The sequence below is a fragment of the Sphaerisporangium corydalis genome, from assembly GCF_025506355.1.
Classification (GTDB): Bacteria; Actinomycetota; Actinomycetes; order Streptosporangiales; family Streptosporangiaceae; genus Sphaerisporangium; species Sphaerisporangium corydalis.
Genome location: NZ_JANZYP010000006.1, coordinates 57,672 through 173,014, shown reverse-complemented (window position 1 = coordinate 173,014; position 115,343 = coordinate 57,672). Strand labels below are relative to the sequence as shown.

96 protein-coding genes, 1 pseudogene and 1 riboswitch (2 of these 98 cut by a window edge) are annotated in these 115,343 nt (G+C 71.8%); of the genes and pseudogenes, 39 read left to right on the top strand and 58 right to left on the bottom strand.

Annotated features, from left to right (window positions below; all coding sequences use genetic code 11):
- Positions 1-31, top strand: partial view of a DUF6461 domain-containing protein gene (locus tag NYZ98_RS06900; RefSeq protein WP_262841700.1) — the 3' end only. 554 nt of this gene lie to the left of the window's left edge; the window shows 31 of its 585 coding nt (coding positions 555-585); its start codon lies off the left edge, out of view; the stop codon is at positions 29-31.
- Positions 32-92: 61 nt separating this feature from the next.
- Here the strand turns inward: NYZ98_RS06900 and NYZ98_RS06895 are convergent, their stop codons facing one another.
- On the bottom strand, positions 93-575 hold the full coding sequence (locus NYZ98_RS06895) for a hypothetical protein (RefSeq protein WP_262841699.1): 483 nt from the start codon (positions 573-575) through the stop codon (positions 93-95).
- 192 nt (positions 576-767) lie between these two features.
- On the opposite strand from NYZ98_RS06895, the gene NYZ98_RS06890 reads away from it, so the two are divergent.
- Entirely contained in the window at positions 768-1,193 is a 426-nt protein-coding gene (locus tag NYZ98_RS06890; protein WP_262841698.1) for a hypothetical protein, read from the top strand.
- 81 nt (positions 1,194-1,274) lie between these two features.
- Here the strand turns inward: NYZ98_RS06890 and NYZ98_RS06885 are convergent, their stop codons facing one another.
- Positions 1,275-2,747, bottom strand: coding sequence for an MFS transporter (locus NYZ98_RS06885; protein WP_262841697.1), 1,473 nt, complete (start codon positions 2,745-2,747; stop codon positions 1,275-1,277).
- 145 nt (positions 2,748-2,892) lie between these two features.
- Here NYZ98_RS06885 and NYZ98_RS06880 point away from each other — a divergent pair, with 145 nt between their 5' ends.
- On the top strand, positions 2,893-3,807 hold the full coding sequence (locus NYZ98_RS06880) for a helix-turn-helix transcriptional regulator (protein ID WP_262841696.1): 915 nt from the start codon (positions 2,893-2,895) through the stop codon (positions 3,805-3,807).
- On the opposite strand, the gene asnB is transcribed toward NYZ98_RS06880, so the two are convergent.
- Both asnB and NYZ98_RS06870 read right to left on the bottom strand, forming a co-directional pair.
- Positions 3,783-5,663, bottom strand: coding sequence for an asparagine synthase (glutamine-hydrolyzing) (gene asnB / locus NYZ98_RS06875; RefSeq protein ID WP_316249537.1), 1,881 nt, complete (start codon positions 5,661-5,663; stop codon positions 3,783-3,785). The two genes, NYZ98_RS06880 and asnB, sit on opposite strands and share 25 nt — an antisense overlap.
- 145 nt (positions 5,664-5,808) lie before the next feature.
- Positions 5,809-6,435 (bottom strand): nucleoside/nucleotide kinase family protein, encoded by a 627-nt coding sequence (locus NYZ98_RS06870; protein WP_262841695.1) that lies wholly within the window; start codon positions 6,433-6,435, stop codon positions 5,809-5,811.
- A gap of 388 nt (positions 6,436-6,823) precedes the next feature.
- On the opposite strand from NYZ98_RS06870, the gene NYZ98_RS06865 reads away from it, so the two are divergent.
- Both NYZ98_RS06865 and NYZ98_RS06860 read left to right on the top strand, forming a co-directional pair.
- Entirely contained in the window at positions 6,824-7,894 is a 1,071-nt protein-coding gene (locus NYZ98_RS06865) for a lytic polysaccharide monooxygenase auxiliary activity family 9 protein (RefSeq protein WP_262841694.1), read from the top strand.
- A gap of 313 nt (positions 7,895-8,207) precedes the next feature.
- Entirely contained in the window at positions 8,208-10,457 is a 2,250-nt protein-coding gene (locus NYZ98_RS06860; protein ID WP_262841693.1) for a sialidase family protein, read from the top strand.
- A 151-nt stretch (positions 10,458-10,608) separates the two neighbouring features.
- Here NYZ98_RS06860 and NYZ98_RS06855 read toward each other — a convergent pair whose 3' ends face one another.
- The gene (locus NYZ98_RS06855; protein WP_262841692.1) at positions 10,609-11,877 is read right to left on the bottom strand and encodes an esterase-like activity of phytase family protein; all 1,269 of its coding nucleotides are present in this window, start codon (positions 11,875-11,877) and stop codon (positions 10,609-10,611) included.
- Positions 11,878-12,104: 227 nt separating this feature from the next.
- Here NYZ98_RS06855 and NYZ98_RS06850 point away from each other — a divergent pair, with 227 nt between their 5' ends.
- The 5 genes from NYZ98_RS06850 (at position 12,105) to NYZ98_RS06830 (ending at position 15,755) form a co-directional block, all read left to right on the top strand.
- A complete protein-coding gene (locus NYZ98_RS06850) occupies positions 12,105-12,464 on the top strand; it encodes a hypothetical protein (RefSeq protein ID WP_262841691.1) in 360 nt (119 codons plus the stop codon).
- 96 nt (positions 12,465-12,560) lie between these two features.
- Entirely contained in the window at positions 12,561-13,142 is a 582-nt protein-coding gene (locus tag NYZ98_RS06845) for a carbonic anhydrase (RefSeq protein ID WP_262841690.1), read from the top strand.
- A gap of 131 nt (positions 13,143-13,273) precedes the next feature.
- Positions 13,274-13,678 (top strand): ArsR/SmtB family transcription factor, encoded by a 405-nt coding sequence (locus tag NYZ98_RS06840; RefSeq protein WP_262841689.1) that lies wholly within the window; start codon positions 13,274-13,276, stop codon positions 13,676-13,678.
- Positions 13,671-14,672: a cation diffusion facilitator family transporter gene (locus tag NYZ98_RS06835; protein WP_262841688.1), complete on the top strand. Its 1,002-nt coding sequence runs from the start codon at positions 13,671-13,673 to the stop codon at positions 14,670-14,672. The genes NYZ98_RS06840 and NYZ98_RS06835 overlap by 8 nt, the downstream gene beginning before the upstream one ends.
- A gap of 171 nt (positions 14,673-14,843) precedes the next feature.
- Positions 14,844-15,755 carry a transglutaminase-like domain-containing protein gene (locus NYZ98_RS06830; protein ID WP_262841687.1) on the top strand — a complete coding sequence of 304 codons (912 nt, stop codon included), beginning with the start codon at positions 14,844-14,846 and terminating at the stop codon, positions 15,753-15,755.
- Between the two features lie 34 nt (positions 15,756-15,789).
- Here NYZ98_RS06830 and NYZ98_RS06825 read toward each other — a convergent pair whose 3' ends face one another.
- The 3 genes from NYZ98_RS06825 to cobN form a co-directional block, all read right to left on the bottom strand.
- On the bottom strand, positions 15,790-16,413 hold the full coding sequence (locus tag NYZ98_RS06825; RefSeq protein ID WP_262841686.1) for a nucleotidyltransferase domain-containing protein: 624 nt from the start codon (positions 16,411-16,413) through the stop codon (positions 15,790-15,792).
- Between the two features lie 77 nt (positions 16,414-16,490).
- Positions 16,491-18,320 carry a glycoside hydrolase family 15 protein gene (locus NYZ98_RS06820; RefSeq protein WP_262841685.1) on the bottom strand — a complete coding sequence of 610 codons (1,830 nt, stop codon included), beginning with the start codon at positions 18,318-18,320 and terminating at the stop codon, positions 16,491-16,493.
- 186 nt (positions 18,321-18,506) lie between these two features.
- Positions 18,507-22,169 (bottom strand): cobaltochelatase subunit CobN, encoded by a 3,663-nt coding sequence (gene cobN, locus NYZ98_RS06815; RefSeq protein ID WP_380706392.1) that lies wholly within the window; start codon positions 22,167-22,169, stop codon positions 18,507-18,509.
- 292 nt (positions 22,170-22,461) lie between these two features.
- A riboswitch (cobalamin riboswitch) is annotated at positions 22,462-22,652 on the bottom strand.
- 210 nt (positions 22,653-22,862) lie between these two features.
- Between cobN and NYZ98_RS06810 the strand changes: the two genes are divergently transcribed.
- Entirely contained in the window at positions 22,863-24,365 is a 1,503-nt protein-coding gene (locus tag NYZ98_RS06810) for a precorrin-3B synthase (RefSeq protein ID WP_262841683.1), read from the top strand.
- Positions 24,366-24,568: 203 nt separating this feature from the next.
- Here the strand turns inward: NYZ98_RS06810 and NYZ98_RS06805 are convergent, their stop codons facing one another.
- Positions 24,569-25,648 (bottom strand): cobalt-precorrin-5B (C(1))-methyltransferase, encoded by a 1,080-nt coding sequence (locus NYZ98_RS06805; protein WP_262841682.1) that lies wholly within the window; start codon positions 25,646-25,648, stop codon positions 24,569-24,571.
- Positions 25,649-25,929: 281 nt separating this feature from the next.
- On the opposite strand from NYZ98_RS06805, the gene NYZ98_RS06800 reads away from it, so the two are divergent.
- The gene (locus tag NYZ98_RS06800) at positions 25,930-26,694 is read left to right on the top strand and encodes a cobalt-precorrin-6A reductase (protein ID WP_262841681.1); all 765 of its coding nucleotides are present in this window, start codon (positions 25,930-25,932) and stop codon (positions 26,692-26,694) included.
- A gap of 46 nt (positions 26,695-26,740) precedes the next feature.
- On the opposite strand, the gene NYZ98_RS06795 is transcribed toward NYZ98_RS06800, so the two are convergent.
- From NYZ98_RS06795 to NYZ98_RS06750, 10 genes are all read right to left on the bottom strand, one after another.
- Entirely contained in the window at positions 26,741-27,649 is a 909-nt protein-coding gene (locus NYZ98_RS06795; RefSeq protein WP_262841680.1) for a methyltransferase domain-containing protein, read from the bottom strand.
- 62 nt (positions 27,650-27,711) lie between these two features.
- A complete protein-coding gene (locus NYZ98_RS06790; protein WP_262841679.1) occupies positions 27,712-29,355 on the bottom strand; it encodes a precorrin-2 C(20)-methyltransferase in 1,644 nt (547 codons plus the stop codon).
- Positions 29,356-29,363: 8 nt separating this feature from the next.
- Complete coding sequence (locus tag NYZ98_RS06785) at positions 29,364-29,990, bottom strand: precorrin-8X methylmutase (RefSeq protein ID WP_262841678.1); 627 nt, start codon at positions 29,988-29,990, stop codon at positions 29,364-29,366.
- A gap of 102 nt (positions 29,991-30,092) precedes the next feature.
- The gene (gene cobM, locus NYZ98_RS06780) at positions 30,093-30,836 is read right to left on the bottom strand and encodes a precorrin-4 C(11)-methyltransferase (protein WP_262841677.1); all 744 of its coding nucleotides are present in this window, start codon (positions 30,834-30,836) and stop codon (positions 30,093-30,095) included.
- A gap of 45 nt (positions 30,837-30,881) precedes the next feature.
- Positions 30,882-32,105, bottom strand: coding sequence for a precorrin-6y C5,15-methyltransferase (decarboxylating) subunit CbiE (gene cbiE / locus NYZ98_RS06775; RefSeq protein WP_262841676.1), 1,224 nt, complete (start codon positions 32,103-32,105; stop codon positions 30,882-30,884).
- Positions 32,106-32,153: 48 nt separating this feature from the next.
- Entirely contained in the window at positions 32,154-33,488 is a 1,335-nt protein-coding gene (locus tag NYZ98_RS06770; protein WP_262841675.1) for a cobyrinate a,c-diamide synthase, read from the bottom strand.
- Complete coding sequence (cobO, locus tag NYZ98_RS06765) at positions 33,485-34,087, bottom strand: cob(I)yrinic acid a,c-diamide adenosyltransferase (RefSeq protein ID WP_262841674.1); 603 nt, start codon at positions 34,085-34,087, stop codon at positions 33,485-33,487. Before cobO ends, NYZ98_RS06770 begins: the two co-directional genes overlap by 4 nt.
- Before the next feature lies 1 nt (position 34,088).
- Positions 34,089-36,230: a VWA domain-containing protein gene (locus NYZ98_RS06760; RefSeq protein ID WP_262841673.1), complete on the bottom strand. Its 2,142-nt coding sequence runs from the start codon at positions 36,228-36,230 to the stop codon at positions 34,089-34,091.
- Between the two features lie 157 nt (positions 36,231-36,387).
- Positions 36,388-37,134: a CbtA family protein gene (locus tag NYZ98_RS06755; protein WP_262841672.1), complete on the bottom strand. Its 747-nt coding sequence runs from the start codon at positions 37,132-37,134 to the stop codon at positions 36,388-36,390.
- Between the two features lie 19 nt (positions 37,135-37,153).
- On the bottom strand, positions 37,154-37,366 hold the full coding sequence (locus tag NYZ98_RS06750) for a CbtB domain-containing protein (RefSeq protein WP_262841671.1): 213 nt from the start codon (positions 37,364-37,366) through the stop codon (positions 37,154-37,156).
- A gap of 227 nt (positions 37,367-37,593) precedes the next feature.
- On the opposite strand from NYZ98_RS06750, the gene NYZ98_RS06745 reads away from it, so the two are divergent.
- Complete coding sequence (locus NYZ98_RS06745; protein WP_262841670.1) at positions 37,594-38,163, top strand: histidine phosphatase family protein; 570 nt, start codon at positions 37,594-37,596, stop codon at positions 38,161-38,163.
- A 17-nt stretch (positions 38,164-38,180) separates the two neighbouring features.
- Here the strand turns inward: NYZ98_RS06745 and NYZ98_RS06740 are convergent, their stop codons facing one another.
- A complete protein-coding gene (locus NYZ98_RS06740; RefSeq protein WP_262841669.1) occupies positions 38,181-38,546 on the bottom strand; it encodes a hypothetical protein in 366 nt (121 codons plus the stop codon).
- Between the two features lie 139 nt (positions 38,547-38,685).
- Between NYZ98_RS06740 and NYZ98_RS06735 the strand changes: the two genes are divergently transcribed.
- Both NYZ98_RS06735 and NYZ98_RS06730 read left to right on the top strand, forming a co-directional pair.
- Positions 38,686-39,756 (top strand): hypothetical protein, encoded by a 1,071-nt coding sequence (locus NYZ98_RS06735; RefSeq protein ID WP_262841668.1) that lies wholly within the window; start codon positions 38,686-38,688, stop codon positions 39,754-39,756.
- Between the two features lie 119 nt (positions 39,757-39,875).
- Entirely contained in the window at positions 39,876-40,256 is a 381-nt protein-coding gene (locus tag NYZ98_RS06730; RefSeq protein WP_262841667.1) for a roadblock/LC7 domain-containing protein, read from the top strand.
- A 102-nt stretch (positions 40,257-40,358) separates the two neighbouring features.
- Here NYZ98_RS06730 and paaE read toward each other — a convergent pair whose 3' ends face one another.
- The 6 genes from paaE to paaZ form a co-directional block, all read right to left on the bottom strand.
- The gene (gene paaE / locus NYZ98_RS06725) at positions 40,359-41,450 is read right to left on the bottom strand and encodes a 1,2-phenylacetyl-CoA epoxidase subunit PaaE (RefSeq protein ID WP_262841666.1); all 1,092 of its coding nucleotides are present in this window, start codon (positions 41,448-41,450) and stop codon (positions 40,359-40,361) included.
- A gap of 64 nt (positions 41,451-41,514) precedes the next feature.
- Positions 41,515-42,006, bottom strand: coding sequence for a 1,2-phenylacetyl-CoA epoxidase subunit PaaD (gene paaD, locus NYZ98_RS06720; RefSeq protein WP_262841665.1), 492 nt, complete (start codon positions 42,004-42,006; stop codon positions 41,515-41,517).
- Positions 42,000-42,971 carry a 1,2-phenylacetyl-CoA epoxidase subunit PaaC gene (paaC, locus tag NYZ98_RS06715; protein WP_262841664.1) on the bottom strand — a complete coding sequence of 324 codons (972 nt, stop codon included), beginning with the start codon at positions 42,969-42,971 and terminating at the stop codon, positions 42,000-42,002. Before paaC ends, paaD begins: the two co-directional genes overlap by 7 nt.
- Before the next feature lie 101 nt (positions 42,972-43,072).
- A complete protein-coding gene (gene paaB / locus NYZ98_RS06710; protein WP_262841663.1) occupies positions 43,073-43,354 on the bottom strand; it encodes a 1,2-phenylacetyl-CoA epoxidase subunit PaaB in 282 nt (93 codons plus the stop codon).
- Positions 43,351-44,310 carry a 1,2-phenylacetyl-CoA epoxidase subunit PaaA gene (gene paaA, locus NYZ98_RS06705; RefSeq protein WP_262841662.1) on the bottom strand — a complete coding sequence of 320 codons (960 nt, stop codon included), beginning with the start codon at positions 44,308-44,310 and terminating at the stop codon, positions 43,351-43,353. Before paaA ends, paaB begins: the two co-directional genes overlap by 4 nt.
- A 100-nt stretch (positions 44,311-44,410) precedes the next feature.
- On the bottom strand, positions 44,411-46,444 hold the full coding sequence (gene paaZ, locus NYZ98_RS06700) for a phenylacetic acid degradation bifunctional protein PaaZ (protein ID WP_262841661.1): 2,034 nt from the start codon (positions 46,442-46,444) through the stop codon (positions 44,411-44,413).
- Positions 46,445-46,613: 169 nt separating this feature from the next.
- Here paaZ and paaK point away from each other — a divergent pair, with 169 nt between their 5' ends.
- The 6 genes from paaK (at position 46,614) to NYZ98_RS06670 (ending at position 52,219) form a co-directional block, all read left to right on the top strand.
- On the top strand, positions 46,614-47,891 hold the full coding sequence (gene paaK / locus NYZ98_RS06695; RefSeq protein ID WP_316249536.1) for a phenylacetate--CoA ligase PaaK: 1,278 nt from the start codon (positions 46,614-46,616) through the stop codon (positions 47,889-47,891).
- A gap of 22 nt (positions 47,892-47,913) precedes the next feature.
- A complete protein-coding gene (locus tag NYZ98_RS06690; RefSeq protein ID WP_262841660.1) occupies positions 47,914-48,528 on the top strand; it encodes a TetR/AcrR family transcriptional regulator in 615 nt (204 codons plus the stop codon).
- A 204-nt stretch (positions 48,529-48,732) separates the two neighbouring features.
- Complete coding sequence (locus NYZ98_RS06685; RefSeq protein ID WP_262841659.1) at positions 48,733-50,496, top strand: SpoIIE family protein phosphatase; 1,764 nt, start codon at positions 48,733-48,735, stop codon at positions 50,494-50,496.
- 169 nt (positions 50,497-50,665) lie between these two features.
- Positions 50,666-51,025, top strand: coding sequence for an MmcQ/YjbR family DNA-binding protein (locus tag NYZ98_RS06680; protein WP_262841658.1), 360 nt, complete (start codon positions 50,666-50,668; stop codon positions 51,023-51,025).
- A 133-nt stretch (positions 51,026-51,158) separates the two neighbouring features.
- The gene (locus NYZ98_RS06675) at positions 51,159-51,914 is read left to right on the top strand and encodes a maleylpyruvate isomerase family mycothiol-dependent enzyme (RefSeq protein ID WP_262841657.1); all 756 of its coding nucleotides are present in this window, start codon (positions 51,159-51,161) and stop codon (positions 51,912-51,914) included.
- 86 nt (positions 51,915-52,000) lie between these two features.
- A complete protein-coding gene (locus NYZ98_RS06670) occupies positions 52,001-52,219 on the top strand; it encodes a hypothetical protein (protein ID WP_262841656.1) in 219 nt (72 codons plus the stop codon).
- A 46-nt stretch (positions 52,220-52,265) separates the two neighbouring features.
- Here NYZ98_RS06670 and NYZ98_RS06665 read toward each other — a convergent pair whose 3' ends face one another.
- Positions 52,266-53,456, bottom strand: coding sequence for a serine hydrolase domain-containing protein (locus NYZ98_RS06665; RefSeq protein WP_262841655.1), 1,191 nt, complete (start codon positions 53,454-53,456; stop codon positions 52,266-52,268).
- A gap of 195 nt (positions 53,457-53,651) precedes the next feature.
- Between NYZ98_RS06665 and NYZ98_RS06660 the strand changes: the two genes are divergently transcribed.
- From NYZ98_RS06660 to NYZ98_RS41350, 5 genes are all read left to right on the top strand, one after another.
- Positions 53,652-54,797, top strand: a complete 1,146-nt coding sequence (locus NYZ98_RS06660) for a pectinesterase family protein (RefSeq protein WP_262841654.1) — start codon at positions 53,652-53,654, stop codon at positions 54,795-54,797.
- Positions 54,798-54,975: 178 nt separating this feature from the next.
- A complete protein-coding gene (locus NYZ98_RS06655; RefSeq protein WP_262841653.1) occupies positions 54,976-55,449 on the top strand; it encodes a hypothetical protein in 474 nt (157 codons plus the stop codon).
- Complete coding sequence (locus NYZ98_RS06650; protein WP_262841652.1) at positions 55,439-56,668, top strand: hypothetical protein; 1,230 nt, start codon at positions 55,439-55,441, stop codon at positions 56,666-56,668. Before NYZ98_RS06655 ends, NYZ98_RS06650 begins: the two co-directional genes overlap by 11 nt.
- Positions 56,669-56,730: 62 nt before the next feature.
- Positions 56,731-57,318 carry a hypothetical protein gene (locus tag NYZ98_RS06645; RefSeq protein ID WP_262841651.1) on the top strand — a complete coding sequence of 196 codons (588 nt, stop codon included), beginning with the start codon at positions 56,731-56,733 and terminating at the stop codon, positions 57,316-57,318.
- A gap of 71 nt (positions 57,319-57,389) precedes the next feature.
- Positions 57,390-58,286: a hypothetical protein gene (locus NYZ98_RS41350; RefSeq protein WP_316249535.1), complete on the top strand. Its 897-nt coding sequence runs from the start codon at positions 57,390-57,392 to the stop codon at positions 58,284-58,286.
- A 41-nt stretch (positions 58,287-58,327) separates the two neighbouring features.
- Here NYZ98_RS41350 and NYZ98_RS06635 read toward each other — a convergent pair whose 3' ends face one another.
- The 3 genes from NYZ98_RS06635 to NYZ98_RS06625 all read right to left on the bottom strand — a co-directional run bounded on the left by NYZ98_RS06635 (position 58,328) and on the right by NYZ98_RS06625 (position 61,250).
- The gene (locus NYZ98_RS06635) at positions 58,328-59,527 is read right to left on the bottom strand and encodes a M20 family metallopeptidase (RefSeq protein ID WP_262841650.1); all 1,200 of its coding nucleotides are present in this window, start codon (positions 59,525-59,527) and stop codon (positions 58,328-58,330) included.
- 19 nt (positions 59,528-59,546) lie between these two features.
- Positions 59,547-60,356, bottom strand: coding sequence for an alpha/beta fold hydrolase (locus NYZ98_RS06630; RefSeq protein ID WP_262841649.1), 810 nt, complete (start codon positions 60,354-60,356; stop codon positions 59,547-59,549).
- Positions 60,357-60,485: 129 nt separating this feature from the next.
- Positions 60,486-61,250, bottom strand: coding sequence for a maleylpyruvate isomerase family mycothiol-dependent enzyme (locus NYZ98_RS06625; protein WP_262841648.1), 765 nt, complete (start codon positions 61,248-61,250; stop codon positions 60,486-60,488).
- A gap of 126 nt (positions 61,251-61,376) precedes the next feature.
- On the opposite strand from NYZ98_RS06625, the gene NYZ98_RS06620 reads away from it, so the two are divergent.
- Together NYZ98_RS06620 and NYZ98_RS06615 are read left to right on the top strand one after the other, a co-directional pair.
- Complete coding sequence (locus tag NYZ98_RS06620; RefSeq protein ID WP_262841647.1) at positions 61,377-62,150, top strand: pirin family protein; 774 nt, start codon at positions 61,377-61,379, stop codon at positions 62,148-62,150.
- Between the two features lie 496 nt (positions 62,151-62,646).
- On the top strand, positions 62,647-63,666 hold the full coding sequence (locus NYZ98_RS06615; protein ID WP_262841646.1) for an alpha/beta fold hydrolase: 1,020 nt from the start codon (positions 62,647-62,649) through the stop codon (positions 63,664-63,666).
- A 1-nt stretch (position 63,667) separates the two neighbouring features.
- On the opposite strand, the gene fxsT is transcribed toward NYZ98_RS06615, so the two are convergent.
- The 4 genes from fxsT to NYZ98_RS06595 all read right to left on the bottom strand — a co-directional run bounded on the left by fxsT (position 63,668) and on the right by NYZ98_RS06595 (position 72,061).
- Positions 63,668-67,645, bottom strand: a complete 3,978-nt coding sequence (gene fxsT, locus NYZ98_RS06610) for an FxSxx-COOH system tetratricopeptide repeat protein (RefSeq protein ID WP_262841645.1) — start codon at positions 67,643-67,645, stop codon at positions 63,668-63,670.
- An 8-nt stretch (positions 67,646-67,653) separates the two neighbouring features.
- Entirely contained in the window at positions 67,654-68,904 is a 1,251-nt protein-coding gene (gene fsxC, locus NYZ98_RS06605; RefSeq protein ID WP_262841644.1) for an FxsC protein, read from the bottom strand.
- Positions 68,901-69,545: a TIR-like protein FxsC gene (locus NYZ98_RS06600; protein ID WP_262841643.1), complete on the bottom strand. Its 645-nt coding sequence runs from the start codon at positions 69,543-69,545 to the stop codon at positions 68,901-68,903. The genes fsxC and NYZ98_RS06600 overlap by 4 nt, the downstream gene beginning before the upstream one ends.
- A 167-nt stretch (positions 69,546-69,712) precedes the next feature.
- Entirely contained in the window at positions 69,713-72,061 is a 2,349-nt protein-coding gene (locus NYZ98_RS06595) for an FxsB family cyclophane-forming radical SAM/SPASM peptide maturase (RefSeq protein ID WP_262841642.1), read from the bottom strand.
- Positions 72,062-72,969: 908 nt separating this feature from the next.
- Here NYZ98_RS06595 and NYZ98_RS06590 point away from each other — a divergent pair.
- Together NYZ98_RS06590 and NYZ98_RS06585 are read left to right on the top strand one after the other, a co-directional pair.
- Positions 72,970-74,907: a glycosyl hydrolase family 18 protein gene (locus tag NYZ98_RS06590; protein ID WP_262841641.1), complete on the top strand. Its 1,938-nt coding sequence runs from the start codon at positions 72,970-72,972 to the stop codon at positions 74,905-74,907.
- A gap of 292 nt (positions 74,908-75,199) precedes the next feature.
- A complete protein-coding gene (locus tag NYZ98_RS06585; protein ID WP_262841640.1) occupies positions 75,200-80,752 on the top strand; it encodes a non-ribosomal peptide synthetase/MFS transporter in 5,553 nt (1,850 codons plus the stop codon).
- 48 nt (positions 80,753-80,800) lie between these two features.
- Here NYZ98_RS06585 and NYZ98_RS06580 read toward each other — a convergent pair whose 3' ends face one another.
- Positions 80,801-80,947, bottom strand: coding sequence for an SHOCT domain-containing protein (locus NYZ98_RS06580; protein WP_262841639.1), 147 nt, complete (start codon positions 80,945-80,947; stop codon positions 80,801-80,803).
- Between the two features lie 342 nt (positions 80,948-81,289).
- Here NYZ98_RS06580 and NYZ98_RS06575 point away from each other — a divergent pair, with 342 nt between their 5' ends.
- Complete coding sequence (locus NYZ98_RS06575; protein WP_262841638.1) at positions 81,290-83,815, top strand: Tex family protein; 2,526 nt, start codon at positions 81,290-81,292, stop codon at positions 83,813-83,815.
- Positions 83,816-83,946: 131 nt separating this feature from the next.
- Here the strand turns inward: NYZ98_RS06575 and NYZ98_RS06570 are convergent, their stop codons facing one another.
- The 6 genes from NYZ98_RS06570 to NYZ98_RS06545 all read right to left on the bottom strand — a co-directional run bounded on the left by NYZ98_RS06570 (position 83,947) and on the right by NYZ98_RS06545 (position 90,297).
- On the bottom strand, positions 83,947-85,317 hold the full coding sequence (locus tag NYZ98_RS06570) for a hypothetical protein (protein WP_262841637.1): 1,371 nt from the start codon (positions 85,315-85,317) through the stop codon (positions 83,947-83,949).
- Between the two features lie 85 nt (positions 85,318-85,402).
- On the bottom strand, positions 85,403-85,966 hold the full coding sequence (locus NYZ98_RS06565; protein WP_262841636.1) for a hypothetical protein: 564 nt from the start codon (positions 85,964-85,966) through the stop codon (positions 85,403-85,405).
- Positions 85,967-86,147: 181 nt separating this feature from the next.
- On the bottom strand, positions 86,148-87,977 hold the full coding sequence (locus tag NYZ98_RS06560; RefSeq protein WP_262841635.1) for an AfsR/SARP family transcriptional regulator: 1,830 nt from the start codon (positions 87,975-87,977) through the stop codon (positions 86,148-86,150).
- 184 nt (positions 87,978-88,161) lie between these two features.
- On the bottom strand, positions 88,162-89,106 hold the full coding sequence (locus NYZ98_RS06555) for an NmrA/HSCARG family protein (RefSeq protein WP_262841634.1): 945 nt from the start codon (positions 89,104-89,106) through the stop codon (positions 88,162-88,164).
- 178 nt (positions 89,107-89,284) lie between these two features.
- Positions 89,285-89,485 (bottom strand): DUF397 domain-containing protein, encoded by a 201-nt coding sequence (locus NYZ98_RS06550; RefSeq protein WP_262841633.1) that lies wholly within the window; start codon positions 89,483-89,485, stop codon positions 89,285-89,287.
- Positions 89,476-90,297 (bottom strand): helix-turn-helix domain-containing protein, encoded by an 822-nt coding sequence (locus tag NYZ98_RS06545; protein ID WP_262841632.1) that lies wholly within the window; start codon positions 90,295-90,297, stop codon positions 89,476-89,478. The genes NYZ98_RS06550 and NYZ98_RS06545 overlap by 10 nt, the downstream gene beginning before the upstream one ends.
- A 218-nt stretch (positions 90,298-90,515) precedes the next feature.
- Between NYZ98_RS06545 and NYZ98_RS06540 the strand changes: the two genes are divergently transcribed.
- On the top strand, positions 90,516-91,010 hold the full coding sequence (locus tag NYZ98_RS06540) for an ATP-binding protein (RefSeq protein ID WP_262841631.1): 495 nt from the start codon (positions 90,516-90,518) through the stop codon (positions 91,008-91,010).
- Between the two features lie 337 nt (positions 91,011-91,347).
- Here the strand turns inward: NYZ98_RS06540 and NYZ98_RS06535 are convergent, their stop codons facing one another.
- From NYZ98_RS06535 to NYZ98_RS06505, 7 genes are all read right to left on the bottom strand, one after another.
- Entirely contained in the window at positions 91,348-91,569 is a 222-nt protein-coding gene (locus tag NYZ98_RS06535) for a helix-turn-helix domain-containing protein (RefSeq protein WP_262841630.1), read from the bottom strand.
- Complete coding sequence (locus NYZ98_RS06530; protein WP_262841629.1) at positions 91,569-92,054, bottom strand: DUF2975 domain-containing protein; 486 nt, start codon at positions 92,052-92,054, stop codon at positions 91,569-91,571. The genes NYZ98_RS06535 and NYZ98_RS06530 overlap by 1 nt, the downstream gene beginning before the upstream one ends.
- Before the next feature lie 266 nt (positions 92,055-92,320).
- Positions 92,321-93,553, bottom strand: coding sequence for an RNA polymerase sigma factor (locus NYZ98_RS06525; protein ID WP_262841628.1), 1,233 nt, complete (start codon positions 93,551-93,553; stop codon positions 92,321-92,323).
- Between the two features lie 10 nt (positions 93,554-93,563).
- Complete coding sequence (locus NYZ98_RS06520; RefSeq protein WP_262841627.1) at positions 93,564-93,917, bottom strand: YciI family protein; 354 nt, start codon at positions 93,915-93,917, stop codon at positions 93,564-93,566.
- A 34-nt stretch (positions 93,918-93,951) separates the two neighbouring features.
- A complete protein-coding gene (locus tag NYZ98_RS06515; protein WP_262841626.1) occupies positions 93,952-94,533 on the bottom strand; it encodes a dihydrofolate reductase family protein in 582 nt (193 codons plus the stop codon).
- A gap of 178 nt (positions 94,534-94,711) precedes the next feature.
- Positions 94,712-95,020, bottom strand: coding sequence for a hypothetical protein (locus NYZ98_RS06510; RefSeq protein ID WP_262841625.1), 309 nt, complete (start codon positions 95,018-95,020; stop codon positions 94,712-94,714).
- A gap of 212 nt (positions 95,021-95,232) precedes the next feature.
- A complete protein-coding gene (locus tag NYZ98_RS06505) occupies positions 95,233-95,412 on the bottom strand; it encodes a hypothetical protein (protein ID WP_262841624.1) in 180 nt (59 codons plus the stop codon).
- A gap of 1,572 nt (positions 95,413-96,984) precedes the next feature.
- On the opposite strand from NYZ98_RS06505, the gene NYZ98_RS06500 reads away from it, so the two are divergent.
- Positions 96,985-98,025: a methyltransferase domain-containing protein gene (locus NYZ98_RS06500; protein ID WP_262841623.1), complete on the top strand. Its 1,041-nt coding sequence runs from the start codon at positions 96,985-96,987 to the stop codon at positions 98,023-98,025.
- Between the two features lie 147 nt (positions 98,026-98,172).
- Entirely contained in the window at positions 98,173-98,913 is a 741-nt protein-coding gene (locus tag NYZ98_RS06495; protein WP_262841622.1) for an SDR family NAD(P)-dependent oxidoreductase, read from the top strand.
- Positions 98,914-99,309: 396 nt separating this feature from the next.
- On the opposite strand, the gene NYZ98_RS06490 is transcribed toward NYZ98_RS06495, so the two are convergent.
- Together NYZ98_RS06490 and NYZ98_RS06485 are read right to left on the bottom strand one after the other, a co-directional pair.
- Complete coding sequence (locus tag NYZ98_RS06490) at positions 99,310-100,359, bottom strand: aldo/keto reductase (protein WP_262841621.1); 1,050 nt, start codon at positions 100,357-100,359, stop codon at positions 99,310-99,312.
- 225 nt (positions 100,360-100,584) lie between these two features.
- Positions 100,585-101,562 (bottom strand): phosphotriesterase family protein, encoded by a 978-nt coding sequence (locus tag NYZ98_RS06485; RefSeq protein WP_262841620.1) that lies wholly within the window; start codon positions 101,560-101,562, stop codon positions 100,585-100,587.
- A 245-nt stretch (positions 101,563-101,807) separates the two neighbouring features.
- Between NYZ98_RS06485 and NYZ98_RS06480 the strand changes: the two genes are divergently transcribed.
- Positions 101,808-102,794: a malate dehydrogenase gene (locus NYZ98_RS06480; RefSeq protein ID WP_262841619.1), complete on the top strand. Its 987-nt coding sequence runs from the start codon at positions 101,808-101,810 to the stop codon at positions 102,792-102,794.
- A gap of 147 nt (positions 102,795-102,941) precedes the next feature.
- Positions 102,942-104,006: a WD40 repeat domain-containing protein gene (locus tag NYZ98_RS06475; RefSeq protein ID WP_262841618.1), complete on the top strand. Its 1,065-nt coding sequence runs from the start codon at positions 102,942-102,944 to the stop codon at positions 104,004-104,006.
- 60 nt (positions 104,007-104,066) lie between these two features.
- Here the strand turns inward: NYZ98_RS06475 and NYZ98_RS41480 are convergent.
- The 7 genes and pseudogenes from NYZ98_RS41480 to NYZ98_RS06440 form a co-directional block, all read right to left on the bottom strand.
- Positions 104,067-104,471, bottom strand: a pseudogene (locus NYZ98_RS41480) (DUF998 domain-containing protein); the annotation flags it as partial.
- Positions 104,472-104,734: 263 nt separating this feature from the next.
- The gene (locus NYZ98_RS06465; protein ID WP_262841616.1) at positions 104,735-106,738 is read right to left on the bottom strand and encodes an alpha-amylase family protein; all 2,004 of its coding nucleotides are present in this window, start codon (positions 106,736-106,738) and stop codon (positions 104,735-104,737) included.
- 117 nt (positions 106,739-106,855) lie between these two features.
- Positions 106,856-107,059: a cold-shock protein gene (locus NYZ98_RS06460; RefSeq protein WP_248959313.1), complete on the bottom strand. Its 204-nt coding sequence runs from the start codon at positions 107,057-107,059 to the stop codon at positions 106,856-106,858.
- Positions 107,060-107,378: 319 nt separating this feature from the next.
- Positions 107,379-108,473, bottom strand: a complete 1,095-nt coding sequence (gene pcaDC, locus NYZ98_RS06455; RefSeq protein ID WP_316249534.1) for a bifunctional 3-oxoadipate enol-lactonase/4-carboxymuconolactone decarboxylase PcaDC — start codon at positions 108,471-108,473, stop codon at positions 107,379-107,381.
- Positions 108,474-108,602: 129 nt separating this feature from the next.
- The gene (gene pcaB, locus NYZ98_RS06450) at positions 108,603-109,760 is read right to left on the bottom strand and encodes a 3-carboxy-cis,cis-muconate cycloisomerase (RefSeq protein WP_262841614.1); all 1,158 of its coding nucleotides are present in this window, start codon (positions 109,758-109,760) and stop codon (positions 108,603-108,605) included.
- 229 nt (positions 109,761-109,989) lie between these two features.
- Positions 109,990-110,886, bottom strand: coding sequence for a phosphotransferase enzyme family protein (locus NYZ98_RS06445; protein ID WP_262841613.1), 897 nt, complete (start codon positions 110,884-110,886; stop codon positions 109,990-109,992).
- Positions 110,883-112,361 (bottom strand): helix-turn-helix domain-containing protein, encoded by a 1,479-nt coding sequence (locus tag NYZ98_RS06440; protein WP_262841612.1) that lies wholly within the window; start codon positions 112,359-112,361, stop codon positions 110,883-110,885. Before NYZ98_RS06440 ends, NYZ98_RS06445 begins: the two co-directional genes overlap by 4 nt.
- Positions 112,362-112,603: 242 nt before the next feature.
- On the opposite strand from NYZ98_RS06440, the gene NYZ98_RS06435 reads away from it, so the two are divergent.
- Positions 112,604-112,903 (top strand): hypothetical protein, encoded by a 300-nt coding sequence (locus NYZ98_RS06435; protein ID WP_262841611.1) that lies wholly within the window; start codon positions 112,604-112,606, stop codon positions 112,901-112,903.
- A 79-nt stretch (positions 112,904-112,982) separates the two neighbouring features.
- On the opposite strand, the gene NYZ98_RS06430 is transcribed toward NYZ98_RS06435, so the two are convergent.
- Entirely contained in the window at positions 112,983-113,711 is a 729-nt protein-coding gene (locus tag NYZ98_RS06430; RefSeq protein ID WP_262841610.1) for a DUF427 domain-containing protein, read from the bottom strand.
- A gap of 74 nt (positions 113,712-113,785) precedes the next feature.
- On the opposite strand from NYZ98_RS06430, the gene NYZ98_RS06425 reads away from it, so the two are divergent.
- Complete coding sequence (locus NYZ98_RS06425; protein WP_262841609.1) at positions 113,786-114,772, top strand: nucleoside hydrolase; 987 nt, start codon at positions 113,786-113,788, stop codon at positions 114,770-114,772.
- A gap of 61 nt (positions 114,773-114,833) precedes the next feature.
- Positions 114,834-115,343, top strand: partial view of a hypothetical protein gene (locus tag NYZ98_RS06420; protein ID WP_262841608.1) — the 5' portion only. The gene runs 699 nt beyond the window's last position; the window shows 510 of its 1,209 coding nt (coding positions 1-510); its start codon is at positions 114,834-114,836; its stop codon lies off the right edge, out of view.

Genomic DNA, 115,343 nt, shown 5'->3' with positions numbered 1-115,343 from the left:
CCTCACCGGCTCGGCCGAACACCTGTACTGAGCCGTACGCCTCAGGGCACGTCGGTCGTCAGGGCACGTCGGTCGTCACGGCATTTCGGTCGTCACGGCATTTCGGCGGACTGGGACCTGGCGAGGTCGGCGAACGCCGCCGACAGGCGCCGGTCGAACCGCTGGCCCGACGCGGCGAGCAGGTCGGCGATCAGCAGCGGGGCCTGCCGGGTGACGTCCTTCCCGTCGAGCTGGAAGTCCGGCTCGGCCTGGTGGACCCCGAGGGCCCCGGCGACCAGCATCACCAGCACGTCCGCGTCCACGTCGGGGAACCAGGCGAAGGCCGCCCGCGCGCAGCGCCCGACCACCGCCTGGACGTCGTCCACGGTCAGCCCGTCGGGGTGCGCGTCCTCGAGCAGCGACCTCACCACGGTCCCGAGCACCAGGCCGACGTGCTCGGAGCCGAGGCCGGCGAGCCGCGCCGCCGCCAGGCGGTACGCCTCCGGGTCACGGGACAGCGCCGCCGCCACCGCTTCGTCGGCCGCCTCGGCCACGACCCGCGCCGGCCTGGGCAGCCCCCGCCACGAATCGACCACCGGCTCCCCCTCCGCTTCCGCACGCCCGCCTCGTGACGCCGCGCCGCCTCGTCACGCACGCTTGGTCACGCGCGCCGGTCGGTCACGACCGCCTCGTCAGCATCCTATGGGGGGACGCCGGCGGCGCCGGGCGCCTCAGATTTGTCGGATCGACGGCCTAGGCTGCGGGGGAAGCGGAAAAGGGAGGTAGCCGTGGAACTCGATCTCGACAATGCGGTCGTCCGGCTGTGCTCGGAGGGCATGCGGGCCGAGTCCGAGGGCAAGCCGGAGGACGCGCGACGGCTGTTCGACCAGGCGTGGGCCGAGCGGGGCGACGACTTCGACGCCTGCGTGGCCGCCCACTACGTCGCCAGGCAGCAGGACTCCCCCGAGGAGACCCTCCTGTGGAACGCGGTCTCCCTGCACCACGCGAACGCCACGGGCGACGGGCGCGTCCTTGAGTTCTACCCCTCGCTCTACCTCAACATGGGCGCGTCCCACGAACTGCTGGGCGATCCGTCCGAGGCGGCGCGCTACTTCCGCCTGGCCGCCGACCACGCCGGCGACCTCCCCCGGGGCCCGTACGGCGACATGCTCCGCCAGGGCATAGCCGACGGCCTCGACCGCGTGACCCGCTGACCGGACGTCCGGCGTCCGTACGAGTCATGTGATCGACCGCCCGGGGTCGTATCGGCCATGCGGGACGTCCGGCCGGGGGTGTCAGCTCGGGTGGTCCCGGCCGAGGAAGATCGCGGCCAGGGCGGCGGTGACCAGGCACAGCGCCGCGTTCACCAGGATCGCCGTGCCGACCCCCGACAGCACGGCCGGCGCGCTCGCGGTGCCCGCCGCGTGCACGCGAGCGGTCACGATCGCGCTCATCACCGGGATGCCCATGGTGATGCCCACCTGCTGGCTCATGGTGGCCAGCCCGGTCGCCAGGCCCTGCTCGTGGTCGGGCAGCCCCGAGGTCGCGGTGACCATGAACCCGACGATGGCCACCAGATTGGCCACCCCGCCGGCGAACGACATGACCAGCAGGAGCGCGATCCAGCCGCTCTCCGGCCCGAGCAGCGCGAGCGAGCCGGTCGCGACCCCCTGGACCAGCAGGCCCGCGACGATCGCCCTCCTGCCGCCGACCGCGCCGATCACCCTCGGGCCGATGATCCCGCCGGCCACGGTCCCCGCGCCCAGCACCGCGAACGCCAGACCGGCCGCCAGCGGCGGGTATCCGAGCACCTTCTGCAGGTAGAGGGTCAGCAGGAAGACCAGCGAGGTCTCCGTGAGGAACGCCAGCAGCCCGGCCACGTTCCCCCAGGCGACGGCCCGCCGCCGCAGGACGGTCACCGGGACCAGCGGCGCGCCGACCCTCCCCTCAACGATCCAGAAAGCGGCGAGCAGGACGGCCGAGGCGGCCAGCGACAGCAGGGCCACCGGGTCGCCCCAGCCCTTCTCCCCCGCGGTGGTGAACCCGTAGACGGCGGTGAGCAGGCCGAGGGTGACGGTGAGCGCGCCGGGAAGGTCCAGCCTGGGCCGCCGGTCGGGGCGGCTCTCCCTGAGCACGGCGGGCGCGACGGTGGTGACCAGGGCCGCGACCGGGACGTTCACGAAGAACGCCCACCGCCAGCTCAGCAGGTCGGTCAGCACGCCACCGAGGATCGCCCCGGTGGTGAACCCGGCGGCCATCAGCGCCCCGTTCAACCCGAGCGCCCTGGCCCTGAGGGGGCCCTCGGGGAAGGAGGTGGTGAGCAGGGACAGCGCGGCCGGGGTCACGGCCGCCGTGGCGAGGCCCTGCGCCACGCGTGCGGCCAGGAGCACCTCGGGCGAGCCCGCGAGCCCGCCCGCCAGGGACGCCAGGCCGAGCGTCGCGATGCCCGCCAGGAAGACCCGGCGGCGGCCGAACAGGTCGGCGACCCGCCCGAACAGCAGCGTGAACCCCGCCGCGCAGAGCGCGAACGCGGTGGCGACCCACTGCAGGTTCTCGATGGAGAACCCCACGTCGGCGCCGATGGCGGGCAGCGCCACGTTCAGGATCGAGAAGTCCACGGCGAGCGTGAAACTCGCGCTCAGCAGCAGGATCAGCGTCACCCGCTGCCGCCGGTCCATCCTCCGGACGCCGTCCGCACCGGCGCTCGCCGGCACGTTCGGGTCCGGCGGGTGGGTGGCGCGGGGCGGGGGTTCGAGGGTGGACGGCATGGGGACCTCCTGGGACGCGGGCCGGTGGTGGTCCGAGTCTGGGAGCGAGGGCCGCGAGCAGCCAGGAGCCTGCGTGGGGCAGGCGGGGGCTGCCTACCACTGGCGGGGACAGGCACGGAACCGGGAGAGGGCGCATGATGGGCGCATGCCGGCCAACACCGAACTCGCGGACTTCCTGCGCAACCGCAGGGCCAGGATCAAGCCGGACGACGTCGGCGTGCGGTCGTTCGGCGCCCGCCGCGTGCCGGGCCTGCGGCGCGAGGAGCTGGCCCAGCTCGCCGGCGTGAGCCCCACGTACTACACCCGCCTGGAGCAGGGGCAGAGCGGAAACGCCTCGGAGGCGGTCCTGGACGCCGTGGCCCGCGCGCTGGCGCTGGACGAGGACGAGCGCGCCCACCTGCACGACCTGGCCCGCCCGCGCCCGGCCAGGCGCCGCAGGCCGTCCCGGCCGGACATGGCGCGCAAGGGCACCCGGCAGCTCATCGACGCGCTGGGCCCGGTGCCGGCGGTCGTCCTCGGGCGGCGCAACGAGGTCCTCGCCTGGAACGCCCTCGGGCACGTCCTGCTGGCCGGGCACCACGACCGCGACGCCCCCGACCGTCCCGCCGACCGGCCGAACCTCACCCGGATGCTCTTCCTCGACCCGCACACCCGCGACCTGTACCGCCACTGGGACGAGGAGGCGGCGCGGGCCGTGGCCTCACTGCGGCTGATGGCGGGGCGGTCCGCCGACGACAGGGAGCTCGCCGAGCTGATCGGCGAGCTGTCGATGAAGAGCCCCGAGTTCGGCGCCCTGTGGTCGCGGCATCCCGTGCGCGACTGCACGACCGGCACCAAGCATTTCAGGCACCCGGAGGTCGGCGTCCTGGACCTGCAGTTCGAGGCCCTGCACCTGCCGGACGAGCCCGGCCGCCGCGTGCTCATGTACAGCGCCGAACCCGGCTCCCCCGCCGAGGCGGCGCTCCTCCTGCTCGGTCGCCTGAGCCTGGCCGGCGGGCGGGCCGATGGGTCCACCACCCCGCCGGCCGGCCCGGGTCACAGGCTGACGCGCACCTTGTAGCGCTCCAGCCAGGCGTTGAACTGCAGGAAGCCCTCCAGGGCGGGGCGGACGTCGTGCCCGGCGGCGGTGCCCTGGGGCAGGTCGAGCATGGCCCGGACCTTGGCCAGGTCCACCAGCGACTCGGCGGCGACCGGGGCCGCGTCCAGCAGCCGGACGGTCGCCTCCCGCAGGGCCTTCTCGTAGGCGGGGTCCTGCGTCGAGGGGTAGGGGCTCTTGGTCCGCTCCAGGATGGACTTGGGCAGCAGGTCCGCCGCGGCCGCCCTGAGCAGGCTCTTCTCCCGCCCGTCGAAGGTCTTCATCGCCCACGGCGCGTTGAAGACGTACTCGACCAGCCGGTGGTCGCAGAACGGCACGCGGACCTCCAGGCCGACGGCCATGCTCATGCGGTCCTTGCGGTCGAGCAGGATCTGGACGAACCGGGTCAGGTGCAGGTAGCTGATCTCCCGCATGCGTTCCTGGAGCCCGTCCTCCCCGGGCAGGCGCGGCACCTCGTCGAGGGCCTGGCGGTAGCGCTGGTCGCGGTACCCGGGGACGTCGAGCTTGCGCGCCAGGTCCTCGTGGAGGAGCTCCTCCAGGGCGGTGAACCGCAGGTTGCCATGGTGGGCCAGCCACGGGAAGGTGCCGCCGTTGACCGCCACCGGGTCGTGGAACCAGCGGTAGCCGCCGAAGACCTCGTCGGCGGACTCGCCGGACAGCGCGACCGTGGAATGGGCCCTGATCGCCTTGAACAGCAGGTAGAGCGAGGTGTCCATGTCGCCGATGCCGGTCGGCATGTCGCGGGACCGCAGGACGGCGGCCCGGACGGCCGCGTTCATCAGGTCGCCGGAGTCCAGCATGATGTCGGCGTGCTCGACCCCGAGCGGTTCCAGGTGCCGGGCCAGGTCGTGGACGAAGGGGGTGTCGGGGGCGTCGCGCATGTCGTCGGGGCTGAAGTTCTCGGCGTAGCCGACGAAGTCGACGGAGAACGAGCGGAGCTTGCCCTGGCCGTGCCGCCGCAGGGCCTTGGCGGCGAGCGCGGTGACCGCGCTGGAGTCCAAGCCCCCGGACAGCAGCGTGCACAGCGGGACGTCGGAGATGAGCTGGCGTTCGACGATGTCCTCCAGCAGCCCCCGGACGGTGCCGATGGTGGTCGGCAGGTCGTCGGTGTGCTCGCGCGCCTCCAGCCGCCAGTAGCGGTTCTTCGCCAGCGCGTGGCGGCTCACCGTGACGACACCGCCCGGGCGCACTTCGTACATCCCGTGGTAGATCGCGCATTCCGGGGTCTTGACGAACCCGAGCAGCTCGCGCAGCCCTTCGGAGTCGACGCAGGGCTGCGCGAGCGGGTTGGCGAGGATGGCCTTGGGCTCGGAGCCGAACAGCACGCCGGCGCGGGTCGGGTAGTAGTAAAGGGGCTTGATGCCGAGCCGGTCGCGGACCAGCACCAGCTCCTGCCTGCGGGCGTCCCAGATCCCGAAGGCGTACATGCCGTTGAGGTGGGTGCCGAGGTCGGCGCCCCATTCGAGGTAGGCCCGCAGGACGACCTCGGTGTCGCTGCGGGTGCGGAACCGGTGGCCGCGCCCGGACAGCTCGGTGCGCAGCTCGCGGAAGTTGTACACCTCGCCGCTGTAGGTGAGGACGGCGGACACCTCACCGTCCTCTTCGGCGATCATGGGCTGCCGGCCGCCCTCGATGTCGATGATCGCGAGCCGCCGGTGGCCCAGCGCGCCGTGCTCGGAGATCCACGACCCCTCGTCGTCGGGCCCCCGGCAGGCCATGGTCTCGGCCATGTCCAGCAGGGTGTCCCGTGACTCCCGAAGATCGTGCTCGAAGTCCACCCACCCACAGATTCCGCACATCTCGACGTCCCCACGTCTCATCGGAAGCAGGTTATACCAGGTCAAACAGCCTTCAGGTCCCCTGTATGCCCGGCCCCGGGCGACGGCAACCCCGCCCGCACGGCGGGCGAACCCGGCTCAGGGAGATCATTACGAGGCGGTACCACTTCTCGGCCACCGCCGGCCCTCACCTCTCGGCCACCGCCGGATGCCGGGGGTCGTCGACGCGGACCACCACGTCGGCGGTGTCCAGCGGGCCCGCCTCCTCCTCGTACCGCGCGTACGCGGGCAGCGTCCAGCGCTGGTCCTCGGCGGTGCGCCGCGCCAGGGCGTTGGGGGACATCCACAGGTGGACGGTCACGTCGAAAGGCAGCCAGCGGCCGAGCAGCAGCGCCCCGTCCATGAGCAGCACCGCCCCCTTGGGCACGGTCACGTACGCGGCGCGGGTGGCGCGGTCGCGGGTGGCGTCCCACAGGGTGGGCAGGACCTTGCCGGGGCCGCCGGGCTCCAGCCGGTCGAGCACCTCGCGCGACAGCGCCCCGTAGTCCAGCCAGTCGTCATGGAACGCGTCGGGGTCGGTGCGGCCGTGCTCGAAGCGGAGCGACGCCGGGCGCAGGAAGTCGGCCGCCGAGACGCGCATGACCTCGCGCCCCCGCACCCGAAGCGGACCCACTAGCGCGTCGGCCAGCTCGCCGGGCCCGGCCGCGGGCGCGCCGTCCAGGGCGACCCGCACCCACGCGTCCCCGGGCGCGGCGGCGATGCGTTCGGCGAGCTCCTCGACCAGGGCCGCGAAAGTGACAGGGCGTACGTCCACTCCCCCATCCTGGCCGATTCCCGGCGGGGCGTCGAAGCGGTAGTTTCACGCCGTTTCATCCGGCGCCCCGGGCGGCCTGGCGCCGATCATGGGGGTGAGCTGCGACGAAGGCTCCACAGGCCGGCGGGGCCCGTTCCCCCGGCGAAGGGCCGATTCCCACCCGGGGTACGGCGACCTAGAGTTCGTACCGCGTGAGCGCTTTCGCATCCCCGGTCGCCGGCCGGCGGCTGTCCGCCCACCGGCGACGACCGGTCTTCTCACCAGGTCCCCAGCGACTCCTTGACGTGCGCGATGCCCGTGCCGTGCTCGACCGTGCCGGGCCCGCCGCCGCCGTGGACGTTCTCGGCGCGCGCCGGGGGCCTATGTCGTGACCCTCGAAAGGTGTTCCATGCGAAAGCGACGAAAGATCACGCTCACCGGCCTTGCGACCGCCATCGCGACCCTCCTCCTGGTCGCGCTGTTGCCGGGCCAGGCATCGGCGCACGGCGCGATGATGACCCCCGGCAGCCGTACGTACCTCTGCTGGAAGGACGGCCTTTCCACCTCGGGGAACATCCAGCCCAACAACCCGGCGTGCGCGGCGGCGGTGGCGCAGAGCGGCCCGAACTCGCTGTACAACTGGTTCGCGGTGCTGCGTTCGGACGGCGCGGGCCGCATGAGCGGCTTCATCCCGGACGGCAAGCTGTGCAGCGGCGGGGCGGTGGTGTACGACTTCAACGGCTATGACCTCGCCCGCAACGACTGGCCGGTGACCCACCTGACCTCCGGCGGCAACATCCAGTTCAAGTACAACAAGTGGGCCGCCCACCCCGGCTCGTTCCGCACCTACATCACCAAGGACAGCTGGAGCCCGACCCGCTCGCTGGCCTGGAGCGACCTGGAGAGCACCCCGTTCTACACCGCGCCCGACCCGCCGAGCGTCGGCTCGCCCGGTAACGCCGACTCCTACTACTACTGGAACGCCACGCTGCCCTCCGGCAAGAGCGGGCGGCACATCATCTACTCGGTGTGGCAGCGCTCCGACAGCCAGGAGACCTTCTACGGCTGCTCGGACGTCGTCTTCGACGGCGGCAACGGCCAGGTCACCGGCGTCGGCCCGGGCAGCGGCCCCACCCCGACGCCCACCCCGACCCCGACCCCGACCGGCGGCAACGGCACCCCCGGCGCGTGCTCGGCCACCTTCAAGACCACCAGCGTCTGGTCGGGCGGCTACCAGGCCGAGGTGACCGTGAAGAACAACGGCACCGCCGCGATCAGCGGCTGGACGGTCAACTGGACCCTGCCGAGCGGCACCACCATCAACAGCCTGTGGAACGGCACCTACACGGTGAGCGGATCGTCCTTCACGGTCAAGAACGCCAACTACAACGGCAGTCTCGCCGGCAGCGGCACGACCACATTCGGCTACGTCGCCTCAGGCACCGCCGGCACCCCGTCACCAACCTGCACGAGCCCATAACGCCCCACCCGAGGGATACGACCAGGGCGGCACCCCATTCCGGCGATAGGAAAGCCGAAATGGGGTGCCGCCTACCCATTGCGCCATGCATTTCCCCATTTCAGCCGCGAATAGCACAAATGTAAAACACCCTCCCTTTCATCGGCCCGCACCGAGGAGAGGGTGGGCGGGGGTCGGGCGTAAGTGTGAACGGCGGGTGAAAGGGGGGTGGAATCGGGGGTCTTGGGGGTGGGGGTCGTGTTCGGTGGGGGTCATGAGTTCGAGCGCGTCGTCCGGTCGTGGTGCCGGGCGTTCCTGGCCGGATGTGGATGTCGTGGGGACGGCGGTCGGTGAGCCGGTCACGGTCTACCGGGCCGTCGCGGCCGACGGCCGTGGCGAGCTGGCGCACGAGGGGAACCGGGTGCCCGACATCGTCGCGCTCGGCGCCGGCCGCCTGGTGGTCGGCTGGCGCGCGGGGGCCGCCGACGCCCGGGACCGGACGCCGACCGACCAGGGCTCGATCCTGTACGCCCGCTCGGGCGACGGGGGCGCCACCTGGGCGACGGGCACCCTGGCCGCGGCGACCCCGGCCTTCCGCTGGCACTACGTGATCTTCCTGAACGACCGCGGCACCCTGTACGCGTTCCTCGGGCGGATCACGATCGCGCAGGACCGGGACGCGCAGGGCGACGTGGACGGCTTCCCGGTGGCGATGGTGGCCCGCAGGAGCACCGACGGCGGGCGGACGTGGGCCGACTTCCCGATCACCGTCCAGGTGCCCGCCAACAGCCGGGGAGTGGTCCTGGCGGGCAGGCCGCTGCGGTACGAGGGCACCTGGCTGATCCCCTTCTGGCAGGCGGCAGGGGGGACGACGCGGGCGGGCGTGCTCCGGTCGGCCGACCTGGTGACCTGGACGCCGGGGGCCCTGGCCGCGAACCCGCCCGGGGTCGGCATAGAGGAGCCGCAGGTCGTCGTCTCGCACGACCGGCCGGGCACGCTGCTGATGGTGACGCGCGCCCTGGACCTGCGGGGCGGCACCACGCCCGCCGCACGGGACGCCCACTACCGCGCGCACGCCGCCCACGCCGCGACCGCCACCAGCACCGACGGCGGCCTGACCTGGTCACCGATGGCCCTGGACCCCGACATCCCGAACTACTACGTCAAGGGACTGTTCGTCAGGGACGCCAACGCCCAGTACCTGACCATCTACAACACCCTCGCCGGCCCGTTCACCGGGACCGCCGAGAGCAAGCCCGACCAGTACCGCGAGGTCCTGTGCTACAAGGTCAAGCGGCCGCACGCGCCGTGGGGCCCCGGCCGCCTGTTCGCCGACGGCGCCCGGCTGACCACGGGCGCGGCCCGGGGCTGGGACGTGTACGCGAGCGCGGACGAGTACGAGCCTGGCCGCTTCTTCGTCACCTGGGAGCACAACCAGACGGCCATCAAGGTGGCGCGGCTCGACGTGTCGCGGGCGTTCACCGGGGTCGGCCCCGGGTGGGAGGACCTGTCCGGGTGGACGGTGACGTCCGGCGGCGGCACCGCCGAGGTCGCCTCCGGCCGCCTCCACCTGCGCAACGACGTCCCGGCGGGCTTCACCGGCGTCACCCAGCGGTACGGGCCCTCGGCCGGGTTCGCGGCGACGCTCAGGGCGGAGGTGATCTCCTCGGGCCCGCTGGACCCGGTCACCGGGGCGGGCGCCGGGCCGGCGCTGAAGGTCGCCACCGGGTCCATGCGGCTGATGCTCACCCCGCGCCCCGACGGCGTGTACTCGTTCGTCCAGGGCGTCCCGGGGTGGAGCCGCGTACACGAGACGGACGCGGGCCCGGGCCCGCACACGTGGCGGGTCGTCGTCGACGCCCGGGGGAACGCCGCCCTCTACCAGGACGAGGCCGAGACCGGGGCGCGCTGGGTCGTCGCCGCCTCCGGTGAGGCGCCTCAGGTCTCCGTGTGGTGCTCGGGCACCGCCGCCGCGCCCGCCGAGGCGCTGGTGGACCTGGTCGAGGTGGTCGACGACGTCGCGAGCAGCACCTGGGACGCGTTCGGCGACTGGACGCTCGATGGCGCGGGAGGCACGGCCGAGGTGGCGGGCGGCGCCCTGCGACTCCGCAGCACCGGCGCGCGGGCGTCGAGCGCGTCCATCGGGCTGGACGTCACCAAGGGCTGTGACTTCACGCTGGAGTTCCGGGGCCGGGTGGACGACGACAGCGCGCTGGACCCCGCGACGGGCGCGGGGGTGAGCCTGGGCGCCAAGGTCGCCAACGGGCACGCGCGGCTGATGCTCGCGGTCCAGAAGAGCGGCGTGTGGACCATGCGGAAGGGGTCGGCGGTGTGGGAGAAGGTCTACTCCTCGGCCACGGCGCCGGCCCTGTCGACCTGGAAGGTCACCGTCGACAGCGCCGGGGCCGCCCGCCTGCACCGCGACGGGGCCGACACCGGGGCGACCTGGGTGGTGCAGGACAGCCGGGAGAACCCCCAGGTCACGCACTGGGTGACGGGGACGGCGCACGGCAACTCGGCCGGGTGCCGCGTCGAGTGGACCCGGGTCACCGCCACGGCCCCCAGCCCTTCCGCGACCGGCTGACCACCTCGGCCGACCACTTCGACGCCCGTCCACCTGGGCCGCCGGACCACCCGGACCGCTGAAACCGTCCGGGCCGCCGCGCCGGCAGCCTGGACGCCTGGACGCCGCCCCCGCCGGCCGGCGCGCCGGCGGGGGCGGCCCGTCCGGGACCTCAGCGGTAGGCGCGGGGGTCGGCGCCCAGGGAACGCGACAGCCGTACGGTGATGAACTCGTTGTCGTCGGCCTTGCCCGGCGTGCGGCCGGAGGAGAACGGGAAGTTGTTGTCGTTCAGCAGGCCGAGCGTCGAGTCGTCCAGGATGACGACGTCCTCGATGGTCTGGAACGGGAAGCGGAAGGTCGTCCCGAAACCGCCGACGCCCCGGGGGTTGGCCAGGTCGAGGAGGTCGGCGACCAGCGTCTTGTCGGCCTTGCCGTCGCGGTCGCGGTCGCGCAGGTCGATGAGGTAGACGCGCTTCAGCTTCGCCGCGTCGCCCTGCTCGTTGTCCCGCTCGATGACCAGGAAGCGGTCACGGTCGACCGCGATCATGTCGCCGATCGAGTCGCCGGGGGCCTCGAGCTGGTAGGTCCACCGCCGGCCGGTGTAGGCGTCGCGTCGCGGGTCGAACTCGTTGATCCGCAGGGTGCCCGCCGGGTCGCCCGCGACGGTTCCTTCGAGGAGCGGGTAGAGCTTGCGGCCGTCGACCGCGCGGGCCATGCCCTCGAAGCCCTTGCTGCTCGCGAGGTTCGGCTGCCCCCCGTTCAGTGCGGGGTTCTCCGGGGCCTGGACGCCGGGAAGGGCGATCGGCGCTTCGAGGAGCGTGCCCGACGGGGAGAAGTGCAGCAGGAACGGGCCGAACTCGTCGCCGATCCAGTACGTCCCGTCGGGGTTCCTGACGATCGACTCCACGTCGAAGTCGGCGCCGGTGAGCTTGCGGTCGGGCCGGGTGAGCGGGAAGGGGACCTTGCCGTCCGGGTCGGCGAGCCCGACGCCCCCGACCACCTTCTCGGTGCCGGCCCGGAAGTCGGGCTTGATCCGCTGGATCCTGAGCAGGAAGTCGCCGCTGTTGGCCTTGTTGCCGTACCCGTTGTCGGACAGCACGTCGAAGGTGCCGTCGTGCCGGCGGGCGATGCCGCTGAAGCCCTGCACGGGCTGGCCGGCGAAGGGCGGGGTGATGCCGTTGACGGGGGCCGTGCCGAGCAGGGCGCCGGACGGCTCGCTGCCCGGGACGAACGTCTCGGCGGGCAGGGAGGCGAACGCGGTCAGGGTGGCCCGGCCGAACCCGCCGTCGTGGCCGTGGCCGTGGCCGCCCTTGTCGCTCTGGCCTCCGGAGAGGCCGGTGGTGCCGGTGGTGCTCGTGCCTGGGCCGTCGTCGGCGAGGGCCGGCGCGGCCAGGCCCAGCGCCAGCACGACGGCGCCCAGCCCGATCATGGTTCTCTTCATGCCCGCCACGTTAGGCACGCCTCGTGACGGGGGGCACAACATGGCATGGCCCGCAGATGCCCGTGTCGTGATCAGAGGTGGCGGCCTGCCCCGAAAAGGCCCTCGCGCCGCCGATCTCCCGGCCCGCGCGCGTGACCAGGGCCTATACCGAGGGTCCATGTACGGAACACGACCCCTTCGACTACTATAAGTAGTCGACTGCATGCTACGGGTAGTGGAGCGATGCGTTGACGGAGCGACGATCCCAGGCGCGGGCGGCCGTCCGCGCCTTCGTGTCCGCGGCCGCCGCCGTGTTGCTCTTCCATGGCATCGCCGTCCCGTACGGCCACCTCGGCCTGCCGCCGGGTCCGGGGCCGCTGGCGGCTTCCCAGCAGGCCGACCACGACGGCTGCCCGGAGCCGGAAGAACAGCCCAGCGCCACCGGCTGGGCCAAGCCCCCGCCGCCGCCCTCACGCCACGGCCACCCCTCCCAGCGCACCCGTGCCGCCGGGCGGGCGGCCGGCCCGGCGCGGCCGCTGGTGTCAGGCGTGTCCCCCGTGCGATGGACGCGGCCCGCGGGGCCCCGGCTCCCGGTCATCCGCTGCTGATGGCGCCCGCCTCCCGCGCCTCACGCGGGAGCCGGGCGCGCGTTCGTGCCCGGCCGGTCCGCCAAGCCCGCCATCAGCACGAAGGAGTCCACTCCCATGCAGTCGTTGATCGACCATGCCCGCACGTTCCACGAAAGGGTCAGCGGAGGCCGAGAACAGGCGGCCACCCTCAACGAGGGCGTCTCACCGCAGGCCATGTTCATCACCTGCTCCGACGCCCAGGTGATCCCCTCGCTGATCACCGGAGCCCGTCCCGGGGAGCTGTTCGAGCTGCGCACGGCGGGCAACGTCATCCCGCCCTACCGCCTCGGCCGGCTCACCACCGAGGCCGCGACGATCGAGTACGCCGTCAACGTCCTCGGCGTGTGCGACCTGATCGTGTGCGGCCACACCCGCTGCGGCGCCGTCCAGGGCCGGGTCCGCTCGTGGACGCTGCGCTCGGCCCCGACCACGCGGTGGTGGCTGCTGCAGACCCACCGCTGGCGGGAGGCGCCGGCCGGGTCCGGGGAGCCGGAGCGCGCCCATCTGGTCGCCCAGCTCGACAAGCTGCGCCGCTACCCCCGGGTGGCCCGGCGGCTGGCGTCCGGGCGGCTGCGCCTGCACGGCTGGTTCTACGAGGTGGACACCGGCGTCGTGTCGAACTACCGGCCGGAGAGCGGAGCCTTCACGCCTCTGTGACGTCTCGGGGGGCGCGCGGTCCCGGAGCGCTCGTGGTTCCGCGCGCCCGCGCCGGTCCGGGTCGTGCCGTGCCGACCGCGGGGACGGCACGGTGTCGACAGCGGGGCACCCTGGTTCGTACACTTCAATATATGAAGGATCGTTCAAGTGTGGTGGTCATCGACCCGGACGCGTGCTCTGTACCGATCGTGGACGCCGAGCGGGTGGCGTCGGTCCGGCGGACCCTGCCCTCCGAGGACACGGTGCAGGACCTCGCCCAGGTCTTCGGCCTGCTCGCCGACCCCGGCCGGCTGCGGATGATGGCGGCGCTGCTGGAGGGCGGGGAGATGTGCGTGTGCGATCTCGCCGCGGCGACCGGCCAGAGCATGTCGGGCACCTCGCACGCCCTGAGGCTCCTCCGCATGCGCCGGGTGGTCAAGGTGCGCCGGTCCGGGCGGATGGCCTACTACCAGCTCGCCGACTCCCACGTCCGCATGCTCTTCGACCTGGCCATCACGCACGCCAGACACACAGAGGGAGAACTCGGCGATGGATGACCGGACCGTCCAGGAGCGGGGCCACGGGCACGGCCACGGCCACGCCGTGACCGCCGAGGCCGACCGCCGCTACCTGACCGGCGCGCTCGCGCTGATCGTGGGCTTCATGGCCGTCGAGGTGGTCATCGGCCTCCTGGCGAGCTCCCTGGCGCTGATCTCCGACGCGGGCCACATGCTGACCGACGCCATCGCCATCGTCTTCGCGCTGGTCGCGATGCGCGTCGCCCAGCGCCCCCCGCAGGGCGGCTTCACCTACGGCCTCAAGCGCGCCGAGATCATCTCCGCGCAGATCAACGGCATCACCCTTCTCCTGCTGAGCGCCTACTTCATCTACGCGGGCATCGACCGGCTGGTCGCGCCGCCCGCCGTGGAGGGGGCCTTCGTCGTCGCCACCGGACTGGCCGGCATCGCCGTCAACGTGGCCGCGACCTGGCTGCTCAGCAGGGCGAACCGCACCAGCCTCAACGTCGAGGGCGCCTTCCAGCACATACTCAACGACCTCTACGCCTTCGTCGCCACCACGATCGCCGGGCTGGTGATCTGGCTGACCGGCTGGAGCCGGGCCGACGCGATCGCGGCCCTGGTGGTCGCCGCGCTGATGCTCAAGGCGGGCTGGGGCCTGGTCCGCGACTCCGGGCGGGTGTTCATGGAGGCCGCCCCCGCGGGCATGAACCCCGCCGAGATCGGCAGGAGGACCGCCGCGCTCGATCACGTCGTGGAGGTGCACGACCTGCACATCTGGGAGGTCACCTCCGGGTACGCCGCGCTGTCCGCGCACATCCTGGTCATGCCGGGCGCCGACTGCCACGCGGTCCGGGTCGCCGCCGAGCGCCTGGTCCACGACGAGTACGGCATCGGCCACACCACCCTGCAGGTCGACCACGCGACGCCCGAGCTCCTCACGATCGGCCGCGCCGACCCGCACTGCGCGGACCCGCACGGTCCCACGCACCGGAGCGAGGGGCCGGTGCCCCCGCCGCCGCACCGGCACTGAGCGACCCGGCGGGCCGTCGCGGCGGGGCCTCGGAGGCGGATGATGGCCGCGGGACTTGAGCTGCCATGATCAGAAATTGCTGAATTTACCGACGATGTTGTGGACATCGCCTATTAATTCCCGTCAAGCTAAGGCCGCGCGGTTCCGGCACACGAGCGAGGGAAGGCAACGATGGCCGACGCACATCACGCGCTCGAGGCGGAGGAGCGGGCCTTCTATCTCGCTCACAGCGTTTTCAGCGACCCCGGAGATCTCAGCAGGCTGGATGGCATTCCATCAGATCCGGCCGAGCTTGCCCTAATAGTACGAAACCTACTCATTCATCGCGAAGAGACCTCGCTCTTCGGCTTCACCCTCCCGGACAACCGGAAGAACGAAGCGGAGACGCGGTACGTCTCGGCCATCCTGAGCATCATCACCGAGCGGAACGACACGCCCCTCACCGTCGCCCGGCCGCCCGCCAAGCGGTTCGCCGGGACCTGCCGTGACTTCGCCCTCCTGCTGTGCTCCCTGCTGCGGAGCACCGGCACCCCCGCCCGGATCCGGTGCGGCTTCGCCGCGTACTTCCTCACCGGGCTCAACGAGGACCACTGGGTCGCCGAGTACTGGCACGCCGAGAAGGGCTGGACGCTGGTCGACGCGCAGCTTCCCGCGCCGGAGCTGATGGAGGCGTTCAAGATCTCCTTCGACCCGATGGACGTGCCCAGGGACGGCTTCCTGGTCGCGGGCAAGGCCTGGCGGGCCTGCCGGTCCGAGGGCGCCGACCCGGCGACGTACGGGGTGTCGACCATCGGCCTGTCCGGGATGGACTTCGTGCAGAGCAACGTCGTACGCGACCTGGCGGCGCTGAACAAGGTCGAGGTGCTGCCGTGGGACGGCTGGGACCTCGCCGAGCGGTTCCACAAGGACCTGCACGACTCCGAGCTCAAGCTGCTGGACTCGGTCGCGGAGGCCGAAAGCGACGGCGGGCCGTTCTCCCTGGTCAGGAACCTGTTCCTCGCCAATCCCGGCCTGCGCACCCCCTCGTCGGTCACCTCCCACACCACCTACGCGGGCACCAGGACGGTCTCCCTGCGCAGCTGACCCCGTGAGCACGGGGGACGGCCACTACGGGCGCTCACCCCGCCGGGGACTCTTCGAGGCGGGCCGTCCACGGGTGGTCGCCGTACACCTGGCCGATGACGCCCGCCAGCCAGGCGCGCCGCTCCTCGCCGAGGGACGGAAGGATCTCGGCGAAGTCCTGCTCATCCTTGGCGCGGGGCCGCTTGGCCTTGTAGAAGAGCTGCACCTCGGGGGCCAGGTAGGGGATGCCGTCCGGCGAGACCAGCCCCAGCAGGTCGACGGGGCGCCGGACCCGGGGGTCGCGCCGCGACACCCACTCGTCGCCGTCGGACTCGTCGAGCATCACCTGGATCCGCCAGGGCTCGGCGGGACCGGGACGGCACCAGATGTCGTGCACGGTGCCGGGCAGGATCTCGTCCGGCGCCCAGGGGCGGAGCACCCCCGGCGGGTCGGCCGCCCACCACTCCCAGTGCGGCATCGCCCGCTGCGCGGCGAGCTGGTCGCGGCGGAGCAGCAGCAGGTCGATGTCCCAGTGCTCGCGGAACGAGCGCCCGGCGGCCAGCTCGATGGCGTATCCCCCGGCGACCCACCATCGGACCGGCAGGGGGGAGAAGAGCGCGGCGACCTCCGCGATCGCGGCTGGTGCCCACGTGCCCCACGGAGTCTCCCGGCGCATCATGCGGACATCTTCGCGCTTGATCACCGCGCCCGTGGGGATCTTTCGGAATCGGCCGTCAACCTGGTGCTCGATCGGGATCAGCAGGCCGGATCCGGGCCGCCGGGTTCCTCGGCGACGGCGATCGCCCAGGCGGCGTTGACCAGCCCGATATGGCTGAAGGCCTGCGGGAAGTTGCCGAGCAGCTCGTGGGTGCGCGGGCACACCTCCTCCGACAGCAGGCCGAGGTCGTTGGCGAACGCCGCCGCCCGCTCGAACACCTCCCGCGCTTGCGCCGTCCGTCCGGCCAGCGCCAGCGCGTGGGCGAGCCAGAACGTGCACAGCAGGAACGCCCCCTCCTCCCCGGCGAACCCGTCGCCGGTCCGGTAGCGGTACACCAGGCCGTCCTGGCCGGCCAGGCGGGTGCCGACGGCCTCGATGGTGGCGAGCATCCGGGGGTCGGTGGCGGGCAGGAACCCGACGATGGGCATCATCAGCGCGGACGCGTCCAGGTCGGGCGACCCGAACGCCTGGGTGTAGGCGCCGGCCTCCTCGTTCCAGCCCTCGCGCAGGATCGTCTCGCGGATCTCCTCCCGCGCGGCGCGCCAGCCGCCGACGCGGTGCCCGGCGTCCAGGCGGTCCGCCAGGGAGATGGCCCGGTCGACCGCCACCCAGCACATCACCTTGGAATACAGGTAGTGCCGGCGGCGGCCCCGGATCTCCCAGATACCGTGGTCGGGGTCGCGCCACTGGGTGACGGCCGCGTCGGCGAGGGCGACCAGGAACGTGCGGACCTGCGGCTCGAACGCGCCGAGCTGGCCGGCCAGGAGGTGCACGGCGTCCAGCAGCTCGCCGTACACGTCCACCTGAGGTTGCCGCCACGCGTCGTTCCCGACCCGGACGGGGGCGCTGCCGCGCCATCCGCGCAGGTGCGTCAGCTCGCGCTCGGTGAGGTCGTGCTCGCAGCCGATGCCGAAGACGATCTGCAGGGCCCGCTCCGGCTCGTAGGTCGCGGCGGCGGTCGTCATGCAGGCGAGGAAGTCGTCGGCCTCGTCGGGGCACGCCGCCACCCACAGGGCGTTCATGGTGAAGCTCGCGTCACGGACCCAGGCGTAGCGGTAGTCCCAGTTGCGCTCCCCGCCGGCGGTCTCCGGCAGCGAGGTGGTCGGCGCGGCCACGATGGCGCCGGTGGGCTGGAAGCTCAGCGCCTGCAGCACCCGCCCTGAGCGGCTCACCATCTCGCGGTACGGCCCGGTGTACCGCTGGTGGGCGTCCGACCAGGCCTGCCACCCCTTCACCGTCGTCTCCAGGCCGGCGGCGATCTCGGCGTCGTCCCAGAGGTACGGCGCCGGGTCGCTCGCGCTGTTCCAGTGCATCGCGAACCGCAGCGTCGTCCCCTCCCGCATCGGCACCGTCGCCCTCGCGCGCTGCCCGGCGATGGTCATCTCCACCGGGGCCGACAGCGCGAGCCGGTCCGGCCCGCCCCTGGCCCGTACGCCGCCTTGCTCCGCGCAGAGCAGCGGGACGACCAGCCCGTACTCCGGCCTCGGCCCGTACCGGACCTCCAGCTCCACCGACCCGCGCACGCAGGCGGCGGACCGGGCGAGCACGTGGGGGGCGCCCACCCCGAGGCGGTGCACGTCGGGGTCGTCGCCGATCACCAGCGCGTCGGTCAGCACGAGCGTGCCGTGCTCGGCCTCGAACGTCGTCTCCAGCACCATCGTCGCGTCCACGTACCGCCGCGTGACGGCGAACGGGCCGCTCGGGCGCATGGACCACGAGCCCGCGTCGTCGTCCAGGAGCCCGGCGAACACCGACGGGCTGTCGAACCGGGGCATGCACATCCAGTCGACCGACCCGTCCTTGGACACCAGGGCGGCCGAGTGCCGGTCGGACAGCAGCGCGTAGTCGGCGATCGGTGTCGTCGTCATGTTCCCCCCAGCGCCGGCCCGCCCCGCCCGGTCCCCGCGCGGGCGGCGGGCCCGGCGCAGGGATCCCTACCCTGATCCGGGCCGCGCCGCTCAGAAGGGGCCGCCTGTCCAGGAGGGATCGCCCAGGTCAGGCGGGTCCGCACCGCCGGCGAAGGGCCGTTCCCACTCAGGACGGGCCGGTCGCGTTCAGGACGGGTCGGTCGCGCCGCCCTCGATGTCGCCCTCGACCTTGAGGTAGACCTCCTGCAGGTCGCGCAGGATGTCGGGGTCCGGGTGCTCCCACATGCCGCGCCCCGCCGCCTCCAGCAGCCGCTCGGCCATGCCGTGCAGGGCCCACGGGTTGGACTCGGCGAGGAACCGCTGGTTCTCCGGGTCCAGGACGTAGGTCGCGGTGAGCGTGTCGTACATCCAGTCGGCCACCACCCCGGTGGTGGCGTCGTACCCGAACAGGTAGTCGACGGTCGCCGCCAGCTCGAACGCCCCCTTGTACCCGTGCCGGCGCATCGCCGCCACCCAGCGCGGGTTCACCACCCGGGCGCGGAAGATCCGCGCCGTCTCCTCCGACAGGGTGCGGGTGCGGACCGCGTCGGGCCGGGTGCTGTCGCCGATGTAGGCGGCCGGCGCCTTCCCGGTCAGGGCGCGCACGGTGGCGATCATGCCACCGTGGTACTGGAAGTAGTCGTCGGAGTCGGCGATGTCGTGCTCGCGGGTGTCGATGTTCTTGGCGGCCACCGCGATGCGCCGGTAGGCGGCCTCCATGTCCTGGCGGGCGGGGGTGCCGTCCATGTCCCTGCCGTACGCGAAACCGCCCCATACCGCGTACACCTCGGCCAGGTCGGCGTCGTCGCGCCAGTTCCGGCTGTCGATCAGCGGCAGCAGCCCGGCGCCGTACGCCCCAGGCCGGGAGCCGAACACCCGGGTGGTGGCGCGGCGCTCGTCCCCGTGCGCGGCGCGGTCGGCCGTCACGTGCGCCCGCACGAAGTTGACCTCGTCAGGTTCGTCGAGGCCGGCGACCAGCCGTACCGCGTCGTCCAGCATGACGACCACGTGCGGGAACGCGTCACGGAAGAAACCGCTGATCCGGACGGTCACGTCCACGCGGGGGCGTCCGAGCTCCTCGGCCGGGAGGGGCGCGAGGCCGGTGACCCGCCGCGACGCCTCGTCCCAGACCGGCCGGACGCCGAGGAGCGCCAGCACCTCGGCCACGTCGTCGCCGGAGGTGCGCATCGCGCTGGTCCCCCAGATGGACAGGCCCACCGAACGCGGCCAGTCGCCGGTGTCGGCGCGGTAGCGCGCGAGCAGCGAGTCGGCCATCGCCTGGCCGGTCTCCCAGGCCAGGCGGCTCGGCACCGCCTTGGGGTCGACGGAGTAGAAGTTGCGGCCGGTGGGGAGCACGTTGATCAGGCCGCGCAACGGCGAACCGCTGGGCCCGGCGGGCACGTACCCGCCGTCCAGGGCGTGCAGCACCATGGCCATCTCGTCGGTCGTCCTGGCCAGCCGGGGCACGATCTCGGTGGCCGCGAACTCCAGGATCCGCACCACCAGCGCCACCCCGGCCCCGCCGCCGCTCGGCTCGCTCTCCGGCGCGTGGTCGCTCGGGCCGGTTTCCCGTTCGCCCGCCACGGTCCCCACCGCGTGGTCGGCCGGCGGTGGGCCGAGTACGGCGGCGCTGACCTCGGGGGCGGCGCGGGGGTCCCAGGCGCGGGCCTCCATGCCCTCGACGAGCGCCGCCGCGAGCGTCTCGGCCTCGTCGGTGCTCGTGCGGCCCGCGCTGCCGTCCTCGGCCAGGCCGAGCGCCTCGCGCATGCCCGGCAGGGCCTCGTTCCCCGCCCACATCTGCCGGGCGCGCAGCATCGCCAGCACCAGGTCCACACGGGCCCGCCCCTCGGGCGCCTGGCCGAGCACGTGCAGGCCGTCCCGGATCTGCACGTCCTTGACCTCGCACAGCCAGCCGTCGACGTGCAGCAGGAAGTCGTCGAACTCGGCGTCGTGCGGCCGGTCGGCGAGCCCGAGGTCGTGGTCCAGCCTGGCCGCCTGGATGAGCGTCCAGATCTGGGCCCGGATCGCGGGCAGCTTGGCCGGGTCCATGGCGGCGATGGAGGCGTGCTCGTCCAGGAGCTGCTCCAGGCGCGCCAGGTCGCCGTAGGAGTCGGCGCGGGCCATCGGGGGCACCAGGTGGTCGACGAGGGTGGCGTGGGCGCGGCGCTTGGCCTGCGTGCCCTCCCCCGGGTCGTTCACCAGGAACGGGTAGATCAGCGGCAGGTCGCCGAGCGCCGCGTCCGGCCCGCAGGACGCGGACATTCCAGCCGATTTACCCGGCAGCCACTCCAGGTTGCCGTGCTTGCCGACGTGCACCACCGCGTGCGCGCCGAACCCGTCCTGGAGCCACCGGTAGGCGGCCAGGTAGTGATGGCTGGGCGGAAGGTCGGGATCGTGGTAGATCGCGATGGGGTTCTCGCCGAACCCGCGCGGCGGCTGCACCATCACGACCACGTTGCCGGACCGCAGCGCCGCCAGGACGATCTCCCCGTCCGGGTCATGCGACCGGTCCACGAACAGCTCGCCGGGCGGCGGGCCCCAGTGGCGCTCCATCCGCGCGCGGAGATCCCCCGGGAGGGTGGCGTACCAGGCGCGGTAGCTCGCGGCGGAGATCCGCACCGGGTTGCCGGCGAGCTGCTCCTCGGTGAGCCAGTCCTGGTCCTGGCCGCCGGCCGCGATGAGCGCGTGGACGAGCGCGTCGCCGTCCTGCTCGGCCACACCAGGGAGGCCGCCCTCGCCGTCGGGCCCGATGTCGTACCCGGCGGCGCGGAAGGCGGCCAGCATGCGGACGACGCTGGCGGGGGTGTCCAGGCCGACCGCGTTGCCGATGCGCGCGTGCTTGGTCGGGTAGGCCGACAGCATCACGGCGATCCGTTTGTCCCGTGCGGGGACGTGCCGCAGGGCGGCGTGCCGCACGGCGATGCCCGCGACGCGGGCCGCGCGTTCCGGGTCGGCCACGTAGACGGTCAGGCCGTCCTCGTCGACCTCCTTGAAGGAGAACGGCACGGTGATGATGCGGCCGTCGAACTCCGGGATGGCCACCTGGGAGGCGGCGTCCAGCGGGGACAGCCCTTCGTCGCTCGCCAGCCACGTCTCGCGGTCCCCGGTCAGGCACAAGCCTTGCAGGATGGGCACGTCGAGGCCGGCCAGCGCGCCCACGTCCCACGCCTCGTCGTCCCCGCCCGCCGACGCGGTCGCGGGACGGGTGCCGCCGGCCGCGAGCACCGTCACGACCAGGGCGTCCACCGTGCCGAGCGCGTCGAGCAGGGCGGGCTCGGCGGTCCGCAACGACGCGCAGTAGACGGGCAGCGCGCGGCCCCCGGCGTCCTCGATCGCGGCACACAACGCCTCGACGAAACCGGTGTTCCCCGCCACATGATGCGCCCGGTAGTAGAGCACCCCGACCACGGGCCTACCCACGCCGCCTTCGGGGGCGCGGTCCGAGGCGGTTCGGTCCAGGGTCGTGGCGAGGTCCGGGGTGGTCGTGGGGTCCAGGTTGGTGCGGTCCGCGGTCGCACGGTCCGCGGTCGCACGGTCCGCGGTCGCACGGTCCGCGGTCGCACGGTCCGCGGTCGCACGGTCCGCGGTCGTGCGGTCTGTGGTCGTGCGGTCTGTGGTCGTACGGTTCACGGTCGTGCGGTCCAGGAGGCCCCAGGACGGGGTCGGTGCGGGCGGGGCGAAGCCGTGCCCGGTGAGCAGGACGGTGTCGGACAGGAACCGGAACAGCTCGTCCAGGTTCGCCGGACCACCGTGGGACAGGTAGGCGTGCGCCTCGGCGACCACGCCGCCCGGGACGGTGGACAGCTCCATCAGCTCGGCGTCCGGGGCCTGCTCGCCGCCGAGGACGACGACCGGGCGGGGGCCTCGCAGCAGGAAGTCCAGCCCCTCCTCCCAGAAGCGCCTCCCGCCCAGCAGCCGGACCACGACGAGCTCGACGCCGTCCAGCAGGGGGGTGAGGTCCTCGGGCGCGAGGCGGGCGGGGTTGCCGAGCCGGTACGCGGCACCGCTCGCGCGGGCGCTGAGCAGGTCGGTGTCGGAGGTCGACAGCAGCAGAACGGGGAGACGGCGCACGGCACATCCTCACTCGGGGTCCGCGCCCCGGGTCATGGGTCACACGGCGTGGAGTCTCCTGGCTTCCGGATCGACGCTCACCCCGGCCTTCCCGTCCATCGCAGGACCGTGGCCTTGGGTGGGGTTCGCTCCCCGGTGACAGTGGCGGGACCGCGCCGGATTCACACCGGCTTCCTCCTTGTGCCGTCGACCCCATCAGATCACGGAGTCCGACTTAATGCGAGAAGTGGGGTTAACATCCTGCTCGTGGCCATTGGCGACCTTTCACCCTCTTCCACCCACCCCACCCCCGCCTCCGGGCAGACGGAACGGACGACGCCAGAGCGGAAACAGGCCGAAGACCCGGGGCAGGAGCGGCCCGGGACCTCCAGGCGGGAGCGGGGTGACGCGTGTCCGGGGGCGTTGCAGACGCATTCGGCCGCGGACGGGGCCGTGGCGCGCGTCCGGGTGCCGGGGGGACTGCTGACCGCCGCGCGGCTCCGCGAACTGGGTGCCGCCGCCGCGTCTCTGGGGTCCGGGGTGATCGAACTCACCTCCCGCGCCAACGTGCAGGTGCGCGGGCTGGACGGCGGCGGGGCGACCGCGTTCGCCTCCCGGATGGCCGGCGCCGGGCTTCTGCCGTCCGCGTCCCACGAGCGCGTGCGCAACATCCTGGCCTCGCCGATGGCCGGGCTGGACGGGCATGGGCTGATCGAGGTGGCGTCCCTCGTCCACGACCTGGACGAGGCCCTCTGCGACGTCCCCGAACTCGCCGACCTCCCGGGCCGCTTCCTGTTCGCCATCGACGACGGCCGAGGCGACATGCCGCCCTACACCCCCGACATCACCCTCCTCCCCCTCCCCCCACCGCCCCCCTCCACCACCGGCCGCGCGAGGAATGCGGCAGCGCCCCCGCCAAGCCCTACCACCGCAGGCTGCACAAGGGACGTGACACCACCAACCCCTTCCACCACCGACTGCGCAAGGGACATGACACCACTCCACCCCCCCACCGATCGCGCGACGGACGTGACGCCGCCTGGCCCTTCCATCGCTGGCGGCGACGGGGAGGTGGCGCTGCTTCTGGGGGGTGAGGATGTCGGTCTGCGTGTCGCGCTGTCGCGGGGTGTGGCGGCGATGATCGCGGCGGCCTCGGCCTTCCTGGCCGAACGCGCGGAGCGGAACCCGGCCGCCTGGCGCCTGTCCGAACTCGACGACGGCCCGGCCCGCGTCGCCGCCCGCCTCATCACCGCCTCCCCTTCTCTGGGAGCGAAGCTGACGGAAGCGCGACCAAGCCCCGCAGCGACTCCGCCGCCCCTCTCACCGGGCCTCGTCCAACACGTGCTCGTGGTCATGGCGCCGCTCGGACGCCTCACGGCCGCGCAGGCGGACGTCCTGGCGGCGGCGGCCGAGGCCGGGGCGGGCGAGATCCGGCTGACCCCCGGGCGCGGGGCCGTCGTACCCGGGCTTTCCCGCGCCGACGGCGAGCGGTGGTCGTCCGAGCTGGCCGGGGCCGGGCTGGTCATCGACCCCGCTTCCCCGTGGACGGGGGTCACCGCGTGCGCCGGCCGCCCCGGGTGCGCCAAGTCCCTGGCCGACGTCCAGGCGGACGCCGCCCGCTCGATCGCCCTCGACGGCGCCCCAACTGGCCCCGGGGCGCTCCCCGTGCACTGGGCCGGCTGCGAGCGCAAGTGCGGGCGCCCGAGCGGACCGGCCGTACTGGTGGTCGCCACCCCCGGCGGCTACCGGGTGGACGCCACCGGCCTGAGCAGCCACCACACGGACATCCGGGGCACCACGGCCGCAGCGACTACAGCCCGAACCACCACCACGACGCGCACCGTACCGCCCACGCGAAGCCCCGACCCGGCGAAAGCAGGGGTTCATGACGGCGGGTCCGTAACAGGAGCAGGATCCGCGACGGGGACGGGTTCCGTGACGGGAGCAGGCCCGTGAACAGCGGGTCCGTCGCGGAAGCAGAACCGTAAGGGGGCGGGTTTCGTGAGGGGGACGGGCTCCATGGCGGGAATGGGGGTCCATAGCGGGAACGGACCCACGACGGAAACGGGGGTGCCGGATGCGGAGTGACGGGGACGGGGTCTGTGGCGGGGAGCGGCGGAGTGGTGGGTAGGGGTGATGGGGTCGTGGGGAGAGGGTTGTCAGGGGGCGCGGCCGACGAGGGTGCCGGCGCGGTCGATGACGATGACGTCGACCTGGACGGGGGCGCCGCGCAGTACGCCCTCGGCCGCCGTCTTGGCCCGTCCTGCGACCAGGTCGCCGAGTGGCAGGCCGGCCTCCTGGCAGAGGTGCAGCGCTCCGAGGGCGGTGTTGGCCAGCAGTACCCGTCCGGCCAGCTCGGCCGTGCCGCCCGCTTCGCGTGCCAGTTCGGCGAGCGCCTCCATGCTGACCTGGGAACGGCCCGAGTGCAGGTCGAGATGACCGTCCGCCAGCTTGGACAGCTTGCCGATGCCCCCGGCGACCGTCAGCCGGTCGATCGGATGCCTGCGCAGGTACTTCAGTACGGCCCCGGCGAAGTCCCCCATGTCCAGAAGCGCGTCATCCGGGAGCCCGTACAGCCGGGCGGCGACGCTCTCGGAGGTGCTGCCCGTGCACGCGGCGACGTGCCGGTGCCCGGCGGCGCGCGCGACGTCGATCCCGCGCCGGATGCTGTCGATCCACGCGGAGCACGAGTAGGGCACGACGATGCCCGTGGTGCCGAGGACGGACAGTCCCCCGAGGATGCCCAGGCGCGGGTTCCAGGTGCGCAGCGCCAGTTTCTCCCCGTCGTCGATGGATATCTCCACGATCACGTCCCCGCCGCCCCCGTGCTGGGCCGCGACCAGCTCGACGTGCTCGCGCATCATCTGCCGGGGCACCGGGTTGATCGCCGGCTCGCCCACCTCCAGCGGCAGCCCCGGCTTGGTGACCGTGCCCACCCCCGGTCCTGCGCGGAAAGTGACGCCCGTGCCGGGTTCGCCGTGGCGTACGGTCGCCGAGACCAGGGCGCCGTGGGTGACGTCGGGGTCGTCCCCCGCGTCCTTGACCACCCCGGCCCGTGCCGCGCGCTCCCCGGGGAGGATCGCCTCGGTGGCGAGCGCGAACGCCGGGCGCTGCCCGCGCGGCAGCACGATCTCCACGGGGTCGGGGAAGGAACCGGTGAGCAGGGCCGTGTACGCCGCGGTGGTGGCCGCCGTCGCACACGCGCCGGTCGTCCACCCATGCCGCAGGCCACCACTCATGCGTCAAGGATGGACCATCCCCCCAAAAACCACCCGACGAGGTCCTCCACACCGCAAAGCACCCCGAATCAAAAGATCTCCAACCCCGACGCGAATCCCCGGAAAGGTCCTCGACTCCCCCCCAAAACACACCCTGGAACGGAAGATGCCCGACCCTCCCCCGTCCCCAGGCGAGGGCCTTCGCCGTGCGAGGGGTTCTGGGACGGTGGCCACCCTCGGCCTGGTGCGGGCCATGAGGGTGTGGGGTCCGGGGTCGGGGCGCGTGGGTTCGGGGGTGACCGGTGAGGGCGTGTGTGCTGGTGCTCGGGGGGACCGGGGAGGCGCGGGGGCTGGCGGCGGCGCTGGCGGGGCGTCCCGGGGTAAGGGTGGTCTCGTCCCTGGCGGGGCGGGTGAGCGACCCCCGCCTCCCGGAGGGTGAGGTGCGCGTCGGGGGGTTCGGCGGGCCCGAGCGCCTGGCGGGCTGGCTTCGCGAGCACGACGTCCGGGCCGTGGTCGACGCCACCCACCCGTTCGCCGAACGGATCACCGCCTCCGCCGTCCAGGCCACCACGGCGGCGGCCGTCCCCCTGCTCGTCCTGCGGCGGCCCGGGTGGCGGCCGGGGACCGGGGACGACTGGCACTGGGTGCCGTCCCTTGAGGAGGCCGCCGCGTCCCTGACGGAACTGGGCGGGCGGATCTTCCTCACCACCGGGCGTCAGGGACTGCCCGCGTTCGCCGCCCTGGACGACCTGTGGTTCCTGATCCGTACCGTGGACCCGCCCGACCCCCCGCTGCCCCGCAACGCCCGCCTCCTGCTCGACCGGGGGCCGTACACGCTGGACGGCGAGCTGTCCCTGATGCGGGACCACCGGGTCGACACGCTGGTCACCAAGGACAGCGGAGGCACGATGACGATGGCCAAGCTGGCGGCGGCGCGGACCCTCGGCCTGCCCGTCGTCGTGGTCCGCCGCCCACCCGCGCCCGACGCGCCCACGGTCACGACCGTGGGCGAGGCCCTCGCCCACCTGGACACCCTTCTCCCGCCAGGCCCCGCGCGCCCGTACTAGCTCCCGTCCGGAGATCACAGTGGTGTGGGGGCCCGCCGGTGGGGCGTCAGCCCGGGCGGCGTCCCCATGCCGAGATCAGCGGCGCGAGGGTGAGGTCGAGTTCGCCGGCGTCGACGGCGGCCAGGTGCGCGTCGATCTCGGCGTCGTCGGCCAGCCCCGCGGCGAGCAACTCGGCGCGGACCATGCGCACCGTCGCGGCCTCCAGCCGGTCGCAGGCCACCCCGCCGACCGGGAAGCAGCCCGCCGCCGTGACATCGACCAGGCCCGCCGCACGCAACGCCCTCGGCAGCGTACGGCCGTAGCGCAGATCGGCGCCGCGGCGGGTCATCAACTCCCGGACGGCGCGCCGCAGCCGGTTGGCGCGCCGCTGCGCCGGGCCGACCTCGTCCAGGCAGGCCAGCGGCTGCAGCTCGGTGTCGGCGTCCTCCACCAACAGCCAGCCGCCGGGCCGCAGCGCCGCCACCATCGCCGCCAGCGCCCGGGCGCGGTCGGGCACGTGAACGAGCACGAGCCGGGCGTGTACCAGGTCGAACGTGCCTGGCTGCGGCGGCGGGTCCCCGACGATGTCGTGCCGGAGCACCTCATACTCGCCGTCCGGGTCCAACCAGGCCGGATTGATGTCCGTGGCCAGCACGTAGCCGGTCGGTCCGACGGCCGTGGCGAGTGCCTCGGGAATGCTGGGGCCTCCGGCACCGACCTCCCAGCAGCGCCGGCCCGCACTCACTCCGAGCCGGTCGAAGTGCCCAAGCGTGACACCGTCGAACAGCTCGGCAAGCCAGGTGAACCGCTCGCCCGCCTCCACCCGGGCGTTGTCGAGCAGGTAGCGGTGATCCGGGGAAGACCCGGGGGCGTCCGGCGATGGGGGCCCGGACCGCGCGCCGGCGGTGTTCACCGGCCCGCCCTCGGTCGTGTCCGGCCCGGGCCCGGGGCCGACGACGGGCTGCGATGAACTCATGCCCCCATCCTCCTACCGCGTGCTGTGTCAGCGCGATTCGGGATGCATCCCGACACCAGGGATCAGGCGGGGTAGCGGCGGGGGGTGAAGACCGCCGTGCGGCCGGCGCGTTCCGTCGCGCGGGTGGTCGAGGAGCCGATCACCAGCAGGCAGCGCATGTCGACGTCCGCCGGGTCCAGCTTGGCCAGGGTGGTGACGCGCAGGCTCTCCTCGGGCCCGCCGACGTCCCGTCCGATGACCACCGGGGTCTCCGGGTCGCGGTGCTCCAGCAGCAGGTCCCGGGCTGCGGCGACCTGCCACGTACGGCTGCGCGACGCCGGGTTGTAGATCGCCAGCACCAGGTCGGCGCGGGCGGCGGCCGTGACGCGGGCGGCGATGACGTCCCACGGCTTGAGCCGGTCGGACAGGGAGAGCACGCAGTAGTCGTGACCGAGCGGCGCACCGGCCCGCGCGGCGACCGCCTGGGCGGCCGTCAGGCCCGGCACCACGCGCACCGGCACCTCGGCGAAACGCGGCTCGCACGCCACCTCCAGCACCGCGCTGGCCATCGCGAACACCCCCGGGTCGCCCGACGAGACCACCGCGACCCTGGCCCCGCCCGAGGCCAGCTCCAGCGCGTGCGCCGCCCGCTCGGCCTCCACCCGGTTGTCCGTCGGGTGGCGGCGCTGCCTCGGGTTCGGCGGGACGCGGTCCAGGTACGGTCCGTATCCGATGAGCTCGTCGGCGGTGGCCAGGGCGTCCTGGGCCTCCGGCGTCAGCCAGTGACGGCCCCCGGGCCCGAGCCCCACCACGACCACCTCTCCCCTGCCGCCCGCCTCAGGCCCGTGCCCGTTCGCCCAACCGGCCTCGGGCCCGTCCGCACTCGCCCGGCCCGCCTTGAGCCCGTCCGCGTTCGCCTCGGGGGTGTCCGCGTTCGTCCGGAGTGGGAGGGGAGGGGTGTCCGCGCGGCTGGGCAGGATGGCCAGGGAGAAGTACGGGACCTCGCCGGGGTCGACCCCCGCCAGCGGCGCCACGCGCTGCCGGTCCGTCGTGGCCCGTTCGACGTACCACGCCTCGTCCAGGCGGCCCGACCGTGCCAGCGCCTCGCGTACGGAGGTGAACGTGCGGCCCAGTTTGAGCACCGCCGCCGAGTCGGTGGTGGCCAGCCGCGCCGCGAGGGTCTCCGTGGGAAGGGTGCCCGGCAGGATGGTCAGCGTCTCCTCGCGCTCGACCAGCGGTCGCCCGAGCACCGCCGACGCGGCGCTCACCGAGGTGACCCCGGGGACGACCTCGGTCGGGTAGCAGTGGGCGAGCCGCTTGTGGATGTGCATGTAGGAGCCGTAGAAGAGCGGGTCACCCTCGCACAGCACGACGACGTCACGCCCGGCGTCGAGGTGGACGGCCAGCCGCTCGGCGCAGGTCGCGTAGAAGTCGTCGATCGCGCCCTGGTAGCCGCCCGGGTGGTCGGTGGTCTCGGTGGTCACCGGGTAGATCAGCGCCTCCTCCACCTGGTCGCCACGCAGGTACGGCACGGCGATCGCGCGCGCGACGCTCCGTCCGTGCCGGGCGCTGTGGTAGGCGATCACGTCCGCCTCACGCACCAGGCGGGCGGCCTTCACGGTCACCAGCTCCGGATCACCCGGCCCCAACCCGACCCCCCACAACCGCCCCACCGGCGTCTCCGGGTGGTCGGTGCGGGTGTGGTCCGGGTGGGGGGGCTCGTTCATGGTGTCGTTCACTCTTCCTCGCTCGCGATCGCGTTGACGGCCGCGGCGGCCAGGGCGCTTCCTCCCCGGCGGCCGTGCACGACCAGGTGGTCCAGGCCGTCGCCGTACTCGGCCAGGGCCTGCTTCGACTCGGCGGCGCCGATGAACCCGACCGGGACGCCCAGCACGGCCGCGGGACGGCCCGCGCCCTCCCGTACCAGTTCCAGCAGCCGGAACAGGGCGGTCGGGGCGTTGCCGACCGCCACCACCGCGCCGTCCAGCCGGTCCCGCCACAGCTCCAGGGCCGCGGCGCTGCGGGTGGTGCCGAGTTTCCGTGCCAGGGCGGGGACGCGGGCGTCGCCCAACATGCACAGCACGTCGTTGTCGGCGGGCAGCCGGGCGCGGGTCACCCCGGAGGCCACCATGGTCGCGTCGCAGAGTACGGGCGCACCCGACCGCAGCGCGGCCCGCGCGGCGGCCACCACCCCGGGCGACCAGGCCAAATCGGCCACCAGGTCCACCATGCCGCAGGCGTGGATCATCCGGACGGCCACCCGCGCGATGTCGTCCGGCAGCCCCCCGAGATCGGCCTCGGCCCGGATGGTCGCGAACGACCGGCGGTAGATCTCAGCGCCATCTCGGATGTAGTCGATCACGAACTCCTCAAAGCGATATCTGTCACGACGATCCCGCCCTCTCCCACCGAACCGGTGACCGAAGGCCGGGGGCGCGGGAAGGTGGTGGGGGCGGGGGCATGGTCAGTCGCGGGTGCGGGCGGTGGAGTAGAGGTGGCTGTCGGGGAACTCGGAGGCGGTCAGGACGGCGCCGACGATGATCACGGCGGTGCGGACGACGCCCGCCTCCTCGACCCGTCCGGCGATGTCCGCCAGGGTGCCGCGCAGCACCACCTCGTCGTCGCGGCTCGCACGGGCCACCACCGCCACCGGGCAGTCGGCCCCGTAGTTGGGCGTCAGCTCCGCCACCAGCGCCCCGATCCGCTGCACCGCGAGGTGCAGGACCATCGTCGAGCGGCTGCGCCCGAGCGTGGCCAGATCCTCGCCTTCGGGCATCGCGGTGGCCCGGACGGACGTCCGGGTCAGCACGACCGTCTGACCCACCCCGGGCACGGTCAGCTCGCGCCGGAGCGACGCGGCGGCGGCCGCGAACGCGGGAACGCCGGGCGTCACGTCGTACGGGACCCCCGCCGCGTCCAGGCGGCGCATCTGCTCGGCCATCGCGCTGAAGATCGACGGATCCCCGGACTGGAGCCGTGCCACGTCGTGACCCGCCTCGTACGCGGCGAGCATCTCCGCCACGATCTCGTCCAGCGTCATCCGCGCGGTGTCGACCAGCCTCGCCCCCGAGGGGGTGTGATCCAGCAGCTCCTTGGGCACCAGCGAGCCCGCGTACAGGCAGACCGGCGAGGAAGCGATGAGGTCGCGCCCGCGCACGGTGATGAGATCGGCCGCCCCCGGCCCCGCCCCGATGAAATGCACGGTCATGTCATGACTCCCTTATCCCACGTCTTCTGTCGCACTTCTTAGCGTTCATCGGCGCGTGGCCGTCCACAGGGTGATGGGGATCGCGGGGCGCCAGGTGGTGAAGGCGCCGATCGGGGACGCGCGCTGGACGGCGATCCGGACGAGGTCGCCGCCCGCCTTGGCGTGCCAGGCCGCGACGATCGCCTCGGACTCCAGGGTCACCGCGTTGACCACCAGGCGCCCGCCAGGCCGTAACGCCTCCCAGCAGGTCTCGACGAGGCCGGGCGCGGTGGCGCCGCCGCCGACGAAGACGGCGTCGGGCGGTTCGAGGCCGGCCAGGGCGGCGGGCGCCGTCCCGGTCACGACCCGCAACCCGGGCACGCCGAGGGCCGCCGCGTTACGCCGGATCCGTTCGGCACGGTCGGACCGGCCCTCCACGGCGGTGGCCCGGCAGGCGAGGTGAGCGCGCATCCACTCGATCGCGACGCTGCCCGCACCGGCCCCGACGTCCCAGAGCGACTCCCCGGGCACGGGCGCGAGCCGCGACAGCGTCACCGCGCGGACCTCGCGCTTCGTGAGCTGGCCGTCGTGCTCGAACGCCTCGTCGGGCAAGCCCGGGACCGACGGCATGGGCGTCACTCCCGGATCGGCGCGGCACTCCACCGCGACCACGTTCAGCGCGTCCACGTCCGCGCGCGCCGCCGCGTCCGCCGCCCACCGCCGCGCGGTCAGCGTCACCTGCCGCTCCGCCGGGCCGCCGAGCCGCTGCAGCACGGTCATCGGGCTGCCGCCGTACCCGCAGGCCACCAGCAGGTCCGCGACCGAGCCCGGGGTGTCGGCGCCGGCGCTCAGCGCGAGCACGCGGCGGGCCGGTTGGACGGCGTGGTTCAGCAGTTCGACCGGCCGGCCGACGAGGCTCACCACGGTCGTGCCCTCGACCGCCCAGCCCATCCGGGCGCACGCCAGCGAGACCGAAGACGGGTGCGGCAGCACGCGCACGCGGCCGGCGCCGAGCAGCCCGGCCAGGGTGGTGCCGACGCCGTGGAACATGGGGTCGCCGCTGGCCAGCACGCATACGGCCCGGCCTGCGTGCTCGGCGAGGAGCGCGGGGACGGCGGGCAGCATCGGCGAGGGCCACGCCACCCGTTCGGCGCCGGTGTCGGGGACGAGGGCGAGCTGCCTGGCACTGCCCATGAGCACCTCGGCGGCGGCGACCTCCCGCCGCGCGGAGGCGGACAGCCCGTCCCACCCGTCGGCACCGATCCCGACGACGACCACGGCGTCACTCATCTGCGCCCGAACCTGGTCACAGACGAGCTCGTGTTCATCCACAGCAGGTCAGAGGCGGGCATGGGACACCAGTCTGGTCGCGAGGTGGGGTTCACCGGCCCAGTGGAGGTGCAGGTAGGACGCGGTCAGGGACGGACCGCCGTACCCGTCCGCGCCACCACGCCACCGGTACAGCGGGTCGGCGTCGCCGGTGAGGGTGACGCGGGTGCGGTGGAACTCGTGGCCGTGGTGACGCTCGCCCTCGCGGGTGAGCAGCGAGTCCCGTACGGCCACGGCGTCGCGGTACCCGAGGGTGAGGGTGGACGTCATGGCGGCCGTCGCGTCGAGCACGCCGCACATGGGACGCCCGTCGAGTTCCCGGCACAGGTAGAGCAGGCCGGCGCACTCGGCGGCGATCGGCCCGCCGAAGGCCGCGACCGCGCGCCGGAGGGGTTCGTTGGCCGACAGTTCCGCCGCGTACACCTCGGGGAACCCGCCGGGCAGCACCACGGCCCGCGTCCCTTCAGGCAGGCTCTCGTCGGCGAGCGGGTCGAAGGTGGCCACCGTCGCCCCCGCCGCCTCGATCAGCTCGGCCTGCTCGGCGTACCCGAAGGTGAACGCCTTCCCCCCGGCCACTGCCACGACCACGTCCGTCCCCACAGGCTCACCGACCGCCTCGTGCGGGTTCCAGGTGGGGCCGGGGAGGCGGGGGGCGGTGCGGGCGAGGCGGATCAGTCCTTCCAGGTCGCAGGTGCCCGCCACCAGGTCGCCCAGCTCGGCCACCGCGGCGACGGCCTCGGCCCTGCGCTCCGCCGGGGGCACCAGGCCGAGGTGCCGGGACGGGGTCGCCGCGCCGGCCGTGCGCGGGATGGCGCCGAACACCGCGATGCCCATGTCGTCGAGGGCCTCACGGCAGATGCGTTCGTGCCGGGGCGAGCCGACCCGGTTGAGGATCACCCCGCCGATCCGCACGCGGGTGTCGTACGACATGAACCCGTGGACGAGCGCGGCGACCGACCTCCCCTGGCCCGACACGTCCACGACCAGCACGACCGGGGCGTCCAGCAGCCGCGCGACGTGCGCGGTGGACGCCAGATCACCACCCTGCGCGGCGCCGTCGTAGAGGCCCATGACGCCCTCGATGACGGCGATGCCGGCGCCCTCGGCCCCGTGCAGGAGCAGGGGCGTGACGAGCCGTTCACCTACCAGCCACGGGTCGAGGTTGCGTCCCGGGCGGCCGGCGGCGAGTGCGTGGTAGCCGGGGTCGATGTAGTCGGGCCCGACCTTGTGCGGGGAGACCACCAGCCCCTTGGCGGTGAGCGCCGCCATCAGGCCGGTGGCGACCGTGGTCTTGCCCGACCCCGAGGAGGGGGCGGCGATCACCAGGCGCGGCAGATCGGTCACCACTCGATGCCCTTCTGGCCCTTCTGACCGGCGTCCATCGGGTGCCTGACCTTGGTCATCTCGGTGACCAGATCCGCCGCCTCCAGCAGCCGGGGGTGCGCGTCCCTGCCGGTGATCACGACGTGCTGGCTGCCCGGGCGCGCGGCGAGCGCGGCGACGACGTCCTCGACGTCGATCCACCCCCACTTCATCGGGTAGGTGAACTCGTCGAGCACGTAGAGCCGGTAGGTCTGCGCCGCCAGGTCGCGCTTGATCTGCTCCCAGCCCTCGCGGGCGTCGGCGGCGTGGTCCTCGTCGCTGCCCGGCTTCTTGATCCAGGACCAGCCTTCGCCCATCTTGTGCCACGCGACCGTGCCGCCGGCCCCGGAGTCGCCGAGCACGGTCAGCGCGTGCTCCTCGCCGACCCGCCACTTGGCGGACTTCACGAACTGGAACACCCCGACCGGCCAGCCCTGGTTCCACGCGCGGAGCGCCAGCCCGAACGCCGCGGTGGACTTCCCCTTGCCCGGCCCGGTGTGGACGAGCACGAGCGGCCGGGTGCGGCGCTGCCGGGTGGTCAGGCCGTCGTCCGGAACCGCTTCCGGCTTTCCCTGGGGCATGTCAGGCCGCCTTCCTGCGTTCGCGTACCAGATCGTGGAGGCCGCCGGCGGCCAGCCGCTCCAGCCGTACGGCCTCGCCGCCCAGCCGGGCCGCCAGGCGCACGGCGAGGCCGAGCCGCACCGGGCCGCTCTCGCAGTCGACGACCACGGCGGCGACGTGCGTGAACAGGGCGGCGGCGCGGTGCACGTCGGCGTCGGTGCCGGAGGTGGCGCGCCCGTCGGTGACCACGACCAGCAGCGGACGGCGCGCGGGGTCGCGGAGCCGTTCGACGCGCAGGACCTCGGCGGCCCTGCGCAGCCCTTCGGCGAGCGGGGTGCGCCCGCCTGTGGGCAGCGCCCGCAGCCGCACGGCCCCGGCCTCCACCGACGACGTCGGCGGGAGCACGAGTTCGGCGCCCGAGCCGCGGAACGTCACCAGGCCGACCTTGTCGCGCCGCTGGTAGGCGTCGAGCAGCAGGCTGAGCACCGCCCCCTTGACCGCGCCCATCCGCTGCCGTGCGGCCATCGACCCGCTCGCGTCGACGAGGAACAGAACGAGGTTGCCCTCCCGCCCCTCGCGTACGGCCTCGCGCAGGTCGCCGGGCCGCACGATCAGGCCGGGCCCGGTCCTGCCGCGTTCCCGCTGGTAGGGGGCTGCCGCGCGGAGCGTCGCCGACAGGTGGGGCGAGGTGAGGCGCCCGGCGGGCACCCGTGAGCCGGAGACGCGGCCGTAGGAGGTGCGGGCGCGCGACCGCCGCCCGGGGCTGCCGGTGCCGAGCCCGGGGACGGTGATCGGGCGTACCCGGTAGGTCTCGCCCGCCTGCGCCGTACGCTGCGCCGGCGCGGGGCCGTTCGCCACCGGCCGGCCGTCTCCCTCAGGTGGGCCGGGGGATTCGGGGCCGGTGCCCGGGGCCTCGGCGCGCGGGCCGCCGGCGTCCTGGCCGTCGAGCAGGGTCTCCGGCTCCGGGCCGCGACCGCCACCCTCGGGACCCCCGCCATCCGGGCCCCCGCCATCAGGACCCCGGCCGTCAGGACCCCCACCGTCAGGACCCCGGCCCTCAGGGCCTCCGCCGTCGGGGCCCCCGTCGTCGGGGCCGTGCCCGTCAGGTCCGGGATCGGGGTCCTCGGCGGACCGCTTGAGCAGGTCGTCGAGCTCGGCCTCGTCCAGGCCGGGGGCGTCGAAGGGGTCGCGCCTGCGCCGGTGCGGCAGCGCGAGGCGCGCGGCCTCCCGGATGTCGTCCGCCGTGACCTCGGTACCGCCCCGCCACGCGGCGTGGGCCAGCGCGGCGTGCGCGGTGATCAGGTCGGCGCGCATGCCGTCCACCCCGAAGGCGGCGCAGACCGTGGCGATCTGCCGCAGCGCCGCGTCGGGCAGCGCCACCTGCCGCAGCCGGGCGCGCGCGTCGGCGATGCGCGCGGCCAGCGCCCGTTCCTCGTCCGCCCAGCGGATGGCGAAAGCGCCGGGGTCGTCCTCGAAGGCCAGCCTGCGGCGGACCACCTCGGCGCGCTCCACCGGATCGCGCGAGGCCACGACCTCCACGGTCAGGCCGAAGCGGTCGAGCAACTGGGGGCGCAGCTCGCCCTCTTCGGGGTTCATGGTGCCGACCAGCAGGAAGCGGGCCGCGTGCCGTACGGACACGGCGTCGCGCTCGACGTAGCAGGTGCCGAGCGCGGCGGCGTCCAGGAGCAGGTCAACCAGGTGGTCGTGCAGCAGGTTGACCTCGTCCACGTACAGGACGCCCCGGTGCGCGGCGGCGAGCAGCCCGGGGTCGAAGGCCTTCACCCCTTCGGTCAGCGCGCGTTCCAGGTCCAGCGAGCCGATCAGGCGGTCCTCGGAGGCGCCGACGGGCAGTTCGGCGAGCCGGGCCGGTCGTACGGACGCGGAGTGGCCCGCGCCGTGCGGGCCGTCGGGGCATTCGGGGTCGGGGTCGGCGGGGTCGCAGGAGAACCGGCACCCGGTGACGACGGTGACCGGCGGCAGCAGCGCGGCCAGCGCGCGGACGATCGTCGACTTGGCGGTGCCCTTCTCCCCCCTGATGAGCACGCCGCCCGTACGCGGGGAGATCGCGTTGAGGATGAGCGCCAGTTTGAGGTTGCCGAGCCCCACGACCGCGGTGAAGGGGTAGTGGAGCCGGTTGACGGCCGTCTGGGGCCCATCGGGCATGGTCGGGGGTCCTTTCCCCGTGGCTCGCGACCACGGGTGACCGGCCCGGGGCGCCTCCCGCCGCCGCGTGGGCGGCGACGGGACTCGGCGACGGCGGGCCGGCCGGGGTTCGGGCGACTACCGGGGTCTCCGGCGTCGGGTTCGTGCGACGGCCGGGTCAGGCGACGGCCGTGGACACCGGCCGGCGGTGCGGCGCGAGGGCCCGGTCGGCCAGCGCGCCGAACAGCAGCCCGATGCCGCCCCACAGGACGGCCTGCGTGCCGATGGAGGCGAGCCTGAACCGCCACAGCAGGGCGGCGGGGAACCCGGCCGGGACCTCGTCGATGGCGGGCATCAGCAGGCTCACGACCACCACGGCGGCGAGGAGGCCCGCTCCCGCCAGCAGCGTCGCGTTCCAGTTCCCGTGACGGGACGCGAGGCGGCGGCCCACGTAGACCGCCGCGACCGCGAGCAGGACGGAGATGGCCACGATGGCGAAGTAGAGGGCCGACCGCCTGCCGATGGTCTCGGGGTCGCCCACGGCGGGCGGGTTGGCCGGGTACTTGAGGAACGGGACCAGTTCGACGGTCACGAAGGCGCCCACGGCGACGAGGGCGGCGGTGCCACGGGCCCCGAAGGTCCCGAGCCGCCCGTAGACGAAGGCGAACACGAGCGCGAACACACCGCCGACCGCGACGCCGTAGAGGCCGATCGCGGTGGCCAGGCCCACGGTCGACTGCACACCGCGGCTGACCGGTTCGGGCTCGGCGGAGGCCACCGCGGCCTCCGCGGCGTGCCCCATGGTCTCTTCGAGGGAGATGGCGGCGCCCACCTGGGGTTCGCCGAAGATGTAGGCGAACACCAGCGCGAGGACGGCGGCGGCCAGGCCCGCGAGCATGCCGCGGACCAGAAGGTTTCTCACCATGCTTTTTCGGCTCCCGGGATCAGTGGCAGGGGAAGCCGAGCAGGTGACGTCCGTCGTGCACGAACTCGTGCACGTAGTTCCCTGAGATCAGTGAGGTGGCGCCCTGCTCCGCACCCACGAAGTAGATGAGGATGAGGGCGAGGACGCCGGCGAAGACCGCCCAGGGCACCAGATCGCGTACCGGGATGCTGATGGGGACGGGCTTGGAGTGGGGAACGGCGGCATGGACCATGTACTGCCTCCTGGGGATCACGCGTCCCATACGGGGTGGCGGTGACGACGGAGGGTCTGACTCCCGGCCCTTTTCGGGACCGGTCACAGTGGCGCGGCCGTACCAGAGTCTCGCTGGCTTCCCCACACCGTCAACAATGTCGCTTGGACGCTACGGTGTGAACCACTAGTCCGTCAATGGGCGCGAAGGGTGACAATTACCCCTCTTACCCCATAGAGGGGATACAAGTGACAATCCGAATTGTCCTTATTTGTCATGGTTCAACCGAGGCGCTGCACCGCGCCGCCTTCCCCCTTGACGAAGAACTGGACGACCAGGGAAAGCGCCAGGTCGCGGCGCGGCGCGGGTCCATGGGGGACGGCGCGGGCCGTGCCGTGTGCGGGCCGTCCCTGCGGTGCCGCCAGACCGCCTCCGGGCTCGGGCTGGCGGCCGAGGCCGACGAGGGCCTGCGCGACCAGGACGCCGGCCGCTGGGCGGGCCGTGCGCTGGCCGACGTGCGGGCGGAGGATCCGGACGGGGTGCGCGCGTGGCTCACCGACCCCGCCGCCGCACCCTCAGGAGGCGAGTCGCTGCTCGCCCTCATCGAGCGCGTCGCCGCCTGGCTGGACGCGCCGCGCGACCCGGGCGGCGGGAGGCTGGTCGCCGTCACGCACGCGGCGGTGATGCGGGCCGCCGTCGTCCACGCCCTGGGGACGCGGCCCGAGATGTTCTGGAGCCTCGACGTGGAGCCGCTCTCCTCGGTGTCGCTCACCGGCGGGAACGGCCGCTGGCGCCTGCGTTTCCCCCAGACCGGGTGACCCCCGGGACACCGCGCCTAGACGGAGAGCTCGTTCTCGATGCGCTTGAGGTTGTGCCGCGCGAGCGCCAGGTTGGCGCGCTGCCGGTCGAGGACGAGGTACAGGAACAGCGAGCCGTGGGTCGTGGTGAGCAGCCGGATGATGTGGTACTGCCGGCTGAGCGTGATGAGGATGTCCTCGACCGTGTCGTCGATGGCCAGCGAGGTCAGGGTGCGGACCTTGGCGCGGACGACCTCGGTGTTGCCCGCCGCCGCGACCTCCAGGTCCAGATCACGCCCTCCTCCGATGGTGCCGAGCGCCATCCCGCTCTCGTAGTCGACGAGCGCCGCGCCGATCGCGCCTTCGATGGCCATGGCTTCTTTGAGGGAGGTTTCGATGTTCATGAAATTCTTTCTGGAGTGAACGGCCTGGTCTCCGGGCGGGCGTATTGGCTGCGCCAAGTGATCGCGTCCCACCCGTTTGTGATTGTGGAGCCACAAAAGTACCCTTGCGGTCCGCCTTAGAGAAGGGGCAGCACCCCCGATGGGACGGGACCATGTGAACGGCCAGCCTCTCGATCCAGACAATCCTCACGTCACCGCGCCAGGACGGCCCACCGACCTGGTCACCGCGCTGGAGCAGCCCACCGACCTGGTCGCCGCGGCGGGACGGCCCACCGACCTGGTCGTCGCCACGGGACGGACCACCGGCCTCGCCGTCGCCGTCGCCGCGCCGGGGCCGACCAGCGACCCCGTCTCGCCGGCGCTGCTGCGATGTGGCCAGGAGGGGTTCTCCGGCCTGGTCCGGGCCGGCGGCGATCCCGGCGGGACCATCTGGTTCCGGGCGGGCGCGGTGGTCGCCGCGACCACCCCCGCGTCGCCCGACGCCGAGTCCCTCCTGCTCCGGTCCGGCCGCGTGAGCGAGGCCGACTGGGCGCGGGCCTACGCCGCGGGGGCGGGGGACGGGCGGCTCGCCGCCGAGCTGACCGGACGCGGCGCCGTCGGGGTCGCCGGGCTGGAGGCGGTCTGCCTGTCGGCCGTCTTCGACGCGGTCTTCGCGATGACGCTGTTCGGCGTCGACGGCTGCGTGGCCGAGCCCGCGGTGCCCGGCGAGCTCCTGCCGCCCCTGGCGCTGCCCACGGGCGTCGGCGCCGAGCGACTGGCCCGCGAGACCGCCCGCCGCCTGGCCTCGGCCGCCGCCTGGCGGGAGCTGGGCGTGACGGCCAGGAGCCGGCCGCTGGCCACGCCGCCCGCGCACCCGCCGCTGTTCCCGGCCGACGAGGTCCGCCACGCAGTGCTGCTCAAGGCGAACGGCCGGCGCACGGCGCGCGACATCGCCTTCACGCTGGGGCGCGGCCTGTTCGCCGTCATGGGGGAGATCGCCCGGATGGCGGAGGAAGGGGTGATCGAGGTGAGCGCGCCCGCCGCCCCGCCCACCGGCCCGCCCGTCCGGGAGGACGCGGGGACGCCCTCCACGGCACTCCCACAGCGCCGCCCCGGCACGAGCAAGGTCAACGAGGTGCTTCCCACGACCTCGGCGAGCAGGTTCTCCGTACCCCGGCGACTGCTGGGGCTGCGGGACATCCGGTCGCCCGCACCGGGCGAAGAGGACTGAGCAGGCTTACCTCCGTGACAGGGATGTCCCTGGAGCGGGCGGCCTGGTACGGCCGCGACGGCGGGGGCCGTCGTGCACCAACGCGAGAACGTACAACCGGACGACAGGGAAGTCGGATCATGAGCAATAAAGCGGTGCTGGCCGAGTTGCAGGCGCTCAGGGAGAAGGCGACCGGCGTGACCGAGAGCGCCGTCGCCTCCGTGGACGGGCTGCTCGTCACCGCCGACACCGACGGGGCACGGCCCGAGGCGCTCGCCGCCCTGGCCGCCGCGACGCTCGGCCTCGGCAAGCGGACGGGACACGAAGTGGGCATGGGGGAACTGCGGGAGGTGGTGGTCCGCTGCGGCGGCGGCCACGTCGTCGTGTACGCCATACGCCAGGAGGCGCTGCTGGTGGTCCTGGGCGACGAGGGACTCGACGTCCCCCGGCTGCACCTCGACTCCCGCCCGACCGTCGAACGACTCGGCGAACTCCTGGCCGGCGAACGCACCTCCATCTGACGGGTCTTCAAGGGGCCCCCGGCCGCGGCCGCCCACCGGCCGCACCGGGGCTCCCGGCCCGGGAACCGAACCAACGGCCATTTCCGGCTCACTGCGGCGTGGTCAGGTGTCGAAGTCGACGACGACCTTCTCCGACACCGCGTCCGACTGGCAGGTCAGCACGTACCCCGCCGCCACCTCGGCCGGCTCCAGGGCGAAGTTCCTGCGCATCTCCACCTTTCCGCCGACCAGGCGCGCCCTGCACGTGCCGCACACCCCGCCCTTGCAGGCGAACGGCAGGTCGGGCCGCACACGCTGCGCGGCTTCGAGGACGGTGACGCCGCTCGGCAGCGGGGCCGAGGTGGCACGGCCGTCCAGGATCACCGTGACCTCGGCCGAGACCTCCTCCCCCGCGTGCTCGGCGCGCACCGGCACGGGCGGCGGCTCGTCCACGTAGAACAGCTCGTTGTGGACCCGCTCGGCCGGCACGCCCAGCTCGGCGAGCACCTGGCGCGCGTCGAGCACCATCGCGTACGGCCCGCACAGCCACCAGTGCCCCACCTCGGGCACCGCCGTCAGCGCGGGCAGCAGGACGCGCAGCTTGGCGGCGTCCAGGCGCCCGGTGAACAGCTCCGGTTCCCTCGGCTCCCTGGACAGCACGTGCACCAGCTCCACGCGCGCGGGCGCGACGTCCTTCAGGTCGGCCAGTTCCTCGGCGAACATGACGGTGCGCGTGGTGCGGTTCCCGTAGAACAGCGTCACCCGGCTCCCGGGGGTGGCGGCGAGCACCGAGGAGGCCAGCGACAGGACCGGCGTGATGCCCGACCCGGCGGCGACGAACACGTGGTGCTCCGGCCGGCCGAGGTCGGCGGTGAAGCCGCCGCTCGGGGGCAGCACGTCCAGGCGGTCGCCCGGCCGGAGGGTACGGACCAGCCGCGTCGAGAACAGCCCGCCGGGGATCTCCCTGACCCCGATGCGCAGCGGGCCGCCCGCCGGGGCGCAGATGGAGTACGACCTGCGCTCGTCGCGCCCGCCGTCGAGGGTGCGGATCGTCACCGACTGGCCGGGCAGGAAGGCGAACTCCTCCGCCAGCTCCTCCGGCACGTCGAACGTGATCGCGGTGGCGTCCTCACACAACCGATCCACCCGAGCCACCTCCAGCGAGCGAAACCCCCGCCGCCCCCGCACCCGCACCTCCACCGGCCGCACACTCACAGCCCCTCCTCCAGCGAGGACCACCCTCGCCGCCCACCCGTCCCCGTCTCCGCCAGGCGCACGTTCACAGCTCCTTCAGGTGCTCGAACGGCTCCCGGCAGGCGCGGCAGCGCCACAGGGACTTGCACGCGGTGGCGCCGAAGCGGGACAACTCCTCGGTGTCGCCCGACCCGCAGTTGGGGCAGTCCAGCCGCCGGTGCGCAGGGCCGAGGGTCAGGGGCACCGGCCCGTGCCGCACCGGCGCCGTCCCCGGCGGCGCGATGCCGGCCTCGGCCAGTTTGCGCCTGCCGTCGCGGGTGATCCAGTCGGTCGTCCACGCCGGGAACAGGAGTGTACGGACCTGCACGTCGGCGTACCCGGCCTCGCGCAGGGCGGCGAACAGGTCGGCCCGTATCGTGCCCATCGCCGGGCACCCGCTGTAGGTCGGGGTGATCGTCACGACCACCGCCCCGCCGTCTTTCTCCTCGACCTCGCGCAGGATCCCGAGATCGGCCAGCGTCAGCATCGGCAACTCCGGATCCGCCACCGCCCCCGCGACCCCCCGCGCGGTCACCATGTCGCGTCCGGGTGGGCGCGGGCGACGCTCTGCATCTCGGCCAGCAGGTCGGTCAGCGCGGCGGTGTGCGTACCGGACCGGCCCGCGGGCCTTCCCGGCGCGGTGTCCCGCGGCAGGGTGAACGTCGTGTCCGTTGGCCGGGTGAGCGTCGTGTCCGATGATTGGGTGAACGTCGTGTCCGTTGGCCGGGTGAGCGTCGCAGCGGTGAGCACCTGGCCGAGTACGTCGTCGAACCCCTCGCGGAGCGCCGACGGATCGGCCCCGGCGCCCGCCGAGGCCAGCCGCAGCTCCACCTCGTGCGGGGTGAACAGCTCGGTCACCAGCGGCCACACGGCCGCGAGCCCCGCCACGGCGCGTTCCCGCGAGTACGACGTCCCGTCGCCGAGCCGGACGACCCAGCCCGCCGCGTAGTCGCGGTGGTAGGCGACCTCCTTCACGCCCTTGACCGCCACCGCCGCCAGCACGGGGTCACGTGACCCGGTGAGCCGTTCCAGCAGCGCCAGCCGCCAGGTCGCGAAGACCAGCAGGCGGGCCATGGCCTCGGCGAAGTCCCCGTTCGGCACCTCGGCCAGCAGCACGTTGCGGAACTCCCCCGCGTCGCGCCGGAACGCCAGGGCGTCCTCGTCGCGGCCCGAGCCGTCCGCCGTGCCCGCGCGGGCGAGTAGCAGCCGGGCCTGGCCGAGCAGGTCGAGCGCGATGTTGGCCAGCGCGACCTCCTCCTCCAGCTCCGGCGCCCGCGTGCACCACTCCTGGAGGCGGTGCGACATGATCAACGCGTCGTCGCCGAGCATGAGGCAGTACGCCGCCAGGTCGGCGCCGTCGACACCGTCGGGCACCCGCGTGTCCACCCCGGCCAGCGGATCGGCGAACCCGGTGCCGTAGGCCCACCGGGGGTCGTCCCCGTCGTTGAGCGCCTCGTAGGCGTTCCCCGCGTGGGCGAGCGCCTCGTGCGCGTCATCGAGCATCTCGTACACATCACCCGTGTCATCAAGCCGCCCATGAGCGTTTCGGTCGGGTGCCTCGTAGGCGGGCAATTCTGTGTGTTCGGTGGAGGACATCGGTGGCCTCACATGTGCGGGACGTCGTCGGGGATGGCGTAGAAGGTCGGGTGCCGGTAGACCTTGTCGCCGCTGGGCGCGAAGAACGGGTCCTTCTCGTCGGGGCTGGTGGCGGCGATGTGGTCCGAGCGCACCACCCAGATGCTCACGCCCTCGTTGCGCCGCGTGTACAGGTCACGGGCGTGGCGCAGCGCCGTCTCGTCGTCGGCGGCGTGCAGCGAGCCGACGTGCACGTGGTTGAGCCCTCGCTTGCTCCGCACGAACACCTCGTACAACGGCCAGCCGCTCACCCGCCCCCTCCCATCCCCGCATCCGTACCCGCGACCCGTCCCGCGGCCTTGGCGGCGTGGGCGGTCGCGGCCTCGCGGACCCAGGCGCCGTCCTCGTGCGCCGCGCGGCGGACGGCGACGCGCCGGGCGTTGCACGGCCCGTTCCCGCTGATCACCCGCTGGAGCTCCGACCAGTCGATCGGCCCGAAGTCGTGGTGCCCCCGCTCGGCGTTCCAGCGCAGGTCCGCGTCGGGGAGCGTCACGCCCAGCGCCTCGGCCTGAGGGACGCTCATGTCCACGAAACGCTGCCGCAGCTCGTCGTTGGTGTGCCGCTTGATCTTCCAGGCCATCGAGCGCGCGGTGTTGGGCGAGGCGTCGTCAGGCGGGCCGAACATCATGAGCGATGGCCACCACCAGCGGTCAACGGCGTCCTGCACCATCGCCCGCTGCGCCTCGGTGCCCCGCATCATGGTCATCAACAGCTCATACCCCTGCCGCTGATGGAAGGACTCCTCCTTGCAGATACGGATCATCGCCCGCGCGTACGGCCCGTAGGAGCTGCGGCAGAGCGGCACCTGGTTGCAGATCGCCGCGCCGTCGACCAGCCAGCCGATCACCCCGACGTCGGCGTAGCCCAGCGTCGGGTAGTTGAAGATCGACGAGTACTTCTGCCGCCCCTCGATGAGCATCCCGGTCAGCTCGGCACGGTCGGCCCCGAGGGTCTCGGCGGCGGAGTAGAGGTAGAGGCCGTGCCCCGCCTCGTCCTGCACCTTGGCGAGCAGGATCGCCTTGCGCCGCAGCGACGGCGCCCGCGTGATCCACTCGCCCTCCGGCTGCATCCCGATGATCTCCGAGTGCGCGTGCTGGGCGATCTGCCGGATCATCGTCGCGCGGTAGCCGTCGGGCATCCAGTCACGCGGCTCGACGCGCTGGTCCCGCTCGATCGTGCGGTCGAACCGCTCTTCGAGGTCAGCCATGCCGCCACCCCTTTACCGAACATTCGGTCAGTTATTAGTCTCGCTCAGCACCCGCCCCCGCGCAAGCCCGCCCGGTCCCGGAGGGGTGCCAGGCGCCCCGTCACCCGTCGCGCCTGGCCACCAAGGTCAGCAGGTCGTACTTGGCCACCGAGGAGCCGTCCTGCTTGGTGACGTCGGTGTCCCAGCGGACCTCCCCGTACGCCGTCCCCTCGCGCGGGTCGACCTGCTTGGCGGTGAGCGTGACGGTGAGCTCGTCGCCGGGGTACACCGGCGTCAGGAAGCGCAGGTTCTCCATCCCGTAGTTGGCCAGCACCGGCCCGGGCGCGGGGTCGACGAACAGCCCCGCCGCCAGCGAGACGATCAGGTACCCGTGCGCGACCCGCCCGTCGAAGAACGGGTTCGCCCGCGCGGCCTCCTCGTCCATGTGCGCGTAGAACGTGTCGCCGGTGAACGCGGCGAAGTGGTCGATGTCGGCGAGGTCGATCTTGCGCGGCCCGGCCACGACGGTGTCGCCGACCCTGAGCTCCTCCAGGTGCTTGCGGAACGGGTGGACCTCGGTGACGGTGCGCGCGGAGCCCGGCACCCAGCGGCCGGTGATCGCCGTGAGCATCTGGGGGCTCGCCTGCACGGCGGTGCGGTTCATGTGGCGCAGCACGCCGCGTACGCCCCCGAGTTCCTCTCCGCCGCCGGCCCTGCCGGGGCCTCCGTGCACGAGCACGGGCAGCGGGGAGCCGTGCCCGGTGGACTCCCCGGCGCAGGCGGCGTCCAGCACGAGCAGGCGCCCGTGCCAGGGGGCCGCGCCGAGTACCACCTCGCGCGCGAACGCGGGGTCGGCGGTCACCACCGACCCGACCAGGCTGCCCTGGCCCCGCGCCGCCAGTTCGACGGCCTCTTCGGCCGACCCGTACGGCATGAGCACGCTGACCGGGCCGAACGCCTCCACCTCGTGCGGCTCGGCCTGCCCGGGGTCGTCCACGCGCAGCAGCAGCGGCGACACGAACGCCCCGCGCTCGGCGTCGGCGCCGACGACCTCCACCCGCTCGGGGTCCCCGTACACCACAGAACCCGCCGGGATCAGGGCCTTCAGCGCGCGCCGTACCTCCTCGCGCTGGCCGAGGCTCGCGAGCGGGCCCATCCGCACGGCCGGGTCGGCCGGGTTCCCGACCGTGACGTCGGCCAGCAGCGCGGCGGCGGCCTCGGCGACCGCGCCGATCTGGGCCGCCGGGACGAACGCCCGCCGGATCGCCGTGCACTTCTGCCCCGCCTTGACGGTCATCTCCGTCACGAGCTGCCGGACGTACAGGTCGAACTCCGGCGTGCCGGGGACGGCGTCCGGGCCGAGGACCGAGCAGTTCAGCGAGTCGGCCTCTGCGTTGAAGCGGACCGAGCGGGCCGCGACGACCGGGTGGGTGCGCAGCTTGCGCGCCGTGGACGCCGAGCCGGTGAAGGCCACCAGGTCCTGCTCGGTCAGGTGCTCGAACAGGTCGCCGGCGCTCCCGCAGACCAGTTGCAGCGAGCCCTCCGGCAGCAGGCCCGACCCGATGATCAGCTCGACCAGCTTGGCGGTGACGTACGCCGTCTGACCCGCCGGCTTGACCAGCGACGGGACGCCGGCCAGGAACGCGGGCGCGAGCTTCTCCAGCGGCCCCCAGACCGGGAAGTTGAACGCGTTGATCTGCACGGCCACCCCGCGCAGGGACGTGTGGAGGTGCTGGGCGGCGAACGTGCCGCCCTTGCCGAGCGGTTCCAGGCCGCCGTCGAGGCAGACCGTGTCGTTGGGCAGCTCGCGCTTTCCCTTGCCGGAGTAGGAGAACAGCACCCCGATGCCGCCGTCGACGTCGAACCGCGAATCGCCCGGCGTCGCCCCGGTGCGCAGCGACAGCGCGTACAGCTCCTCGCGGTGTTCGCGCAGGTGGGAGGCCAGGGACTTCAGCAGCGCGGCCCGCTGGTGGAAGGTCAGCTCGCGCAGCGCGGGCCCGCCCGCGCGGCGCCCGTACGCGAGCGCGGCACCGAAGTCGACTCCCGCCGAGGAGATCCTGGCGACCTCCTCACCGGTGGCCGCGTCGTGCAGCGGCTCTCCCTCGTCGTCCGGGACGTGCCAGGAACCGGTGACATAACTGCTGAGCGGGGCCATCGCCGACCTCCCCATCGAGGACTCACCTACCGGCCGCCCGGGCGGCGGGCGGCGCGGGAACGCCGCGCCTCTCCGCTCCTACCCAGTTCCCCTTGACAGCGGCGGAGCCCCAACCCTTAACTGACGACGAATCATTAATAACCGGCCATTCGGTCAGTATGCAAGGCGGGTGACGCCGGTGGAGAAGATCAGCGAGGACGAGCTGCGCACCCTGCAGCTCGAACGCCTCCGCTGGACACTCAGGCACGCGTACGACAACGTGCCGTTCTACCGGCGCTCGTTCGACGCCGCCGGCCTGCGCCCCGAGGACTGCCGCACCTTGGCCGACCTCGCCCGTTTCCCCATGACCACCAAGCACGACCTCCGGGACAACTACCCCTTCGGCATGTTCGCCGTCCCCCGCGAACAGGTCCGGCGCGTCCACGCCTCCAGCGGCACCACCGGCCGTCCCACGGTCGTCGGCTACACCGAGCGCGACCTGTCGACGTGGGCCGACGTCATGGCCCGCTCGATCAGGGCCGCGGGCGGCCGTCCCGGCCACATCGTGCACATCGCCTACGGGTACGGCCTGTTCACCGGCGGCCTCGGCGCGCACTACGGGGCCGAGCGGCTGGGCTGCACGGTGGTGCCGGTCTCCGGCGGCATGACGTCCCGCCAGGTGCGGCTCATCCTGGACTTCGAGCCCGACATCATCATGGTGACCCCCAGCTACATGCTGGCCCTGGTCGACGAGTTCGAACGGCAGGGCGTCGACCCCCGCTCGACGTCCCTGAAGATCGGGCTCTTCGGCGCCGAGCCGTGGACCGAGGGGATGCGCGAGGAGATCGAGGACCGCGTCGGCATCGACGCCCTGGACCTGTACGGCCTGTCGGAGGTCATGGGCCCCGGCGTCTCCCAGGAGTGCGCCGAGACCAAGGACGGCCTGCACGTGTGGGAGGACCACTTCTACCCCGAGGTGGTCGACCCGGTCACCGGCGAGGTGCTGCCCGAGGGCGAGCGCGGGGAACTGCTGTTCACCTCGCTGACCAAGGAGGCCCAGCCGATCATCCGGTACCGCACGCGCGACCTGACCCGGCTGCTCCCGGGCACGGCGGCCCGGCCGTACCGGCGGATGGAGAAGGTCACCGGCCGCAGCGACGACATGATCATCCTGCGCGGGGTGAACGTCTTCCCCACCCAGATCGAGGAGATCGTCCTGCGCACGCCGGGGCTGTCGCCGCACTTCCAGCTCATGCTCACCCGCGAGGGCCGCATGGACCACCTGACCGTGCGCGTCGAGGCGCGCCCCGGCTGCCCGGCCGAGCGCCGCGACCCCGCCGCGGCCGAGGTGACCGCCGCCGTGAAGGACACCGTCGGCGTCAGCGTGGCGTGCTCGGTCCTGGACCCCGAGACCCTGGAGCGCTCGGCGGGCAAGCTGAGCCGCCTGGCCGACCACCGAGGGACCTGAGAGGGGCTGGGATAATCCTGCGATGACCACCGCCCGCGTCACCCCTCCTCGTCGAGGCCGCCCCGGCTACGACCTGGAGTCGCTGCTCGCCGTCGCGGTCAAGGTGTTCAACGAGCGGGGGTACGAGGCCACCAGCATGGAGGACCTCTCCCGCAGGCTCGGCATCACCAAGTCGGCCATCTACCACCACATCAGCGGCAAGGACGAACTGCTCCGCCTGGCCGTCGACCGCGCCCTCGACGGCCTGTTCGAGGCGGCGGACGAGGCCTCGGCCATGGACGGGCGCGCCATCGACAAGCTGGAGCACCTGATGCGGCGCAGCGTTCGCGTGCTGGTGGCCCGCCTGCCCTTCGTCACGCTCCTGCTCCGCGTGCGCGGCAACACGAAGGTGGAGCGCCAGGCTCTCGCCCGACGCCGCGCGTTCGACCACCTGGTGAGCGAGCTGGTCCAGCGCGCCCAGGACGAGGGCGACGTACGTCCGGATGTGGACCCCGCCGTCGCGAGCCGGCTGCTGTTCGGCCTGGTGAACTCGCTGACCGAGTGGTACCGGCCGCGCGGCGGGATGAGCGCGGACGCCCTGGCCGACACCGTTTGCAAGATCGCCTTCGACGGCCTCCGCCAGGACCGGCCCGCCTAGGTCCCGCGGTCCTCCGCCCGGCCGGCGGGCATGGTTCAGTGGCCTTCCGGGCCTGGTCACGCCCCCGATCTGACTCGGGAGTGCCGGAGAGCTTACTTTGAGGAGTTTTCGCGATAGACAGCTAAGAGTAGATGCTACTTTACTGACGGTAGCCGCAGAAAGGTGCAGACCCGGCTGGGAAGCAACCCGAGCGGTCCGGACACGATGTCGCATCTCTTCCCAGGGGGTCTGGTGGCGCGTGCGGCGAGATCAGGGTCACCGTCGGACGGCACCTGCCGTTCACACCCGGGCACGGCGCACCTGGCGGAGTACGCCGCCCTGGTGCTCGACCGTGACGGGTGCGTCACCCATTGGGGAGGTGGCGCCATGCGGCTGTTCGGCCGCCCGCCCGAACGGGCCATGGGCCGCGACATCTGCGACCTGCTGCTGCGCGGCACCCGCCGCGAGACGGTCAGGCGCGCCCTGGCCGAGGTGGCCGCCGGCTCGCGGTGGAGCGAGGTGCTCTCCGCCGAGTGCGCCGACGGCCGGATCCACGACGTGGCGTTCAACCTGGAGCCGCTGACCAGGCCGGGCTCGTGGGGCGCGGTGATGGTGACCGCCATGGACACCTACCTGCCCGAGGCGGAGGACGCCTCCCCGTGCGAGCGCTTCGCCATGCTGAACGAGCTCAGCGCCCGCGTCGGCGCCACGCTCGACCCCGCGCAGGCCGCCGAGGACTTCATGGACGTCGCCGTGCCGCGCTTCGCCGACACGGCCGGCCTGTACGTGGTCGAGGGCCTGATGAGGGACGAGGAGTACCCCGACCTGACCGCCGACGGGTCGATCATGGTCCGGCGGCTCGCGCTCAGCCTCGGCGCGCGGCACACCAGCGAGCGCGCGTGGCGCACGGCCTTCCCCGCCAACGAGATCGTCCTGTACGGCGGGCGGCACCCGGCGAACCGGTGCATGGCCGGCGACACCTCGATCGCCTACACCGCCGCCGAGATGGAGATCAAGGACCTCGACAAGATCACGGGGGTGATGGGCGGGTCCGCCGTCGACTTCCTGGAGAAGTCCTCCTTCCTCGCCACCCCGCTGACCGCCCGGGGCATGGTGCTGGGCTTCATCGCCTTCAGCCGAGGCCCCGACCGGCCGTGCTTCGACGAGCACGACAAGACCCTGGCCGAGGACCTCGCCACCCGGGCGGGCATCTGCATCGACAACGCCCGGCTGTACTGCCGGGAGCGCCGCACCGCCCAGGCCATCCAGCACGACCTGGCCCCGCGCACGCTCACCGTCCCGCCCGGCCTGGAGGTGGCCCACCGCTACCTCCCCGCCAGCGCGATGACGGTCGGCGGCGACTGGTACGACGTGATCCCGCTGTCGGAGACGCGCATCACGGTGGTCATCGGGGACGCCATGGGGCACGGCCCGGTGGCCGCCGGGGCGATGGGCCAGCTCCGCGCGGCCGTGCGGGCCCTCGCCGGGTTCGACCTGCCGCCCGACCAGGTGCTGCGGCGGCTCGACCTGATGGCCGAGGACATGGACTCCATCCAGTGCGCCACCTGCCTGTACGCCACCATCGACCTCGACACCCGCACCTGCGCCGTCGCCCGCGCCGGCCATCCGCCGCCCATCCTGGTCTACCCCGACGGCACCGCCTCGGTCCTGTCCCTGCCCTCGGGACTGGCCCTCGGCCTCGGCGACCCCACGTTCTCCGGCGCCTTCACCACCACCGAGGTCACGTTCCCGGTCGGCAGCACCCTCGCCCTCTACACCGACGGCCTCGTCGAAAGCCGCGAACAAGACATCGACACCGGCATCGCCACCCTCCAGGAAGCCCTCGGCTCCCCCCACGGCACCCTGGAATCCACCTGCGACGCCATCATCAGCGCCCTCCCCAAGCAATACGACGACGTGGCCCTCCTCCTCACCCGCACCACCCACCCCACCCTCCGGGGCGACAGCGTGTTCCAGAGCGGACCGTGAGGTTCGATCACCAGATGCACGCGGCGACCGAACCGGCCGCCTGAGCGCTTCCGCCCGGCGGGAATGTCGGTGGGGGTGGTTAGCATGCGGCGGGTGATGGTTCTTCGGGTGGCCGGCGCGGGGCCGGTTGGTGTTCGGTTGGATGTGGTTCTCGCGGTGGGGTGGGCTGATGGTCACCGTTGACGATGTGCGGCGGCTGGCGCGGACGTTGCCGCGGGCCGAGGAGAAGCTGATTCGCGACCGGGTGAAGTTCCGGGTGCGCAGCATCGTGTTCCTCGCCTTCTCGCCGGACGAGACGCTGATGGGGTTCGGGTATCCGAAGGAGGAGCGGGCGGCGCTGGTCGCGTCCGAGCCGGAGAAGTTCCTGATGCCGATCCCGTCGGACGAGCGGTACAACTGGGTCCGGGTACGGCTGGCCGCGATCGACGAGGCCGAGATGCGCGAGCTGGTCGTCGACTCGTGGCGCATGGCCGTCCCCAAAGGGGTCGCGGCGGAGTACCTGGCACGCCAGGAGTCCGCCCAACCCTGAACGACGACGCCGCCGCCGGGAGGCGGGGTTCGGTCGGGGGCGGGCCCTCCGTTGGGGTGGGACCGTCGGAGCCGGTGCCGTGGGGCTGGAAAACCCAGGTGAATACGTCGGCGAGGGCTGGTTCGATGGCCGGATGAATACCTCTCGCCTTCTGGGCTGCCTTGCCGATGAGTTCGCGCTGTTGCGGGACGCCGTCGCCGCCACCGATCCCGCCGCGACCGTGCCGTCCTGTCCTGAGTGGACGGTCGGGGACCTGGCCGAGCATGTCGCCTATGTCTACCTGCACAAGACCGAGTCGATCCGGCGCGGGGTGGCCCCCGACCCGTGGCCGTCGGAGAAGCTCGACTCCGACCCGGTCACCGCCCTGGCCGACACCTACGCCCGGCTGACCGCGACGTTCGCGGCGCACTCCCCCGGCGACCACGCGTACACCTGGCACGAGCCCGACCAGACCGTCGGGTTCTGGATCCGCCGCATGGCCCACGAGACCGTCATCCACCGCGTGGACGCGCAGCTCGCCGCGGGCCTCCCGGTGTCCGCGATCCCCGCCGACATCGCGATCGACGGCATCGACGAGATGCTCAAGCTCTTCGTCGGCTACGGCAGCACCCAGTGGGCCGACGACTTCGGCCCGCTGCTCGACTCCCCGGACGAGCGCCCCGTCTCGGTCTCCACCAGCCACCACGCGTGGACGCTCACGGCCACCAAGGCCGGGGTCGAGGTGAGCGACGCCGCGACGGGCTTCGGCGGCGACGCCCTGGTGAGCGGTGAGGCCACGCCCCTGTTGCTGTGGCTGTACAACCGCGCCGGCGACGAGACCGTCCGCCTGTCCGGGGACCGGGAGCTGCTCGGCCAGTTCCACGCCCTGCGCACCGCCGGGACCCAGTAACCGCAGGCCAGGGGCGGGCACCGATTTTTGTCGGTCCTCGGGTTCAGACTCTTCGGTGTGGTCGCCTCATCCCTAGGAGGTTCCCGATGGTCCGACGAGGTCCGGTCCGGCGCGGCCGTCGCCGCCCAGGCGGCGACGGCGTCATGCTGGCGGCGACCGGGCTGGTGGTCGCGGTCCCGCTGATCAACGCGATGGTGGGGCTCGCGCGCGCGTCGTCGCCGTGGTTGCTGGCGGCGGTGCTGGCCGTGACCGCCGTGGTGGTCGGTGTGACCGTGCTCGCCACACGCCGCCGCCAGAGTCCGTAACCCCCGTCAGAGTTCGCAGGCGCCCTCAGAAGTTCCGAAGGCGGCGTCAGAGGCCGTAGGTGGGGAAGCGGTCGGTGGTCGGCCAGGTGGTGACGGCGTCCGCCGCCTTGTGGAGCGCCCCGTCGATGTCGCCGTAGCCGAGCCCCGACGGGTCGTCGCGCTGGTCCAGCAGCACCACCCAGTTCAGCCCGTCGAACCTGCGGACCATGAGCGTGGAGGTGCCGGGCAGTGACCCGTTGTGCCAGGTGTTCCGCCCGCCGGTGACCGGGCGCACCATCCAGCCCAGGCCGTAGTACCAGCCGTCGGCGTTCACACCGAGCGGCGGCTTGGCGAACACCTTGGAGATGGACGCGGCGGTCAGCACCCCCGCGCCGTCGTAGATGGTGCTGAACCTCGCCAGGTCGACGGCCGAGGCGAGCCAGCCGCCGTGCGCGTCCATGTTCTCCAGGTTGAAGGCGCCGTAGGGCGAGGGGACAACGGTGCCGGTGGTGTCGAGCACCGTCTTCCCGGTGCCGCCGGAGAAGTACGGCGCCTCCCCGGGCCGGCCGAGGCTCTTCGCGGACCGGCCGAGCGCCATCCGCCCGATCTTGACCGGGGCGAGCACCTTCTGCCGCACGTACTCGCCGTACGACAGGCCGCTGACCTTGCTGACGATCCGCCCGAGCAGCAGGTAGCCGAAGTTCGAGTACGCGTACTTCGTTCCGGGGGCGAAGTCGAGCCGGCGCCGCGTCACGTACGTGATGATCTGGGACTGGCTCACCGGCAGCGGCAGCCCGGACTCCGCCGAGACGGCGCGGTCGGCGAACATCGGGTCGGGGGTGACCGAACTGTCCCAGCCGCCCACGTGCCACAGCAGGTGTTGCACGGTGACGTCGCCGAGCCGGGCGTCGGCGGCGGTGCTGAGGCCGAGCAGCGGCGCGACCTTGGCCGACAGGCTCAGCTTCCCGTCCTGGACGAGCTTCATGATCGCCGTGGCCGTCACCGGCTTGCTCAGGCTGGCGAGGCGGAAGAGCGAGGTGGGCTGCGCGGTGTACGCGGTGTCCGCCGTCCAGCTGTAGCCGCGGGCCAGCACCAGCTTGCCCTTGCGCACGACGGCGAGCGAGGCGTGCGGGATGGTGCGCGCCTGCATGAACGTCTTCATGGTGGTGTCGAACGACGCCAGCCCGGTGGCGGTGGCGCCGTTGGCCCGCCACACGCGGCCCGCGGCGCTCGCCGCGCCCGCTGGAAACGCACCCATCGACGTGGCTCCTACCGTGAGGGCGCCCGTGAGCAGCCGCAGCGAATCCCTGCGAGTGAACATACCGATTCCCCGATCATCGTATGGCCCGACAATCGCGGGATATTACCGCTATTGACACCGCCGCCGTGGCTACCTAGTTTCCAAGTGTTCCTATACATGGAAGACGTTCATATATGTGAACTAGGAGAAGCCATGTCGCCCCTGGTCCCCTCACCCCGACGGCGCCGGCTGCTGGTCGGAGGCGCGGGCGCGCTCCTCGGTCTCGCGCTCGCCCCCGCCGCCGGAGCCGCCGCGAGCACGGCGGGAGCGCCGTACGGGCCGCGGCCGTTCGGTCCGTACGGGTCGCCGTCCCGCCGGCTGAACGAGCGCACCCTGTACGTCGACGCCCAGGGGCGGGGCGACCACGTCACGGTCCAGGCGGCCGTGAGCGCGACGCCCGACCTCCCCGAGCGGGGCTGGATCCTGGTGATCGCCGCCGGCACCTACCGGGAGACGGTCCTGATCCCGGCCGCCAAGGCCGGCCTGACGCTCGTCGGCGCCACCGCCCGAGCCGAGGACGTCGTGATCGTCTACGACAACGCCTCCGGCACGCCCAAGCCCACCGGCGGCACGTACGGCACCAGCGGCAGCGCCACGACCACGATCCAGGCCGAACGTTTCACGGCGCTGCACGTGACCTTCGCCAACGACTGGCTGCGCGCCGCCCATCCGGAGATCACCGCGACCCAGGCGGTCGCCGTGAAGGTCATGGGCGACAGGTCGTACTTCGAGCGCTGCCGCTTCCTCGGCCACCAGGACACGCTGTACGCCGACACCCTCTCCCTGGACGTCTTCGCCCGGCAGTACTACCGCGACTGCCACATCGAGGGCGACGTCGACTTCGTCTTCGGCCGGGCGACCGCCGTCTTCGAGCGGTGCGAGCTGCGCACACTGCCGCGCGATGTGACGTTCACGCCGTACGGGTACGTCTTCGCGCCCAGCACGGCCGTCGCCAACCCGCACGGCTACCTGGCGGTCCGGTGCGCCATCACCAGCGGGTCCCCCGACGGCACGTACGGGCTGGCGCGTCCCTGGCGGCCGAGCAGCGACCTGACCGCCGTCCCGATGCTGACCGTGCGGGAGACCTGGATCGGCCCGAGCGTCGACGCCACCACGCCGTACGTGGACATGAGCTCCGGCTACCACTGGCAGGACGCGCGATTCGCCGAATACCGGAATATCGGCCCGGGGGCCGCGATCCCGGTGCCGGAGAACCGGCCCCAGCTCACCCGCGAGCAGGCCGCCGGTCAAACCCGCGCCGCCTACCTGGGAGATTGGCGGCCATTTAGCGCGGTATAACGCCCGACCCGTTAGCGGAATTGCTTATCGGCCATCCCTAACCCCGCTCCGGCCGGCAGATCAAGAAACGCGGCGAATACCGTCCGGCAAGGCCTGGAAAAGCATCACGACGCGCGGCATACTAGCCTGACAATCAGCCGTCCAGTGGGGAACGCATCGCAGCCGAAGGAGTATCGCGATGGACCCCGCCCTGGTCAGTCTCGCCGCCGCCGCGGGAACCGCCCTGGTCCAGGCCATGACCCGAGACGGCTGGGAAGCCGCCAAAGCACGCTTCGCCTCGATCTTCAGCCGCCATGGCGAGGTCGACGAGGCCGACCTGGAACGCGAGCTCGGCGCGACCGAGCAACGCCTGCGGTCACCGGCCGGATCCCTGGAACCGGCGGCGGACGAGGAGCGGCAGCGCTGGGCCGCCTTCCTGGCGGCCTTCCTCGCCCAGCACGGCGAAGCGGCCCCCGAGCTGCGCGGATTCGTGCACGACCTGCGGCAGCCCGCCCCGCAGGACACCACCACGGTCGTCCAGCAGATCACCGCGGGGCGCGACGCCTACACCGCCGGCCGCGACCAGTGCGTGCTCAGGACGCTGCGCGACAACGGCCCTTCGCGCGTGGACGACGAGGAGTGCCTCCGGCGCCTGGACGACGATGACCTCTGAGCGCGCACCCAGGGAGGACCCCGGCCGGCCCGTCACGGCACGCGAGGAGCCGGTTCCCTCGCGCCCCGAGCGGCCGGGCGAGACGAACGAGTGGCCCGGCCAGCGGATCGTCGCGCGGCGGGACGCCTTCACGGCGGCGCGCGACCTGCACGTCAACGTGCGGATGGAACGCCCCGCCGCCCCGCCGGAGGGCACGGACGTCTACCGCCGCGAGCGGTCCCTTTTCATCCAGTACGTCAACCCGGAGATCCTCGCCTGCCACGGAATGGACGCCACCCGCGACGACGCCGGTCAGATCATGACGCAGGCGCTGAGCGCCACCCGGCTGGCCGTTCTCCTGACCGACGCCTACCTGATTTTCCCCTCGTCCTACATTTTCGAGCTGCCGTGGTTCGACGAATTCCTCGCACGTATCGCGCCGCTGGTCCACGACGGTCTCGTGCGCCACACCTCGGCCACCCCGGAGCTGACGGCGTACCAGGAAAAGAAAGCCCTGGAGTACCGCCAGGACGAGCGGAATCCCTATTCGGGTGCGCATCGGGTCCATGCCTTTCCCGATCTGGTGTGGTATCCGCACTTCGGTAAGCCGGTCTCGATCGGAATCGCGGAAATGTGGGCGCGGGCCCTCACCCCGGAAGGCGATCTCTCCGGCGTCGTCCATTCGGTCGTGCGGGCGTTCCACCGGCCGTACGGGCGGGTGGAGCGGGCCATGGCCAAGTCGCCCGAGCGGCTGCAGGGCCAGGCGTTCGTCCGGCGGTTCGTCGAGCGCACGTTGCCCGGCCCGCTGCCCGGCGACGCCGGCAGCCTGCTCGGGCTCTTCCTGTCCGCCGCCTACCTGCGCTGTTACGTGCGTGACCTGGACACCTCGCTACTCACCGACCTGCCGATCGGCCCGCTCTCCTGCGAGCTGGGCACGGCCGGGCGGGACATGAGGGGACGGATCCTGTCGTCACGCCGCCTCGACCTCGCGCTCCAATGGCTGCGGGTCGACCATTTCGTCCACCGTGGGGCCAGTTGGAAGGAGCTCGTTCTTCTGAGATCCAGCCCTGAGTTCGGCATGATTACGTCGATGCTGTTCGGGAACGGCTCGGCGAACGCGTTCAGGCTCGCGATCATCAGTGCCGGTAGGTCACGACATTTCGGTCCCGCCGCCACATGTGGGGATGCGCTGTCCAACGTGGCGATCGTCGCGGACCACCTGGCTCGGATGCCCGGCTAGCCGTTCCCGGTCTCCCGCGCGTGGCCCGCCGCGGGCGGAACGACCACGGCGAGGGAACGTCCATGAAGCTTTCTGTGTACTGCTCCGGATCGATCGCGAAAGGCGCTTCCGACGCCGGGAAGCTCACCTGGTCCGACGTGGAGCGAAGGGAGGTCGCCAAGGGAACCGCCCCCCACGAGGTCGTCTTCCTCAACCCCGACGACCCCATCACCGATCCCCGTAACACCCTCGGGCAGTTTGGTCGGGACATGTACCAGGTCATGGTCGCGACAGCGGTCATCGTGGACGCGCGCGAGCGGCGCGGCCTCGGCATCGGCGTCGAGATGGCCGCCGCGGGCACGTTCGGCACGCCGGTGCTCGTCGTGGCGCCGCCGAACACCAAATACCGGGCCGACCGGCTCGAATACCGCGGCGTCACGGTCCACGACTACGTCCACCCGCACGTCGCGGCGCTGGCCGCCGCCGTCGTCGACGACTTCCTCGCCGCCGGCGAGGCGCTGGCACGCATCGTGGACGCCGGTCCCCCGCCCCGCGCGCGGCACGTGCCCGGCTGGCTCGGGCCGGCCATCGACGAGTACCGCGACAACGTCCTCGGCGCCGACCTCCCCATGCTCGCGGCGTTGCGGCGGCTCGACCGGATCCCCGGATGACCGGACCCCGACCGGATCCCCGGGGGATCGGACCTCGACCGAATCCCGGATGACCGGACAAGGAGGACCATGTGATCCTCGAAACGGAAGGCAGCACCGCCGAGCTGATCGGACCCGGCACGGGCTCGTCCCGGCTGTACGTGGTGCGCAACAGGGCCCTGGAACGGATGCTCTTCGACAGGAACCTCGTCGGGACCGGCTTCCGGCGGGCGTGCCTGGAGTCGAGCCGGCACTTCATCGGCCACCTGACCGACGAGTGCCGCACCGGCGACACCGCCGAACTGATGATCCTCAGCAAGGGGCTGGTGTATCAGCTCGGCGAAGCCGCCGCCCTGGAGAACGGGCAGAACCTGCCGCTGAACCTGATCGCCACCTCACGCGTCGCCGTGTCCCCGGCCTCTGCCCGCGTCGAGGTCGCGTACTCCCAGCTCGAGGCGCCGGCGGGGACCCTGCTGATCGGGGACACCGTCGCGTCAGGGGAGACGATCATCGCCGCCGTCGGCCGGTACCTGCGCACGCACGCGCTGGAACGGCTGTACGTCCTGTCGTACGCCGGCACGCTGGGCGGGGCCGAGCGCATCGCCGCCTTCTGCGCGCGCCACGGCGTCCGGCCGACGTTCCTGTACGGGCTGGCCGCCTTCGGCCTCGGCCTCAACGGGTTCGACCTGTCCTTCCTGCACCCGGAGACGATCACCCGGCGGGCGTACGTCGAACGGGCCGCGCGGCAGTTCTCCGGCAAACCCGTCTCGGCGGTGGGGTGGGACTTCGGCTCCCAGGTCGTGTCCCCGCGCAAGTACCGGCGGCTGTGCTGGGTGGAGGCCGAGGTGTGGGGCCTGCACGGCAGCGACTGCCTGGCGGTGGCGGAACGGCCGGAGAGCTGGGCCGAGCTGGCCCATGAGCGCGCCGCGTACGTAGACGCCCTCGGACCCGGCTGGCAGCACCTCATCCACTCACCCGAGACCCCCTGAGATCACCCCCTGCCACCTGGCCGACCCCTCGGCCCCTCTCGTCACGGCGAGGACAGGGCCAGCAGGAACTCCGTGAGGGCCAGGTAGTACGGGGTGATCGTGGCGGTGTCGACGTACTCATCGGGGCCGTGCTGACCGTCCCCGCCGACACCGAAGATGACGGCGTCGATCCCCCGCTGGTAGTAGAAGCGCCCGTCGGCCGCGCCGTGCTTGCGCAGGAAGCCGCCGTCGTACCCCTGGTTCCGCGCCGCGCGCTGGAGCCCCAGCACCTCGGGCCGTCCGGGGTCGGCGTGGTGGGGCGGGTCGACGTGCTCGACCACGGGGGTGACCCCCGGCGCGCAGAAGGACCCCAGGTACGCCGCGATCTCCTCGGCCGTACGGCCGTTCAGGTCCGCGTCCTGCGGGGGGTAGCGGACGTCCAGCCACGCCTCCGCCAGCGCGGGCACCTGGTTACGGGCCGCGTCGAACGTCTCGACGCGCGCCACGTTGACGGTGGTGCGCCAGACCTCCTCGGTGGCGACGGGGTAGCGGGCCAGGATGTCGTCCAGGGTGCGGTGCAGCTTGAGCAGGGCGTTGTCGCCGAGCCACGGATAGGCGCCGTGCGCGCCGCGGCCGACGGACCTGAGGTTCACCGTGACCATCCCCTTGGAGTCGGTCACGAGGCGCAGGCCGCTCTGCTCACCGATGATCACGAAGTCGCCCGTGACGCCCCGCTCGATCTGGTGCAGCGTGCCGTCCCGCCCGCCGACCTCCTCGTCGGTGACGAGCTGCAACGCGATCGGGTACGGCAGCCGGGCCGCCAGCTCGCGGAACACCAGCGCCTCCACCAGGGCGGACACCTTCATGTCCTGGGCGCCCCTGGCGTACAGGCGGCCGGGCGCGCGGCGGGGCCGGAACTGCTCGGGCGGCGCCAGCACCACGTCGAGGTGGGCGTTCAGGATTACCCGGAAGCGGGGGCGTGGGGCTCCGTGGTAGACCAGCGCGCTCGGCTTGCCCGCCGAGGTGAAGCGCTCCACCGTGAAACCGGGCCCGGCGAAGTCCAGCACCAGGTCCAGCGCCCGGCGCAGGTCACCGGGACGATCGGCCGTCGACCGCACGGCGAGCAGCTCCTCGGCCACACCCATGAACCCCTCGGACGGCTCCTCGCCCTTCACCAGCAGCGACCTCGCCGCTGCCCGGCCCTCGCCGCGATCGGTCTCAGGTTCCGTAGGTCGCATCGTCTTCCCCGGGTCCGGATCCATGGGCCCATCGTCTCCCCCCTCACCCCTGGAAAGCGGGACCTTTCGCCAGGGCGGCCAGGATCGCGGTCGCGGTCGCGTCCGGCATCTCCGCGTGGGGGTAGTGCCCGGCCCCCTCGACCAGCACGGTCCTCGTGGTGGCCGAGGCCATCTTCCCCGCGATGAGCCCCGCCTCGGCCGCCGGGTCGGGGAAGTCCGCGTCCTTGGTGCCCATGACCACGACGGCCGGGCAGGTCACCTCGGGGTAGCGGGACACGACCCCGCCCAGCGAGACCTCGATCTGCGCGCGCAGCGCCGCGAGCCGTCCGGGCTCGCGCAGGCCGGCCGTGATCCCCGCCAGGTAGGCGCCGAAGTCGGCGGGCTTGGCGGTCGGGTAGGACGAGCGCAGGAACATGCCCCACAGCAGGGCGCTGCGCCCCACCGCCCGCGAGGCGAGCTTCATCCAGGCCTTGACCGGTGTGTCCCCCGAGAACGAGCCGATGAGCACCAGCTCCGTGACCTCGGCGGGCGCCTCGGCCGCCGCCCAGACGGCCGACGCGCAGCCGATGGAGTGCGCGACCACGGTCGCGGGACCGCCGAGATGCCGGACCAGGGCCAGCACGTCCGCCCCGATCGACGCCACCTCGTGGTCCGGCCATCCGGTGCTCGACTCGCCGTACCCGCGCACGTCCATCGCCGCGACCCGGTACCCCGCCTCGGCCAGCCGCCGGCTCAGGAACCGGAAGGTCGTGCGGTCGTCCCCCATCCCGTGCACGAGCACGGCCAGGCGTCCCTCCGCCGGTCCCGCCAGCTCGTACGCGATGCGCCCGTCCGCCAGCTCTATGGTTTCCATCGTGCTTCCTCCTCGACCGATCCCCATCGACATCGGCCGAGAGCAGCGCTCTCGGCCGAGATCAGTGAACACGGTCGACCACGCTCACGTCAAGAGCACCGCTCTCCCAAGTGAGCGCCAGTCCAGATCTCAGAAGGAGGTCCTGCTCAGCCAGCGGGTGAGGAGGTCCCTGTCGCCGAACAGCTCGTAACGGTCGCCGAGGGGCTTGTAGCGCCCGTAAAGAAGCAGCAGAAGATCGCTCGTGACACCCCGGACGGCGACGTCACCCTTGCCGTGGCCGTGCCCCCAGGAGAATCCGTCCGGATCCAGGGTCACCATCCACTCGCCCCCGCCACCCGCCTCCACGTCGGTGGCGTGGAAGTGCAGGCTCTCGCCGTCGCCCTTCAGCTCCTTCAGCCCACCGGAGACCCAGGACGCCGCCGCCAGGTTGCTCAGCAGCTCGTCGACACCGTCCGAGGCGCTCCTGACGTCGATGTCCGGTACCCGGCCGAGGGCCAGCTCGGCGTCCGCGCGGTGGATCACGCACTCGTGGAACATGCGCCGCGACCAGAACCCCGAGCGCTGCTCGGCGCCCCACGACCACATCGGGACGTCGCCGCCCTCCTGCCTCAGCGTGGCGACCAGGGACCTGCCGCCCGCCGCCAGCCACGCCGGATACCCCTTGTCGTCCTCCGGCAGCGTGACCGGCACCTCGCGGGTCGTCATGGGACGGTCGACGCGATGGCGCACGATGTGCTCGGCCCACCGCTGGGTGATGCCGACGTGCTTCAGCAGCTTGGCGACGGTCCACCCCGGGCACGTGGGCACCGCCGTCGCCGGATCGACGTCCGTCACCACCTCGGCGAACAGGGCCACCTCGGCCTCCAGCGCCGAGCAGTGATCTTCATGCGTCAAGGAACCCCGACTCTCCACCGTCATAACGCCCGAGCGTAGACCGAGAGCTGCGGGGAGGCACCCGTCCCGCAATGTTGTTAAACTTTCAACCACCTTGCCAGGGTAGGAAAACTCGAAGGGCAGGACATGAGCACCCCGACGATCAAGCGGCCCGGCGTCGACATCCGCAGGGCGAGCGAACGGTTCGCCACGAAGATCGACTGGCTGGACTCCAAGCACTCCTTCTCGTTCGGCCACCACCAGGACCGCCGCAACACCCACCACGGCGTCCTGCTGGTCAACAACGACGACATCGTCACGCCCGGGAGCGGGTTCGAGACCCACCCGCACCGCGACATGGAGATCGTGACCTGGGTGCTGCGCGGCTCGCTGGTCCACCAGGACTCCGAGGGTCACTCCGGGATCATCTACCCCGGCCTGGCGCAGCGCATGAGCGCCGGCACCGGCATCCTGCACTCCGAGAAGAACGACTCCTGGCGCCTCGACGGCGGCGCCGACCACAACGAGCCCGTGCACTTCGTCCAGATGTGGGTGGTCCCCGACGAGCCCGGCATCGCCCCTGGGTACGAACAGCTCGAAATCGACGACGAACTCCTGCGCGGCGGCCTCGTCCCTGTCGCCTCAGGAATGCCCCAGCACGACGGCCGGTCCGCCATCCGCATCAAGAACAAGTACGCGGCCCTCCACGTCGCCCGCCTCAAGACCGGCGACAGCGTCCAACTCCCCGACGCCCCCTTCCTGCACCTCTTCGTCCCCCAGGGCGACGTCACCCTGGAAGACGCCGGCCCCCTGACCCAAGGCGACGCCGCCCGCTTCACCTCCACCTCCGGCCACCGCGTCACCGCCACCACCCCAGCAGAAATCCTCGTCTGGGAAATGCACGCCACCATCGCTTCCTGACCCGGAACCGGCCTCGCGGCGGTGCGGACCGTTCACGCGCCGCCCCAGAGACCTGGTACACACGAGCCTGGCGCTCCAGATACGCGCGCCCAATCGCTCGGCGTGGAACAGTGAAGTAGATCCGGCCGAATCGCACTTCACAGCATGGGAACGTTGTCCGAACGCCGCGGACCAAGTGGAGGAAAGCAAGTAAGGCGTAAGGGGGCCCCCCAGCTTGAGGCAGATTTCAGTCAGCTCCGAGATCGCCTCGTTGATTTGCGTTAGGGTTGGAGGATGTCGCTTTATCGCTCGAGGAGGCGTCTCTGACTCGTCTCAAAAGTGCCGCGCTCGACTCTCACATGGCCCATGAGCGGGCTTTGTCAGACATCCAGTACGATCTTGCACGCGAGAGAGCGCGAGGCGCTCAGTTCGCGGCAGGATCTACAGGCCGTGTCCGGAGTACCCCTCGGCGTATTGAGACGACAGCAGTGACACCGTAACGCCAGGGAGAGATGTGTTGGTCACGCGCAATGTGTTGGCGGCAAGCGATCCGTCGGCACGCGAGGTGCCCAAAAGCAGCGCACTGGCACGCGACATGTCGAAAAAACCTAATCGCAACGCTGCTACGCAGATCGATGCACCGAGGTTCATCGACAACCGGCGCGGGGGCGAGAACCGGCGCGGGGGCGAGCTTGCCATCACCGAGTTGGGCCATCCCTCAGGCCGACCGGTCTTCTTCCTGCATGGCACGCCTGGCTGCCGGGTCGGCCCCCTGCCCAGAGGGCAATACCTCTACAACCACGCCATTCGCCTGATCTCCTTCGACCGGCCCGGTTACGGCATGTCCAGTCGTGTCGAGGGCCGTTCCGTCGCCGACGGCGTGACCGATGTGGAAACCATCGCCGACGCTCTCGGCATCGAGCGATTCGCCGTCGCCGGGCGCTCGGGCGGCGGGCCGCACGCGCTGGCGTGTGCCGCCCTCCTGCCACAGCGCGTCACCGGTGCCGCGGCCCTGGTGACGCTGGCACCACCCGATGCCGAAAAGCTCGACTGGTACGAGGGAATGTCGAAGCACAATATCGAGGAATACCAGACCGCCGAATCAGGTGCGGACCGGCTGGCCGATTATCTCAAGCCGGCCGTCGCCAACATCCGTAGGGATCCGGGCCGCCTTATCCAGAGTTTTTTTCACGAACTCCCGGATTCGGATCGGCGAATCGTGGCCAACAAGGTCATTCGTGACAGCTTAACGAATGGTTATGCTGAGGCGCTGCGAGAATCGGCCTGGGGATGGATCGACGACTCGGTGGCCTACCGGTCGAGCTGGGGATTCGACCCTGCGGACATCAAGGTGCCGGTCCGGCTCTGGCATGGTGCGGAAGACGTCTTCTCCCCGGTGACCCACACGAAATGGCTCGCGGACCACATTCCCGGCGCGGATGCCGTCATCCAGGACAGCGCCGGCCATTTCGCGGCCATCGACGCCCTGCCCGGCATACTCACCTGGCTCGCCAGAAAAGACCCGTCCACCCGCTGAATCAGACCGGCAGCGCCTCCAGGTCCAGCGTCATCCGCTGCCCGCTGTCGAGGAATGTCAGCAGCGGATGGCTCTCGCCCAATACCTCGCGGAAAGCCTTCAGCGTCTCGTCGCGTATCTGCTGGGCCTGGTGGATGGTGCCGGCCTCACGCAACGTGACCGCGAGATTGGCCGAGCAGGCGAGTGTGTCCGGGTGTTCGCGGCCGAGCGTGTCCTCGAGGGACTGGAAGGTCGCGGTCTCCAGTTCCAGCGCGCGGTCCCACTCGCCGAGGTCGGCCAGGCAGTTCGCGAAATTGACCGCGGCGCACAGGGTGAAGGGGTGTTTCTCACCCAGCTTCTCGACCATGAGGCCGAGAGTGCTCTCGGCCAGCCGCCTGGCCTTCTCCACGGAGTGGGAACCTCGGATGTAGATGGAGAGGTTGTTGGCCGCGATCAGCGTGTAGGGGTGGTCCGCGCCGAGTGAGACGGTGAACGCCTCCCACACCTGCCCCACGATCTCCCGGGCCTCGGACTTCCTGCCCAGCGCTGCGAGGTCGGAGGCGAGATTGATCCGGCACACCAGCGTGTCGGGGCTGGTGTCCCCGTGCACTCTCTCGAACAGTTTGGTGGTCTGCTCGGTCACCCGGAAGGCCTCGCGGTACTCCCCGGCCTTCCGCAGCGACACGCCCAGGCTCTTGGCGGCTCGCAACGTGTCGGGGTAGTCCTCGCCGAGCAGCGAGCGGTGCTCGTCGTAGAACTGTGTCAGCACCTCGACCGATCGGGCGAACTGACCGGCGTCCCGCAGGTCGCCGCCGATGTTGGCGCCGGAGAACAGGGTGTACGGGTGCTTCTCGCCGAGGACGGTGAGACGGCGGTCGTAGGTGTCCTGGTCCACGTCGCGCGCTTCGAGGAACTCGCCGACCAGGCGCAAGGAGACGGCCTTGTTGTTGGCGGCCATCAGGGTCCGGGGATGGTCCTCCCCGTACTCGTTCTTCAGGCGGTCGAAGGTGTCGGTCGCCATCTTCAGCGCGGCGGAGTAGTCCCCGAGGGCGCGAAGGTCGGCTCCGAGGCCTCCGGCGGTCATCAGGGTGTGCGGGTGGTTCTCACCCAGCAGCAGTTGCTGCCGCCCCAGTACGACGGTGTCGGTGTCGCGCGCCGCCTTGTACCTGCCCTGGGACCGCATGACGTTGGCGAGCTGGAAGCGCAGGTGGAGGATCTGCCGCTCGACCGTCTCCTGTTCGAAGGATCCGGTCTCGCCGTCCTCCGCCGGCGGCCGCTCCGTCTCGGCGGAGACCCAGCTTTTCCACTTGTTCTCCAGTTCCTCCCCCAGCTCCATGGCGGCATCGAACTGGCCACGCCGCCAGAGGTAACGCACTCGCTCGATCAGGAGGCTGCGGGTCGCCTCTCCCCCCCACTCGATCGCCCCCGAGGGATCCAGATGAGGCCAGATCGCGTCGTAGGCCTGCCAGTTCTCTGAGTCGTCGACCTCGGCGGGCCTGGGCCGGGCACCGACGAGAATGTTGTGGACGTCCCTGGAGGCCTCGATCTTCTCCTGCTCCGTCATCCGGTGGCGCACCATGCCCTGGACCAGCCGGTGGACGGCCACGGACTTCGTGCGCTGGTCGAGCTTGGCCAGACCGAACCGGCTGATCTCCTGGATGACCCGTCCCATGACGACGTTCTCGCGTAGCGCCGGGTCGTACGGCACCAGCGCCTTCACGGTCTCGTCGCTGTACAGCATCTTGATGGAAATGGCCTCGGGGGCGAAGAACGCGCACAGTTGGAGAAGCCTCGTGCCGGCCCGCGACCGCTGCCGCAGTTCCTCGAAGGACACCTCCCACGCCGCCGCCACCGGGGTGGGGTAGTCGGCCGGCTTGTTCAGCGAGAGCACCTGCGACAGCTTCGTCTGGAGCTGGGCGACATAGTCCGCCGGCGGCATGCCGGTCTCACGGAGCCAGGCCGCGGCCTGCTCGATCGCGAGCGGCAGGTCGCCGAGGGATTCGGCCACCATGTCGGCGTCCTCGGCGCTGAGCGCGTTGACGCGTTGCACGAGATGCTGCACGCTCTCGGCTCGCGTGAAGACGTCGACCTCCAGAGGCGTGGCCACCTGGGACCACACCTGGCTGCGTGAGGTGACGACGATGTGGCCGGAACCCCCGGGGAGCAGGTGGGTGATGTCGGCCGGTTCGTGGGCGTTGTCGAATATCAGCAGCCAGCGGAGTTGGTCCTCGTTCCTGCGCAGCAGGCGGCGCAGCGCCTGGATGACATCCTCGATGTTCTCGCCTTCCGGGATGTCCAGATGCCTGGCCAGCTCGACGAGCGCGGGAATCGCCAGGGCGGACTGCGCGGCCGGTACGTACCAGACCACGTCGTAGTCGGCCATGAACCGGTGCGCGTACTCCAGCGCGACCTGGCTCTTCCCGATGCCACCGAGCCCGTGCAGCGCCTGCGGCAGCACGGCCGTGGTCTCGCCGCTCATGAGCTGGTCCCGCAGCTTCTCGAGCAGCTCGCCCCGGCCGGTGAAGACGGCGTTGCGGCTCGGCACGTTGGTGATGGCCGGCCTGCTCCTGGGGAAGCGCGGCCCGGGCGTCGCGGTCGCGGCGAGATGCTGGAGCTCGCGCGGCGACTGGCCGAGGGCACGCATGATCGCCGTGGTCGCCTCGTCCTCGTCGGTCCGCACGAGGTCGACGATCGGCGGGACGGTGAAGGGGTGCTGCAACTGTGTCGGGGCCACGCGTACCGGCACCAGCACGTGGTCGGCCGCGGACCCCTGGCCGGTGGTGGTGGTCGTCCAGAGCTCGCGGGCCCGGGCCGAACTTACGTACGCGGGCGAGATGATGGCGACGATGTGCTCGGTCACCTTGGTGGCCGTGGGGTCCGGCTCTGGCGGCTCCGCCTCGGTCACCGACCGGGTGCGCACCTTGAACCCGATGCGGGTGAGAAGCGACTGCACCCAGTCGGCCCACATGCGATCTTCCGGGACATAGCTGACCAGGACGTGGCCGGGAGCGACGGGCCGTACCCGGGTGAAGTGGTCGCGATAGCGCAACCGGATCTTCTCCTCGATCGACGGCGAGGACCCGGCCCTGCCCCCCGTGATCACCTCGGTGAGGCTTTCGTACGCCGCCAGCATCGAACGGGGCGACCCGGGGACGTCGCCGAACGCGGCGAGGGTCTCCTCGAACGCGTAGTACGGCCGGTAGGGGATCTCCACCGCGGCCCAGTAGCGGTCGGCCTCGGCCTTGCCCATCTCGGTGAGGAACCGGTCGAACCTGCTGCGCGCGAAGGCACGTCCAGCGTCGAGCTTCTCCTTCTCGCCTTCTTCGATCCGCATGGGCACCGGGAAGATCTGGATCTTCCGGCCGCTGCTCGCCTCGCTCACGTCGCGCGCGACGTGGGCGGCTCCCTCGATGCTCTGGTCGCTGAGGGTGAAACAGTCGACGAGGGTGTCAGGGAGGTGCATGGTGCAGATGTCGGCGATGTCGCTGAGGCCGGTGCGGCTGTCGATCAGGACGTAGTCGTAGTTCTGCTTCACGTGGGCGCGAAGGGCGTCGAAGAACAGGCCGCCGCGCAGCCGTTCGTAGAAGTGGTCCCAGTCGAAGGAGGCGATCAGCGAGGAGTAGTCGCGATTCTGCCGTCCCGCGGACATGAAGTCGAGCCGCCCTTCCCCGGGGAACTCATTCCACTCCAGCGGAGTGACGTACCCGGCGACCTGGCAGAACTCCTTGTACCAGTCGTCGGGACGCGGTTCGTCCAGCATGGCGGCCCACGCGTAGTCCTGGATCAGCTCGATGACGCCGCGCATTTCGCCGACCCGGGGGTCCAGGAAAGGATGGAAGAACTTGTGCAAGCCGGGAGACTCGAGATCCCAGTCGATGGTCAGGACTTTCCAGCCGTTGCTCGCGAGGATCCATGCCGTGTTCGCCAGCGCCATGGTGCGCCCGGTTCCACCCTTGAATGAGTAGAAGGTGATTATCTGACCTTCTTTAGAGCCGCTCATCCCTGTCCTCACGATTTACTCCGATCCTCCGTCTCCCCCGGACCGCGCAGCCTCAGACGTTTGTCCTGGCGTCCGGCAGGAGGATGGGCAGTCCCGTACTTGAGATACTGGTTGCCGACGCGATGTACCACGGCACGCAGAGTCCGCCCGAACTCCTCGATGGTGGAGGTGTCGCGTGCGGAAATCCTAGAGGTCATCCGGCCTTCCAGAAGCCTGCGAGGAAGGGCCGACTCCAACTTCTCCTCGAGTTCCGCCTCGGCGTCGATCGTCTGACGGTCCTGTTGATTCCACGGGATTATGACGTCGATCCACGGTTTCTCGAGGCGGTCGAACCTGCGCAGCCGGTCGAGCAGTTCGGGATCCCGCGCCGCCCACGGATCGAGGACCAGCACGCCGGGTTCGGCGGGTGACGTGGCGCTCAGCACCTGGTCGGCGTTCTCGCGCAGTGTCACGACCTCGGGGGTGTACTCCAGGTTCCTGGCGAGATCGGTGGCGTACTCCGCCAGCGGCGTCTCACCCGGGTAATAGGGATTCCACTCCGCGTCCTGGTCGCCGTAGTAGGCCGCGTCGCGCCGGGAAGTGGAATCCAGCCGGGCGGGCGCGAGAATGATCTGCAGTTTCCGATACGGATATCCTACGAAGGCATTGCGCGCCGACTGGTAGGCCGCCTCGGTGCCGGGGAGGACCTGAGCGGACTCGGCCGCGCGGACGATGCGCTCCGCCAGGCTGTGCACCGACAGCTCGTAGTCGATCTGCAGGCCGGTGCGCATGATCCCGTAGAAGCCCAGCCGCTGGTACGCGTCGCCGAGGGCCGACGCGTCGAACTTCACCGGCTCGGTGGCGGCGGGGAACTTCGACAGCGGGGTCGGCACCCACAGCGCCGGGATGATCGCCTCCGTCGGCTCGAACTCGCCCACCGAGCGCTCCACTCTGCGGTTGAACACCGCCCACTCCCGCCCGCATCGCTCGCTGGCGAAGTAGCGCGACGCGTACAGCGGCACGAAAACCCTGCAGGTCCGCAGGGCGAGTGCGGTACGGGCCGACCAGCCGTTCCTCGACCGCTCGCGGTCCATGTACCCGGCCTCGGCGTCCAGCGGCAGATCGGCCGACTCGCTCACCACCGCCGAGAGCCGCTCGAAGAACGCGGCGACCCACCTGTCGGGATCGCTCATGTCGTCCGGCCCGAACCGGGGCGTCGGCTCATAGCTGAGAAAGAAGTACGGACGGCCGGCAGGCGGAGGATCCGCTGGCGTTCTCATGTCACACCGCCTTCGAAGACGTTCCTCAGGTTGGAGAACTCGGCCACGTCGCAGGGCTGCAGCCGTGTGCTGCGGGCGATGTCGACGATGGCCGTCGCCAGTTCCAGGGTCGCGCTGATGTAGCCGTTGTGGAAGTTCTTGCGGACGGCCAGCGAGTAGAGGCCGTCCCTCTTGTAGTCCTCGCCCAGCGCGGTGTGGGATGCCTGAAGTTCACTGGCGACCTTCGGTATGCCCTCGAAATCCACCGGGGTCCAGAGCACCGGCATGATCGCACTGTACGGGCTGTACCGTTTCGCCCGGTGTAACTCCTCACGGCGGGCGAAGGCGTCCCACTCCATACCGCAGAACTCGCTTCTGAAATATTTGGGCTGGTAGAGTGGAATGAACACCCGGCAGGTGGCGAGAGCGTGCCTGATGTCGTCGTTCCATCGCGTGCCGGGCCGCATCTGACGGTCCATGAATCCGGCGTGCACTCCCCCGGGATGATCCGTGAGCTGCATGATGTGGCGGCACAGGTCCTGGAAGAACTCCAGAACATAGTGATCAGGATCTTCCCGTGGCCGCACCGGCTCGATGTGGCAGTAGCTAAGGAAAAAGTACGGCGCGTCCGCTCCGTCACCGGAGAACGATCCGTCTGACATATAACTCTCCAGGCCCCTCCCGTGCGCGGTCGCACCCCCGAAGGGAACCGACACCACACCCGAGGTCGAGGCGCGCGTCGTGAGAAACAATGCAACGCGATTTCTCGGGACGGGTCAAGCGGGAAGCGGATATCCGCTGTCATCGCCTGATCATATTGATCGCGAAGTCAGTCATCGAGCCATGATCGGGCCGCCGCGCGCATTCCCGCGACGAATTGCCTGCCGACCTCGGTCAGCGATCCCGACCTGGCCAGAGTGTCCACGGCCTCGAGGGTGCCGTCACGCCAGCGGAGGTAATTCTCTGTCGCTTTTTCGGGGATATGTCCCATTCCGGGCCGTGTGCGCGCCTTCCATACTTCGGTAACGGCCATGTGCGCGTACGTTCCCTGGAACACGCCTTCCAGCGGGCGCGGATCCTGCCGCCAGGACACGTGATAAAGCTCTTCGTCGGTCCCGTCGAAAAGATCGGTGAGGTCGAGCACGGCCCCGAGTTTGACGTGCTGGAATTCGTGGATCATCAGCATCGCCAGGTCGTCGGGACGGCCGGGCAGCGCGACGCCGATCGCGCCGAACGCGTGCCTCGCGGTCGCGCTCGCCTGGACGTCGCCCCCCGGGGCCACCAGCGGGGTCAGCACCCTGAGCCCGGCGGCGAGCGCGGGGGCATAGCGGGAATGGTCGCGCTTCACGACCTCCCACGCCTCCGCGAACATCGCCTGCCAGCGGGCCAGCCGCTCCGGCGACAGGCGCGGGGCGACGGCGTGGTCGTAGCAGTCCCGATAGGGATCGACGTCGTCCAGGGCCATCGAGACGCCGTCCGCGGTCAGCCGGGAGATCGGCCGCCAGTCTCCGGCCGCCGCGGGCTCGTCCAGGCGGACCTCCCACCGCCGGTCCTCGGTGGCCACGGCGAACACGCCCGGCCCGGTCTCGATGATCGCCTCCTGAGCCCGGCCGGCCGGGATCGAGCCCATGGCCGGCAGCGGCACCGACCCCCCGCGGGTCGCGACCGCCAGCCGGGCCGCCACTCCGGCTCTGAGCGCCGCGGCGGCGGCGATGTTGGAGAGGTAGCGCGTCTCCGGGTGCGCCCACTGGCCTCGGGCGATGCACCGGGCCGCCCACACCCGGACGTAGGGGTGGTCGAAGACCTCGCGCACCGCGTCCGGATGTCCGCGGTCGAGCTCGGTCAGCAGCTTCCACGCGTCCGCCACGCCGGGTCCGGCGAGCTTGTACACCGAGGAGATCAGCAACCGGCGCGCACTGGTCTGCGACGCGGCGAGGTGGGTCATCGTGGCCGCGTCCCCGTACCCGGCCGCCAGCGCCGCCAGATCGGGGCCGGGGATGGTGTGCGCGGCCGGGGCGGCCCCCTCCCGGCCCCTTTCCGCGCGGACCCCGGCCCGTACGCGGATCCCGGCCCGCGGGCGGACCTCGGCCTGCGAGCGGACGTGCGTGATGAGCTTCATGAGGTCGTCGCAGAAGACGCTGGGGTTCTGGAAGCCGGTCCCGACGCGGTGCCGGTGCGCGTACAGCCCTCCGCCGCAGCTCTCCACCACCGGGCACGCCCTGCAGGTGTCGCAGAGGCCCTCCAGCCCGCCGAGCCGCGCTGCGATCGCGGGCGAGCGCGCGACGTCGTCGAGCGTGTGGGAGAAGACGTCGCACCCCGTGGCGGGCGCGCCGGAGAACGACGTCTTGAGGGAGTCCGCCTGCTCGTACTCCCCGTCGGTCTCGATGACGGCGAGATCGCATTCGTCCAGGCCGAGGGACTCGGTCAGGCTGCCCTGGCCCTGGGTGGTGCGGATGATGGACTCGAACATCCGCACCCGGACCGGCTCGCCGTCCTTGCGCCACCGGTCGTGGATGGCGATGAGCCAGTCGGCATAGGGGGTGGCCACGCCGGCCGGGCGAGGCGGCGGATGGTCCCAGGTCGCGTGCGGCAGCAGAAAGTCGACCACCGGAGGTCGCAGGGCGACGAGGGCCTCGTACACGGGCACCGGGTCGTTGCCTATGTCGATCGTGCAGAGGAGCCCGGCGTAGATGTCCGGGAACTCCCTCCCGAGCCGGTCGACCGCCCGGACCACGCGGTCATAACTACTTCGGCCGTCGGCGTACCGGCGATGGAGATCGTTCGCCCGACGACCGCCGTCCAGAGAGACGCCGACCCGCACATCGTGGTCGGCGAACATCCGGCAGAAGCGCTCGTCGAGCGACACTCCGTTGGTGTGGACACGTAAATCCAGTTCGCAGATCCCCCGGACCGCGTCGCGAAGCCGGACGATCGTTTCTTCGAGGCGTTCGTGACCCGCCAGCAAAGGTTCTCCGCCGTGCAGGATCACGTGAATTGTCCGCAGAGCGTGGGCCCGCGCGTGCTCGGCCATGCGGTCGGCCGCCATCGCCACGGTTTCCCGCGCCATCACCTTGGGACGACGGCGCCAGCTCTGGTCCGCGTGTTCGTATACATAACAGTGATCACAGGCGAGGTCACATCTGCTCGTGACCTTGAGTACGAACTGTCGGAAAGGCACGATGCGAGCCCCTCGAAGCTCCCGTTCGCCGGTCAGATGGCGGAGTTGAAAGCCGCCACCGGTACTCGTCGGACGTCCTCCGATGCGGGCACGATACGCCTCACCTCGGCGCCCATGCCCAACTCACTCACCTCGGACAAAGGGACGTCTCGCAGGTCTGTGATCTCGGAGCGAAGTATCACCATGCTGTCTCCAGAGTTCCTCATGCCGTGACCGTTCCGCTTGGGGGCCGGGAATTATCCGCGAGCGAGCTTCATCGAAACACCTTGACCGGCGATGGCACTGTCACGCGGGAGGCGTACGCCACGGATGTCACCTCTCCGCGTGCGTGCCATTAAGCCGATCATGGGGCTTCCAGATCGACTGACATTTTTGACATTACTACCCAGGTTTCGTTTTTGCACCCCGGAAAGCGGAATCTCACTTTACCTCCACAGTGACCATCACCCATGACCTCTACTGATTCTTCCCGACCTTTTTCGGCACATCGGTCGTGCGGGAAACGCGGCCGCCTAAGAGCGGCACCAGGGCGGGGCGTGGCGGAAGGTCGTCGCCCGGCCGCCCGGAGAGGCGTGGGGGGAGGGGGTGCCGCGTCCGAGGGCGGGTGGATGGGGGTGGCTGTCGGGGGACATTGACGGGGGTTGCGGGGGCGGGTAGGTTCGCAGCTAATTAACAGTAAAGCTTCTTTAAAGTTAGGCCGTAACCGCCAGGTCGGGAGGCTCCCTCCATGCCAAGATCCCCGCCACTGTCTTGACTCCCCTGTCGGGACGCGCCCGCCGGTGTCTCCTCCCTGCCAATGGCGTGCCCGTCTTTCGAAATACGTCCAGATCGACCCCCCTTTTCGCATCCGCCCGATGGACGTGGAGCACTGCATGAGACACAGGTTCGCGAAATTCTTGGTGGCAGCGGTGGCGCTGCTTCTACCGCTCAGTGCGACGGTGGCGTTCGGCCCCGGCGCCTCCGCCACGGCCGCCGCGCCGGGCCGGGTCGCGTTCGCGGCCCCGGCCTGGGCTGCGAACACGGCTTATACCGCGGGCACCGTCGTTTCCTACAACGGCGTGGACTACAGATGCCTGCAGAGCCACACCTCCCTGACCGGCTGGGAACCGCCGAACGTCCCGGCGCTCTGGACGCCGGTGACCGGCGGCGGGGGTGACACCACGGCGCCCAGTACGCCGGGCAGCCTGCGGTCCACCGCGACGACGTCCTCCAGCGTGTCGCTGGCCTGGAACGCCTCCACCGACAACGTGGCCGTCACCGGGTACAACGTCTACCGGGGCGGCAACCTGGTCACCACCGCGACGGGGACCACGTACACCGACGGTGGTCTCGCGGCGAGCACCGCGTACAGCTACACCGTCCGCGCGCGCGACGCCGCCGGGAACCTGTCCGCCAACAGCAACCAGATCAGCGTCACCACCCAGGGCGGCGGCGGGGGTGACACCACGGCGCCCAGTACGCCGGGCAGCCTGCGGTCCACCGCGACGTCCTCCTCCAGCGTGTCGCTGGCCTGGAACGCCTCCACCGACAACGTGGGCGTCACGGGGTACAACGTCTACCGGGGCGGCAGCCTGGTCACCACGGCGACGGGGACCACGTACACCGACGGTGGTCTCGCGGCGAGCACCGCGTACAGCTACACCGTCCGCGCGCGCGACGCCGCCGGGAACCTGTCCGCCAACAGCAACCAGATCAGCGTCACGACGCAGGCCGGCGGTGGTGGCGGAGGCGGGAACAAGCTGCTCGGCTACTTCGTCGAGTGGGGCGTCTACCAGCGGAACTACCACGTCAAGAACATCGAGACCAGCGGCTCGGCGGCCAAGCTGGGGTACATCAACTACGCGTTCGGCAACGTGACCAACGGCCAGTGCGCGATCGGCGACAGCTACGCCGACTACGACCGCGCCTACTCCGCGGCCGAGAGCGTGGACGGCGTGGCCGACACGTGGGACGCGGGCGTGCTGCGCGGCAGCTTCAACCAGCTCCGCAAGCTCAAGGCCAGGCACCCCGGCCTGAAGGTGATCTGGTCGTTCGGCGGCTGGACCTGGTCCGGCGGCTTCGGCCAGGCGGCGGCCAACCCGACGGCGTTCGCGAACTCCTGCTACAACCTCGTGAACGACCCGCGCTGGGCCGGTGTCTTCGACGGCATCGACATCGACTGGGAGTACCCGAACGCCTGTGGCCTGAGCTGTGACACCAGCGGCGCGGCGAGCTTCAAGAACCTGATGTCGGCGCTGCGCTCGCGCTTCGGGGCGAGCAAGCTGGTCACCGCGGCCATCACCGCCGACGGCACCTCGGGCGGGAAGATCGACGCGGCCGACTACGGCGGCGCCTCGCAGTACGTCGACTGGTACAACGTGATGACCTACGACTACTTCGGAGCCTTCGCCCCCACCGGGCCGACCGCGCCGCACTCGCCGCTGAACTCCTACACCGGCATCCCGACTCCGGGCTTCGACTCCAACAGCGCCATCCAGAAGCTGAAGAGCAAGGGCGTGCCGGCGAGCAAGCTGCTGCTCGGCATCGGGTTCTACGGCCGGGGATGGTCGGGCGTCAGCCAGAGCGCTCCTGGTGGTTCGGCGTCCGGGCCGGCGCCGGGGACCTATGAGCAGGGCATCGAGGACTACAAGGTGCTGAAGAACAGCTGTCCCTCGACGGGCACCGTCGCGGGAACGGCGTACGCGTACTGCGGCAACCAGTGGTGGAGCTACGACACCCCGAGCACCATCGCGGGGAAGATGAGCTACGCCAAGAGCCAGGGTCTCGGCGGCTCCTTCTTCTGGGAGCTCACCGGCGACACCACCGGCGGTGAGCTGATCACCGCGATGCGCAACGGCCTGGGCTAGCGACAGCGGCACCATCGGGGAGCCGGGCGACCGCCCGGCTCCCCTTTTTGTGTCCTGGACTGCAAGAAGGGTGGATTGCAATGGATTTTCTCAAGCTGTGACTGAAAAAAAGCACCACGGGACCCCAAATTACCGGGAAACTGGGGGCACTCTCGTGATCCGCGAGCCTCGGAGGCGATCCGCGGTCCGGCCGGGAGGGCACGGCACCACGCACCGATGATCGAAGGGGGAAGGGGCCCGTCCCCATGGCTCCGGCCGGCGGCGCGGGTCCCGGATGTCGATGGCCGATCCCGTGACAGAACTCGGGCCGCAGCGCCCCGGCTCCGGCGAACCGCTCAGCGCCGGCAAACAGGCACTCCTCGCCCAGCGGCTGAGACGCCGTCCGCAGGCGCGCGCCGAGCACCTCATCCCGCGCCGCGCGCCCGGCCTGGCCCCGCCCCTGTCGTACGCGCAGGAGCGGCTGTGGTTCATGGACCAGCTCGTCCCCGGCGCCGCCGCGTACACCATCGTGCTCACGCTCCGGCTGCGCGGCCCGCTGGACGCAGACGCGCTGGAGGCGGCGGTCGTCCAGGTCGCCGACCGGCACGAGGCCCTGCGCACGCGCTTCCCCGCCGGGGACGACGGCCGTCCCGCCGCCGTGGTCGAGGACTCCGCCGGGGTACGGCCGGCGCGCGCCAAGGCGGGCTCGGAACAGGAGGCGCGGGAGCTGGTCGCGGCGCTGGCGGCCGAGCCGTTCGACCTGGCGGCGGGCCCGCTGCTGCGGCCGCTGCTGGTGAGGCTGGACGCGGAGGACCACGTGCTGGCGCTCGCGGTGCACCACATCGCCTGCGACGGCTGGTCATGCGACCTGCTGACCTCGGAGATCCTCACTCGCTACGAGACCGCCATGCGCGGCGAGGGGGCCGAGGCCGTCACCGGCGAGCGGGGGGCGCTCGACTACGGGGACTTCGCCGTCTGGCAGCGGCGGGAGCAGGAGGCCGGGGGCGACCTCGCGTACTGGAGCGGGCGGCTGGCCGGGCTGCCGCCGCTGGACGTGTTCACCGACCACCCAAGGCCGGCGCGGCAGACGTTCGCGGGCGCCGCGCACGGCTTCCGGCTCGGCGCCGGGGAGGCGGCCGGCCTGCGCGCGATGGCCGCCGACCTCGGCGTGACGATGTACATGATCGTGCTGTCGGCGTGGCAGGCGCTGCTCGGCCGGTACTCGGGCCAGGAGGACTTCGCCGTCGGGTCCCCCATCGCCGGCCGATCGCGGCCGGAGCTGGAAGGCATGATCGGCTGCTTCCTCAACATGCTGACCATGCGCGCCGACCTGTCGGGCGACCCGACGTTCCGCGAGCTGCTGTCGCGGACCAGGGAGTCCGCGCTGGACGCGTTCGCGCACCAGGAGCTGCCGTTCGAACGGCTGGTCCAAGAGCTGAACGTGGCGCGTGACGTGTCCCGGCCGCCGCTGTTCCAGACCATCTTCGCCATGCAGAACTACGGCGGCGCGCCGGCCCGCCCGGTGGAGGGGCTCGCCGTCGAGCCGTTCGCGGTGGAGACGATCTCCACCCGGTTCGACCTGGAGCTGTACGCGAGCGAGGACGCCGGCGGGCTGGGCCTGCTGCTGATCTACAACACCGACCTGTTCGCGGCGGACACCGTCGAGCGCATGGCGACGCACCTCACCATGTTCCTGGCGGAGGTCACCGCCCGCCCCGACACGCGCGTCTCGGACGCCGCCATCCTCGGCGAGGCCGAGCGGGCGCTGGTCACGGCCGGGTTCAACGCGACGGACGCCCCCTTCCCCGACGGTGCCACCCTGCACGGCCTGGTCGAGGAGCAGATCGCCCGCACCCCCGGCCGTACCGCCGTCACCTTCGAGGGGGCCTCGCTCACCTACGCCGAGCTGGGCGAACGGGCCGATCGGGTCGCACGGCGGCTCCGCGCCCTCGGCGCAGGGCCGGGGACGCGCGTGGCGGTCTGCGCGGAGCGGTCGCTCGACCTGGTCGCCGGGCTGCTGGGCGTCCTCAAGGCGGGCGCCGCGTACGTGCCGCTGGACCCCGAGTACCCGGCCGAGCGGCTGGAGTTCATGCTCGCCGACTCCGGCGCGACGATCGTCCTCACCCAGCGGCGCCTGCGCGAGACGCTCCCGGCAACGCTGAAGACGGCCCGCCTGCTGACGCTGGACGACCCGGCGGACCGGCCCACGCGGACCGAAGCCAAGCGGACCGACACGAAGCAGACCGAAGCGGAACGGCCCCCGGAGACCACGGCAGGGCGGGGCGCCGAGGCCGGGGACGTGGCTTACATGATCTACACCTCGGGTTCCACCGGCCGGCCGAAAGGCGTGCCCAACTCCCATCGCGGCATCGTCAACCGGCTCGACTGGATGCGGAAGCGGTTCCCCCTCGACGCGGGCGACACCGTCCTGCAGAAGACCCCCGCGAGCTTCGACGTCTCGGTGTGGGAGTTCTTCTGGCCGCTGCTGGCCGGCGCCCGGCTCGTGCTGGCCCGCCCTGGCGGGCACAAGGACGCCGCATACCTGGCGGGCCTGATCCGCACGGAGGGCGTGACGACCCTGCACTTCGTGCCCTCGATGCTCGCCGTGTTCCTCGCCGACGAGGACGCCCGGTCGTGTACGTCGCTGAGGCGCGTCATCTGCAGCGGCGAGGAGCTGCCCGCCGGCCTGGCGATCCGCTGCCGGGAGACGCTGCCCGCCGAGCTGCACAACCTGTACGGCCCCACCGAGGCGGCCGTCGACGTGTCGGCGTGGGCCTGCGAGCCCGGGGAGCTCGCGGGACGGGCCCGCGTGCCCATCGGGGCGCCCATCCAGAACGTCCGCCTTTACGTGCTGGACCCCCGGCTCCGGCCCGTCCCGATCGGGGTGCCGGGCGAGCTGCACATCGGCGGCGCCGGCCTGGCGTACGGCTACCACGGCAGGCCGGCGCTGACGGCCGAGCGGTTCGTCCCCGACCCGTACGGGCCGCCGGGCTCGCGCCTGTACCGGACGGGCGACCTGGCGCGCTGGCGGGCGGACGGGACCGTCGACTTCCTCGGCCGCCTGGACACCCAGGTCAAGGTCAGGGGGTTGCGCATCGAGCTGGGCGAGATCGAGGCCGCCCTGCGCGACCAGCCGGGCGTGCGGGACGCCGCGGTGATCGTCCGGGAGGACCGGCCGGGGGACAAGCGCATCGTCGCGTACCTGGCCGGCGACGCCCAGGCGGGCGAGGTGCGCGCGGCGCTCAAGCTGCGGCTGCCCGACTACATGGTGCCGTCCGCGCTGGTCCCGCTGGAGGGGCTGCCGCTGTCGCCGAACGGGAAGCTCGACCGCCGCGCCCTGCCCGAACCGGCGCCGGTCCGCGAGGAGGGGACGGAGTTCGTCCCGCCGGAGACCGCCACGCAGGAGTCGGTCGCCGCGGTCTGGCGCGCGGTGCTCGGCGTCGAACGCATCGGGATCGATGACGACTTCTTCGACCTCGGCGGGCATTCGCTGCTGGCCACCCAGGTGATCGCCGGGATGCGCGCGAACCACGGCGCGGGCGTGTCGGTGATGGACCTGTTCCAGAACCCCACGGTCCGCGGGCTCGCCGCGCTCGCCGACGTCCCCGCCGGCGAACGCGGCCCGCGCGGTCTGCTGTACGAGCTGACGCGGCCGGTGCCGGCGGGCGAGCGGGTGCTCTCCTATGTCTGTGTGCCGTACGGCGGCGGGAGCGCGGTGGTGTACCAGCCGCTGGCCGACGCGCTGCCGCGCGGGTACCGGCTGTTCTCGGTGGCGATCCCCGGTCACGACCTCGGCGTGGACGAGGACCGGCTCTCGTTCGACGAGCTCGCGAGCAGGTGCGTGGCCGAGATCCTCGCGAAGGTGGAGGGCCCGCTGGCCCTGTACGGCCACTGCGGCGTCGGCTCGGCGATGATCGTGGAGATCGCGCGCCGGCTGGAGGCGGCCGGGCGTGAGCTGGACGCCGTGCACATCGGCGCGATCTTCCCGTTCGCCCGGCCGGAGAACCGCGTGATGAACGCCCTGTCCAGGTTCGCCCGGATGGAGGCGCTGCGCTCGGACCAGGCGTACGCCAACTGGCTGCTGTCCTGGGGGCTGGAGCTCAACGACCTGGACCCCGGCCAGGCGCGGCACATCATCCGCAACATGCGCAGGGACTCCGAGGAGGCCGAGGCCCACTACACGCGGCTGCTGCGCGAGGGGGTCGAGCGGCTGCGCGCGCCCATCGTCACCATCGCGGGCGAGCGCGACCCGAGCACCGACTACTACCAGGAGCGTTTCCGCGAGTGGCACTTCATCGCGGACACCTCGGCGGTGGTGGTCCTGGCCGAGGCGGGGCACTTCTTCCTGAAATATCGGGCGAAGGAGCTGTCGGAGATCGTTACGACCGTCCACCGCACGCTGGACGCGCCCGAGACGCTCACCCAGGAGGCGCGCGGCGGGCGCGACGCCGAATGGTGGCTGCACGACGTCTCCCGGGCCGGCGAGCCGGTGACGGCGACCGGCCCCGAGCCGAGCATGGCCAGGTTCGTCACCGTGGCCGCGAGCCAGATGGTGTCGATGACCGGCTCGGCGCTCACCGAGTTCGCCATCCCGATCTGGATCTACCTGCAGACCGGCTCGCTCGTCCGCTTCGCGCTGTTCGCCGTACTCGGGCTGGTGCCGGGCATGCTGGTCGCCCCGCTGGCGGGCGCGGTCGTCGACCGGTCGAACCGGCGGCGGGTCATGCTGGCGGGCGACGTCGCGGCCGGCGGGGTCCAGCTCCTGCTCGGCGTGCTGCTGTGGACGGGGAACCTGGCGTCCTGGCACATCTACGTACTGATCGTCAGCCTGTCGGTCGCCCTGCAGTTCCAGCGGCTCGCCTACGGCTCCTCGATCCCCCAGCTCGTGCCCAAGCAGTACCTGGGCCACGCCAACGGGGTCGCGCAGATGGCCAACGGCGTGACCCAGCTCCTGGTCCCCCTGATCGCGGTGGGGCTGATGGCCTCGATCGGCCTCGGGGGCATCGTGCTCATCGACGTCGTCAGCTACGCCTTCGCCGTCACCGTCCTGCTGTTCACCCGGTTCCCCGCGAGCATGGCCTGGCAGCGCAAGGAGCCCGTGCTGGCCGAGATCGTGAACGGCTTCCGCTACAGCTGGGGCAACTCCTCGATCCGGTCGATGCTGCTGTTCTTCGCCGCGCTCAACATCTTCCTGTCCCCGCTGTTCCTGCTGATCTCACCGCTGGTGCTGTCGTTCGGCACGCTCGCCGACGCGGGCAGGATCGCGTTCGTCTCGGGCGCGGGCGTGCTGCTCGGCGGGCTCGTCATGACCGTGTGGGGCGGGCCGAGGAGGCGGCGCCTGTACGGGATGATGCTCAGCGTCCTCGGGCTCGCGGCGTTCTGCCTGGTCACCGGCCTGCGGCCGAGCCTGGTGACGATCGCGGCGGGCGCGTTCGGCATGGCCCTGTGGCTCACCCTGGTCAACGGCATCTACACCACGATCGTGCAGGTCAAGGTGCCGCCGAGGTTCCACGGGCGGGTGTTCGCCCTCAACACGCTGATCGCCTGGTCGACGCTGCCGATCGGGTTCGGCCTGGTCGCGCCGTACGGGAGCAGGTTGTTCGACCCGCTGGTCGCCGAGGGCGGGCCGCTGGCGGGCAGCGTGGGCGCGGTCATCGGCGTGGGCGCGGGGCGGGGCGTCGGGCTGATGTACGTCCTGTTCGCCCTCGCGATGGTCGTGCTCGTGCTCGTCGCCTTGCGGTTCCGGTCTCTGGCCCGCTTCGACGCCGACGTCCCGGACGCCGCGCCCGACGACCTGGTGGGGTACGAGGCGCTGCGCGGCCGCATCGACGGCCGGAAGGCGCCCGAGCCCGTCCGTGCGGGCTGAGGCGACACGGCCCGTGGTGGCCACGCCGGTCCGGGAGACCCTGGGGCGCTACCAGTCCTGGGAGATCCCGGACATCCGCCGGAGGTACTCGTCCTCGTCGATCTCTCCGGCGGCGTAGCGTCGCTTGAGTATCGCCTTCGCGCTGTCGCCGGGCAGCTCCTTCGGCTTCGGGGGCGTCCAGGTGCGTATCAGCATGAGCAGGCACGAAACAACGATGATCAATGCGAAGAGAAACAGAATTATCTTCAACGCCAGCCTCCAGTTCCCGCGGACCGCGCGGCCGTGGCGGCCTGCCGGCGCGCGGGGCGACGCACGCCACATGCCCAGGTCACGCACTCCCAGTCTCGCAGCTCCTGGGACGTTTAGTAATACTTGAGAGTTCAATCAAGAAGCAGGAGCGCCCCGGCCGGCGCGAGAAGGCCGGTGGCGGCGGGTGAATGGCCGGACGGGCTTCTGTCCTCGGCGGCTCGGCGCGACAATCGGGGTGCGGAGCATGCACAATCGTCCCCGACCCTCAACCGAAGGCGGACCAGGATCGTGACGATCTCCATTCATCAGCAGATCGCCGAAGAGCTCGGCGTGCGTGAGCGGCAGGTTAAGGCGGCCGTCGAGCTGCTCGACGGCGGCGCCACGGTGCCGTTCATCGCCCGCTACCGCAAGGAGGCGACCGAGCTGCTCGACGACGCGCAACTGCGCACGCTCGAAGATCGGCTGCGGTACCTTCGCGAGCTGGACGAACGGCGCACGGCGATCCTGGAGTCGATCCGCTCCCAGGGCAAGCTCGACGACGCGCTCGAAGCGCAGATCATGGCGGCCGACTCCAAGGCCCGCCTGGAGGACATCTACCTCCCGTACAAGCCCAAGCGCCGCACCAAGGCGCAGATCGCCCGGGAGGCGGGGCTGGAGCCGCTCGCCGACGGACTGCTCGCCGACCCGACCCGCGACCCCACGGCCGCCGCCGCGGTCTTCGTGGACGCCGAGAAGGGCGTCGCGGACGCCGCCGCCGCGCTGGAGGGCGCCCGCGCCATCCTGATCGAGCGCTTCGCCGAGGACGCCGACCTCATCGGCGGCCTGCGCGAGCAGATGTGGTCGCGCGGCCGGCTGGTGGCCCGCGTGCGCGACGACAAGCAGGAGGCGGGCGCGAAGTTCTCCGACTACTTCGACTTCGCCGAGCCGTTCACCAAGCTGCCCTCCCACCGGATCCTCGCGATGTTCAGGGGCGAGAAGGAGGAGGTCCTCTCGCTCACCCTTGAGCCCGAGGAGGCCCCCGCCGAGGACGGCCCGAACTCCTACGAGGTCCGCATCGCGCGGCGCTTCGGGGTGTCCGACCGTGGCCGGCCCGCCGACCGCTGGCTGTCCGACACGGTCCGCTGGTCCTGGCGCACGCGCATCCTGGTCCACCTCGGCATCGACCTGCGCATGCGCCTGTGGCAGGCCGCCGAGGAGGAGGCCGTGCGCGTGTTCGCCACCAACCTGCGCGACCTGCTGCTCGCCGCCCCCGCCGGCAGCCGCCCGACCATGGGCCTGGACCCCGGCCTGCGCACGGGCGTGAAGGTGGCCATCGTGGACACGACCGGCAAGGTCGTCGCCACCGACACGATCTACCCGCACGAACCGAGGCGCCGCTGGGATGAGTCGATCGCCGTGCTCGCGCGGCTCGCCCGCGAGCACCACGTCGAGCTGGTCGCGATCGGCAACGGCACCGCCTCGCGCGAGACCGACAAGCTCGCCGGCGACCTGATCAAGCTGCACCCCGACCTGCCGCTCACCAAGGTCGTCGTCTCCGAGGCCGGCGCCTCGGTCTACTCCGCGTCGGCCTACGCCTCGCAGGAGCTGCCCGAGCTGGACGTCTCGCTGCGCGGCGCGGTGTCCATCGCCCGCCGGCTCCAGGACCCGCTGGCCGAGCTGGTCAAGATCGACCCCAAGTCGATCGGCGTCGGGCAGTACCAGCACGACCTGTCGGAGACCAAGCTCTCCCGGTCCCTGGACGCCGTGGTCGAGGACTGCGTGAACGGCGTCGGCGTGGACGTCAACACCGCGTCGGCGCCCCTGCTGACCCGGGTGTCGGGCATCGGCTCCGGGCTCGCGGAGAACATCGTGCTGCACCGCGACGCCAACGGGCCGTTCCGGTCGCGCCGCGCGCTCAAGGACGTCGCCCGGCTCGGGCCGAAGGCGTTCGAGCAGTGCGCCGGCTTCCTGCGCATCCCCGGCGGGGACGATCCCCTGGACGCCTCCAGCGTGCACCCCGAGGCCTACCCCGTCGTCCGGCGCATCATCAACGCCACCAGCGGCGACCTGAAGACGCTGATCGGCAACGGCGCCGTGCTGCGCTCCCTGAAGCCGGCCGACTTCGCCGACGACACCTTCGGCCTGCCGACCGTCTCCGACATCCTCAAGGAACTGGAGAAGCCGGGACGCGACCCGAGGCCCGCGTTCAAGGCGGCCACGTTCAAGGAGGGCGTGGAGAAGCTCTCCGACCTGGAGCCGGGCATGCTGCTGGAGGGCGTCGTGACCAACGTCGCCGCGTTCGGCGCGTTCGTCGACGTCGGCGTACACCAGGACGGGCTGGTGCACGTCTCGGCGATGTCCAGGAACTTCGTCAAGGACCCGCGCGAGGTCGTCAAGCCGGGCGACATCGTCCGCGTGAAGGTCCTTGAGATCGACATCCCGCGCAAGCGCATCTCCCTCACCCTGCGCCTGGACGACGAGCTCCCGTCCTCAGGCCCCGACGGCCAGGGCCAGGGACGCGGCCAGCGCGGCGGCCGTCCCGGAGGACAGGACGGCGGACGCGGCGGCGGCCAGGGCGGCGCGGGTGCGGGCCAGGGCGGTGGCGGCCAGGGCGGTGGCGGACGCGGCTCGGGGCAGGACGGACGAGGCGCTGGGCAAGGCGGTGGGCGTGACGCCGGCCAGGGCGGCGGGCGTGGCACGGGCGGCGGTCGCGGCTCGGGCCAGGGCGGCGGGCGCGGCGGGTCCCAGCCGAGGCAGGGCCAGGGCGGCTCGCCCGGCGGCGGCGCCCTGGCCGAGGCCCTCCGCAAGGCCGGCCTCGACAAGGGCCTGAAGTAACGCGGTGCGAATCGCCCGCCGTCACGATTCGCGGCGGGCACCCACCACCACACGTCGCCAGCCGTGATTCCTTGAAGGCGGGTCACGGCGGGCAATCCCATGAACGGCTCAGCAAGGCTCCTCTCCCCCGCTCAGCCCACCGACGACCCGAAGTCGACCGCGACGCCGCGTTCGTGCGGCCACCGGGGCTCGCCGTACACAGAGGGCGGCTCGGGGATCGTTCCGTCCCCGGGGGCGAACCAGACGATCTCGTCGCCCCCGATCGGGACCAGCGCCACGGCCCCCGTCCTCCCCCGGTCCGGCGCGCCCACCAGCAGCCGGCCGTACCCCGCCCCGGCCACCGACCAGCCGAACCGATCCCCGGGACCGCCCCCGACGACGAACGGCTCCGCCGGCCCGTCCAGCGGGACGACCGTGACGGTCCCGCCGCCCTCGTCGGGCGCTCCGATGGCCAGGTCGTCGCCGGCCAGCGCCAGCGAGAACCCGTACGACCTGGGCCCGCGCAGCACCCGGAGCGGGCTCGGGTCCCCGCCCGGCGTCCCCCGGAACAGCTGTACGGCGCCGGCGCCCGGCGCCCCCGCGGCCAGGTTGGCGACTCCCGCCGACCTGCTCGCGGCCAGCGCGTACCCGAACAGGCCCTCCGCTGAGGGCAACCGGAACTGCGTGCCGGCCGGCGTCCTCGGCAGCGCGACGTCGCGCAGCAGCGTCACCGCCCCCGCGTGCGTCACCCCCTGCCCGTCCGGCTGCCGCCCGCCCCCGTCGTCGTCCTCGTACGGCGCGCCGACCACCAGGTCCGGTACTCCGGCGGCCCCCGCCAGGTCCGCCATGGCCAGCGACCAGCCGAACAGGTCGCCGTCCTCGCTGTCGCCCGGAACGCCGGGAGTGTCCTGGGCGAGCCGCCGGGGTGCCCCGCGCACACGGCGGTCCGCCAGGGCGAACAGGTGGACGGCGCCCGCGTCCGGCACGCCCGGCGCGTCCTCGTGCGGCGCGCCCACCGCGACGACGCCCGCCGCTGCCGCCACCGACCAGCCGAAATGCCCGTGCCGGCCCCGGACGGGCGGCCGGAGGACGGTCGTGGCGTCCATCTGCCCCCGCGCTGGTGTGCCACCCCAGATGATCTGGACGTACCCGTCCTCACCTGGCAGGTAGCCGAGGTCGGGGGTGCCGGGGTGGTCGCCGGCGCTCAAATGGGGAGAACCGACCACCAGGTCGTCGCAGCCGTCCCCGTCGATATCGGCCCTGGCGATCGGCCCCTCCGGCGTCGGGGGCATCCAGGGCCGCATCAACCGGGCCCGCACACGCGGCGGCCCCTCCTCCTCGATCCGGAGGGTGTACACCGCGCCGAGTGCGGCCTGCTCGTACTGCCGGGCGTTCGGGTCGGCGATCACGAACTCCGGCGCGCAGTCCCCGCCACGAGCGGCGGGGCCCGCGTGAGCGGCGACCGGGACGGAGGTCAGGCACGCGAGCAGCACACCCGCGACGGCGACCCTGACGAACCTCACAGCGGCACCTCCGCGGCGACCCGCACGTCAGCACCTACACGACCGGGCCGGGCGGTTCTCACAGCGGCACCCGCACGATCGGGTCTCACAGCGGCACCCGCACGATCGGGCCGGCCTGGATGAGCCGGCCCTCCAGCCGGACCGGGCGACGCTCCCTCGCCATCTCGTACGTGAAGACGACGGAGGTGAGCCGCTGCCCGGGCTGGACGACCGGCGCCCGCCCCGGAGGCTCACGTACGGCGGGGTGGGTGCCGCCACGGTCGTCGACGAGATCAGGGAAGTGGTCGGCCATCCGCACCGGCTCGGGGCTCGGGTTGCCGAGGACCACGAACACGCGGCAGGTCTGCCGCGTGGGGTCGACGCCTCTCTCTGTGTGGCTCGGGTACCCGCAACCGGCGGTCTGCACCATCGTCCACGGCGAGTCGAACCCGGTACCCAGGGGGATACGCCCGCCGATACCTGTCACCAGCACGGGAGCGACGGCCCGGGACCCGCCGGCCGTCGACCCGCCCGTCCAGAACACCACGAACCCCGCCCCGCAGGCCAGTACCAGCGTCACGACCGCGGGCACGACCCACCGCCCGTGCCGCGCGTGCCCTCGCCCGGGCGGCGGCGTGACCGGTGGCCGCCCGCCCGCGACGGTCGGCATGTCCCGGATATCCACCGGCTCCCCACCCCTCCAGGGTCACGACCACCTGCCCCTTGGATCCACGTGCCACGGGAAAAGTTCACGCGGCGCACAAGGTCGCGGGGTGGGGGTGTGGGTCAGGCGCCGATGGGGAGAAGCTGGGGGTCGGGCGCCGATGGGATGGCCGTGGAGAGGGTGCCGGTCAGGCGCCGATGGGGATGGCGCCGTGGAAGCGGGCGAGCCTGTCCATCGCCGCCGCGCACGCCTCCGGCCCCTCGTCGATGTACGCGCGGCTGGCCGCGAACTTCCGCAGCGGCTCGTGGTAGAAGTACCGGTCCAGGCCACCGGCCTCCAGCAGGTGGATGTCCACGAGGGACTCCAGCAGCGCGCCGGCGTCGCCGAGCGGCAGGTCCAGCAGGGCCGAGGCGAGATCAAGTGAGATGTCCGGCTCGTCGGCGAGGGACAGCAGCCGGAACGCCCGCGCCTGGGCGCCCGTGAGCTGCTCAAGCACCGACAGGTACGGCCGCTCGATGGCCCCGCACTCCAGCGGGAGCACCGGCGAGGAGGGATCGGGCCGGCCGAGCCGTCGTGTCGCCTCGGCCATGCTCCAGGCCGGCCGCGAGGCGATCCGCTCGCCGAGGGCCCGCAGCACCTGCGGCAGGCCGGCGCTGCGCCGTACCAGCTCGCGGGCGTCCGCGATTCCCTGGCGCACCCGGCCCGCGCCGACGAGCCCTTCCAGCAGCGCGATCGAGTCGTCCTCGCCCAGCCCGCCCAGCTTCAGCCAGTGGGCGTACGCCAGACCGTACAGGCGTTGCCGCGCGGTGACGACGACCGCGGACCCGCCGGAGCCGGGCAGCAGCCCTCGTACCTGCTCGGCGTCGCGGGCGTCGTCCAGCACGACGAGCAGCCGCCGTCCGGCGGTCAGCGTCCGCCACAACGCCGTGCGCTCGCTGGACGAATCGGGCAGACCAGTGCTTGGTACGCCGACGCCGCGCAGCAGTTCGGCCAGCGGCTCGCCGGTCGTGCCGAGATCGACGAAAAACTGCCCGTCGGGGTAGTCCGCGGCGACCGTGTGGCCGAGGCGCACGGCGAGGGTGGTCTTGCCGACGCCGGCGAGCCCTTCGACGCCGACCACCGGCACGCTCGCGTGGGACGGGGTGAGGGCGGCGGACAGGCGGGCCCGTTCCTCGTCGCGGCCCACGAAGTCCGGCAGGTCCGGCGGCAACTGGGAGGGGCCGGGCGACATGGCGGGCCGGGCGGGGGTCGGCGCGTCGGGAGCGAGCAGGGCGGGGTCGGCGGCGAGGATCCGCCGCTGCATCTCCCGCAGCTCGGGGCCGGGGTCCAGGCCCAGTTCGTCGGCGAGCAGCCGCCGCGCCTCCCCGAACACGGCGAGCGCGTCGGCCTGCCGGCCGGACCGGTACAGGGCCAGCATCAGCAGCTCGCGCGGCCGTTCCCGCAACGACTGCTCGGCGATCACCTCCACGAGCCCGGCGGCGGCTTCGGCGTGCCGCCCCGACTCGATGTCGGCCGACGCCAGGTCCTCGATCGCCGTCAGCCTGAGCTGCCCGAGCCGTACGCGTTCGGACTCGGCGTAGTCTCCGTTGACGCCGGAGAGCGGGGTGCCGTGCCACAGACCGAGCGCGGCACGCAGCGCCACCGCCGCCGCGGGCGGGTCACCGGCGCGGCGGGCCTCCCTGGCGGCGCCGAGCCGCCGCTGGAACTCGGCGAGGTCCAGATGCTCGGTACGCAGCGCGTAGCCGCCGCCGACCGACTCGATCACCGCCGCCGGGTGGCCGGGGTCCAGCGCGCGGCGCAGCCGGGACACGTACGAGCGGACCACGCCGACCGCGGCGCGCGGCGCGGTGGCGCCCCAGATCGCGGAGATGAGCTGGTCGGGCGAGACCGGCAGGCCGGCCTGGAGCAGCAGGATCGCGAAGATCGCACGCTGCTGCGGGGAACCGAGGTCGATCTCGTCCTCGCCCCGCCAGGCACGCACGGGACCGAGCACCTCGAACCTCAGCCGTTCGCCCACCAGGGACCCCCTCCGGAACCGACCGATCGGTCAGTTCCGGCAACAGCCGGGGTCAGGCCGGTATTCCAGGTCAGCCCCTGCCGAGGAGCTCCAGAATGGGATCCGCCCAGCCGGCTGCCAATCCTGACGAGATCGCCGACTGAATCCTCGCGCAAGGACGTGACCAGCCGATCATCGGACAGGTTCAGTCGGTGAACTTCTCGCGGTTGGCGGCGAGCCAGGTGGCGAAGTCCTTGAGCCGGGGGTTCAGCGTCCGCACCTCGGCGGGGTCGCGGACACCGGCGAAGGCGTCCTCGTGCTCGGCGTAGAAGAAGAACATGTTCGCGAGATCGTCGGCGCCCGGGAACGGCTGGGCGCGCGCCTCGTCGAGGCTCATCGGCCGGTAGACGACGGTCTCGCCGAGCGCCTTGCCGAGCGCGGCGGCGTACTCCTCGCCGGTCAGGTTCTCACCGGAGATGTTGATCGTCCGCCCGACCAGTTCGGTGCCCCGCTCGAAGATGCCGAACGCGGTACGGCCGATGTCCTCGGACGCGATCCCGGGGAGCTTGTGACCGCCCATCGGGAGGTGGATCGCGAGCGTGCCGTCCTTGTCGCGGGCGGGGCGGAAGAAGTCGATGAACGCGTCGAAGTAGAACGTGGTGGACAGGAAGGTGGTCGGCACGCCGGCGTCGGTGAAGAACGCGTCGGCCTCGCCCTTGCTGTCGAAGTGCGGCACCCGGTAGCCGCCGGGGAACGTCGAGACGCGGTCGTCGTCGTGCGGGATGTGCTTGCGGGTGTCCGGCAGCGTCGACCAGATGACGTGCTTCAGCCCGGCGGCCTTGGCGGCCGACGCCAGGGCGCGGGCCTGGGCCTGCTCGCGCTCGACCGAGTTGTACTCCCAGAACGCGGTGACGAAGAAGGCGCCGTACGCGCCCTGGAGCGCCGTCGTCAGGCTCGCCACGTCGTCCAGATCCCCCGCCACGACCTCGGCGCCGAGGTCGGCGAGCGCCTTCGCGCCGTCCGAGCCGGGCCGCCGGGTGATCGCACGGACGGCGAACCGCTGCGCCGGGTCCTCGAGGATGGCACGGACCAGCCCCCCACCCTGCTGACCGGTCGCACCGACCACTGCGATGATCTTCTTGTCAGTCATCGGGACTCCCCTTTGAGCCATCTGCGAGCGGTCGTTCCGCCCACATCCCGATGAAACCCCCCCGACATTCACGCCCACTGCACATCCACATCACGCGCCGTCCACGCCTGCCCTCCACCGTCGGCGCGGAGACGGCTGCGGCGGGAGACTCGTGTGGGAAGGACCGGGGGTTGTGCGGTCAGTAGTCGCGATCGCCTGTTCTGATTCGCTGGAGAAAAGCACCCCATTGAGCAGGGAGAACGACCAGAGCGGACCCGTGAGGGACTTTGCTGTCACGAATGGCGACGAGGCCGGGAATGTTGGTGGCCACCTCCACACACTGTCCGCCGTCGCCGCTAGACCAGGAAGACTTGCGCCACTCCGCGTTGCTCAGGTCCATTTCCCCACCATTTCTTTGATAATGCCGAGCGACAGGTTCTGCGGGAGCGCCGCGGCCCTTAGGGCGTCGTAGCGTCCAACCATGGCCGCTATCGTCTCGCGGTCCCCCATCGTGAGGCCGCGCGGTGCGCTCTCGATGTACACGCTATACGGTACGCCGCGAAGCTCGGCGATGGTGAAAGCCGCCTGCAGACCGACCGCAGACCGTGCGGCGTGGGGGATGATTTGGATTGTCACTCGCGGATGGCCGGCCACCTCAATGAGCCGCTCCAATTGATCGTGCATCAAGTCGGCGTCGCCCATGGGCCGGTGGAGCACCCCTTCATCTATGATGCTCCAGATCATTGGTGCGGCCTCGCGAGACAAGATGGACTGTCGCTGGATGCGCTGAGCGACTCGCTCCTCTACCAGTTCCGGCGTGATTCCTGGCTCGTCCTCGAAGATCCGCCTGGCGTAGGAGTCGATCTGGAAGAAGCCGGGGACCAGCATAGGGTCCCAGCTCTGTAGCGCGGATGCTTGTGCTTCCAGCGCCATGAAGTCTCGGTAGTGCTCGGGGGCCATCTCCCATCTCGTCTGCTTCCACAGTTCGCGGAAGACGCCGTCCAGTCTGAACACCCTGTCGCAGGCTTCGGCGAATCTGCGGTCGGGGCGGCGCTTGAGGGTCTCCAGCATGCCGACGCTGCTCACGGACACGGTGAGCCTGCGCGACAGTTGCAATTGGGTCATTCCCGCTTGCTGCCGTTGCTGACGTAGCTCGTACGCGAACCGGGCTTGGGGGGATTCCTCGGCGTTGATTTCGATTGGGTTGGGCATGTCTTATTTCTCCTCCGGTCTCACGCCATCTCACTAATATGTCAACGGACTCACCTGCATTGTGGTGAGACCGTGAGACCATTCCTCTCTCTAACTCGTTCCTTCGCCAGCAATCTAGGTAGCGAATTCCATCAGATGAGAGGCACGGCGGTGCCGGATAGGACGCCAAATATCTGGTGTCACAGGCATCGCGAGCTGGCGAGACCGGAGGATTACCCATGGAGCTTCTCGGCGCCGTCGATCTTCCTGCACGGGCACGGTCGGTCGCGACGGCTCGGGCGTTCGTACGGGGGCTCCTGGACGCCCCGGAATATGCGACTTTCGACCAGATAGAGCTCCTGGTCAGCGAGGTCCTGACCAATGCCGTCCGCTACGGCCACGGCGCACCCGAGGAGCCGACCGATGCCCTCGGGTACGGCCACGCCGTACCCGAGGTGCCGACCGATGCGACCCGGTACGAGCTCGGCGCGCCCGGGGCTCTCGGGTGGGGCGTTCGCGGAGTGGTGCGCCTGGTCGTGGCGGGCGACGGCCGCTCACTGCGCGTCGAAGTTCTCGACGGCGGGTCGGGAGACACCGTCCCATCGATTCCCATGCCGGTGGACCCACTCAGCGAAAGCGGCCGCGGCCTGTGGCTGGTCCAGGAACTGTCCTCCGCCTGGGGCTACAAGGAAGCACCGGCCGGCCGGACCGTCTGGTTCGAAATCACGGGCTGACCAGCGCACTGTCCAGCGGCCCTCGCCTCCGGCTCGGGCGTTTTCCCGAGCCTGGCGGCCTACCTAGGCTTCCACCACGTGCACCGGTCACCCACCGCACAGGGCGCCGAATTCACCGCGACCCACCCCCCCGCGTCGGCGCCTGACAAAAGCGCCGCAGTGAGCGAATGGGGGTGGGGGTAGGGCGTCGGCGTGGCGGGGGTGGGGGTGGGGAGGTGGCTTCGCCTGGGAGGGCGTACGTGGTCAGTGGGGATACGGCGAGCGGGGGGTGCCGTATGCCGTGTGGGTCGCGCTGTGTCAGGTCGGTGGGCCGGGGGTCTTCATGTTCTCGGGGGCGTCAGCCGGTTGCGGCGTCTTCGGCTTCCCAGCGTAGGAGGTCGCCTGGCTGGCATTTGAGGACCTCGCAGAGCGCGGCGAGTGTCGCGAAGCGTACTGCCTTGGCGCGGCCGTTCTTGAGTACCGCCAGGTTGGCGGGGGTGATCCCTACGCGGCCCGCGAGGTCGCCCACGGACATCTTCCGCCTGGCCAGCATCACGTCGATGTCGACGACGATCGGCATCAGATCACCTCGTCCAGCTCGGCCTTCATCTGCGCCGCTTCGACGTCACGCGCGACGGCCTGGGCGAGCAGCATCCGCAGGACGAGCACGATGAGCGCGACTCCCAGGATGGCCAGGCCGACCCCGCCCATGATGACGGTGACGCCCGGGTCCTCCCGCTGGCCGGGCGCGTTGATGGCCGTGACCGCGAACCACAGGAGGGCGGCCGCCACGATCGCGCCGATCACCGCTTCCACGTACCGGAAGGCGGAGTGCGAGAACACGGTTCCGCGTCGCACCATTGTCAGCAGCCGCCAAACGCTCACCAGGGCGACCTGGGCCGCCACCATGCCGAGGATCGTGATCACCCGCAGCGGGGTCAGCGGAAGCGACCCGTCCTCCGGGTCGTGGCCCAACGACCACACCGTCAATACCTGTACCAACACGGTGCCGGTTAGCACCACCGCGAGCACGGCGCGAAGCGCACGCACTGCCAGCTTTCCCATGCACCCTTCCTTTCATCGAGTTACGATGAGAATCTATCGAATATCGATAGGTGAAGCAAGGGCTGAGGTAGAGGGGTGGGTGGTGCTTTCGCACCCGGTCCCATCCGAAGCGCGGCTGGTCCTGAACGCGGTGGGTGAGGTCGCGAACCTCGGGTGCGTTGGCCATTGCGGCAGGGGCGAAGCTCTCAGGAAACACTGTTCGAGCGAAGCGAGACCCTTTGCGGGCGAAGCGAGACCCTTTTCGAGGAGTAGCGGCGGTGGGCGGGTCAGTTGGGGGCGGGGAGGGAGGTGAGGGTTCGGGTCAAGTGGGAGCGTTCGGCGGTGTTGGTGGTGCGGGTCAGGGCCGACTGGTAGGCGGTGGCCGCCTCGGGGTCGCGGCCCAGGCGGTGGAGGAGTTCGCCGCGGATGGCGTGCAGCAGGTGGTAGGAGTCGAGGTCGCCGGCGAGGGAGTCGACGAGGGCGAGGGCGGTCTCGGGGCCGTCGACCTCGGCGACCGCGACGGCCCGGTGGAGGGCGACGACCGGGTTGGGGTCGTACACGAGCAACTGATCGTAGAGCTGCACGATCTGGGTCCAGTCGGTCGATTCCGCAGTCGCGGCGTCGCTGTGTACGGCGTTGATCGCCGCCTGGATCTGGTACGGCCCGGGCCGGTCGCGGCGGAGGCAGTCCCGGACGATGGCCTGGCCCTCGCGGACCAGGTCCCGATCCCAGCGGCCCCGGTCCTGGTCGGCCAGGCGGACCAGGTCACCCCCGGCGGTCGTACGGGCGCCGCGCCGTGACTCGGCCAGCAGCATGAGGGCGAGCAGGCCGAGCACCTCGGGCTCGTCCGGCATGAGCTCGGCGAGCAGCCGTCCCAGCCGGACGGCCTCGGCGCAGAGGTCCTCGCGGATCAGCCGCTCCCCCGAGCTGGCGGTGTACCCCTCGTTGAAGATCAAGTAAACGACGGCCAGCACGGCGCGGAGCCGGTCAGGCAGCTCGGCCTCGCGGGGGACGTGGTACGGGATGTTCGCGTCACGGATCTTGCTCTTCGCGCGGACGAGGCGCTGCGCCATGGTCGGCTCGGGGACGAGGAACGCGCGGGCGATCTCCGTGGTCGTGAGCCCGCCGAGGAGCCGCAGCGTCAGGGCCACCTGGGCGGGGCGGGACAGCGCGGGATGGCAGCAGGTGAAGATCAGTCGCAGGCGCTCGTCCCGCACGGGGCCCTCCTCGATCGGCTCGTCGCGGACGTGGATGAGCGCGGCCTGGGCGTGCCGGTCGTCCCGGGAGGCCTCGCGTCGGAGATGGTCGATCGCGCGGTTCCGGGCCGTGGTGATGATCCAGCCCGCCGGGCTGGGCGGCAGCCCGTCCGACGGCCAGTGGAGCGTGGCGGCGGTGAACGCCTCCTGGACCGCGTCCTCGGCGAGGTCGATCCCGCCGAGGACGCGGGTCAGGACGGCGACCGCGCGCCCGTACTCGGCCCGGAACACCCGCTCGATCTCGGCGACGGGAACGACGCTCACAGACGCCAGGTCAGGAGGTGGGTGGGCCGGCGAAGGGGCGGACCTCGATGGGGAGGCCGATGGCGCGGTTCGCCTTGGTGCCCCATTCCAGGGCCTCGTCCAGGTCGACCGCGTCGATGATCCAGAACCCGCCGACGTGCTCCTTGCCCTCGAGGTAGGGGCCGTCGGTCATGACGACCTCGCCGCCGCGCCGCTGGACCACGGTCGCCGAGTCCGCGGGGTGCAGCGGCCCGGTGAAGACCCATGCCCCGGCGGCCTTCATCTGGCCGTTCAGCTCGCGCAGGTCCCTGTCCACCTGGTCCATGATCTCCGGCCCTGGAGGGGGGCCGTCGGGCTGGTAGATGCTGAGCAGATACCTCGTCATGGCCGCGTCCTTCCGATCAGATCTTCCTCGCCGCTCATTTGGGCTGGTACGTCGCGATGACGACCCCGGCGCCGGTCGTCAGGCTGTCGACGAGCCGCAGGTGCGCCGTCGGATCGCCGTCGGCGAACAGACGCCGTCCCGAGCCGAGGACCAGCGGGTGGATGAGGAGCACATACTCGTCCACCAGCCCGCGGCGCGCCAGCGACCGCACCAGCTCCACGCTGCCGATCACCGCGAGATCTGGGCCGTCCCCCTCCTTGAGCCCGGCCACCGCGTCCGCCGCGTCGCCGTCGAGCAGCGTGGAGTTCCGCCACGGAAGCGGCCCGCGCAGCGTCGTGGACGCGACGTACTTCTGGACATTGTCGAGGAACCCGGTGAACGGGTTGTCGGTGCGGTTGGGCCACACGCTGAAGAAGTCCTCGTAGGTCCGCCTGCCGAACAGCATCGCGCCCGTCTTGGCCATCCCCTGGGCCATCGCCCTGCCCTTGACCTCGTCGTCGTACGGCGCCGCCCAGCCGCCGTGCTCGAATCCGCCCCGGACGTCCTCCCCGGCACGTCCCGGTGACTGCGTCACACCGTCCAGCGTCACGTTCATGGTGACGACCACCTCGCCCATGCCTGATCCTTCCGCGAACGGGGGCGGCACCGTGCCGGCCCCTCACCTCCTACACGAACGGCCGGCGGGCGAATCGACATGTGCCGTCATCTCGTCCTCCGATCCGGAGGACGGGCACCACACGCGGCGGGTGCCGTACCAGGGTGGTCCCAGTACGGCACCCGCCGTCATCTCGCCTCTACAGGTTCGGCGGTGTGATGTCGACGAAGGGCGTGCAGTTGTTCGGCCAGACCTCGGTGCCCGCGTCGCACGCGCTGCACCGGGTCTGGGCCACGTGCCCGGTGGACGTCCGCACGGTGAGGTACAGGCTGTCCGAGAACGGCTGCAGCATGGCGATGGACACGTCGTTCACGTCGGCGGGGTAGCCCGCCAACGTCGAGACGTCATGCCAGATCAGTCCGGTCTTCGTGAACGGATCCCGGACGAACGTCGCGCCGTCGGCCCGCACGAACGCCGTGAACGTGTGGATGCCTGTGGGACGCACCACGACCAGGGAGCTGAGACCGGCCGGCGCGCCGCCGACCCCGGCCGCCTGACCCGAGCCCGAGCCTGCGGGTCCGGGAGGTCCGATGGGCCCCTGCGGTCCGGCGGGTCCCCGTGGTCCTGCCGGTCCGGCGGGACCACGTACCCCGTTCGAGCCCGCCGGGCCGACCGGTCCTGGTGGGCCTTCCGGGCCCGTCGCCCCGGCGCCCAGCGCCGTCACGCCCGCCGGTCCCGGAGGACCCTGGGGTCCCGTGGGTCCTGCCGGTCCCGTAGCACCGGTCGCGCCATCGGCCCCCGCAGGGCCCGCAGGGCCAGCAGGACCCGCAGGACCCGCAGGACCGACCGCCCCATCAGTGCCCGCGGGACCAGCAGGTCCCGCAGGACCGACCGCACCATCAGCCCCCGCAGGACCCGCGGGACCAGCCGGTCCCGCAGGGCCGATCGCCCCGTCAGCCCCGGCCGGACCTACCGCCCCCGTCAGGCCGGTCGGACCGGCGGCACCTGTCAGGCCGGTCGCACCCGCAGGGCCCGCCGGTCCCACAGGACCGACCGCCCCGTCAGCCCCCGCCGCACCCGCGGCCCCCGTCAGACCCGTCGGACCGGCGGCCCCCGTCAAGCCGGTCGGACCCGCAGGACCCGCCGGTCCCACAGGACCGATCGCCCCATCGGCCCCGGCCGGACCTGCCGCCCCCGTCAGACCCGTAGGACCGGCGGGGCCCACGGGACCGATCGCCCCGTCAGCCCCGGCCGGACCTGCCGCCCCCGTCAGACCTGCTGCGCCTGCGGGGCCCACGGGACCTACGGGGCCGATCGCCCCGTCGGCCCCGGCCGCACCCGCGGCCCCCGTCAGGCCTATCGCGCCTGGCAAGCCCGTCGGGCCCGTGAGACCGATCGCGCCATCGGCCCCCGCGGGACCGGTGAGTCCAGCCGGGCCCGCCGGACCGGGAGGTCCCGCAGGACCTGGGAGTGCCTCCCCGGCCGGGCCGGGCGGTCCCGGTGGGCCCGCAGGACCAGGCGGGCCCGGCTCTCCCTGCGGGCCGGGGGGCGGGCAGGGGCAGTGCTTGTGGCGGTGGTGGCATCGGCACGGCCCGGTGGCGGCTCGCTTCCCAGGCCGGGACACCACCCGGCCCAGGATCATGCCGGCGTGGCGGGCGGTGCGGGCGTCGCCCTCGCCTGCGGCCGGGCCGGGGCGGCCGGTCACCGGGTTCTGCGCGGCGGAGCCGGCCGTCTGGCAGGACAAGGCCAGAAAGGCGCCCACCGCCGTGGTGGTAATCGTCAAGGTACGCCGTCGTATGCGCGATTTACTGGCTGATGTGCATATGTCGTGATCGAAGGTCATTGCGTTCCATGTCGTCAACGATTCCAGGGAATCGAGATTTTTGTACCACATTTGTGGCGGTAACCACGGTATGCTCAATATTCGACATGCCGAACGCGCTAACGCCCTAACAAAGGTCAATGCGTTCGCCTTGAAGCCGGAAAAGCCCTTGCGACACCAGGATCGCCCACCTTTTTATCCCCATTGCCGCCTTGGCCCTTCGGCAATCAGGTCTGGTTTACCTAGAAATAGCGTTGTTCAGCCGATTACGGCAGGCATGTCTGTACACCATGGTGGACGTACGAGATCGGGTGACATAAGGGCATTATGCCTGCAAGATGCCCCTGCATGGCGAAGGTGGATGAAAATCCAGAATAACGCCGGATAAGGCGTTCCTGGAGATCCGCGACCAGGTAGACCTCGGCCCCTCGGTCTTTGGCCAAAGAGTCCTCCGCGCCGAGCAGAGCGGGTTACGATCGGCAGAAAGCCGGGGCGAAAGCGAACCGGCGTGATGGAGCCAGACGGCCGGTTCCAGGGAATGCGATGAACAGGGGAGAAAAGAGGTCAGTGGAGGGCAGATGACCATCAGTGAGCATAATTCCGCCCTCACTGATCGGCTGACGGATCTCGACGATCGATGGCAGGGTGCCATGCGTTCCGTACCCCGCCATCTGTTCATTCCCGACCGGGCCTGGTGCCACCCCGACGACGGCCCCGGCTACCTGATCGACCGAGCGGCCGACCCGGGAATGTGGCTGGCCGCCGCGTACTCCGACGCCGTGATCGTCACGCGGATCGACGACGGCATGGGCGACATGAGACAGCCCATCGGCGCCTTCGCCTCCTCGGTGTCCGCGCCGGGCATCGTCGCGGCGGCCCTGTCCCTGCTCGACCCCTTCGACGGGGACGAGGTCCTGGAGATCGGCACGGGCACGGGGTGGACGGCCGGGCTGCTGGCGCGGCGCCTCGGGGACGAGAACGTCACCAGCATCGAAACCGACCGGCTCGTGTTCGCCGAGGCCGCAGGGAACCTGAAGCGGTCCGGGCTCTCGCCCCGGCTGCTCCTCGGGGACGGCGCCAGGGGCTGGCCGGACGGGGCGCTGTACGACCGGGTCCACGTCACCCGCGGCGTGCGTGAGGTGCCGCATCCGTGGGTGGAGCAGACCCGCCCCGGCGGGCTGATCGTGCTCCCCTGGACACCCCGGTGGGAGGGCGGCCACCTGCTCAGGCTGACCGCCGCCGGGGACGGCACCGCCGTGGGCAGGTTCCACCGAGGGGTGGCCGCCATGCCGATGCGGTCGCAACGGCTGGTCCCCGCCCAGGTCGAGGGGCCGTACCGCCGGTCGGCCACCCATCTCGACCCGCGCAGGGTGGTGCGGTCCTCGGCCGGGGCGGACGTCGCCGTCGCCGGGTCGCTGCCGGACGTGTACGGCACGCACGCCGGCGAGGAGGACGGCGGATTCCGGCTGTGGCTCTGGTCGGGCGACTCCGAGGCGCAGGTGCATCGCGCACCCGGGTACAAGCAGTCCTCGGTCTTCCACCGGGGGCCCCGCGACCTGTGGGCGGAGGTGGAGGCCGCCTACCTGCGCTGGGTCTCCTGGGGGGCTCCCGACCGCGACCGGTTCGGGATGACCGTCACCCCCGCGGGCCAGCACATCTGGCTCGACTCGCCCGGCAACCCGCTCATGTAGCCCGTCGGGCCGGCACACCTGGCCCGGCTTCCGCGAGCAACCCGCATGTAGCCCTCTCGGCCCTTCCCGGAATCGGACCTGGAACTGGGAACGCGAGGTCGGATTAGCGCCAGACCGGGTGCTCACGAGGGCGACATGCTCGTGGCCATGAACAAGATCGAAGGCAGGACGGCGCTGGTCACCGGCGGGAGCCGGGGCATCGGCAGGGCCGTCGCACTGCGACTGGCCGAGGACGGCGCCGACGTGGTGCTGACCTACGAGCACGAGACCGAACGGGCCGCCGCGGTGGTCGACCAGATCAAGGAGATCGGACGGCGTGCGGTGGCCGTCCAGGCCGACAGCGCCGACGTCGCGGCGGTCACGGCCGCCGTGGACGAGGCCGCCGCGACGTTCGGGCGGCTCGACATCCTGGTCAACAACGCCGGCGTCTTCGTCGTCGGTCCGATCGAGGACCTCGGCCCGGCCGAGTTCGACCGGACCGTCGCCGTCAACGTCCGGGCGCCCTTCATGGCGTCGCGTGCGGCGGCGCGTCATATGACGGAGGGTGGGCGGATCATCAGTGTCGGCAGCAACGTGGGCGAACGGACGGTCTTTCCGGGGTTCACGTTGTACGCGCTGAGCAAGACGGCGCTCATCGGCATGACCAAGGGACTGGCCCGCGACCTGGGCCCGCGTGGCATCACCGCCAACCTGGTCAACCCTGGTCCTACCGACACCGACGCCAATCCCGCCGACAACCCGAACGCCGACGCGATCAGGAGCTTCACCGCCCTGGGCCGCTACGCCACCCCCGACGAGATCGCCGCCACCGTCGCGCACCTCGCCGGCGACGGCGGCCGGTACATCACCGGCGCGACCATCAACGTCGACGGCGGCTTCACCATCTAGAGCACGGACCCCACGAACCCTTCGCGGGTCCAGACAGTAACCCACCGCTACCGGCGGGGCCGCCGTACAGGGCGCCGGCCTGGCCGTACCCCGTCCCACCGCGTCGGCCCCACTACGTGCCAGTGTGCGAGGAGATGGTCGCGGGTCGGGATCGCGGGGTCGGGGGGGTCCGGGGGTCGGTCGGGCGCGGGAATGGCGGCAGGGCCGGTAGGCCTTGGGAAGACTGCCCGAGCCGGAGGCGAGGACCTTCTCCCCCGAGCCGGAGGCGAGGACCTTCTCCCCCGAGCCCGGCGCCACACAGGGCGCCGACCTCGCCGTACCCCCTCCCGCCGCCTCGGCGCCCGTATCGCGACACGGGACAGCGGAAGGGAGTGTGTGGCGGCGGGGGGGTGGGGGTTAGGTGGCGGGGCGGTCGGGGGTGGGGCGGCGGCGGGTTGTGGGGGTGGTGAGGGAGGGGGGGAGCCAGGCGCCGTCGGGGTGGTAGGCGTTGGTGCCGGGGGGCACGATCTCGTCGAGGCGGTCGAGGACCTCGTCGGTGAGGACGAGCGAGGCGCCCTTCAACAGTTCGCCGAGCTGTTCCATGGTCCTCGGCCCGGTGATCACCGAGGTGACGGCGGGGTGCACGAGGGTGAAGGCCACGGAGAGTTCGGGCAGCGAGCAGCCGAGCCCGTCCGCGACCTCGGCCAGCTTCTCGACGAGCTCCAGCTTGGCCACGTTCTCGGGGATCGACGGGTCGAAGCGCGACGGCATGAGCGACGCGCGCCCGCTGGAGAGGTCGACGGGCCGGCCCTTGCGGTACTTGCCGGACAGGAAGCCGGAGGCGAGCGGGCTCCAGGTGAGCACCCCCATGCCGAGGCGCAAGCAGGTCGGCAGCAGGGAGGTCTCGATTCCGCGGGCCAGGAGCGAGTACGGCGGCTGCTCGGTCCTGAAGCGTTGCAGGCCACGACGGTCGGCGACGTGGTACGCCTCGACGATGTCCTCGGCCGGGAAGGTCGAGCACCCGAAGGCGCGGATCTTCCCCTGGCTCACGAGGTCGGTCAGGACCGAGAGCGTCTCCTCGATGTCGGTCGTGTGGTCGGGGCGGTGGACCTGGTAGAGGTCGATCCAGTCGGTCTGGAGGCGGCGCAGGCTGTCCTCGACCTCCTTGAGGATCCAGCGCCGCGAGTTGCCGCCCTGGTTGCGGCCTTCGCCCATCGGGAAGTGCACCTTGGTGGCGAGGACGACGTCGTCGCGGCGGCCCTTGAGCGCCTTGCCCACGATCTCCTCGGACTCGCCCGCGGAGTACATGTCCGCGGTGTCGACGAAGTTGATCCCGTGGTCGAGGGCGGTGTGCACGATGCGGGCGCAGTCGTCGTGGTCGGAGTTGCCGACGGCGCCGAACATCATGGTGCCGAGACAGTGGACGCTCACTTCGATGCCGGTGCCGCCGAGAACGCGATAGCGCATGGTCACGCTCCCTTGTGGGTCGGCCGGATCACGGTCGCGAAGGAGCCGATGATCTTCATGTCGGGTAGGTCGTTCACCCGCCGAACCCTAGAACCTGGACTTGACTCCAGGTCAAGTCCAGCCCAGGGTCCACGACAGGACGATCCGAGCTGTCCGGCTTCCGGTCTCAGGACGAGCCCACCGCTCGTGGCCGCACGGGGGTGCGCCGTTCGTGGCCGCGCGTGGTCAGGAGAAGTAGCGGCGGGGGTTGGTGATGAGCATCTGGTGGAGCTGGGCGTCGGTCACGCCTTTTTCGCGGAGGGCGGGGAGGACGTTCTCGTGGATGTGGCCGTAGCGCCAGTTGGGCGCGGTCTGCTCCAGCATGGTGTCCCAGGCGCCGCCGAAGTAGTCCATGAAGCAGGCGCTGTCGTGGCTGAGGACCATGCGGTCGGCGTAGCCGCGTTCGCACAGGGCGGCGATCGTGGCGACCCGCGACTCGGTGGGGTTGTAGAGCTCCAGCCCGAACCGGTCCATGCCCAGCGTGGCGCCGGTGTCGGCGAGCCGCATGAGGTAGTCGAGGTCGTTGCTGTCGCCGGAGTGCCCGAGGACGACCTTGGTGAGGTCCACGCCCGCCTTGGCGAACAGGTCGGCGGCGGCCAGGCCCGCCTGGGTGTACGCGTTGGTGTGGACGGTGATCGGCACCCCGGTCCTGAGGTGGGCCTGGGCCACGGCCTGGCAGATGCGCTCGACCCCCGGCGTCACGCCCTTGTGCTCCACCACGCACTTGAGGAACGCCGCCTTGACCCCGGTGCCGGCGATGCCTTCAGTGATGTCGCGGACGAAGTCGTCGACCATGGGCTCGGGCATGTCCATCACCAGTCCCGGGCCGCGGTGCTCGTACTGGTGGGGGACGTCGTCGAAGCAGTACAGGCCGGTGGCCACGATCACGTTGAGCTCAGGCACCTCGGCGGCGATGCGCTGGACGCGCGGGATGTACCTGCCGAGCCCCCAGACCGTGGGATCGACGATGGTCGCGACGCCCGTGGCGGCGAGCGCGCGAAGCTTGGAGATCGCGTCGGCCACCCGGTGTTCCTCGTCCCACCAGGCGCCGGTCCCGTAGTTGTCGACGTGTTCGGTGGCGAGGACGAAGACGTGCTCGTGCATCAGCGTCTGGCCGAGGGCGCCGACGTCCACGCTTCCGCGAACCGTTTCCACCGTGGGCATGCGGACCTCCCGGGGCGTCCCTCTCTCAGAACGATCCCCGTACCGTAGATCCGTGTGAGCCGCGCGTCAACGACCCTCACGAACGGCTTCACGCGGTGGTGAGCGGCGGTCCCCGGGTCCCGGCGAGCGCCGGGGAGGGGACCCGCGTCGCGCCGGGGAGGGGGCCTGCGTTCGGACGGCGGCGATTCGAGCGGATACCCTTCGGCTGTTCGGAATACCGTCAACCGCCCACGTAGGGGAACGTCATGACGCAGGCTCCCGTCAAGGTCACCGTCACCGGCGCCGCCGGTCAGATCGGCTACGCGCTGCTCTTCCGCATCGCATCCGGCCACCTGCTCGGCCCGGACGTGCCGGTGCGGCTGAGCCTGCTGGAGATCCCGCAGGCCGTCAAGGCCGCCGAGGGCACCGCCATGGAGCTCGACGACTGCGCGTTCCCGCTGCTCCAGGGCATCGACATCAGCGACGACGTCAACCGTGCCTTCGAGGGCACCAACATCGCGCTGCTGGTGGGCGCCCGCCCGCGTACGGCCGGCATGGAGCGGGGCGACCTGCTGCAGGCCAACGGCGGCATCTTCGGCCCGCAGGGCAAGGCCATCAACGACAACGCCGCCGACGACGTACGGGTGCTGGTGGTGGGCAACCCGGCCAACACCAACGCGCTGATCGCCCAGTCGCACGCCCCCGACGTGCCCGCCGAGCGGTTCACGGCGATGACCCGGCTCGACCACAACCGCGCGCTGTCGCAGCTCGCCGCCAAGCTGGACGTCCCGGTGACCGCGATCACCAAGATGACCATCTGGGGCAACCACTCCGCCACGCAGTACCCCGACCTGTACAACGCCGAGGTCAACGGCAAGATCGCCGCCGAGCAGGTGGACGAGGGCTGGCTGCGCGACACCTTCATTCCCACGGTCGCCAAGCGCGGCGCCGCGATCATCGAGGCGCGCGGCGCGTCCTCGGCGGCGTCGGCGGCCAACGCGGCGATCGACCACGTCCACGACTGGGTGAACGGCACGCCCGAGGGCGACTGGACCTCGGCCGGGCTCCCGTCGGACGGCTCGTACGGCGTGCCCGAGGGCCTGATCTCGTCGTTCCCGGTCGTGTCGCGCGGCGGGAGCTGGGAGATCGTCCAGGGCGTGTCGGTCAATTCGTTCTCGCGGGAGCGCATCGACGCCTCGGCCGCCGAGCTGGGCGAGGAGCGCGACGCGGTCCGCCAGCTCGGTCTCATCTGATCCACGACCGGAGCCGAGGGCCCAGGGTGCCGTTTTCCAGGGCACCCGGGGGCCCCGGCCACGGTCTTCCCGGCCGGGCTCGATCTCCTGGCCTGCGGCGCGAACCTCTTGCCCTCTTCGGCGGTCTAACCGGCGAAAGGAGAAATCATGAGGTTCACAGCAGTGGGTGCGCTGGTGCTGGTCCTGGGCGTGACGACGGCCCTGCCGGCGTCGGGCACCACGACCACCCCGCGCACCACCCAACTCGCCCAGCTCACCCGACTCGGCCACAGCGCCACGACCGTCCCGGCCGCGCACACCGCGCACACCGCGCACAAGACGCTCGCCGGTCACGAGACGCACGCCGGCGCGGTCCGGTACGCCTCGCTCAGGAGTTGCACGGTCAAGAAGGAGACGGCCCCGTGCGGCCCGTGGCGGCTCAACCTGCACGACGGCACGCGGTCCACCCTGCCCGGCGCCAGGGTCCACGCCCGCGACGCGCACGGCAAGGTACTCAAGGACGTGCCCGCTCCGATCGCGGTCAGCGGGGACGGCCGGTCCATCGCCTACATCCGCGATCGTGACGACCGCCTGGTGGTACGGGAGCTCACCGGGAAGGTCCACACCATGCCGGGGAGCGCGCTTCCCAAGGCCACGGACGGCCTGACGTTCGACCTGTCGCTGACCGGCGGCGTCCTCGCGGTGGAGGACGGCGACGAGAAGTGGGTCCGCCTGTTCGACGTCGCGGCGGGCAAGGCGCTCGGCACCCTGCCCGCACACCACGCCTTCGCCGGTTTCAGCGGGGACGAGGACGAGGTGCTCGCCACCATGGGCTCCGACGAGAACACCACGCTACTGGTCACCTACGACCTCGAGGGGAACGAGCTGACCAGCCGGGTGCCACCGCAGGTCGTGGCGTCCAACACGCCCGCCACGCTGAGCGCCGACGGCCGCACGGTCGCGTTCTACTCTCCCGGCACCCGCACCCTGAAGTTCTACGACCTGGAGTCGGACACCGTCGTGGGCGGGGTCCGTGTCAAGCTGCCCGGCGGCGGCACCACTCCCGAGATGCTCGACTGGACGGGGGCCCACGAGGTGACGGCGCACGTCCTGCACGGCGAGACGTCGACCACCATGACCGTCCTGCGCATCGACACCGGCACCGGCGCGGTCAAGGTCCGCGACTCCTACAAGATCAAGAACGCGTTCACCTTCGCGGCCTGCGGCGGCTGACAGCCCGATCAGGACCAGGACGACGACCTCGGTGACCACCACCAGGCGCTGGGTCAGCCCGGCGGGCACGGCACCGGGGTCGACGCCGAACATGCGGACGGCATAGGGCAGCAGCACCAGCAGGAGGAACCCGGTGGCGGCGAGGCTCAGCCCGCGCAGCGCCCGGGCGTGCCTGCCCTCGCGGGCCGCGACGACCAGGCCCGCGACCGGCATGCAAACGAACGCGACAAAGGCTGCGTAGCGGTGGATCCCCCCCGACATCGACAACGACATCCCCGGCTGGTCGGTGGGGAACGCCGCGATCAGCAACATGCAACAGCCCCACGCGCCGAGCAGCAGCGCCGTGGGGCGCCCGCTCCCCCGCCGCGACAGGTCCACGGCGAGCAGAGCCGCCCCGACGGCGAACAAGGTCAGCGAGGTCGCCAGCAACCAGCCGTGCGGGTGGTAGGCGTACTCACTGATCATGCCCCGGAGGGGGTCCAGGTCAGAGGTCACGTGCAGCGTGGCCATCGTGGTGGCCCCTCCGGTGAGGGCGGCGAACCCACCGGCCGTCAGACGACTCTTCATGCCTTCGACTGTGGCCGCAGGCCCCCCTCGCGGGCATCGGAGATCAGCCGGAAGCGTGCCCTGGAGCGCCCCCGAGCCGACCCCGACCCCGCCGCGCCCGGACGCGGCCTCAGATCAGGGTGAGGCCGCGTTCACCAGGGGGAACGACCCGAGGAACCGGGTCAGCCGCTCTTGGCCGCCTTCCCCGACGAACCGCCCTTCCCGGACGAGCCACCCTTGCCGGACGAGCCACCCTTGCCGGACGCACCGCCCTTGGCCGTCGTGGCGCCCTTGGACGCGGCGCCGCTCTTGGCGGCGGCGGTACCACCCTTGGCGGCGGCGCCACTCCGGGCTTTGGTGCCGCCCTTGGCGGGGCTCTTGGCGGCCCTGGCGCCGCCGACCTTGCCGCGCTGGGGGCCGTCCGCCTTGTCGGCCGGCGCGAGCTCGGGCTCGGAGGCCCGCATCCAGCGGCAGCCGTACGGGTCGAGGTCGACCGACGCCAGGCCCTTGGCGGAGAGCTCGGTGGTGCCGTCGAGCAGCAGGTCGGTCAGCACCTGGCCGTCGCCGAGGTCGCCGAGGTCGAGCTCGACGGACACCTTCTCGCCGGAGAAGTTGTGCAGGGCGAGGACGGTGGTGCCGTCGATGTCCGCGCGGTGCGCGAGGACGGCGGGCTCCCCGGTGTCGAGCACCTGGTACTCGCCCCAGGCCAGCTCGGGGCATCCCCGGTACTGCTCGACCAGCTTGGTGATCCACATGAGCAGGGAGTCGGGGTCGCGCCGCTGGGCGCTGACGTTGACGTTCTCCGGGCCGTACTCCCCCTCGACCATGGGGTTGCGGAACGTCTCGGGGTCGGCGGTGGAGAAGCCGCCGTTGCGGTGGGGCGTCCACTGCATCGGCGTCCGCACGGACTCGCGGCCCTCGACCTTGAGGTTCTCCCCCATGCCGATCTCCTCGCCGTAGAAGAGCACGGGCGTGCCCGGCAGGGAGAACAGCAGGCTGTAGACCATCTTGATCTTCCGCAGGTCGCCGTCCAGCATGGGCGGCAGGCGCCGGCGCAGTCCACGGTCGTACAGCTGCATGTCCTTGTCGGGGCCGAACGCCGCGAAGACCTCCTGGCGCTCCTTCTCGGTCAGCTTGTCCAGCGTCAGCTCGTCGTGGTTGCGGACGAAGGTGGCCCAGTGGCTGTCCCTGGGCGGCGCCGGGCGGTCCTTGAGCGACTGGGCCAGCGGTCTGGCGTCCTCCCGGGCGAGCGCCAGGTACATCCGCTGCATGCCGATGAAGTCGAAGCACATCGTGACCTCGTCGCCGAGGTCGTTGCCGAAGAACTTGAGCAGGTCCGGGTACTCCAGGTTGACCTCGCCGAGGAGGACGGCGCTGCCGTCCCTGCGGTTCATGAAGGCGCGCATGTCGCGCATGAACTCGTGCACGTCCGGCAGCGCGACCTCCTTGCCCCCGGCGGGCTTGGCCTTGGCGCCCTTGCCCTTGGCGGGTTTGCCGGCCCGATCGCCCGCGGACTCCTCCTTCGCGGTCTCCTCCTTGATGGAGACGTCCTCGACCAGGAAGGGGACGGCGTCGACGCGGAACCCCGAGAGCCCGAGCTCCATCCAGAAGCCGAGGATGCGGGCGATCTCATCGCGAACGTCGGGGTTGGCGACGTTGAGGTCCGGCTGGAACCGGTAGAAACGGTGGTAGTAGTACTGGCCGCTGCCCTTGTCGTACTCCCAGAGGCTCTTCTCCTTGTCGGGGAAGACCACGCCCTTGGGGTCGTCGGGTTCGGGGGTGTCGGACCAGATGTACCAGTCGCGGTAGCGCGAGTCCTTGGTCGACCGCGCCTCCTTGAACCAGGGGTGCTGGTCGGAGGTGTGGTTGACCACGAGGTCGGCGATCACCCGGATGCCCCGGTCACGCGCCGTGCGCATGAACTCGACGAACTCCCCGAGCGTCCCGAGTCGTGGATCTATACCGTAAAAGTCCGATATGTCGTATCCATCGTCGCGGTCGGGCGTCGGGAAGAACGGCATCAGCCAGATACAGGTCACCCCGAGCCGTTCGAGATGATCGATATGCTCGGTGGCGCCGCGGAAATCGCCGATGCCGTCGCCGTTGCCGTCGGCGTAGGTCTCCACGTCGAGGCAGTAGACGACGGCGTTCTTCCACCACAGGTCTGAGGTAAAGGTGAGTCTCACTCGCCCGCCTCTACCCCCGCGGACGGCAAAATATCTGGCAAGCGTGGCCGGATCCGGCCGGAAAATCTAAGGGCCCGTACCGGCGGAGCGGTACGGGCCCAGATGAGAATGGCTGCGTCAGATGACGGTAACCTGCTCGGCCTGCGGGCCCTTGGCCCCCTGAACGGTCACGTACGTGACTCGCTGGTTCTCATCCAGGCTGCGGTAGCCACCGGAGGTGATCGCCGAGTAGTGCACGAACACGTCGGCACTACCGTCGTCCGGAGCGATGAACCCAAAGCCCTTTTCGGCGTTGAACCACTTTACGGTGCCTTCAGACAACTCTGCTTCTCCTTGTTAGGAGCTTCACCGGGCCGCCAAGTCGGCTGCTCGGGGCTGCGTAGCGGACCAGACCCTGCATCCGCGGAAACCGCTGAAGAAGCAGAACGACCGCTGTCAGGAAACTTCCCGCGGGCGCTTTTGAAAAAGACGTTCGAGGAAACTACGACTGCAACACGGTCGACCCTACCGGCTGTCTGACCGAATCACAAACGAATCACGCGTGTCGCGAAGGCCGCTGGTCGCCGTACCCCGAGTGAACCCGACGGGCCCTGATTTGTCGCTACATAGCGTGACAGGACGCCCGTGTTCCGGCATATGGTCAGTTCTCCTCCTGAAGCACCCGCTGGGCCACGCCGAAGGCGGCGTTGGCAGCGGGAACCCCGCAGTAGACGGCGGTCTGGAGCAGCACTTCCTTGATCTCGTCGGGGGTGAGCCCGTTGCGCAGCGCGGCCCGCACGTGCATCGCGAGCTCGTCGAGATGTCCCCGGGCGACCAGGGCGGTGAGCGTGACGCAGCTCCGCGTCCTGCGATCGAGGCCGGGGCGGGTCCAGATCTCCCCCCACGCGTACCGGGTGATGAAGTCCTGGAAGTCGGCCGTGAAGTCGGTGACCGAGGCCAGGGCCCGGTCCACGTGGGCGTCGCCGAGCACCTCGCGGCGCGCCTTCATGCCCTGGCCGTGCCCGAGGAAGCGCGACATGAGGCCGGACACCGCCCGCGCGCGCTCCAGGTTGGCCAGGTGGGCCGCCTCGGCGACCACCGCCAGCCGCGCGCCGGGGATGCCCTCGGCGAGGGTCTCGGCGTGCTCCAGGGGGGTCGCCGGGTCCTGGTCGCCCGCGATCACCAGCGTGCGCGCCGTCACACCGGCCAGCCGGTCACGCAGGTCGAAGGCCGCGATCGCGTCGCAGGCCAGGGCGTACGACTCCGCGTCGGTGCCGAGCAGGCTCGTCTGGACCGGTTCGGCCAGCTCGGGGGCGACGCCGAGGGTGAACCACCGGGCGGTCACCAGGCCGGCCAGCCAGCTCGTCCCCTCGGCGCGCACCCGCGCGGCCCGTTCCCGCCAGGGCTCCGGCACGCCGAAACAGGCCGAGGTGCAGCACAGCACCAGGTCCGAGACCCGCTCGGGGGCGAGGAGCGCGACGGCCAGCGCGACCGCGCCGCCGAGGGACACCCCGCCGATCGCGAAGCGCTCGGTGCCGGTGAACGCGAGGACCTCCCTGGCCAGGTCGTCGACGGAGAACGCGTCCTTGACGGCGGGCGAGGCGCCGTGCCCCGGCAGGTCGTAGCGGAGCACCCGCCACGAACGGCTCAGCTCGGCCATCTGCGGGTCCCACACATGCGTCGTGGTGCCGAGGGACGGCCCCAGCACCAGCAGCGGCCCGTCCTGCGGTCCGGACAACCGATATCGCAGCTCCACGCTGCCTCCCCTCATCACGGCCGGCTCACCGGCCATCTCCCGACGCCCCCGGCACGAAGCCGGTCGATCGCTTCCTCGTACGCCTCCGGCACGAAGCGGGTCCGACGCCCCCCTCCGGCACGAAGCCGGTCAGCCGCCCTCCTCGTACGCCTCCAGGGCGCGGGTGACCAGGTCCCCCGAGGCGCCGAGGCCGCCGGTCAGGTCGCCGGTGGCGTCGAGGTTCGCCCGCATCCGCTCGGGGAAGACCCGCAGGCCCGCGCACAGCTCGGCGGCGATCTCCGCCGCGCCCCCGGTAAGGCGCAGGCACTCCCGCAGCGGCATCCACTCGGCGTGCCAGGCGCCGGTGGGCCGTTCGTGCTCGGCGACCATCGAGGACTGGAGGATCTGGGCCAGGGCCGGCACCTGCGCCGCCGCGGACCCGATCAGGACCGACAGCACCGGGTTGCGCTTGTGGGGCATCGCCGAGGAGCCGCCCCTGCCGGGGGCGGCCGGCTCGGCGACCTCCCCGACCTCGTTCTGGGCCAGCAGCACCACGTCCCCCGCGATCTTCCCGAGCGCCCCTGCCGTGGTCGCGAGCGCCGCGCCGAGCCCGGCGACGGCGGTCCTGCGTGTGTGCCAGGGCAGTGTGGCCCGTGCCAGGCCGAGCTCGTCGGCGAACACGTCGGTCAGCTCGGCGGGGCCGAGCCCTTCCAGGGTGCCCGCGGCGCCGCCGAGCTGGGCGGGCAGCCGCGCCTCCCGCAGGGCGGCCCTGGCCTCGGCGACCAGCGTCAGCCAGCCGGCCGCCTTCAGGCCGAATGTGATCGGTACGGCGTGCTGCCCGAGGGTGCGCCCGGCCATCGGCGTGTCGCGGTGCCCGTCGGCGAGCCGGGCCAGGGCGTACAGCGTGCGGCCGAGGTCGGCGAGGATCACCTCGCGCGCCCGTTTCGCCATCAGCATCAGCGCGGTGTCCACGATGTCCTGGCTGGTCGCCCCGTGGTGCAGGAACCCGCCCAGCGAGCCCTCGGCGGCGCGGAGCTCGGCCAGCAGGGGGACCACGGGGTTGCCCGCCTCCCGGGCGCGGCGGGCCAGCTCGGCCACGTCGATCTCGATCTTCTCGCACAGCGCCGTGACGGCCTCGGCGGCCGAGGTGGGCACGATGCCGAAGCGCGCCTGGGCGCGGGCGAGCGCGGCCTCGGCGTCGAGCATTCCCCGCAGGAACGCCTCGTCGCAGGTCAGCGCCGCGACCGTCGTGCCGGCCCGTACGGGCGAGAGGAGCCCGGCGTCCAGGGGGGAACCTTCGAAGATCATTCTCGTCTCCCCTTCTCACGAGCGGCTTCGCACAGGCGCGGCCGGAGGCGGGGGCCGCCGGGCGCGGAGTCCATTGTCTGACCCATGCCCACTCAGCCTGGTTTGTCGCACGCGTGGCCCCGCGACCGGCCGCTCACGACCGCCGGACGATCATGACAAAGCAGTCTGCCACGCCCGTCCGCTCAGGCGGCCACGGGCCGCGACCGGTCGGAAAGGGCAAGCGGGAGGGTCAGGCGGGTTCGGCGAGGTACCAGCGGGCCTGGCCGTCGCCGCGGGTGAGCGAGTCGAGGCGGCGGGGCAGCTCCTTGCGGGAGAACGGGTCGCGGGCCGCGTTGCGGATGTGGATGCCGACCGCGTACATGTCCCTGATCTCCATGAGCGTCGGGTAGCCGTGCCAGCGGCGCAGGTCCGAGCCGTACGCCCCGGCGAAGGCGTCGACGTCGGAGGCGGTCAGGCCGAACCGGCGCTGCCCGTGGTAGGTGTGGACCAGGTCCCACTCGCGGGGGCCGACGGCGACCCCGTCCCAGTCGCAGAGCACGGCGTGGCCGTCCTGGCAGCGCAGCAGGTTGTCGATCCAGGCGTCCCCGTGCAGCAGCACCGAGGGTCCCTCGGTCTCCAACTCGGCCCAGCGCGCGGTCAGCTCGGCCACCCTGTCGCGCAGCCAGGCCCGCTGGCAGGGGGTGAGCACCTCCTTGCGGTGCTCGACCGAGTCACGGACCTCGGCCAGCGGGTCGGCGAGCCGCTTCAGCGGGAACGGCGGCACCGGCAGAAGGTGCAGGCTGCGCAGGATGTTCCCGAGCTGGGTGGTCGTGGGCCGCCCGCTGGCGGGCACGTAGTGCCAGAACGTCACCACGCGCCCGTCGAACACCAGGGGCTGCTCGCACAGCTCGTCGGCCGGGCGCACCGTCGGGAAGCCCTGGTCGGCCAGCCACCTGGCCACGGCCAGCACGACCGGCAGCCGGGTGAGGGCGTCGGGCGCGGTGGCGATGCGGACCACGATCTCGTCGCGGAGCTTGAAGACCGCGTTGCTCCTGACCCGGAGCAGCTGGGCGTCCCTGGCGTCGAGGCCGACGCTGTCGCACACTTCCACCAAGATCGCGGCGGCCTCGTCCGCCAGCATGCTCATGGGCGTTCCAGCGCGAGTTGCGGACCCGCCTCCGCCAGAAGGTCGTGTAAATGTCGCGCGGCGGGCGTGCGGCGCTGGCCGCGCGGGACGGTGGACAGCAGGGCGCGGGCGCGGGTGACCACGATCGAGGTGCGGTGCTCCGGCGGCACCTGCGTGAGGGCCTGCTCGGCGAGCCGGCACGCCTCGTCGTAGCCGCCGTCCCTGGCGACGTGCGCCGCCTGGTCGAGCAGGACCAGGGCCGGGTCGATCGTGTAGGGGCTGGAGGGCCGGGAGATCCACTCCTGCACCTGCTGGGACTCGCCCAGCTCGATGAGGGTGCCCATGCGGTAGAACTGCAGCCGCCGCTCGGAGAAGCGGAACGCGAGGTGGTCGGCGCCCTCGCGGGGCATCCGCGAGAAGATGCGCTCGGCCTCGGCCAGCGCGACGCGGGCGGCCTGGTGCTCGCCCATCCGCGCCAGCGCGCGCGCCTCGGCGGCTGCGCCGAGTGCGGCGGGCGAACTTGGAGCGCTCCCGGCGAGCATCCGCGCCTCGCGCGCGAGCCTGACGGTCTCGGTGAGGTCGCCGTAGTAGTACGGCAGCATGGCCTCCTGCGCCCGCACCAGGGCGCGCAGCCTGACCTCGCCCATGTCGTCGGAGGCGGCGCGCGCCGTGCCGTACCAGGCGTGGGCCTGGCGGGTGTCGCCGAGCTTCATCAGCGCGTCGGCCGAGAGCAGGGCGAGCATGGTGGTGGCGTTCAGCAGGCGCCGCTGGGTGACGGCGGGCTGCCGGGAGGAGACCAGCCGGCGCACGTCGGCGATCTCCAGCATCAGCCGGTAGAGCATGGGCAGCGGGGCGCTCTTGATGTACTCGCGGCGGTAGCGCAGCACCTGCTCGTCGAGCCGGTCGAGCTGGTCCTCGCTGATCGTGCCGGCGGCGAGCGTGCGGTCCATGTCCTGGCGGGTGCGCTCGACCTCGGCGAGCAGGCGGCCGTTCAGGGGGAGCCCGGAGCTCAGCAGGGCGTGGTGGAACAGCGCGCGGCGCTCGGCCTCGTCGTCGGGGTCGAGCGCGACGACGCGGGCGTGCGGGACGGCCTCCTCGGGCGGGGTGGCGTGGTTGGAGGCGACGACCACGACGTTCGGGCCCTCGCCGTCGTCGCAGTAGTCGGCGGCCAGGCCCAGGCGCACGGCGTTCGCCGCGTAGAGCCGGGCGATCTGGTCGATGGTCTGCGGCCTCGGCCGGGCCCGGTTGTTCTCCCAGGCGTTCAGCAGGTCGATGCTGGCCCGGGGCAGGCCCAGGGCATGCGCCTCGCAGAGGCGCTCCAGCTCCTCGATGGCCTGGCGCGCCGACCAGCCGCGCGCGAGGCGGTGCGCCTTGAGCAGGCTCACCCCGCAGCAGCTGTTGATGGCCTGTGTCGTCTGCCAGGGGCTCCACTGGCGGGACACGGCCTGTTCCCGCCAGCGTCGCGCGCACGCCGGGGAGTGCTCTCCACGGGCCATTCTTGCCCTCCGCCACTGGAGTGTTCGGCCTTACGGATGTTTCCCCGATGTTAACCAGTCGGCACCTAAAGACCTACAGCGTTACGAGACTGAGGCCTGGGCACCCGCGTGGTTTCCACGTAAACCCCGGCTTCAACCGACGGTATTCCACTTATCAGTGGATTTGCTCTGATTGCCGCTGAGCGCGCACAGGTTCAGTCTGGTCCCCAACCGGTCCCACAATGTCCCCGCTGGAGACCACCATGAAGACCGCAACACCGAGCGTCCAGTCGGCCGAGGCCATCGACCACCTGGAGAGACTCGCCGCGCAGTTGGAGGCGCACGCCTTCCAGGTCCGCCTGACCGCGCGCACCGGGCTCTATCCGCGCCTCCGCGTGATCAATCCAATGGCCCCCGCGGTCACCGAAGACGTCCTCGCCGCCAACGCGGCGGACGGTGAATGGTGGTTCTGGCTCTCGTGGGCCGGCCGCATCGGCCACGCCTCCGACATCGTCACCGCCGCGGAGAGGATCGCGAGCGTCCTGCACGTCATCCGGCGCTGAGCGCGCCGCCGCCTCTCCCAGGCAGGCTCCCGCACGGCCCGCGCGTGACGCCACGCGCGGGCCGTATGCGCTGGAGGACCTAGAAGTGGGTCTTCGGCCGGTCGCGCAGGACGCCGTCGACGTAGGTGTCGACCTTCTCGTCCCAGAAGGCGACCAGGCTCGCGATCTTCTGCGACTCCGGCAGCGGCGTGCGGTAGGACCAGGCGATGTCCTTGCTCTCCCCGGCCGACCAGTACTCCGCCTCCCCCTTGTACGGGCAGCGCGTGACCGTGTCGGTGTGCTCCAGCAGGTCGAAGCGGACATCGGGCTTCGGCAGGTAGTACCTCGGCGGCAGCCCGGTCTCGTACAGGATGCGCGGGCTCCGCGAGTCCGCGACGGTGACCCCGTCCACCTCGACGCGCACGTGGCGCGAGCTCGCCAGGACGTCCACCCTGGTGTACGGGTCGCGGGGGTGGACGAAGACCTCCTCGTCCTCCTCGAACCACGAGTCCATCGCGTCCCAGGAGAACCGCACCGTGTCCTTGAGCTCATCGATCGGCGAGTCGCGGTACACCAGGGCCGCTCCGGGCCTGCCCTCGATGTCGTGGACCAGGGCGTCGCCCCGGCTGGGCGAGTGCTCGGTCGCCCCGGTCGCGGTGAGACGACTCAGGTCGACGTCGGCCGCCGGGAAGTAGTAGGCCGGGTAGTACGGGATCTCCCAGACCAGCAGTGCGCTGGAGGTGTCGGCCACCGGCCGCCCCCCGATGTACGTGCGGACGCGCTTGCCGGTGGGCTCTACCCGTACCCGGCCGCGCTTGGTCGGCTCCATTGTCCGGCCAACCGCCCATCAGGTGGTGGTATTCCCGATTTGCCGGGTGGTGGGGTGTCGGCCAAGCTGGAAGGGTGAGCGCCAGGAAGATCATCATCGACTGTGACCCGGGCATCGACGACGCGCTGGCCATCACGCTCGCGCACGGGAGTCCCGCCCTGGAGATCGTCGGGATCACCACCGTCGGCGGGAACGTCAACCTCGCCTACACCACCGCCAACGCCCTGCGGCTGCGCGAGTTCCTCGGCTTCCCCGAGGTCCCGGTGACGGCCGGAAGCGCGGGCCCCCTGCTGCGCGACCCGTGGAACGAACCGGACGCGCGGGACACCCTGGCCGCCCGGCGGCGCACCCCGAAGGACGCGGCCAACGTGCACGGCGAGTTCGGCCTGGGCGGGGCCCGGCTGCCCGAGGCCGTGCTCCCCCCGCGCGACGGGCACGCCGCCGACTTCATCATCGACACGCTCAGGGCCGCACCCGGCGAGATCACCCTGGTCGCCATCGGCCCGCTCACCAACGTGGCCCTGGCCGTGCTCAAGGAGCCGAGGGTGGTCGACTGGGCGCGCGAGTTCGCGATCCTCGGCGGCTCCTACACCCGGGGCAACTACTCCCCCGCCGCCGAGTTCAACATCGCCGCCGACCCCGAGTCCGCCGCCGTGGTCTTCGGCGCCGGCTGGACGGTGACGACGATCGGCCTGGACGTGAGCCGCCAGGCGCTCGCCGTCGGGAGGATCGTCGACCGCATGCGGGCGATGGGCCGGCTCGGCACCGACCTGCTCGTGCCCTGCGTGGAGTTCTACGGCATGGTCACCGCCGACGAGGGCCCCGCCGTCCACGACGCATGCGCGCTCGCCTACCTGATCGACCCCTCGCTGGTCACGCTGGAACCGGCCGTGGTCCAGGTCGAGACGGCCGGCCGGTACACCTCGGGGATGACCGTCACCGACTTCGGCCTCGCCGGACGCGCCCCGAACGCCATGGTCGGCACCTCGATCGACGTCCCCCGCTTCTGGGACCTGGTCCTGACAACGTACGAAAACGTCGCCGGGCGGCTCGGCGGCTAGCCCAGAGCCGTTACCGGCGTTCGGTGGCGGGGCGCGGCACCACCTGGGAACATGCCGTGCCATGGGGACTACGCCGCGCTGGCCGATCGCGATCACCTGCCTGGTCCTGGTGACGTCGTGCGGCGGCGCGCCTGGCGGGCCGCCGGCGCGGCCCTCCCCGGGGTCTCCGGCCGCGACACCGGGCGCCGCGGCGAGCCCGGCCGCGACCGGCGAGATCGCGTCCTCGCCCGCCTGGAAGGCCGTCAAGGCCGCCAGGCTCGACGACAGCGCGGCCCTGCTCGACGTCGCCTCGACCGGTCCCCGGGACGCCTGGGCGGTCGGCTACGAGGCGAGCGCCGAGGACACCGAGGGCGCGCCCGCCGTCCAGCACTGGGACGGCACCCGCTGGACCGAGAAGCGCGTCCCCGCCTCCTCCGCCTGGCATCTCGTCGGCGTGAGCGCGGACGGGCCGGACGACGCGTGGGTCGTCGGCAACGCCGAGAGCCCCTACGCCGCCCACTGGAACGGCCGGACCTGGACGGGTTTCCATCCTTTCGGCGTGGCCGACGACTACGCGCTGACCGGCGTCGCG

Coding starts and splice junctions, on each gene's coding strand:
- NYZ98_RS06660 (WP_262841654.1), top strand. CDS start 53,652: ATGTCGCCCCTGGTCCCCTCACCCCGACGGCGCCGGCTGCTGGTCGGA.
- NYZ98_RS06645 (WP_262841651.1), top strand. CDS start 56,731: ATGAAGCTTTCTGTGTACTGCTCCGGATCGATCGCGAAAGGCGCTTCC.
- NYZ98_RS06540 (WP_262841631.1), top strand. CDS start 90,516: ATGGAGCTTCTCGGCGCCGTCGATCTTCCTGCACGGGCACGGTCGGTC.
- NYZ98_RS06490 (WP_262841621.1), bottom strand. CDS start 100,359: ATGCGCTATCGCGTTCTCGGCGGCACCGGCATCGAAGTGAGCGTCCAC.
- NYZ98_RS06880 (WP_262841696.1), top strand. CDS start 2,893: ATGCCGGCCAACACCGAACTCGCGGACTTCCTGCGCAACCGCAGGGCC.
- NYZ98_RS06480 (WP_262841619.1), top strand. CDS start 101,808: ATGACGCAGGCTCCCGTCAAGGTCACCGTCACCGGCGCCGCCGGTCAG.
- NYZ98_RS06635 (WP_262841650.1), bottom strand. CDS start 59,527: ATGGATCCGGACCCGGGGAAGACGATGCGACCTACGGAACCTGAGACC.
- NYZ98_RS06475 (WP_262841618.1), top strand. CDS start 102,942: ATGAGGTTCACAGCAGTGGGTGCGCTGGTGCTGGTCCTGGGCGTGACG.
- NYZ98_RS06485 (WP_262841620.1), bottom strand. CDS start 101,562: ATGCCCACGGTGGAAACGGTTCGCGGAAGCGTGGACGTCGGCGCCCTC.
- NYZ98_RS06520 (WP_262841627.1), bottom strand. CDS start 93,917: ATGACGAGGTATCTGCTCAGCATCTACCAGCCCGACGGCCCCCCTCCA.
- NYZ98_RS06865 (WP_262841694.1), top strand. CDS start 6,824: ATGCGAAAGCGACGAAAGATCACGCTCACCGGCCTTGCGACCGCCATC.
- paaC (WP_262841664.1), bottom strand. CDS start 42,971: ATGCTCGATGACGCGCACGAGGCGCTCGCCCACGCGGGGAACGCCTAC.
- NYZ98_RS06550 (WP_262841633.1), bottom strand. CDS start 89,485: ATGGACCTGAGCAACGCGGAGTGGCGCAAGTCTTCCTGGTCTAGCGGC.
- NYZ98_RS06600 (WP_262841643.1), bottom strand. CDS start 69,545: ATGTCAGACGGATCGTTCTCCGGTGACGGAGCGGACGCGCCGTACTTT.
- NYZ98_RS06555 (WP_262841634.1), bottom strand. CDS start 89,106: ATGACTGACAAGAAGATCATCGCAGTGGTCGGTGCGACCGGTCAGCAG.
- fxsT (WP_262841645.1), bottom strand. CDS start 67,645: ATGAGCGGCTCTAAAGAAGGTCAGATAATCACCTTCTACTCATTCAAG.
- NYZ98_RS06440 (WP_262841612.1), bottom strand. CDS start 112,361: ATGGCCCGTGGAGAGCACTCCCCGGCGTGCGCGCGACGCTGGCGGGAA.
- NYZ98_RS06515 (WP_262841626.1), bottom strand. CDS start 94,533: ATGGGCGAGGTGGTCGTCACCATGAACGTGACGCTGGACGGTGTGACG.
- NYZ98_RS06495 (WP_262841622.1), top strand. CDS start 98,173: ATGAACAAGATCGAAGGCAGGACGGCGCTGGTCACCGGCGGGAGCCGG.
- NYZ98_RS06885 (WP_262841697.1), bottom strand. CDS start 2,747: ATGCCGTCCACCCTCGAACCCCCGCCCCGCGCCACCCACCCGCCGGAC.
- NYZ98_RS06430 (WP_262841610.1), bottom strand. CDS start 113,711: ATGGAGCCGACCAAGCGCGGCCGGGTACGGGTAGAGCCCACCGGCAAG.
- NYZ98_RS06435 (WP_262841611.1), top strand. CDS start 112,604: ATGAAGACCGCAACACCGAGCGTCCAGTCGGCCGAGGCCATCGACCAC.
- paaD (WP_262841665.1), bottom strand. CDS start 42,006: ATGGTGACCGCGCGGGGGGTCGCGGGGGCGGTGGCGGATCCGGAGTTG.
- NYZ98_RS06535 (WP_262841630.1), bottom strand. CDS start 91,569: ATGCCGATCGTCGTCGACATCGACGTGATGCTGGCCAGGCGGAAGATG.
- NYZ98_RS06735 (WP_262841668.1), top strand. CDS start 38,686: ATGGGACGGGACCATGTGAACGGCCAGCCTCTCGATCCAGACAATCCT.
- cbiE (WP_262841676.1), bottom strand. CDS start 32,105: ATGAGTGACGCCGTGGTCGTCGTCGGGATCGGTGCCGACGGGTGGGAC.
- NYZ98_RS06690 (WP_262841660.1), top strand. CDS start 47,914: ATGACCACCGCCCGCGTCACCCCTCCTCGTCGAGGCCGCCCCGGCTAC.
- NYZ98_RS06500 (WP_262841623.1), top strand. CDS start 96,985: ATGCGTTCCGTACCCCGCCATCTGTTCATTCCCGACCGGGCCTGGTGC.
- NYZ98_RS06685 (WP_262841659.1), top strand. CDS start 48,733: ATGTCGCATCTCTTCCCAGGGGGTCTGGTGGCGCGTGCGGCGAGATCA.
- NYZ98_RS06830 (WP_262841687.1), top strand. CDS start 14,844: ATGGCCGACGCACATCACGCGCTCGAGGCGGAGGAGCGGGCCTTCTAT.
- NYZ98_RS06505 (WP_262841624.1), bottom strand. CDS start 95,412: ATGGTGCGGTCGGTCCTGCGGGACCTGCTGGTCCCGCGGGCACTGATG.
- NYZ98_RS06670 (WP_262841656.1), top strand. CDS start 52,001: ATGGTCCGACGAGGTCCGGTCCGGCGCGGCCGTCGCCGCCCAGGCGGC.
- pcaB (WP_262841614.1), bottom strand. CDS start 109,760: ATGATCTTCGAAGGTTCCCCCCTGGACGCCGGGCTCCTCTCGCCCGTA.
- NYZ98_RS06790 (WP_262841679.1), bottom strand. CDS start 29,355: ATGAACGAGCCCCCCCACCCGGACCACACCCGCACCGACCACCCGGAG.
- NYZ98_RS06680 (WP_262841658.1), top strand. CDS start 50,666: ATGGTCACCGTTGACGATGTGCGGCGGCTGGCGCGGACGTTGCCGCGG.
- paaZ (WP_262841661.1), bottom strand. CDS start 46,444: ATGGCCCCGCTCAGCAGTTATGTCACCGGTTCCTGGCACGTCCCGGAC.
- cobO (WP_262841674.1), bottom strand. CDS start 34,087: ATGCCCCAGGGAAAGCCGGAAGCGGTTCCGGACGACGGCCTGACCACC.
- NYZ98_RS06820 (WP_262841685.1), bottom strand. CDS start 18,320: ATGACGACGACACCGATCGCCGACTACGCGCTGCTGTCCGACCGGCAC.
- NYZ98_RS06580 (WP_262841639.1), bottom strand. CDS start 80,947: ATGCTGATACGCACCTGGACGCCCCCGAAGCCGAAGGAGCTGCCCGGC.
- NYZ98_RS06665 (WP_262841655.1), bottom strand. CDS start 53,456: ATGGGTGCGTTTCCAGCGGGCGCGGCGAGCGCCGCGGGCCGCGTGTGG.
- NYZ98_RS06855 (WP_262841692.1), bottom strand. CDS start 11,877: ATGAAGAGAACCATGATCGGGCTGGGCGCCGTCGTGCTGGCGCTGGGC.
- NYZ98_RS06530 (WP_262841629.1), bottom strand. CDS start 92,054: ATGGGAAAGCTGGCAGTGCGTGCGCTTCGCGCCGTGCTCGCGGTGGTG.
- NYZ98_RS06545 (WP_262841632.1), bottom strand. CDS start 90,297: ATGCCCAACCCAATCGAAATCAACGCCGAGGAATCCCCCCAAGCCCGG.
- NYZ98_RS06750 (WP_262841671.1), bottom strand. CDS start 37,366: ATGGTCCATGCCGCCGTTCCCCACTCCAAGCCCGTCCCCATCAGCATC.
- asnB (WP_316249537.1), bottom strand. CDS start 5,663: ATGAGACGTGGGGACGTCGAGATGTGCGGAATCTGTGGGTGGGTGGAC.
- NYZ98_RS06840 (WP_262841689.1), top strand. CDS start 13,274: ATGAAGGATCGTTCAAGTGTGGTGGTCATCGACCCGGACGCGTGCTCT.
- NYZ98_RS06675 (WP_262841657.1), top strand. CDS start 51,159: ATGAATACCTCTCGCCTTCTGGGCTGCCTTGCCGATGAGTTCGCGCTG.
- NYZ98_RS06825 (WP_262841686.1), bottom strand. CDS start 16,413: ATGATGCGCCGGGAGACTCCGTGGGGCACGTGGGCACCAGCCGCGATC.
- NYZ98_RS06630 (WP_262841649.1), bottom strand. CDS start 60,356: ATGGAAACCATAGAGCTGGCGGACGGGCGCATCGCGTACGAGCTGGCG.
- NYZ98_RS06650 (WP_262841652.1), top strand. CDS start 55,439: ATGACCTCTGAGCGCGCACCCAGGGAGGACCCCGGCCGGCCCGTCACG.
- NYZ98_RS06760 (WP_262841673.1), bottom strand. CDS start 36,230: ATGCCCGATGGGCCCCAGACGGCCGTCAACCGGCTCCACTACCCCTTC.
- NYZ98_RS06565 (WP_262841636.1), bottom strand. CDS start 85,966: ATGCCGACCGTCGCGGGCGGGCGGCCACCGGTCACGCCGCCGCCCGGG.
- NYZ98_RS06835 (WP_262841688.1), top strand. CDS start 13,671: ATGGATGACCGGACCGTCCAGGAGCGGGGCCACGGGCACGGCCACGGC.
- NYZ98_RS06655 (WP_262841653.1), top strand. CDS start 54,976: ATGGACCCCGCCCTGGTCAGTCTCGCCGCCGCCGCGGGAACCGCCCTG.
- fsxC (WP_262841644.1), bottom strand. CDS start 68,904: ATGAGAACGCCAGCGGATCCTCCGCCTGCCGGCCGTCCGTACTTCTTT.
- NYZ98_RS06805 (WP_262841682.1), bottom strand. CDS start 25,648: ATGAGTGGTGGCCTGCGGCATGGGTGGACGACCGGCGCGTGTGCGACG.
- NYZ98_RS06740 (WP_262841669.1), bottom strand. CDS start 38,546: ATGAACATCGAAACCTCCCTCAAAGAAGCCATGGCCATCGAAGGCGCG.
- NYZ98_RS06730 (WP_262841667.1), top strand. CDS start 39,876: ATGAGCAATAAAGCGGTGCTGGCCGAGTTGCAGGCGCTCAGGGAGAAG.
- NYZ98_RS06620 (WP_262841647.1), top strand. CDS start 61,377: ATGAGCACCCCGACGATCAAGCGGCCCGGCGTCGACATCCGCAGGGCG.
- NYZ98_RS06795 (WP_262841680.1), bottom strand. CDS start 27,649: ATGAGTTCATCGCAGCCCGTCGTCGGCCCCGGGCCCGGGCCGGACACG.
- cobM (WP_262841677.1), bottom strand. CDS start 30,836: ATGACCGTGCATTTCATCGGGGCGGGGCCGGGGGCGGCCGATCTCATC.
- cobN (WP_380706392.1), bottom strand. CDS start 22,169: ATGGAGCTGTCCACCGTCCCGGGCGGCGTGGTCGCCGAGGCGCACGCC.
- NYZ98_RS06755 (WP_262841672.1), bottom strand. CDS start 37,134: ATGGTGAGAAACCTTCTGGTCCGCGGCATGCTCGCGGGCCTGGCCGCC.
- NYZ98_RS06845 (WP_262841690.1), top strand. CDS start 12,561: ATGCAGTCGTTGATCGACCATGCCCGCACGTTCCACGAAAGGGTCAGC.
- paaA (WP_262841662.1), bottom strand. CDS start 44,310: ATGGCTGACCTCGAAGAGCGGTTCGACCGCACGATCGAGCGGGACCAG.
- NYZ98_RS06445 (WP_262841613.1), bottom strand. CDS start 110,886: ATGAGCATGCTGGCGGACGAGGCCGCCGCGATCTTGGTGGAAGTGTGC.